The 115,343-nt window shown below is 73.6% G+C and carries 76 protein-coding genes and 69 pseudogenes (1 of these 145 running past the window's edge); 66 read left to right on the plus strand and 79 right to left on the minus strand.

Features of this window, described 5'->3' with window-relative positions; all coding sequences use genetic code 11:
- The 3 genes and pseudogenes from UK94_RS05410 to UK94_RS40770 form a co-directional block, all read right to left on the minus strand.
- Positions 1 to 288, minus strand: a pseudogene (locus tag UK94_RS05410) (HNH nuclease); the annotation flags it as partial.
- A 215-nt stretch (positions 289 to 503) separates the two neighbouring features.
- A partial coding sequence (locus tag UK94_RS05415) for an MFS transporter (protein WP_235486603.1) occupies positions 504 to 1,915 on the minus strand: 1,412 nt, incomplete at its 5' end.
- A gap of 7 nt (positions 1,916 to 1,922) precedes the next feature.
- Positions 1,923 to 2,462: pseudogene (locus tag UK94_RS40770) on the minus strand (MFS transporter); the annotation flags it as partial.
- 556 nt (positions 2,463 to 3,018) lie between these two features.
- On the opposite strand from UK94_RS40770, the gene UK94_RS40775 reads away from it, so the two are divergent.
- From UK94_RS40775 to UK94_RS40795, 5 genes and pseudogenes are all read left to right on the plus strand, one after another.
- Positions 3,019 to 3,630, plus strand: a 612-nt coding sequence (locus UK94_RS40775; RefSeq protein ID WP_235486606.1) for an alpha/beta hydrolase, incomplete at its 3' end; no start/stop codon positions are given.
- A 1-nt stretch (position 3,631) separates the two neighbouring features.
- A pseudogene (locus UK94_RS40780) lies at positions 3,632 to 3,963 on the plus strand (alpha/beta hydrolase); the annotation flags it as partial.
- A gap of 386 nt (positions 3,964 to 4,349) precedes the next feature.
- A pseudogene (locus UK94_RS40785) lies at positions 4,350 to 4,586 on the plus strand (hypothetical protein); the annotation flags it as partial.
- Between the two features lie 315 nt (positions 4,587 to 4,901).
- Positions 4,902 to 5,300, plus strand: coding sequence for a DUF2889 domain-containing protein (locus tag UK94_RS40790; RefSeq protein ID WP_235486749.1), 399 nt, complete (start codon positions 4,902 to 4,904; stop codon positions 5,298 to 5,300).
- Positions 5,301 to 5,582: 282 nt separating this feature from the next.
- The coding region (locus UK94_RS40795) for a helix-turn-helix domain-containing protein (protein WP_235486608.1) at positions 5,583 to 5,888 on the plus strand (306 nt) is incomplete at its 3' end.
- 656 nt (positions 5,889 to 6,544) lie between these two features.
- Here UK94_RS40795 and UK94_RS05435 read toward each other — a convergent pair.
- From UK94_RS05435 to UK94_RS05465, 14 genes and pseudogenes are all read right to left on the minus strand, one after another.
- Positions 6,545 to 8,249 (minus strand): annotated as a pseudogene (locus UK94_RS05435) (glycosyltransferase family 39 protein); the annotation flags it as partial.
- Position 8,250: 1 nt separating this feature from the next.
- A pseudogene (locus UK94_RS40800) lies at positions 8,251 to 8,571 on the minus strand (glycosyl transferase); the annotation flags it as partial.
- Between the two features lie 440 nt (positions 8,572 to 9,011).
- A pseudogene (locus tag UK94_RS40810) lies at positions 9,012 to 9,238 on the minus strand (glycosyltransferase family 2 protein); the annotation flags it as partial.
- Position 9,239: 1 nt separating this feature from the next.
- Positions 9,240 to 9,347: pseudogene (locus tag UK94_RS40815) on the minus strand (glycosyltransferase family 2 protein); the annotation flags it as partial.
- Position 9,348: 1 nt separating this feature from the next.
- A pseudogene (locus tag UK94_RS75780) lies at positions 9,349 to 9,834 on the minus strand (glycosyltransferase); the annotation flags it as partial.
- Positions 9,835 to 14,191: 4,357 nt separating this feature from the next.
- Positions 14,192 to 14,254, minus strand: a 63-nt coding sequence (locus UK94_RS72870; RefSeq protein WP_255355981.1) for a hypothetical protein, incomplete at its 5' end; no start/stop codon positions are given.
- 1 nt (position 14,255) lies between these two features.
- Positions 14,256 to 14,414 (minus strand): annotated as a pseudogene (locus UK94_RS40825) (hypothetical protein); the annotation flags it as partial.
- A 1-nt stretch (position 14,415) separates the two neighbouring features.
- Positions 14,416 to 14,995: pseudogene (locus UK94_RS40830) on the minus strand (molecular chaperone HtpG); the annotation flags it as partial.
- Between the two features lies 1 nt (position 14,996).
- Positions 14,997 to 15,214 (minus strand): annotated as a pseudogene (locus tag UK94_RS40835) (molecular chaperone HtpG); the annotation flags it as partial.
- Position 15,215: 1 nt separating this feature from the next.
- Positions 15,216 to 15,683, minus strand: a pseudogene (locus tag UK94_RS40840) (molecular chaperone HtpG); the annotation flags it as partial.
- 1 nt (position 15,684) lies between these two features.
- Positions 15,685 to 15,821 (minus strand): annotated as a pseudogene (locus tag UK94_RS40845) (hypothetical protein); the annotation flags it as partial.
- 1 nt (position 15,822) lies between these two features.
- Positions 15,823 to 16,123: pseudogene (locus tag UK94_RS40850) on the minus strand (ATP-binding protein); the annotation flags it as partial.
- Positions 16,124 to 16,304: 181 nt separating this feature from the next.
- Positions 16,305 to 17,144 (minus strand): hypothetical protein, encoded by an 840-nt coding sequence (locus UK94_RS05460; RefSeq protein WP_011605116.1) that lies wholly within the window; start codon positions 17,142 to 17,144, stop codon positions 16,305 to 16,307.
- 3 nt (positions 17,145 to 17,147) lie between these two features.
- The gene (locus UK94_RS05465) at positions 17,148 to 17,912 is read right to left on the minus strand and encodes a GntR family transcriptional regulator (protein ID WP_011605115.1); all 765 of its coding nucleotides are present in this window, start codon (positions 17,910 to 17,912) and stop codon (positions 17,148 to 17,150) included.
- A gap of 215 nt (positions 17,913 to 18,127) precedes the next feature.
- Here UK94_RS05465 and UK94_RS05470 point away from each other — a divergent pair.
- Positions 18,128 to 18,555 (plus strand): annotated as a pseudogene (locus UK94_RS05470) (YbhB/YbcL family Raf kinase inhibitor-like protein); the annotation flags it as partial.
- 789 nt (positions 18,556 to 19,344) lie between these two features.
- A complete protein-coding gene (locus tag UK94_RS40855) occupies positions 19,345 to 19,488 on the plus strand; it encodes a hypothetical protein (protein ID WP_162246895.1) in 144 nt (47 codons plus the stop codon).
- A 136-nt stretch (positions 19,489 to 19,624) separates the two neighbouring features.
- Here the strand turns inward: UK94_RS40855 and UK94_RS75785 are convergent.
- Positions 19,625 to 19,771: pseudogene (locus tag UK94_RS75785) on the minus strand (excalibur calcium-binding domain-containing protein); the annotation flags it as partial.
- 118 nt (positions 19,772 to 19,889) lie between these two features.
- Between UK94_RS75785 and UK94_RS40860 the strand changes: the two are divergent.
- A complete protein-coding gene (locus tag UK94_RS40860) occupies positions 19,890 to 20,366 on the plus strand; it encodes a hypothetical protein (protein ID WP_162246896.1) in 477 nt (158 codons plus the stop codon).
- Between the two features lie 232 nt (positions 20,367 to 20,598).
- Here the strand turns inward: UK94_RS40860 and UK94_RS40865 are convergent.
- A pseudogene (locus UK94_RS40865) lies at positions 20,599 to 21,685 on the minus strand (ABC transporter substrate-binding protein); the annotation flags it as partial.
- 1,717 nt (positions 21,686 to 23,402) lie between these two features.
- Between UK94_RS40865 and UK94_RS05500 the strand changes: the two are divergent.
- The 6 genes and pseudogenes from UK94_RS05500 to UK94_RS72880 all read left to right on the plus strand — a co-directional run.
- Positions 23,403 to 24,101 carry a TetR family transcriptional regulator gene (locus tag UK94_RS05500; protein ID WP_268761221.1) on the plus strand — a complete coding sequence of 233 codons (699 nt, stop codon included), beginning with the start codon at positions 23,403 to 23,405 and terminating at the stop codon, positions 24,099 to 24,101.
- A gap of 342 nt (positions 24,102 to 24,443) precedes the next feature.
- Positions 24,444 to 25,802: acyl-CoA dehydrogenase (locus UK94_RS40870; RefSeq protein ID WP_235486609.1), on the plus strand; the 1,359-nt coding region annotated here is incomplete at its 3' end.
- 24 nt (positions 25,803 to 25,826) lie between these two features.
- Positions 25,827 to 26,603: an acyl-CoA dehydrogenase family protein gene (locus tag UK94_RS40875; protein ID WP_268761222.1), complete on the plus strand. Its 777-nt coding sequence runs from the start codon at positions 25,827 to 25,829 to the stop codon at positions 26,601 to 26,603.
- A gap of 318 nt (positions 26,604 to 26,921) precedes the next feature.
- A partial coding sequence (locus UK94_RS72875) for a hypothetical protein (RefSeq protein ID WP_268761223.1) occupies positions 26,922 to 26,973 on the plus strand: 52 nt, incomplete at its 3' end.
- Position 26,974: 1 nt separating this feature from the next.
- Positions 26,975 to 27,497, plus strand: a pseudogene (locus tag UK94_RS40880) (MBL fold metallo-hydrolase); the annotation flags it as partial.
- Position 27,498: 1 nt separating this feature from the next.
- Positions 27,499 to 27,884: pseudogene (locus tag UK94_RS72880) on the plus strand (hydrolase glyoxylase); the annotation flags it as partial.
- Positions 27,885 to 27,964: 80 nt separating this feature from the next.
- Here the strand turns inward: UK94_RS72880 and UK94_RS40885 are convergent.
- The 3 genes and pseudogenes from UK94_RS40885 to UK94_RS40895 form a co-directional block, all read right to left on the minus strand.
- A partial coding sequence (locus tag UK94_RS40885) for an SDR family NAD(P)-dependent oxidoreductase (protein WP_235486611.1) occupies positions 27,965 to 28,457 on the minus strand: 493 nt, incomplete at its 5' end.
- 1 nt (position 28,458) lies between these two features.
- Positions 28,459 to 28,619: pseudogene (locus UK94_RS40890) on the minus strand (3-hydroxyacyl-CoA dehydrogenase); the annotation flags it as partial.
- Position 28,620: 1 nt separating this feature from the next.
- A pseudogene (locus tag UK94_RS40895) lies at positions 28,621 to 28,732 on the minus strand (3-hydroxyacyl-CoA dehydrogenase); the annotation flags it as partial.
- 205 nt (positions 28,733 to 28,937) lie between these two features.
- Between UK94_RS40895 and UK94_RS05520 the strand changes: the two are divergent.
- The 4 genes and pseudogenes from UK94_RS05520 to UK94_RS40910 all read left to right on the plus strand — a co-directional run.
- On the plus strand, positions 28,938 to 30,110 hold the full coding sequence (locus UK94_RS05520; RefSeq protein WP_011605105.1) for a thiolase family protein: 1,173 nt from the start codon (positions 28,938 to 28,940) through the stop codon (positions 30,108 to 30,110).
- Between the two features lie 125 nt (positions 30,111 to 30,235).
- Positions 30,236 to 30,751, plus strand: a 516-nt coding sequence (locus UK94_RS40900) for an aldo/keto reductase (RefSeq protein WP_235486612.1), incomplete at its 3' end; no start/stop codon positions are given.
- 1 nt (position 30,752) lies between these two features.
- Positions 30,753 to 30,925 (plus strand): annotated as a pseudogene (locus tag UK94_RS40905) (aldo/keto reductase); the annotation flags it as partial.
- 1 nt (position 30,926) lies between these two features.
- Positions 30,927 to 31,207: pseudogene (locus tag UK94_RS40910) on the plus strand (aldo/keto reductase); the annotation flags it as partial.
- A 313-nt stretch (positions 31,208 to 31,520) separates the two neighbouring features.
- On the opposite strand, the pseudogene UK94_RS72885 reads toward UK94_RS40910, so the two are convergent.
- Together UK94_RS72885 and UK94_RS05530 are read right to left on the minus strand one after the other, a co-directional pair.
- Positions 31,521 to 31,707, minus strand: a pseudogene (locus UK94_RS72885) (short-chain dehydrogenase); the annotation flags it as partial.
- A gap of 1 nt (position 31,708) precedes the next feature.
- Positions 31,709 to 32,494: pseudogene (locus UK94_RS05530) on the minus strand (SDR family NAD(P)-dependent oxidoreductase); the annotation flags it as partial.
- Positions 32,495 to 32,691: 197 nt separating this feature from the next.
- Here UK94_RS05530 and UK94_RS05535 point away from each other — a divergent pair.
- The 7 genes and pseudogenes from UK94_RS05535 to UK94_RS05545 form a co-directional block, all read left to right on the plus strand.
- On the plus strand, positions 32,692 to 33,348 hold a 657-nt coding region (locus tag UK94_RS05535), incomplete at its 3' end, for a transcriptional regulator PaaX (protein ID WP_235486614.1).
- A 1-nt stretch (position 33,349) separates the two neighbouring features.
- Positions 33,350 to 33,528: pseudogene (locus tag UK94_RS72890) on the plus strand (PaaX family transcriptional regulator C-terminal domain-containing protein); the annotation flags it as partial.
- A gap of 94 nt (positions 33,529 to 33,622) precedes the next feature.
- A partial coding sequence (locus tag UK94_RS40915) for an LLM class flavin-dependent oxidoreductase (protein ID WP_235486616.1) occupies positions 33,623 to 33,837 on the plus strand: 215 nt, incomplete at its 3' end.
- A gap of 1 nt (position 33,838) precedes the next feature.
- Positions 33,839 to 33,973 (plus strand): annotated as a pseudogene (locus tag UK94_RS40920) (LLM class flavin-dependent oxidoreductase); the annotation flags it as partial.
- Between the two features lies 1 nt (position 33,974).
- A pseudogene (locus UK94_RS40925) lies at positions 33,975 to 34,220 on the plus strand (LLM class flavin-dependent oxidoreductase); the annotation flags it as partial.
- 1 nt (position 34,221) lies between these two features.
- Positions 34,222 to 34,669: pseudogene (locus UK94_RS40930) on the plus strand (LLM class flavin-dependent oxidoreductase); the annotation flags it as partial.
- Positions 34,666 to 35,550, plus strand: coding sequence for an enoyl-CoA hydratase/isomerase family protein (locus UK94_RS05545; RefSeq protein WP_231861061.1), 885 nt, complete (start codon positions 34,666 to 34,668; stop codon positions 35,548 to 35,550). The pseudogene UK94_RS40930 and the gene UK94_RS05545, both read left to right, overlap by 4 nt.
- Positions 35,551 to 35,686: 136 nt before the next feature.
- Here the strand turns inward: UK94_RS05545 and UK94_RS72895 are convergent.
- From UK94_RS72895 to UK94_RS40950, 6 genes and pseudogenes are all read right to left on the minus strand, one after another.
- A pseudogene (locus UK94_RS72895) lies at positions 35,687 to 35,836 on the minus strand (FkbM family methyltransferase); the annotation flags it as partial.
- A 1-nt stretch (position 35,837) separates the two neighbouring features.
- Positions 35,838 to 36,364 (minus strand): annotated as a pseudogene (locus UK94_RS40935) (FkbM family methyltransferase); the annotation flags it as partial.
- Positions 36,365 to 36,942: 578 nt separating this feature from the next.
- Positions 36,943 to 37,632 (minus strand): TIGR03619 family F420-dependent LLM class oxidoreductase (locus UK94_RS05555; protein WP_235486618.1); only part of this gene is annotated, 690 nt, incomplete at its 5' end.
- A 1-nt stretch (position 37,633) separates the two neighbouring features.
- Positions 37,634 to 37,744: pseudogene (locus UK94_RS40940) on the minus strand (LLM class F420-dependent oxidoreductase); the annotation flags it as partial.
- A 1-nt stretch (position 37,745) separates the two neighbouring features.
- Positions 37,746 to 37,872 (minus strand): annotated as a pseudogene (locus UK94_RS40945) (LLM class F420-dependent oxidoreductase); the annotation flags it as partial.
- A gap of 333 nt (positions 37,873 to 38,205) precedes the next feature.
- Positions 38,206 to 38,535 (minus strand): PfkB family carbohydrate kinase (locus UK94_RS40950; RefSeq protein WP_235486620.1); only part of this gene is annotated, 330 nt, incomplete at its 5' end.
- Positions 38,536 to 39,464: 929 nt separating this feature from the next.
- Between UK94_RS40950 and UK94_RS40955 the strand changes: the two genes are divergently transcribed.
- From UK94_RS40955 to UK94_RS05580, 7 genes and pseudogenes are all read left to right on the plus strand, one after another.
- A partial coding sequence (locus UK94_RS40955; RefSeq protein ID WP_313949456.1) for a trypsin-like peptidase domain-containing protein occupies positions 39,465 to 40,087 on the plus strand: 623 nt, incomplete at its 3' end.
- A gap of 1 nt (position 40,088) precedes the next feature.
- A pseudogene (locus UK94_RS40960) lies at positions 40,089 to 40,535 on the plus strand (PDZ domain-containing protein); the annotation flags it as partial.
- A gap of 857 nt (positions 40,536 to 41,392) precedes the next feature.
- The coding region (locus tag UK94_RS40965; RefSeq protein WP_235486759.1) for a hypothetical protein at positions 41,393 to 41,515 on the plus strand (123 nt) is incomplete at its 3' end.
- Between the two features lies 1 nt (position 41,516).
- A pseudogene (locus tag UK94_RS40970) lies at positions 41,517 to 41,894 on the plus strand (phosphoesterase); the annotation flags it as partial.
- 1 nt (position 41,895) lies between these two features.
- A pseudogene (locus tag UK94_RS40975) lies at positions 41,896 to 42,511 on the plus strand (phosphoesterase); the annotation flags it as partial.
- 189 nt (positions 42,512 to 42,700) lie between these two features.
- Positions 42,701 to 42,883 carry a hypothetical protein gene (locus UK94_RS05575; RefSeq protein WP_041939423.1) on the plus strand — a complete coding sequence of 61 codons (183 nt, stop codon included), beginning with the start codon at positions 42,701 to 42,703 and terminating at the stop codon, positions 42,881 to 42,883.
- A gap of 177 nt (positions 42,884 to 43,060) precedes the next feature.
- Positions 43,061 to 44,857: a DUF6461 domain-containing protein gene (locus UK94_RS05580; RefSeq protein ID WP_055748989.1), complete on the plus strand. Its 1,797-nt coding sequence runs from the start codon at positions 43,061 to 43,063 to the stop codon at positions 44,855 to 44,857.
- A 61-nt stretch (positions 44,858 to 44,918) separates the two neighbouring features.
- On the opposite strand, the gene UK94_RS05585 is transcribed toward UK94_RS05580, so the two are convergent.
- The 6 genes from UK94_RS05585 to UK94_RS05620 all read right to left on the minus strand — a co-directional run bounded on the left by UK94_RS05585 (position 44,919) and on the right by UK94_RS05620 (position 55,834).
- Entirely contained in the window at positions 44,919 to 45,590 is a 672-nt protein-coding gene (locus UK94_RS05585; protein ID WP_055748990.1) for a TetR/AcrR family transcriptional regulator, read from the minus strand.
- A 6,095-nt stretch (positions 45,591 to 51,685) separates the two neighbouring features.
- Positions 51,686 to 52,126, minus strand: a complete 441-nt coding sequence (locus tag UK94_RS05600) for a DUF4190 domain-containing protein (protein WP_011605087.1) — start codon at positions 52,124 to 52,126, stop codon at positions 51,686 to 51,688.
- Between the two features lie 134 nt (positions 52,127 to 52,260).
- On the minus strand, positions 52,261 to 52,476 hold the full coding sequence (locus UK94_RS40980; RefSeq protein WP_313949457.1) for a ferredoxin: 216 nt from the start codon (positions 52,474 to 52,476) through the stop codon (positions 52,261 to 52,263).
- 144 nt (positions 52,477 to 52,620) lie between these two features.
- The gene (locus UK94_RS05610) at positions 52,621 to 54,039 is read right to left on the minus strand and encodes an NADH-ubiquinone oxidoreductase-F iron-sulfur binding region domain-containing protein (protein WP_041939422.1); all 1,419 of its coding nucleotides are present in this window, start codon (positions 54,037 to 54,039) and stop codon (positions 52,621 to 52,623) included.
- The gene (locus UK94_RS05615; protein WP_055748994.1) at positions 54,036 to 54,725 is read right to left on the minus strand and encodes a ferric reductase-like transmembrane domain-containing protein; all 690 of its coding nucleotides are present in this window, start codon (positions 54,723 to 54,725) and stop codon (positions 54,036 to 54,038) included. The genes UK94_RS05610 and UK94_RS05615 overlap by 4 nt, the downstream gene beginning before the upstream one ends.
- Positions 54,722 to 55,834 (minus strand): FAD:protein FMN transferase, encoded by a 1,113-nt coding sequence (locus UK94_RS05620; RefSeq protein ID WP_011605083.1) that lies wholly within the window; start codon positions 55,832 to 55,834, stop codon positions 54,722 to 54,724. The genes UK94_RS05615 and UK94_RS05620 overlap by 4 nt, the downstream gene beginning before the upstream one ends.
- Before the next feature lie 83 nt (positions 55,835 to 55,917).
- Here UK94_RS05620 and UK94_RS33605 point away from each other — a divergent pair, with 83 nt between their 5' ends.
- Entirely contained in the window at positions 55,918 to 56,274 is a 357-nt protein-coding gene (locus UK94_RS33605; RefSeq protein WP_157734136.1) for a hypothetical protein, read from the plus strand.
- A 144-nt stretch (positions 56,275 to 56,418) separates the two neighbouring features.
- Here UK94_RS33605 and UK94_RS40985 read toward each other — a convergent pair whose 3' ends face one another.
- From UK94_RS40985 to UK94_RS40995, 3 genes and pseudogenes are all read right to left on the minus strand, one after another.
- The gene (locus UK94_RS40985) at positions 56,419 to 56,925 is read right to left on the minus strand and encodes a phosphotransferase (RefSeq protein WP_268761226.1); all 507 of its coding nucleotides are present in this window, start codon (positions 56,923 to 56,925) and stop codon (positions 56,419 to 56,421) included.
- 549 nt (positions 56,926 to 57,474) lie between these two features.
- A partial coding sequence (locus UK94_RS40990; RefSeq protein WP_235486622.1) for an SRPBCC domain-containing protein occupies positions 57,475 to 57,779 on the minus strand: 305 nt, incomplete at its 5' end.
- 1 nt (position 57,780) lies between these two features.
- Positions 57,781 to 58,047 (minus strand): annotated as a pseudogene (locus UK94_RS40995) (SRPBCC domain-containing protein); the annotation flags it as partial.
- 263 nt (positions 58,048 to 58,310) lie between these two features.
- On the opposite strand from UK94_RS40995, the gene UK94_RS05640 reads away from it, so the two are divergent.
- A complete protein-coding gene (locus UK94_RS05640; protein ID WP_055748995.1) occupies positions 58,311 to 59,276 on the plus strand; it encodes a phosphatase PAP2 family protein in 966 nt (321 codons plus the stop codon).
- Between the two features lie 152 nt (positions 59,277 to 59,428).
- Here UK94_RS05640 and UK94_RS05645 read toward each other — a convergent pair whose 3' ends face one another.
- A complete protein-coding gene (locus UK94_RS05645) occupies positions 59,429 to 60,181 on the minus strand; it encodes a TetR/AcrR family transcriptional regulator (protein WP_063845173.1) in 753 nt (250 codons plus the stop codon).
- A gap of 135 nt (positions 60,182 to 60,316) precedes the next feature.
- Here UK94_RS05645 and UK94_RS41000 point away from each other — a divergent pair.
- The 5 genes and pseudogenes from UK94_RS41000 to UK94_RS72900 form a co-directional block, all read left to right on the plus strand.
- On the plus strand, positions 60,317 to 60,709 hold a 393-nt coding region (locus UK94_RS41000; protein WP_235486624.1), incomplete at its 3' end, for an MFS transporter.
- A 1-nt stretch (position 60,710) separates the two neighbouring features.
- Positions 60,711 to 61,789 (plus strand): annotated as a pseudogene (locus tag UK94_RS05650) (MFS transporter); the annotation flags it as partial.
- A gap of 91 nt (positions 61,790 to 61,880) precedes the next feature.
- The gene (locus UK94_RS05655; RefSeq protein ID WP_231861055.1) at positions 61,881 to 62,243 is read left to right on the plus strand and encodes a DUF6480 family protein; all 363 of its coding nucleotides are present in this window, start codon (positions 61,881 to 61,883) and stop codon (positions 62,241 to 62,243) included.
- A 284-nt stretch (positions 62,244 to 62,527) separates the two neighbouring features.
- Positions 62,528 to 62,641, plus strand: a 114-nt coding sequence (locus UK94_RS41005; RefSeq protein ID WP_235486763.1) for a CBS domain-containing protein, incomplete at its 3' end; no start/stop codon positions are given.
- A gap of 1 nt (position 62,642) precedes the next feature.
- Positions 62,643 to 62,926 (plus strand): annotated as a pseudogene (locus UK94_RS72900) (CBS domain-containing protein); the annotation flags it as partial.
- 132 nt (positions 62,927 to 63,058) lie between these two features.
- On the opposite strand, the gene UK94_RS05665 reads toward UK94_RS72900, so the two are convergent.
- From UK94_RS05665 to UK94_RS05710, 14 genes and pseudogenes are all read right to left on the minus strand, one after another.
- Positions 63,059 to 63,247 (minus strand): DUF2795 domain-containing protein (locus UK94_RS05665; RefSeq protein ID WP_011605074.1); only part of this gene is annotated, 189 nt, incomplete at its 5' end.
- A 102-nt stretch (positions 63,248 to 63,349) separates the two neighbouring features.
- A partial coding sequence (locus tag UK94_RS41015; RefSeq protein ID WP_235486626.1) for a PAS domain-containing protein occupies positions 63,350 to 63,582 on the minus strand: 233 nt, incomplete at its 5' end.
- A gap of 1 nt (position 63,583) precedes the next feature.
- A pseudogene (locus UK94_RS05670) lies at positions 63,584 to 64,615 on the minus strand (TIR domain-containing protein); the annotation flags it as partial.
- A 120-nt stretch (positions 64,616 to 64,735) separates the two neighbouring features.
- Positions 64,736 to 65,653 (minus strand): glycosyltransferase family 9 protein, encoded by a 918-nt coding sequence (locus tag UK94_RS41020; RefSeq protein ID WP_313949458.1) that lies wholly within the window; start codon positions 65,651 to 65,653, stop codon positions 64,736 to 64,738.
- Between the two features lie 242 nt (positions 65,654 to 65,895).
- Positions 65,896 to 66,636, minus strand: a pseudogene (locus UK94_RS05680) (SDR family oxidoreductase); the annotation flags it as partial.
- Positions 66,637 to 66,699: 63 nt separating this feature from the next.
- Positions 66,700 to 67,582, minus strand: a pseudogene (locus UK94_RS41025) (PfkB family carbohydrate kinase); the annotation flags it as partial.
- A gap of 37 nt (positions 67,583 to 67,619) precedes the next feature.
- Positions 67,620 to 68,911: pseudogene (locus tag UK94_RS75790) on the minus strand (SIS domain-containing protein); the annotation flags it as partial.
- Positions 68,908 to 69,930: glycosyltransferase (locus UK94_RS05690; protein ID WP_235486627.1), on the minus strand; the 1,023-nt coding region annotated here is incomplete at its 5' end. The gene UK94_RS05690 and the pseudogene UK94_RS75790, both read right to left, overlap by 4 nt.
- Before the next feature lies 1 nt (position 69,931).
- Positions 69,932 to 70,046, minus strand: a pseudogene (locus UK94_RS41035) (hypothetical protein); the annotation flags it as partial.
- Position 70,047: 1 nt separating this feature from the next.
- Positions 70,048 to 70,206: pseudogene (locus UK94_RS41040) on the minus strand (glycosyltransferase); the annotation flags it as partial.
- Positions 70,203 to 71,474 (minus strand): glycosyltransferase family 9 protein, encoded by a 1,272-nt coding sequence (locus UK94_RS05695; protein WP_011605068.1) that lies wholly within the window; start codon positions 71,472 to 71,474, stop codon positions 70,203 to 70,205. The pseudogene UK94_RS41040 and the gene UK94_RS05695, both read right to left, overlap by 4 nt.
- Positions 71,471 to 72,046 (minus strand): HAD-IIIA family hydrolase, encoded by a 576-nt coding sequence (locus UK94_RS05700; protein WP_235486629.1) that lies wholly within the window; start codon positions 72,044 to 72,046, stop codon positions 71,471 to 71,473. Before UK94_RS05700 ends, UK94_RS05695 begins: the two co-directional genes overlap by 4 nt.
- A gap of 298 nt (positions 72,047 to 72,344) precedes the next feature.
- Positions 72,345 to 73,655: a glycosyltransferase family 9 protein gene (locus tag UK94_RS05705; RefSeq protein WP_011605066.1), complete on the minus strand. Its 1,311-nt coding sequence runs from the start codon at positions 73,653 to 73,655 to the stop codon at positions 72,345 to 72,347.
- The gene (locus tag UK94_RS05710) at positions 73,652 to 74,938 is read right to left on the minus strand and encodes a glycosyltransferase (RefSeq protein ID WP_011605065.1); all 1,287 of its coding nucleotides are present in this window, start codon (positions 74,936 to 74,938) and stop codon (positions 73,652 to 73,654) included. Before UK94_RS05710 ends, UK94_RS05705 begins: the two co-directional genes overlap by 4 nt.
- 367 nt (positions 74,939 to 75,305) lie before the next feature.
- Here UK94_RS05710 and UK94_RS05715 point away from each other — a divergent pair, with 367 nt between their 5' ends.
- From UK94_RS05715 to UK94_RS05735, 7 genes and pseudogenes are all read left to right on the plus strand, one after another.
- Positions 75,306 to 76,157, plus strand: a complete 852-nt coding sequence (locus UK94_RS05715; RefSeq protein WP_235486768.1) for a glycosyltransferase family 9 protein — start codon at positions 75,306 to 75,308, stop codon at positions 76,155 to 76,157.
- On the plus strand, positions 76,154 to 77,587 hold a 1,434-nt coding region (locus tag UK94_RS05720), incomplete at its 3' end, for a PfkB family carbohydrate kinase (RefSeq protein ID WP_235486631.1). The genes UK94_RS05715 and UK94_RS05720, both read left to right, overlap by 4 nt.
- 1 nt (position 77,588) lies before the next feature.
- Positions 77,589 to 77,654 (plus strand): annotated as a pseudogene (locus UK94_RS41045) (hypothetical protein); the annotation flags it as partial.
- 1 nt (position 77,655) lies between these two features.
- A pseudogene (locus UK94_RS41050) lies at positions 77,656 to 77,755 on the plus strand (hypothetical protein); the annotation flags it as partial.
- Positions 77,752 to 78,431: glycosyltransferase family 2 protein (locus tag UK94_RS05725; RefSeq protein ID WP_235486633.1), on the plus strand; the 680-nt coding region annotated here is incomplete at its 3' end. The pseudogene UK94_RS41050 and the gene UK94_RS05725, both read left to right, overlap by 4 nt.
- Positions 78,432 to 79,262: 831 nt before the next feature.
- The gene (locus tag UK94_RS41055; RefSeq protein ID WP_268761228.1) at positions 79,263 to 79,613 is read left to right on the plus strand and encodes a glycosyltransferase; all 351 of its coding nucleotides are present in this window, start codon (positions 79,263 to 79,265) and stop codon (positions 79,611 to 79,613) included.
- A 49-nt stretch (positions 79,614 to 79,662) separates the two neighbouring features.
- The gene (locus UK94_RS05735) at positions 79,663 to 80,067 is read left to right on the plus strand and encodes an ATP-binding protein (protein ID WP_041939415.1); all 405 of its coding nucleotides are present in this window, start codon (positions 79,663 to 79,665) and stop codon (positions 80,065 to 80,067) included.
- Positions 80,068 to 80,085: 18 nt separating this feature from the next.
- Here the strand turns inward: UK94_RS05735 and UK94_RS41060 are convergent.
- From UK94_RS41060 to UK94_RS75795, 6 genes and pseudogenes are all read right to left on the minus strand, one after another.
- A partial coding sequence (locus UK94_RS41060) for an MFS transporter (protein ID WP_235486635.1) occupies positions 80,086 to 80,653 on the minus strand: 568 nt, incomplete at its 5' end.
- 1 nt (position 80,654) lies between these two features.
- Positions 80,655 to 80,733: pseudogene (locus UK94_RS41065) on the minus strand (hypothetical protein); the annotation flags it as partial.
- Position 80,734: 1 nt separating this feature from the next.
- Positions 80,735 to 80,826, minus strand: a pseudogene (locus tag UK94_RS41070) (hypothetical protein); the annotation flags it as partial.
- Positions 80,827 to 80,866: 40 nt separating this feature from the next.
- Positions 80,867 to 81,519 (minus strand): annotated as a pseudogene (locus UK94_RS41075) (MFS transporter); the annotation flags it as partial.
- Between the two features lie 270 nt (positions 81,520 to 81,789).
- A partial coding sequence (locus UK94_RS41080) for a cytochrome P450 (RefSeq protein WP_235486636.1) occupies positions 81,790 to 82,015 on the minus strand: 226 nt, incomplete at its 5' end.
- A gap of 1 nt (position 82,016) precedes the next feature.
- Positions 82,017 to 82,293: pseudogene (locus tag UK94_RS75795) on the minus strand (cytochrome P450); the annotation flags it as partial.
- A 1,261-nt stretch (positions 82,294 to 83,554) separates the two neighbouring features.
- Here UK94_RS75795 and UK94_RS41090 point away from each other — a divergent pair.
- The 3 genes and pseudogenes from UK94_RS41090 to UK94_RS41100 all read left to right on the plus strand — a co-directional run.
- Positions 83,555 to 84,872: efflux RND transporter permease subunit (locus UK94_RS41090; protein WP_268761229.1), on the plus strand; the 1,318-nt coding region annotated here is incomplete at its 3' end.
- A gap of 38 nt (positions 84,873 to 84,910) precedes the next feature.
- A partial coding sequence (locus UK94_RS41095; RefSeq protein WP_268761215.1) for a hypothetical protein occupies positions 84,911 to 85,125 on the plus strand: 215 nt, incomplete at its 3' end.
- Position 85,126: 1 nt separating this feature from the next.
- Positions 85,127 to 85,966 (plus strand): annotated as a pseudogene (locus UK94_RS41100) (MMPL family transporter); the annotation flags it as partial.
- On the opposite strand, the gene UK94_RS41105 reads toward UK94_RS41100, so the two are convergent.
- From UK94_RS41105 to UK94_RS72905, 3 genes and pseudogenes are all read right to left on the minus strand, one after another.
- On the minus strand, positions 85,894 to 86,365 hold a 472-nt coding region (locus UK94_RS41105), incomplete at its 5' end, for an EAL domain-containing protein (protein WP_235486638.1). The pseudogene UK94_RS41100 and the gene UK94_RS41105 sit on opposite strands and share 73 nt — an antisense overlap.
- Position 86,366: 1 nt before the next feature.
- Positions 86,367 to 86,871, minus strand: a pseudogene (locus tag UK94_RS41110) (EAL domain-containing protein); the annotation flags it as partial.
- A 1-nt stretch (position 86,872) separates the two neighbouring features.
- Positions 86,873 to 87,117, minus strand: a pseudogene (locus UK94_RS72905) (diguanylate phosphodiesterase); the annotation flags it as partial.
- A gap of 215 nt (positions 87,118 to 87,332) precedes the next feature.
- Between UK94_RS72905 and UK94_RS05760 the strand changes: the two are divergent.
- On the plus strand, positions 87,333 to 87,515 hold the full coding sequence (locus UK94_RS05760) for a hypothetical protein (RefSeq protein ID WP_041939414.1): 183 nt from the start codon (positions 87,333 to 87,335) through the stop codon (positions 87,513 to 87,515).
- A gap of 3 nt (positions 87,516 to 87,518) precedes the next feature.
- Here UK94_RS05760 and UK94_RS05765 read toward each other — a convergent pair whose 3' ends face one another.
- Positions 87,519 to 87,782 (minus strand): DUF2277 domain-containing protein, encoded by a 264-nt coding sequence (locus UK94_RS05765; RefSeq protein WP_011605054.1) that lies wholly within the window; start codon positions 87,780 to 87,782, stop codon positions 87,519 to 87,521.
- A 251-nt stretch (positions 87,783 to 88,033) separates the two neighbouring features.
- Here UK94_RS05765 and UK94_RS41120 point away from each other — a divergent pair.
- Together UK94_RS41120 and UK94_RS05775 are read left to right on the plus strand one after the other, a co-directional pair.
- Positions 88,034 to 88,291, plus strand: a pseudogene (locus UK94_RS41120) (hypothetical protein); the annotation flags it as partial.
- Between the two features lie 297 nt (positions 88,292 to 88,588).
- Positions 88,589 to 89,482: an oxygenase MpaB family protein gene (locus UK94_RS05775; RefSeq protein WP_041939412.1), complete on the plus strand. Its 894-nt coding sequence runs from the start codon at positions 88,589 to 88,591 to the stop codon at positions 89,480 to 89,482.
- A gap of 342 nt (positions 89,483 to 89,824) precedes the next feature.
- Here the strand turns inward: UK94_RS05775 and UK94_RS05780 are convergent, their stop codons facing one another.
- A complete protein-coding gene (locus tag UK94_RS05780; protein ID WP_011605051.1) occupies positions 89,825 to 90,307 on the minus strand; it encodes an SRPBCC family protein in 483 nt (160 codons plus the stop codon).
- 204 nt (positions 90,308 to 90,511) lie between these two features.
- Between UK94_RS05780 and UK94_RS34565 the strand changes: the two are divergent.
- Positions 90,512 to 90,709: pseudogene (locus tag UK94_RS34565) on the plus strand (SAM-dependent methyltransferase); the annotation flags it as partial.
- A 1,018-nt stretch (positions 90,710 to 91,727) separates the two neighbouring features.
- On the opposite strand, the pseudogene UK94_RS72910 reads toward UK94_RS34565, so the two are convergent.
- The 4 pseudogenes from UK94_RS72910 to UK94_RS41140 all read right to left on the minus strand — a co-directional run.
- Positions 91,728 to 91,872 (minus strand): annotated as a pseudogene (locus tag UK94_RS72910) (ISAs1 family transposase); the annotation flags it as partial.
- 1 nt (position 91,873) lies between these two features.
- Positions 91,874 to 92,125 (minus strand): annotated as a pseudogene (locus UK94_RS41130) (ISAs1 family transposase); the annotation flags it as partial.
- A 13-nt stretch (positions 92,126 to 92,138) separates the two neighbouring features.
- Positions 92,139 to 92,319 (minus strand): annotated as a pseudogene (locus UK94_RS41135) (ISAs1 family transposase); the annotation flags it as partial.
- 1 nt (position 92,320) lies between these two features.
- Positions 92,321 to 92,891 (minus strand): annotated as a pseudogene (locus UK94_RS41140) (transposase family protein); the annotation flags it as partial.
- A 579-nt stretch (positions 92,892 to 93,470) separates the two neighbouring features.
- Between UK94_RS41140 and UK94_RS41145 the strand changes: the two are divergent.
- The 4 genes and pseudogenes from UK94_RS41145 to UK94_RS72915 form a co-directional block, all read left to right on the plus strand.
- Positions 93,471 to 93,882, plus strand: a 412-nt coding sequence (locus UK94_RS41145; RefSeq protein WP_268761216.1) for an NUDIX hydrolase, incomplete at its 3' end; no start/stop codon positions are given.
- Positions 93,883 to 94,292: 410 nt separating this feature from the next.
- The gene (locus UK94_RS05800) at positions 94,293 to 95,465 is read left to right on the plus strand and encodes a 5'-methylthioadenosine/S-adenosylhomocysteine nucleosidase (RefSeq protein ID WP_041939411.1); all 1,173 of its coding nucleotides are present in this window, start codon (positions 94,293 to 94,295) and stop codon (positions 95,463 to 95,465) included.
- A 2,520-nt stretch (positions 95,466 to 97,985) separates the two neighbouring features.
- On the plus strand, positions 97,986 to 98,118 hold a 133-nt coding region (locus tag UK94_RS05810; protein WP_235486779.1), incomplete at its 3' end, for an SAM-dependent methyltransferase.
- Position 98,119: 1 nt separating this feature from the next.
- Positions 98,120 to 98,205, plus strand: a pseudogene (locus tag UK94_RS72915) (hypothetical protein); the annotation flags it as partial.
- A 4-nt stretch (positions 98,206 to 98,209) separates the two neighbouring features.
- Here the strand turns inward: UK94_RS72915 and UK94_RS05815 are convergent.
- The gene (locus UK94_RS05815; protein WP_083866826.1) at positions 98,210 to 98,764 is read right to left on the minus strand and encodes a GNAT family N-acetyltransferase; all 555 of its coding nucleotides are present in this window, start codon (positions 98,762 to 98,764) and stop codon (positions 98,210 to 98,212) included.
- 175 nt (positions 98,765 to 98,939) lie between these two features.
- Between UK94_RS05815 and UK94_RS41150 the strand changes: the two are divergent.
- The 7 genes and pseudogenes from UK94_RS41150 to UK94_RS41175 all read left to right on the plus strand — a co-directional run.
- Positions 98,940 to 99,235, plus strand: a pseudogene (locus UK94_RS41150) (ABC transporter permease); the annotation flags it as partial.
- 1 nt (position 99,236) lies between these two features.
- Positions 99,237 to 99,362 (plus strand): annotated as a pseudogene (locus tag UK94_RS41155) (ABC transporter permease); the annotation flags it as partial.
- 1 nt (position 99,363) lies between these two features.
- Positions 99,364 to 99,602: pseudogene (locus tag UK94_RS41160) on the plus strand (ABC transporter permease); the annotation flags it as partial.
- 161 nt (positions 99,603 to 99,763) lie between these two features.
- A partial coding sequence (locus UK94_RS05825; RefSeq protein ID WP_268761230.1) for an ABC-2 family transporter protein occupies positions 99,764 to 100,365 on the plus strand: 602 nt, incomplete at its 3' end.
- A gap of 1 nt (position 100,366) precedes the next feature.
- Positions 100,367 to 100,447, plus strand: a pseudogene (locus UK94_RS41165) (hypothetical protein); the annotation flags it as partial.
- 179 nt (positions 100,448 to 100,626) lie between these two features.
- Positions 100,627 to 101,210, plus strand: a 584-nt coding sequence (locus UK94_RS41170) for an ATP-binding cassette domain-containing protein (RefSeq protein ID WP_235486640.1), incomplete at its 3' end; no start/stop codon positions are given.
- 102 nt (positions 101,211 to 101,312) lie between these two features.
- Positions 101,313 to 101,580 (plus strand): annotated as a pseudogene (locus UK94_RS41175) (methionine ABC transporter ATP-binding protein); the annotation flags it as partial.
- 52 nt (positions 101,581 to 101,632) lie between these two features.
- On the opposite strand, the gene UK94_RS41180 reads toward UK94_RS41175, so the two are convergent.
- From UK94_RS41180 to UK94_RS05840, 3 genes and pseudogenes are all read right to left on the minus strand, one after another.
- Positions 101,633 to 102,982, minus strand: a 1,350-nt coding sequence (locus tag UK94_RS41180) for a SpoIIE family protein phosphatase (RefSeq protein ID WP_235486642.1), incomplete at its 5' end; no start/stop codon positions are given.
- A 1-nt stretch (position 102,983) separates the two neighbouring features.
- A pseudogene (locus UK94_RS75800) lies at positions 102,984 to 104,740 on the minus strand (ATP-binding protein); the annotation flags it as partial.
- A 138-nt stretch (positions 104,741 to 104,878) separates the two neighbouring features.
- Positions 104,879 to 105,862 (minus strand): hypothetical protein (locus tag UK94_RS05840; protein ID WP_235486644.1); only part of this gene is annotated, 984 nt, incomplete at its 5' end.
- A 289-nt stretch (positions 105,863 to 106,151) separates the two neighbouring features.
- Between UK94_RS05840 and UK94_RS05845 the strand changes: the two genes are divergently transcribed.
- Together UK94_RS05845 and UK94_RS41190 are read left to right on the plus strand one after the other, a co-directional pair.
- Positions 106,152 to 106,442 (plus strand): WhiB family transcriptional regulator, encoded by a 291-nt coding sequence (locus UK94_RS05845; RefSeq protein ID WP_011605037.1) that lies wholly within the window; start codon positions 106,152 to 106,154, stop codon positions 106,440 to 106,442.
- Between the two features lie 25 nt (positions 106,443 to 106,467).
- Positions 106,468 to 107,367: NAD(P)/FAD-dependent oxidoreductase (locus tag UK94_RS41190; RefSeq protein ID WP_235486646.1), on the plus strand; the 900-nt coding region annotated here is incomplete at its 3' end.
- A gap of 784 nt (positions 107,368 to 108,151) precedes the next feature.
- Here UK94_RS41190 and UK94_RS05855 read toward each other — a convergent pair.
- From UK94_RS05855 to UK94_RS41200, 6 genes and pseudogenes are all read right to left on the minus strand, one after another.
- Positions 108,152 to 109,120 (minus strand): YafY family protein, encoded by a 969-nt coding sequence (locus UK94_RS05855; RefSeq protein ID WP_011605035.1) that lies wholly within the window; start codon positions 109,118 to 109,120, stop codon positions 108,152 to 108,154.
- Between the two features lie 2,930 nt (positions 109,121 to 112,050).
- Entirely contained in the window at positions 112,051 to 112,644 is a 594-nt protein-coding gene (locus UK94_RS05865) for an FHA domain-containing protein (protein ID WP_063845165.1), read from the minus strand.
- The gene (locus UK94_RS05870; RefSeq protein WP_055749016.1) at positions 112,641 to 113,981 is read right to left on the minus strand and encodes a VWA domain-containing protein; all 1,341 of its coding nucleotides are present in this window, start codon (positions 113,979 to 113,981) and stop codon (positions 112,641 to 112,643) included. Before UK94_RS05870 ends, UK94_RS05865 begins: the two co-directional genes overlap by 4 nt.
- Positions 113,962 to 114,918, minus strand: coding sequence for a PP2C family protein-serine/threonine phosphatase (locus UK94_RS05875; RefSeq protein WP_063845166.1), 957 nt, complete (start codon positions 114,916 to 114,918; stop codon positions 113,962 to 113,964). Before UK94_RS05875 ends, UK94_RS05870 begins: the two co-directional genes overlap by 20 nt.
- A gap of 212 nt (positions 114,919 to 115,130) precedes the next feature.
- Positions 115,131 to 115,329: tetratricopeptide repeat protein (locus UK94_RS41195; RefSeq protein WP_235486648.1), on the minus strand; the 199-nt coding region annotated here is incomplete at its 5' end.
- Between the two features lies 1 nt (position 115,330).
- Positions 115,331 to 115,343 (minus strand): annotated as a pseudogene (locus tag UK94_RS41200) (tetratricopeptide repeat protein) (its annotated part continues 556 nt past the right edge of the window); the annotation flags it as partial.

Below are 115,343 nucleotides of genomic sequence, written 5' to 3' on the forward strand. Positions count from 1 at the left end.
GGTCAGGCGTAGCCGGTCGCGCAGCCAGCCGGTGAGGTCGGTGGCGCCGTGGCGCACGGCGAATCCGCGGTTCTGGGCCTCGACGAACAGCAGCCCTCGGACGGCGGCGACGCGGCTGGTCAGCCGGCAGACCCCCTCGAGCAGCCCGTCCAGCTCCGTGTCGGACAGCTGCCAGGCCTGGGCGGTGAGGAGCCCGTCGAGCTGGCGGGAGATTGTGGCGAGGCGGGTCGGCGGGTCAGGGCCGTCCCCGAAGTCGTTGAGATCCATGGGGTAACGGTAGAACAACATCCACCCAATGTCGAACACCTGTTCGTACGCTGTGGGCGGAGACGACACGGGAACCAACTCGCACCTGACCAACAGGCGAGCGGTGCGTACGGGCAGTGGGCGCGGATGGGTGGGCCGCGGCGCGGATGGAGAAGCGGCGGCGCGGGTGGGGAAGCGGCGGGCGGAGTGGCCGGGGAGGTGGGCGGCCGTCCACCTCCCCGGGACAGACAGTGCGGCTAGGGGATCCGTACCGTCGGTGCGTCCAGGTCGACGCACGCCTGGTCGGATGGTTGCAGCCGCTCTGCCGGCAGGGCGCCCGTCGCCGGTCGACCGCTCCTGGCCGGGTGACCGCTCCCAACCGGATCGCTGCTTTCCGTTTCCTGGCTGCTTCCTACCGACACGGCACCTCCGTCGGTGATGGCACCTCCGTCGGTGATGGCACCGCCGGTGGCGGTGGGGCCGGCGGCGGCCTCGACGGCGAGCAGCGTCTCGATGTGGACGTACCTCGCGCCGCGCAGCAGGGAGGCGACCGCGGCGATCAGCGACATGGCGATGGCGAGCGAGAACACGATGATCAGGCCGTGGTGGAACGGCGAGGCGATCAGGTGCGGGAAGAACTCCTTGCCCGTCAGCGCCTGCGCGTTCGCCGCGGGGAGCTGGTGCAGAGTGTCGTCGCCGAGCAGGTTCTGCATCGGGTTGTAGCCGAGGAAGGCGGCGAACAGGCTGCCGACCGGAGGCAGGTTCGCCACCCGGTCGGTGACGTCGGCGGGCACGCCCTGCGCGGCCAGCCCGCTGTGCAGCGAGTGCGGCAACGTCGAGGACAGCCCGGCGATCATCAGGGAGAAGAACAGGCCGATCGACAGGACCTGCCCGGAGTTCATGAACGTCGCGCGCATCCCGGACGCGCCGCCGCGGGCGGCCGCCGGCACGGCATTCATCACCGCGGTCGTGTTCGGCGCGGAGAACAGGCCCGAGCCGATCCCGTTGAGGACCAGCAGCACCGCGAACGCCGGGTAGCTGAAGTTCGTCGGCAGCAGCAGCAGACCGACGAAGGTCGCGGCGACCAGCGTCAGGCCGCCGGTGGCGAAGGCGCGGGCGCCGAACCGGTCGGACAGGAAGCCCGACACCGGGCCCGCCACCAGGAACCCGACCGTCAGCGGCAGCAGGTAGACGCCCGCCCACAGCGGGGTGTCGACGTAGTCGTAGCCGTGCAGCGGCAGCCAGATTCCCTGCAGCCAGATGATCAGCATGAACTGCATCCCGCCGCGGGCGATCGAGGACAGCAGGACCGCCGCGTTGCCGGCGGTGAACGCCCGGATCCGGAACAGCGCCAGGTTGAACATCGGCTGCGCGGTGCGTCGTTCGATGAGGACGAACGCGACCAGGACGGCGGCGCCGCCGATCAGCGCGGCGAGCACCTTGGGGTTCAGCCAGCCCATGTCGTGCCCGCCGTAGGGCTGGATGCCGTACGTGACGCCGGCGAGCAGCGCCGTCAGCCCGACCGCGAAAGTGATGTTGCCCCACCAGTCGATCCGCGCGGGCGCGCGCCGGCCGGTGTCGCGCAGGCTGCGGTAGGACCAGATCGTGCCGGCGACGCCGATCGGCACGCTCACCCAGAACACCGCGCGCCAGTTCCACTCCGACAGCANGCCGNNGGCGACCAGCCCGACGAAGGAGCCGGCGAGCGCGGCGACCTGGTTGATGCCCAGCGCCATGCCGCGCTGGCGGGTGGGGAAGGCGTCGGTGAGGATGGCCGTGGAGTTGGCCATGAGCATCGCGCCGCCCACGCCCTGCACGACCCGCCAGCCGATCAGCCACAGCGCCCCGGACGAGCCCTGCCAGGGGGTCAGCGCCAGCCCGACCGAGGCGACGCTGAACACCGCGAAGCCGGCGTTGTAGATCCGGACCCGGCCGAACATGTCACCGAGCCGGCCCAGCGTCACCACCAGCACGGCGGAGACGAGCATGTAGCCCATCAGCATCCACAGCAGGTAGCTGACGTTGCCCGGCTGCAGGGGATCGAGGTGGATCCCGCGGAAGATCGCGGGCAGGGAGATGATGACGATCGAGCTGTTGACCGTCGCCATCAGTACCCCGATGGTCGTGTTCGACAGGGCGATCCAGCGGTATCCCGCGTGGTCGTCCTGGTCTGGCCGGCGCGCTGCGTCGACCGGAGTCCCCGCTGTCGTGGACATCCGGCGCTGCTCCCTCCATCACCGATGCGGCCGGGCCGCCGCTGCGGGGCGGTGCCGGGCCTCCTGAGTGGCATGGGCGCGAGGCGGGCCGGGCCAGGCCGGGGCCGGCTCGCAGCTCGTCGCTGCGGTGCGGGGCCCGGGATCCGGCCGCGTGGTCCGATGCCGACGGTGTCGGTTGGTTGGCGACGGTGTCGGTTGGTTGCCGACTGTGTCGNTTGGTTGCCGACTGTGTCGGTTGGATGCCTCGTACCGGTCCGGGTGCCTGCCGGTCAGGCCGGCCGCATGCGCCCGCGTCCACGTCGGATAGTTGCTTGACTCATACTAACAACCACGCCTGTCGATCGACATTCCCGTCTCGGCGGCCGGTGCACGACCCGAAACGGCGCACGTCGACGCCGGAGCGTCCTACATTGCTCGCTGGACGGATCGCACCCATCCGGACGGGTCGTCCACCATCCGACCCCCCGACCCCCCGACCCCCGATCACCCGAACGCGATCATCGTCCGTCTGCACTGCACAGCCATCTGAGGGCCGGCGCGAGGAGAGCGAGGCGACGTGGCGACCGATGTCGAGAGCACGTTGGCGGCCGACGACTACGACGAGTTCGGACTGCTGCACGAGAACGCCGAGGAACTGGGCCTGCCGTTCGCGGGCCGGCCCGACGTCAGCCGCGGTTACGTCGACCTGGCGGCCGACCGGCGGCTGAGCTACATCCGTTGGGGTACCGCCGATCCCGAGGTGGTGTTCCTGCACGGCGGCGCGCAGAACGCCCACACCTGGGACTACGTGGCGCTCGCGCTGGGCCGGCCGGCGGTGGCCTTCGACCTGCCCGGCCACGGCCGGTCGTCCTGGCGCGCCGACCGTGACTACGGTCCGTGGCGCAACGTCGAGGCGCTGGCGACGGCCCTGCCGGCCGTGGCGCCGAACGCGGCGGTCGTGGTGGGCATGTCGCTCGGCGGCCTGACCGTCACCCATCTCGCCGCGACGCGCCCCGACCTCTGCCGGCGTGCCGTGATCGTCGACGTCACCCCGCAGGTCAACGACCCGAGCCGGACGATGACGACGGCCGAACGCGGCTCGGTGGCGCTCGTCTCCGGACCGCCGACCTACGCCTCGTTCGAGGAGATGGCCGACGCCGCGGTGGCACTGAGCCCGCTGCGGGCCGCCNCCGGGGTGCGCCGTGGGGTGCGCCACAACGCCCGCCGGCTGCCGGACGGCCGCTGGTCGTGGCGGTACGACCTGTTCGGCCCGCCCCCGCCGGGAACCCCGGACTGGCTCGACTTCACCTCGCTGTGGGACGAGGTCGACACGATCACCGTGCCGACGCTGCTCGTGCGCGGCGGCGAGTCGAGGTACGTCCTCGACGCCGACGTCGCCGAGTTCCGCCGCCGCCTTCCGGCCCTGCGCTACGCCCTCGTCGACGGCGCCGGCCACGCCGTGCAGAGCGACCGTCCGCTGGAGCTCGTCACCCTGATCCGCGACTTCGCCTTCCCGGCCTGACCGGTTCCCTCCTCTGCCCGGCTCCGCTCCTGCCCGGCTCCGCTCCTGACCGACTCCGCATGCTGACGGGGAGCGCACCCGCACCCACGGCCGGGCTGCGGGTGTCCGGCGTGCCCGTGGTCGATGTCACCCAGCGCAGCGGGATTGTGCAAGGTAGATTTGCCTTCGGCTTTACTGTGTAAAGGGTGACGGGTTATGCCGCGGGCGCGGTCCATACGGGCGGTGCNCCGCTGCGGCGTGCCGCCCGACCGGGCTCGGAGGTCCAGATGCCGTCTCCCGTACGACCACTGCCGGCGCTCGCCGAGCTGACNCCGCCGCCGGGCAGTCCACACCGCGGCGCCCCGCCGCGCGTGCCCGGATCGGTGCGCCGCACCAGCCATCTCAACGTGACCTGGCCTGACGGCTTCGGCTCCCCGATGCACCTGCACGCCGGCGCCCGCGACCTCGTGACCGGGCGCGACAGGCAGGCGACGGTGGTCGACTCCGCGCAGCTGCGCGTCACTGTCGACGGCACCCGGACGTTGCGTTCCGTCACCAGTGTGCCCCCGCGTCGGGCCCTGGGTGGCCTGGTCGGGCAGAGCGGCGGCCGCGGCTACCGCGCCCGGCTGCGGGAACTGGTCCCCNAGGACGTCGCGACCGGATCGCCGCTGCACTTCCTGCTCGACGACATGCCCGGCGCGACCCTGGTGGGGCCGATCGCCTGGCGGCTGTGGCCCCGCGAGCAGGGGAAACTGGCGGAGTTCGCCGCGTCGACGCAGGCCAGTCGGGTCGAGGCGATGCNGGAGGTCTGCTCGGGATGGCGGGCCGACGGCAGCCCGCTGGAACGGATGTCCCAGGGCGCCGGGTTGGAGCAGAACCTCGTGCCCGCCCATCCGTTGGAGCAGCCCGACGACCCGCTGGCCTGGCACCGGATGCCGGCGCCGCCCGGCGATTCGGCGATGTTCCGCCGTCGGCGCCGGGTGGATGTGGTGGCGCCCGAGCTCGGGACGCCCCACGGCCTGCTGACCGTCGACTCGATGTTCCGGGACAGCATGTGGAGCCCGCAGGGGGTGGAGACGGTCGTGCACGAGTACGGCGTGCACGCCACCGTCGACCCGGCCACCATGCGGCTCGTCGGGCTGCGTGCGGACCCGCGGGTGCTGCCCTTCGAGACGTGCCCGTCGGCCGCCGACAACGTCGATCTGCTGCTCGGCGAGCCGATGCGGACCCTGCGGGCCCGGGTCATCCGACTCGTCGTCGGCACCGACGGCTGCACCCACCTCAACGACGCGCTGCGGGCGCTCGCCGAGGTCCCCGTCCTCGTCGATCAGCTTGTCACCACCGGCCGGATCGACTGAGCGGCCGGATCGACTGAGCGGCCGGACCGACTGAGCGGCGGGATCGACGGGCCGAGCGGACCGGGCGAGCGAGCGGATCGGGCGAGCGACCGGATCGGCGGGCCGACCGGGGTCGGAGGATCGCCCGGCCCGCCGGCCCGCCGGTCGCCGGCGCGCCGGTCGTCGGTCCGCCGGTCCGCCGGGTCGACCGGGTCGCCGGTTTTATACTGACCGCTGGGCGTTCCCCGGGGTGGCGGGGAGGGTGGCGGCGCCCGACGACGTCGACGTGTTTCGGGTGGTGAGGTGGCGGCAGGTGCCCGTCCGGCTGCGGCGCGCGGCGCGCAGGCGTCCGGCGCGCCGGCCGGTGCGGTGCGGGCCCTGGGGGTCGACGACATCGTCGCCGCCGCCCTGCGCGTGGGGACTCACCGGGGGTTCGAGGCGTTGACCATGCGCGCGCTCGCCGAGGAGCTCGGGGTGTCCGCCATGGCGGCCTACCACCACGTTCCCAGTAAGGACGCGCTGGTCGACCTGGTCATCGACGCCGTCCTCGCCGACGTCGAGATTCCCCCGCCCGACCTCGGTGACTGGGACGTGCGCCTGTGCGAGCTGNGCCGGCGCTCCGCCGCGGCTCTGGAGGCCTGGCCCGGCGTCGACGTGCTGGTCTACGCTCNCCCGCCCACCACCCAGGGTTGGCGGATCATGGACGGCTACCTGCAGATCCTGCTGGACGCCGGCCTGACGCCGAAGAACGCGCTGCTCGGCTTCAACGTCCTGCACGACTACGGCATGGCCCGGTCGATCCAGCGCCGGCTGCACGAGGGTGCGGGCGCCGGCGTCCCGGGTGACCGGTCCGCGCAGTGGCCGGCGCTGAGCCGGGTGGAGGCGATGTGGTCGCAGGTCCACGGAAGCGACCTCACCGCCTTCGCCGACACCCTCGTCGTCGACGGCCTGCGCGCCCTGCTGGCCAGGCAACGCGCCGGCACCGACACCCCCTGACGGGGCCGCGACTCCTGCCTGTCCGGAGGGATAAATCGGGCGCGGAACCCTCCGGACAGGCGGTGAGTCAGTCCAGGCGTGACGCAGGGCGGCGGCGGACCGGGGAGGTCCGCCGCCGCCGTAGCCGGCCGCGTCAGCCGTTCGTGCTGGTGGCGGTCAGGTCGTAGACCGTCTGAGCGCCCACCGTGGTGGCGGTGAAGTGCGCCGCGACCCAGGTGGCGATCGCGGTGCCGGTGCCCGAGGTGCGGTCGCCGCCGATCGGGCCGCCNATGCCCCCGCCGCCGGCCAGGAAGTAGTGGATCTTCCCGTCGGCGACCCACTGCTGGAACTGGGCCAGGGTGGGCGCCGGGTCGCTGCCGTCCCAGCCGCCGATCGCGATGACGGACTGCCCGCTGGCGAGTTCGAGCTGCGCCGCGCTGGTCGCGCCGCCCGTCGTGGCCGCGGCCCACGTGGTCGTCGACCGCGCCAGCAGCGCCGTCAACGCCGCGTTCGTGGACTGCTCCCCGCCACCTCCGCCCGCCGCCACGCCCTCGGGCGCCGAGGTGCTGCCGCCTGCCGTGCCGCTCGTGGTGGAGGCGGCGGCCGAGGATCCCGCAGTGCCCGTGCCCGTGCCTGTGGGCCGGGTGCCGGTGGGCGGATTGCCGGTGGGCGGGCTGCCGGCGCCGAAGCGTCCGCCGCCTCCGCCGGGACCGCCGCCCGTCGCGGCGCTGGACGGTCCCGAGGTGGGGATCGAGCCGGTGTGCGGATGCGCGGCGGTGCTCGCGGCGTAGGCCGCGCTGCCGGCGCCGACGGTGAGCACCGCCGCGGTGGCGAGCACCGCGCTCACCCGGGTGAACCGGGCCGCACCCGCGACCAGTGCGGCGGCCAGGGCCAACGCGGCGACGAGCACGATCCAGCGCAGCGCCGGCAACCAGGTCGGCACGCGGTCGAGCAGCACGAAGCTCCAGATGCCGGTCAGCGCGATCACGACGGCGAGTGCCGACCGCGCCGGGAACCGGTCGCGGTCGCGCCACAGCGCGATCCCGCCGGCGGCGACGAGCGCGGCGATCGCCGGCGCCAGGGCGACGGTGTAGTAGGGATGGATGATCCCGTTCATGAAGCTGAACACCAGCCCGCTGACGACGAGCCAGCCGCCCCACAGCACCAGCGCGGCCCGCGCCGGGTCGGTGCGGGGTGCCCGCCTGGTCCGCCACAGCCCGACGACCAGCACGAGCAGCGCCGCGGGCAGCAGCCAGGAGATCTCCGAGCCCATGCTCGACCCGAACAGCCGGATGATCCCGGTGGCGCCGCCGAAGCCGTTGTTCGCCCCGCCGCCCATCCCGCCGCCACCGCCACCGCCACCGGCGCCGCCACCGGCGCCGCCACCGGAGGAGCCGAGGATGCGGCCGAGGCCGTTGTAGCCGAGGGCGAGCTGGAGCAGGCTGTTGTCGGTGGAACCGCCGATGTAGGGGCGGGACGACGCCGGCCACAGGTCGACCAGGGCGACGTACCAGCCGGCCGAGACGACGATCGCCCCGGCCGCGCCGGCCAGGTGCAGCACCCGGCGTCCCAGGCCCGTCGGCGCGGCGATCAGGTACGCCAGGCCGAGGGCGGGGACGACGAGGAACGCCTGCGCCAGCTTGGTGAGGAAGCCGAAGCCGATGCAGGTCCCGGCGAGCACCAGCCAGCGCGCGCTGGCCCGCTCGGTGGCCCGGACCGTGCAGTAGGCCGCGGCGACGAGGAGCAGCACCAGCAGGGCGTCCGGGTTGTTGAACCGGAACATCAGCGCGGCGACCGGCGTCAGCGCGAACGCGGTGCCCGCGAGCAGCCCGGCGGTGGCGCCGGCGCTGCGCCGGACCGTCGCGTACAGTAACCCGACGGCCGCGACCCCCTCGACCGCCTGCGGCGCGAGCACGGACCAGGACGAGAAGCCGAAGACCCGAGCGGACAGCCCCGAGATCCACAGCGAGGCCGGCGGCTTGTCGACGGTGATGGNGTTGCCGGCGTCCAGGGAGCCGAACAGCAGCGCCTTCCAGCTCTGGGAGCCCGCCTGGGTGGCCGCCGCGTAGAAGCTGTTGCCGTAGCCGGACGCGCCGAGGTTCCACAGGTAGAGCAGCGCCGTGCCGGCCAGCAGGACCAGCAGCGCCGGGCGGACCCAGACCGGATCACCGGCTGGCCCGCGGGCCAGCCGCCCGAGCCGCCCGTGCCCCCTGCCCGGCGGCGCAGGCGGCGGTTGGGCCCAGTGCCCGGCGCCGCCTGACCTCGGGGCGAGCCGGATCGTGTCGGACGCGTCGACGTCGGGTGCGGTGGTCGTCATCGAGAAGTCTCCAGGGTCTGTCTGTCGCGGTTCCGCCCCCGTGCCGACGGACTCCCTTGCCTATCCAGAGGGATAAAACGGACGCGAAGGCCTCTGGAAAGGCAAGGAAACCGCCCCGGGCGGTTCGGTGCGGATGCGCGGATGAGGGCGGNCTCAGTGCAGGGCGCCGGCGTCGGCCGAGGCGGGCTGCCGGTCGGCGTCCGATCGCGTGGACCGGGGGCGGGCGTCCGGGTAGGGCGCGTCAGGGTAGGGCGTCAGGGGGGCGGTCGGCGCGGAGTTCGGGGCGAGCGGGCGGCGTCCCAGCCAGGAGCGCAGATGGGCGACGGGCACCGTGCCGCTGNCGATCNCCCGGCGGAGCCGCACGATGCCCCGCAGGTCGGCCAGGGCGGTGGCGACGATGTCGACGCGGCTGTCCNGATCGTCCACCCAGTCGACCGGCNCCTCGTGCACCCGCAGGCCGCAGCGTTCGGCCAGGACGAGCAGCTCGGTGTCGAAGAACCAGCCGGTGTCGGCGACGTGCGGCAGCAGGTGCGCGGCGACGTCGGACCGGATGGCCTTGAAGCCGCACTGCGCGTCGCGGAACCGCACCCGCAGCGTCCGGCGCAGCAGCAGGTTGTAACAACGGGAGATGATCTCCCGCTTCGGCCCGCGCACCACCCGTGCCCCGNGGCTGAGCCGGCTGCCGACGGCCACGTCCGAGTGCCCCGAGATCAGCGGTGCGACCAGAGGGAGCAGGGCGCCCAGGTCGGTGGACAGGTCGACGTCGGTGTAGGCGANCACGTCGGCGTCCGAGCCCGACCACACCTCCCGCAGGGCGCGGCCCCGTCCCTTGAGGTCGAGGTGGATGACGGCGACGCCGGGCAGTTCGGCGGCCAGGGTCCGGGCGAGCTTCAGGGTCTCGTCGGGGCTGGCGTTGTCCGCGATCGTGATCCGAAACGGGTACGGGAACTGGCTGAGAAGAAAGGCGTGCAGCCGCCGAACCGACGGCCCGAGATCCCGCTCCTCGTTGTAGACCGGCACGACCAGGTCCAGGACGGGATGATCGGGCCGGGGTGGCCGCGGGTTCGGCTGCGTGACGCGCTGGTCGGCCCGCCCATCCCCGTCGACCTGCGCTGCGGCGGGCCGACCCGAGAACCGCGGAACATCGGACCGCGGAACGTGAGACCGCGGGAAGTCGGCCTGCGGGAAGTCGGATCGCGCGGCGACGGTACGGGGGGCGACGGTACGGGTGCGGCGGGCGTCGGTCGTCGGCGGGAGCGTCATGCCCTCACGGTCGGCCCCCCGCCTGCGCAGACCCTGTGCGACCTCTGTGTGATCCCTGTGAACCCCCCGCCCGCCAGCCTGCACCGCTGAAGCCGCGCGGATCAACGCCTGGCCGCCCGTCTCCTCCGCTCCGGCCAACGGCGCAGTCGACATCACCTTTCTCGACGAGGCTACCGAGAACACCGGTGCACCGNCAGTGTCGGTTCCGCGGGCAGTTGGTCATCCCGAAACAGGACGTCACCACCGCTGGTAGTCGCGCTACCTTCAACATCACTTGGATACGCGGATCCGGACAGTCCGGTTCGTAACCGGCCCGAAGGCGGCGACGATGGATGTCTCGTAACCCTGAGCGCATCTTCAATCACTCCTTGGATGTGCGNTGGTTGGGGGCATGGAAGGTGAGGAGGTACGTCTATCCACATCCTTCAGNGATCAGGGAGAGTTCATGGTCGAGAGCGTCAGGCATGGTGCGTTGGACATTGCGGTCACGGACCGTTTCGTGCGGCTGTGGGACGATCGGGGGTCTGGTGCCACTCTTCACGGGNCGTTCTTCGATCCTCTGATCACCGACGCGATGTACGCCCAGGGCTGGCGTGCCCTTGGGAGCGTCGGGCACGGGGGCAACCACGATGACATCACCGGTACGCGGGCCACGATCCTGGTCCGCGGGGTGAACGCCGCCGACGCGATGGTCCGCCCGCCGACCGATTTCCAGCTCGTGTGGCGCGACGAGAAGTCCGGCGCGAAGCAGGACGGCTCGGTATGGCGTCCGGTCGCGCCCTCCGGCTATGTCGCCTTGGGACACGTGTTCTCCCGGAGCTGGAACAAGCCNCCAGCGCACTGGTATGCCTGTATCCGCCGCGACTTCGCCGGACGCCGTTACGTGCGTGACGGTGTCATCGGAGACCTGATCTGGAATGACCAGAAGTCCGGCGCGAAGACTGACGTGGGAGTCTGGCAGATCCGGTCGGCACCGTATCCTTCGGACAGCGAGGAGCGGCTCATCCTGGGCGCCGATCTGATCCTGTCGGTCAACCACTACTCCCGGCCCACCGACACTGTCTCGGTCTTGGATCTGCCTGCGGCGGTCGCCCGGCGTAATCCCCCACCCCGTCCCGTCCTGACGTCGCACCGGGAGCCCGACCCGATCGCGCAGGTGACCGACCGGGCAGTGATCGTGCCCTGCACTCTTGTCAAGGATCCCAACAAGACCATCGCCTGGCAGGTCGCGAACTCGCCCTTCTACACGCTGGAGCGGCGGGTCAACTACACATTGCAGATCTTTCGGAACAACGAGGCGGGAACGGTGCCCCAGCCGTCGAACCGGCGGGTCACCACCGGGGTCAGCAAGGAACGCAGCGAGGAGTACAGCCGGAAGACCAGCGTGACGGTGAGCGCGTCGGCCGGCATCAGCATCAAGGCGTTCAGCGCCTCGATCGACACCAGCGTGACCACCGAATTGGGCTACAGCAGCCGCTACGGCGTCACCCAGTTCACCGAGGACAGCAAGGACCACGGCCTCATCACCCCGCCGCGCTCCTCGGGAGCGCTGTGGTCAGCGACCCACGAGGTCATCGCCATTCGCAAGGACGGCGACGCCGTGGGCGGNCAGGGTGGCCTGCGCTTCGACGTCGACTCCTACGTGACGGGCGAATTCCCCGGCAGCGCCGGCGTCCGGGCGACGGTCGACGGCAAGGACATCGACCACGTCGCGGTGCCCGGACCAGCCGCGGAGGTGGAAGTGAACGTCCCCGACATCCCGCACGAGCTCGCCAACGCCTGACCCCGTCCCGGGAACCTGCCGGCCACGACACGGCGATGGTGAGATAAGCCGCTCGTCTCACCGCCGCTAGCGCTCGAAATGTTGCGGCGCCGCCCGTTCATCCCTCCGAGACGGGCGGCGCCGCTCCGGCAGACAAGCACCCGATGCCTACAAGCACACGGGCGAAGGTGGGACGCGGCCAGGAGCGGCCCGCCGTCATTCGGGCCATGTGATCGCCGGCAGGTCCGGTATTCGCCGACACGGCCAATCGGGGCATGTCCGCCGGCTCGGGCGACGAGGCACGAGAGCCGACAAGTGCACCCGGCCGGCGGACGTGAGGGCTTGTCCCAGGGATTGACGGGCGTCACGGTGTACTTGGCTTCCCTCGGCGAGGCACAAGAGTCCGCTAGTGCACGGCGCTGCTGCGGTCAGGCTCCTACCTGTCAGGATGGCCTGAGACAGGTGATGAGGGTTTCGGAATCGTCGAGACCCAGAACTCGGCGCCGGGCGCCGAAGACGTCGCGGTACTGCTTCTCGGCGGCGGTCCACCGTCGCTGGACGCCGGCTATCCACGCGACTTCCTGGCGGGAGGCCAGGGTGTCGAGATGATCGTTGCCGAGTAGTCGCCGTCGCGCCGTCAGGACGTCGAGATGTATCCGCTCTGCCCTGGCCGGGCGTCGCTGTGCCACGTGCCAGGCCAGTTCGTGGNGCACCCGCAGCAGCGCCTGTTCGCTGCCATGATCGGCGAGGACGTCCAGGCAGGCGCGGGCCAGCGCCTCGCCTGCGGCGAACGTCCCGCCCCTGCCGTGCGCCGACACCGTCCCCGCGATGCAGTACAGGAGACGGTCGACGTGGCGAGAGTCGACGGTGCGGACGGCGGCCTGATGGCACAGGGCAGCGAGGTGCGGCGTGAGCAGCCAGTACCGCGGCCAGTCGGTCGGGAGTTCGGGGTTCAGGGAGTCGACCACGCTGCCCAGGAGCGTGACGGCGGTGCGGCAGGTCGCGGCGCTGTCGGGGGCCCGGCGCCCGGAGTCGGCGATGACGTCCCGCACCAGGCGATGCAGCTGAATAGTGTCCCCGGTACGCCCTACCCAGGAGTACCTCCTCGCGGCGCCGATCACGTCGTCCAGATCCAGGTCGACGGCGCCGTCCGCGCACGCGTCCGCCAGCGGGCTCTCGAGCAGCTCGGGATGGTCGCTGAACAGGGTGAGCGGGATGGGCTCCGGGGCCAACAGTGCGCACAGCTGCAGCAGTTGCACCGTGGCCGGGGCCTCGGCCCGCAGCCGATCCAGGGCCACCGACCAGGCGGTCGCGACCGTGCCGGTGTAAGGCGGGTCGTCGCCCTTCGCCAGCAGCACTGTCCTGCGGGCGCGGAACTTGGCCAGATAGCCGGCCGCGTCCGTGCCCGTGGCGGCGATGTAGTCCGCCGCCTGCGCCAGTGCCAGCGGCAGGTCGCCCAGCTCGCCGGCAAGGGCGTCCACCGCCGCCGGGTCCTGGCCGGGAAGGCGCCGGCTCAGCAGCGCACTCGACTCGGCCCGCTCGAACACTCCGACGGCGACGGGGTCGGCGAGCGCCCCCCAGGCCGGGTTCCTCGAAGTGATCAGCACATGACCTGGCCCATCCGGCAGCCAGTCCCGCAGGGCGACGGGGTCCTCCGCGTTGTCGAACACCACCAACCAGCCAGTACGGCGGGCCAGCGCCGCGAGGACGGTCGCCGCGATCACCGAGGCCGGCCCGTCACCGGGCAGACCAAGCGGGCCCGCCAGTGCGGCGATCTTCTCGCCGATGAGCGGAATCTGTTCGGCGTCGATCCACCAGATCAGCGAGTAGTCGTCGGCATACCGGTGGGCATACTCGGCGGCCAACTGCGTCTTGCCTACCCCGGCCAGTCCNTGCAGCGCGGTCACGGCCACCGGCCGTCCCTGCTGAAGGCTGAGGTGGATCGCGGCCAACAGGCGCTCGCGGCCGGTGAAGTTCCGGTTTCTCCCAGGGGCCCTCCACATTCGTGGAAGCTGACCGGGGAATGTCGGCTCGGGCGTGGTTCCCACCGTCGCGCGGTGGCCGGGGAAGAGCGGTTCCGTCGCCGGCTTTCCACGCCCACCCCGAGCTGTGGCCAGCAGCCGGGCGGTCGCCGTCTCGGCGTCCAGGTCGAAGAGATCGTCGCCGACGAGCTGGCTCAGTGAACCGGGTCGTGGACAGTCCTCAATCCGGATGGGAATCAGGTTGCGGCCGGCACCTGACGGGTCGGCGGCCCAGGCCGCCTGCCACTCGGCCTCTCCATAGGCCGACTTCAGGTAGACGGCCGACACCACGGCGATCGTGCGGTCCGCCGTGGCGGCGGCCTGGCGCATCTCCCGGACGAAATGTGAACCGCGGTCGAAGTCCCAGGCCTGGATCTTCACCCGGTAGCCGGCGGCTTCGAGCTGCCAGGCGATCCACTCCGCCCACTTCGCATCCGCGTGGGTGTAGGACACGAAGAAGTCCGTGCCACCTTCGCGGGTACCTTCGGCGCCTGGTGAGTCCGCCCGCATCCCCACAACCAACAGAATCTCACGGCGGAGGATGCCCTACCGGGTTTTCCNGGTCTCGTGTCCGCTACAGGGTGTTTGCCAGGCGGTCGGCGAGGATGCGGGTGAAGCGGGACGGGTCGGGGAGTTCNCCGCCCTCGGCGAGCAGGGCCATGCCGTAGAGCAGCTCGGCGGTCTCGCCGAGGACGTCGGCGTCGGCGTCCTGCTGCTCGTGGGCCTTCCGCAACCCGGACACCAGGGGGTGGGTGGGGTTGAGCTCCAGGATGCGCTTGGGATGCGGGACGTTCTGCNCCATGGCGCGGTACATCTTCTCCAGGGTCGGGGTGATGTCGAACGTGTCGCCCACGAGGCAGGCCGGCGACGTCGTCAGACGGGAGGAGAGGCGGACCTCCTTCACCTGGTCCTGCAGCGTCCGCGCCAGCCAGGACAGCAGCTCGGCGTAATCCTTCTTCTGCTGTTCCCGCTCGGGTTCGGCGCTCTCCTTCTCGTCCGCCGTGTCGAGATCGACCTGGCCCTTGGCAATCGAGCGCAAGGGCTTTCCGTCGAACTGCGCCACCCGCTCGACCCACACCTCGTCGACCGGGTCCGTCAGGATCAGGACCTCGTAGCCGCGGGCCTGGAAGGCCTCCATGTGCGGCGACTTCTCGACCATCAACCGCGACTCGCCGGTCATGTAGTAGATGTCGTCCTGGCCGTCCTTCATCCGCTCGACGTACTCCCGCAGCGTGGTCGTCTGCTCCGGGTCACGCGTCGAGGCGACGGAGACGACCTCCAGGATCGCCTCCTGGTTGTCGCCGTCGTCGAGCAGCCCCTCCTTGACGACCGGCCCGAACTCCTTCCAGAAGGTCCGGTAGCGCTCGGCGTCGTCGGTNTGCAGACTCCGGACGGTCGAGAGGACCTTCTTGACCAGCCGGCGACGGACGAGCTGGATCTGACGGTCCTGCTGGAGGATCTCGCGCGAGATGTTCAGCGACAGGTCGTGCGCGTCGACGACGCCCTTGACGAAGCGCAGGTAGTTCGGCATCAGCGCCTGGCAGTCGTCCATGATGAACACGCGCTTGACGTAAAGCTGAACGCCGCGCCTGCCGTCNTGCGCGAACAGGTCGAGCGGGGCGTGGGCCGGGATGAACAGCAGCGCCTCGTACTCGAAGAGGCCCTCGCCCTTCATGTGGACGACCTCGAGCGGGTCGGTCCAGTCGTGGCTGAGGTGGCGGTAGAGCTCGTGGTACTCGGCCTGGTCGACCTCGTCACGCGGGCGCGCCCACAACGCCTTCATCGAGTTGAGCGTCTCGATCTGGGTCGTGGCCTCGCCGCCGGTATCCGCGCCGCCGGTGTCCGTGCTCTCGGTGGCCATCCGGATGGGCCACGCGATGAAGTCGGAGTACTTCTTGACGATCTCGCGGATCTTCCGTTCGGCGGTGTAGTCGAACAGATGGTCCTCGGCGTCCTCCGGCTTGAGCTGCAGGGTGACCGCGGTGCCCTGCGGCGCGTCGTCGACGTCCTCAATGACGTAGGTGCCCTCGCCGCTGGACTCCCACCGGGTGCCGCCGCTCGCACCGNCCCGGCGGGTCAGCAGCGTGACCGTGTCCGCCACCATGAACGTGGAGTAGAAGCCGACACCGAACTGCCCGATGAGCTCCCGCGACGCGGCGGCGTCGGCCGACTCCTTCGCCTTCCTGAGTACCTCGGCCGTGCCCNACTTCGCGATGGTGCCGATGAGCTGGACGACCTCGTCGCGGGACATTCCGATGCCGTTGTCGCGCACGGTCAGAGTGCGCTTTTCCCGGTCGACCTCGATGGCGATGTGCAGGTCGGAGGTGTCGACCTGCAGGTCCTTGTCGACCAGTGACGCGAGACGGAGCTTGTCGAGCGCGTCGGAGGCGTTCGAGATCAGCTCACGCAGGAAGATGTCCTTGTCCGAGTAGATCGAATGGACCATCAACTGCAGAAGCTGACGGGCCTCGGCCTGAAATTCAAGCGTCTCGATCCGGGTGCTCACGGGACCTCCATGCGGACACGGGCAGTTCGGGCAGGATCAACGCGGGGTCCCGCGCGGCCGGGGAGGCACTCCTGCGGCGCGCCAACCCGGAGGCGGCACAGCGCTACCGGCGCCCCCCATTCGTGGGGTCAGATATTAGCGCAGCCGACCCGGTTTACACCCGACGTCCCCGCCAGTGCGATCAGCGCAGTCGCCCATAGGTCCCGGCCGCGGTGAACGCGTCGTCGATCGGCGTGATGAGCGAGGCGAGGCGACGGGCGCCCGCCTCGCCGATCGGCGCCCACAGCGCGGCGCAGTGCTCGTCGGTCTCGATCTCGATCTGCTCGCGCGCCTCGGTGCCGGCATCGGTCACGGTGCCGTCCGCGTCGAACCAGCCGCGCGCGACGAGACGGGCTGTCGCCGCGGCCCACTCCTCGTCGTTCCACCGGCGGGTCGCCCGCGCGAGGACCGTCGGGAAGCGACCCGTCGCGGTCTGGATGACATTGCAGTCGCACGGCCCGAGGCGGTTGGCGGCGAGCACGACGAGATGGGCGTCGCCGCGCCACTCGCGCAGCACCGTGATCTGCTGCCACAACGCGACGAGCGGATCGGACGGGAGCGCGACCGACGCGTTCGCGGCGGCCAGCGTCCTGCCGGCATAGTCGGCACCGGCGACGACCGGGTCGATCAACGACCGTGCCTGCGCGATCTGCTCGGCCGTGAGACGCACGCCGACGCGGTGCAACGCACGCTCGACGGCCGTGAAGCGGGCGGCCTGCCACCGCTCGGGCGACGCGGCGTCCCACACGCCCGTCATGGCCCGCACCGACCGCGGGCTCCAGTTGTAGAAGGCCGCGAGCGTGACCTGCCACGGGACTGCACCCATCGCGGCCGAGCGGAACGCGAAGTACGCCGGCCCCGCCGGTCCGTGGTCGGTCACGCCGAGGGTGGCGGCCTCCTGCGCGGCCTCAGGGACCAGGTAGATGAACCGATGGGTCGCATTGACGGCGAGGCTGACCTCGCGGACGGCATTCATGTCCACAGGTCAGCCGTCCTTCCGCGTGTGTTCGGCGGGCGTGGCCGTGTCGGTGGTCGTGGTCGTGGCCCTGTCGGTGGTCGTGTCGGTGGTCGTGGTCGTTTCGGTGGACGTCGTCGCCTCGGTGAGCGCGGCGGCGGTGCCGGCGATATGGGTGACCAGCGCGTCGGCGGCCGCCTCACTCTGCCGGCTCAGCGCCAGCCGTTCGAGCCGGCGGTGCTCGGCCAGGTAGTTGCGAGCCGGGTTGCCGGCCGCAGACCAGCGGCGCGACAGCTCGCTGGCGGTCCACAGCCGCTCGAACGTGTCCAGCAGGACGTCGTTGCCGCACGCGTCGAGCAGCGCGCGATGGAACCCGTGATGCGCAGCGGCCCACGCATCCGAGAAATGGGCGTCGCCGTCGTGCTCGAACGGCGGCGTGCCGGCGAGCCGGTGGTGGGCGGCGCGCACCCGCGTCTCCCACTCCAGGTCGCCGCGACTGATCGACATGCGCAGCATCGTCGGCTCGACCGCCGCCCGCGCCTCGGCGATCACCTGCCATCGCACGTCACCCGCCTCGGGAACCACGAACCCGCGGTTCGGCAGCCGCTCGGCCAACCCCTCCCCGACGAGCCGCAGCAGGCACTCCCGCACCACCGCGAGGCTCACCCCCCGCTCGACGGCCAGCTCCTGCGGCCGCAACGCCTGGCCCGGCCGGAACTGGCCGTGCATGACCGCCGCTCGCAGCGACTCGTACGCCCGCACCGACGGCGCCACCCCGTCATCGCGCTCTGCCATGCACTCGACTCTAGCTCAAATAATCGATTCATGTTAGGTTAATCGATGACTGGGCGGGCGTGGGTGGCGCCTGCACCTGACGAACAGGAGACATCCGATGACGAGCAACGATCCGTTCGCGCGCCTGCCCGAGGTGCCGAGCTTCACCGTCACCAGCGCAAGCGTGCGGGACGGGCAGGCGCTACGGCCCGCGCAGCTTTCGGGCCTGTTCGGCNTCCCCGGAGGCCGAGACGCAAGCCCGCAGCTCTCGTGGTCCGGCGCCCCGGAACACACCAGGAGCTACGCCGTCACCGTGTATGACCCCGACGCCCCGACCATGTCCGGCTTCTGGCACTGGGCCGTCGCCAACATCCCCGCAACCGTGACCTCGCTGCCGGAAGGAGCCGGCGACGACACCGGCTCGGGACTACCCGATCCGGCCGTGCAGCTTCCCAACGACGCCCGCGCCGCCCGGTTCGTCGGCGGCGCCCCGCCGGCCGGGCACGGCCCGCACCGCTACCTCATCACCGTCCACGCGCTCGACGTCGACGACATCGGCGTTCCCGCGGACAGCACGCCGGCATCCCTCGGCTTCACCATGGCCTCGCACATCCTCGCGCGAGCCACCCTCACCGGAACCGCCGAGACCCCCGGTGACCGATAGGCACCAGCAGACGTTCGGTAGGCGGTTTTGAAGATGCTCGCCTGCTGACCGCCGGAATCCTAGTGGGTGCGGTATGCCGTGACGATGTATGCCGTCTCGCTGAAGAGGAACTCGTCGGCGGNGTCGGCCGCCTGCAGCTCGTTCCACCAGCGGTCGACCTCGGCAGGTGTGACGTCGCCGAACGGTGGACATCGCCGAGGCCAGCTTGTCCGTGTCGAGATCGACCGCGATCAGCTTCGCCTCCGGAGCGCGTCTGCCGATCGCCGCAAGCGTCCGGCCCGACCCGGCGCCGGCATCGACGACAACTGATCCCGGACTGGGTGACGCCAACCGGGCGATCAGCTCATGGACCACGATCACCACCGTTCCCGACTGTGCTGGGCTTCCTGTCGAACGGGAATCCCGATCTTCGAAGGTGCAGTGCACGAGTCGTCATGGTGCCGCGCTACTCGGTTGGCGCACACCGTCGGTCGCTCGTCGACGGATGTGTCCCGCAGGCGTGGGCACTCGGGCGCGGCCGGGCGTTACTCGCAGGCGATGCCGTCGCCGTCCCGGTCGAGATCGGAGCTGTACCCGGCGTCGCCGCTGTGCAGGGGAGTGACACCGGCGGCGCGGGCGGNCGCGCAGTTGGCATAGCCGACCGGCTGGCCGCCAGTCGGCACTGGCACGGTCGTGTGGACGGGCGCGGTCGTGGGAGCGGGTGCCGCGGAGGTGGGTGCGGGTGGCGGCGGCGAGGTGGACTCGGTGGCCGGGACGGGCCGGGTCGCGGGAGGGGTGGCGTTCTGAGTTGTGCTGGGCGCCGCGGACTGGGCGGCGGCGGGTGCGGCGGCCTGGGCCGCGGGGGTCGTCGCAGGCGGCCGCTGCGCCGTCGACGTCGAGGACGTGGTCTCGCAGGCGATGCCGTCGTCGTCCGCGTCCAGGCCGGAGCGGTAACCCGGATCGCCGCGGTACAGGGGGCGACACCCGCGTCGCGGGCCGCGGTGCAGTTCGCGTAGTACGTCGCTCCCGACCCGGCGGCGGGTCCCGATGTGGTCGACGATGTGGTCGAGGACGTGGTCTCGCAGGCGATGCCGTCGTCGTCCGCGTCGAGTCCGGCGCGGTAGCCGGGGTCGCCGCGGTACAGGGGGGCGATGCCGGCGGCGCGCGCCGCCGTGCAGTTCGCGTAGTAGGTCGACCCGGACGCCTGTGTCGGGCCGCCCGCCGCCGCGGGAGCCAGCGCGTTCCCGCGCGCAGTCCCGGCGCCTGTGGGCCCGGCGCCTGTGGTCTCGCTGCCTGCCGGGNCGCCGCCTGCCGGATCGGTATCCCCGGAGCCCGTGACTGTGGTTCCGGTAGCCGTGGCGCTGGTAGCCGCGATTGTGCTGGTCGAGATTGTGCTGGCCGTGGTCCCAGCCGCGGTACCGCTGCCTGTCGTTCTGCCGTCCGCGGTGCCGGTGCCGGTGCCGGGCGACGGTGCCAGGGCGGCCGAGTACGGCAGCCCGGGCCATCCGTCGTCGGACGACGGGGTACCCGAGGTCGTCCCGGACGGCGCCCCCGCGTCCGACCCCGCGTCCGACCGCGCCCCCGACGGTGACGGGGTGAACCCGGGCGTCGCCGCCGCTGTGGGCGTCGCCGCCGAGTCCGCGGCTCGGGTGGAGGCGTCGACCAGGTTTCGGGGCTTCGACGACGAGCCGCCGAAGATCCCGACCACGATGGCCACGGCGACGAAGGCGCCGAGCACGCCGAGCCCGATCCGGGCCCCCCGTCCTGCCAGGAATGCGACGTGCTGCCGACGACCCGCCATCCGTGCTCCCCCCGAAGACACCGGTTCGTGACCTTAGCGGATGGTCACGAACCAGTGCCTCGGCGGGTCAGCCGGTCGATGGATCGACGCGCGTCAGGGGGTCGTCGGGTGGAGGATGCCGGACACCTCGGCGTCGGTCAGGTCGTAGGAGTAGAAGGTCTGGTAGAACTCCTTGATCTCCTGCTCGATGCTGACGTCGGCGAACTGCGCGGGGTGCAGGGTCTTGGCGACGAAGATCGGTTGCAGGGCCTCCTCGGCGCTGNGTGCGGCCCAGACGAACACGCCCCGCGGGTTGACGATCAGGTGCTTGTCGCGCACCGCGGCGACCGACGACCAGCGCGGATCCTGCTCGATCTTCGTGCAGGACGAGGCGTCACGGCAGAAGACGTACTCCGGGTCCCACTGGACGATCGATTCGACCGAGACGTCCTTCATGGTGCCCGTGACGCCGTTGACGGTGGCGACGTTCGTCCCTCCGGCGAGCGTCGACCAGTTGTCGATGATCGAGCCGCCGCCCTCGGTGTTCAGCGGGTTGTTGGCGGTGTAGTAGAGCTTCGGCCGGTCGGTCGCCGGCAGGCCAGCGAGGCCCTTGTTGATCTGGGCGACGTTGCCGTCGACGTACTCGACGTACTGCTGGGCCTTCTTGGGAGCGTCGCCGCCGAGCACGTCGGCGAGGAACGTCACGCCGTCGTTGAGCTTGGAGTAGTTCGGGAACGAGGCGATCTGGACCACGGGCACACCGAGATCGGTGATCTTCTTCACGAGCGCCGCGTTGCCGGAGGTCAGCACCACCAGGTCCGGCTTCTGGGCGAGCAGGGTCTCGGTGTTGACGGTGGTGGTGTCGGCGCCGAACACCGCCTTCTTCTGGGCGAGCGGCGGGTAGATCTTCTTGAACAGCGGCAGCGTCGTGAGGTTGCTCAGCGGCACGCCGGCAACCCGTTCGATCCCGCCGAGCATGAAGATGATCTGGGTGACCGCCGGGTAGTTGGTGACGATCCGCTCCGGGTGCGTCGGCACGGTGACGCGCCGGCCGCCCATGTCGACGACCTCGTGGGTCGTCGGCGTGGCCGGCGTCGCCGCCGCCGCGGGCTTGCCGGAGCCGCCGTCGGAGTCGCTGCCGCAGGCGGTGAGCGTGACCAGCGCGATCAGGGCCGCGACCAGGGCCGCGAGCAGGGCGGCGAACGGGTGTCTGGGTGACGGGTGTGTTGCTGACATGTGTTCGGTGGTCCCCATAACAGTTGTCCGACAGGGAGGGCGCGGATGGGCGCGGGCGCCCGGTGTTTCGGGTCGTGCGGGGATTCGCGACCGCGGTCTGCGTGGCGGCGGAGTGCGGCTGTCCCAGGACCGCATTCCGCGCGCGCCGCCTCCGGAGCTCGGCCGTCGGGCTCACCCGGGGCGGCGACGGCGCAGCGGGCTGGTCCTGGCCTGGGACCGCCTGAACGCCGTCGGCCCGGGCACGGCGCGTGACCGCGCGCCGACCCGAGCTGCCCGGAAGGGGCGAGCGAAACCTCATGCACGGGAAGTGACCGACTTCCCTGCGTGAACAGGACGTGCTCCGTTGCACCGAGCTCCGCGGATGCGGACTCAGGCGTGAAGATATGCCGCTACTTCGGAATCTGTCCTTAGTTTGGCCAAGATATACGGCACACCAGCGGGCCCCGACGCGGGCCGGGGGCGGCAAGCCCCGTCACTCTCCGAAACTGCAGGAGCAGGTCTGCGCCAGGTGGAGGTGGGCGAGTTGNAGATGCGGGAGGTAGAGGCGCGATCTAGGAGGTCGGCTTGGGGCGGCGGACGAGCGTGACCTCGTCGGTGCTGGCGTCGAGCAGGGCGTAGGTCATGAGGTCGAAGCCGCCGGGATCCTGGGAGAACGCCAGGGAGCCGGGGTTGATCACGAGAGTCNCCCCGACGCGCTGGAGGTGCGGCAGATGGGTGTGGCCCAGGACGAGGATGTCCACGCCGAGGTCGCCGCAGCGGGCGTAGTCCGGGTCGNCCGGATTGAGGTAGCGGTCGTAGGGCGGCCACGGGCAGCCGTGGATCATACGCAGGGATCGCCCGTCGACGACGGTGTCGATGGTGGTCGGGATGGCCTCGACGAAGTCGCGGTTCGCGGCGCGGACGTGCGGCGCCTCCCGGGCCCGCTGCCCGGTCGGGCCCATCAGGCGCCACTCGTGGTTGCCCGAGATGTAGCGCATGTCGAAGGCGCGGATGACCTCGGTGACCTCGTTCGAAAATCGGTACTCGAAGTGCGCGTCGCCGGCCAGGAGGATCTCCTCGGCGCCCGCCTCGACCATCTCCCGCGCGGCGGTCTCGAGCAGCGCCGCCTCGCAGTGCACGTCGGACACGATCCCGAGCTTCATCGCCGTCCCCTCCCAGCCCCGATCACCGAGCCCGGCTGTGCGCCCATTCCGGCCGCGATGCGCGGCATGGGTGCCATAACCTCGGCCGTGCCCGATCCATCTCGCGCAAAAGGGTATACCCATCGGCTCTGGCGTTTCGGAGAACGTCCGAGCCAGGGTCGCGGTTGNGCGGCGGGTTCNCAGTTCCGGTACCGGGTTGCCGTTCACGGATGGCGGCCGCCGTTCTGCGGATGGCATTGGTGCGCAGTGACCCGGTGGGAACCGGTGGCCCGCTGTGGGCAGGGTCTCGCCCGGCCCGCGCGGCGACGGTCGTCGAGAATGGTCGGCCAGAATGGAGGCGACCCTTGGATGCGCATCGCCGCCGGGCCCGTGGCGGCCGGCAGACCGGGTACGGCGGGTCGCGTGGTGGCCCGTGGGGCGGGGTCGGCGGGGCGGCTCTTCGGGCGGGCCGTGGGGGGTGTGGGGCGGCTCCTCGGGTGGCCCCGAGGCGGGCGGTGACCCCGCGGACAAGGCCTGCGTCCGCAGGGTGCGAGGGATGTCTCAAGGCCATCCGGTGAACCATCCGGTAGGCTAGTCGGGGTGGTCCTGGCGGGCAGGGCTGCGTCAGTCTGGTCCCGACGATGCGGAGGCAGCGCGTGCCCCCCACTGCGAACACGAACGCCAAGCGGTCTCGATCNCGGCGTGCGCGGGGGTCGATCAACGCCGCGGGGATTCTTTCGGGGGCCTTCGAATTCTGCCGGGACACGCCTGTCGACCAGCTCAGCATGCCGCGGCTCGCGGCATTCCTCGACGTCGGCGTCACCAGCATCTACTGGTACTACAAGAGCAAGCGCGACCTTCTTGACGCGATGACCGAGGAGGCGCTCGCCGCCTTTTACGAGAGCATGCCACCGCTGCGCGCCGGCGGCTGGGAGGACATGCTCCGCGGGTTTTTCGACGACTGCTATGCCGCGCTCGCCGCCGACGACCTGACGTGCGATCTGATCGTCCGGCGCATCGGCGGCGCCACCCGCCAGGACGCGGTCGCGGCGTGGCCCCGGGCCGCGGAGCTGCTCGACGGGCTGCGCGAGGCCGGCTTCCCCCCGTCGCTGGCCTGGCACGCCTTCATCACGCTGGCCGCCTACACCCGCGGGTTCCTCCTCACCGAGCAGCCGGCCGAGGCCCCGCCCGCCTCCGCCCGGCGCCCGGCCGTCACCGCGGCCGCGGCGCCTCCCGCGGCGACGCGGACTGCGGCGACTGCGCCGACGGCGGCGACGGCCCGGGTATCGGCAGCGGCGTTGGCGTCGGAGCCGGAACCGTCGGGGCCGGTCGCCGGCCCGCCGGGGGAGTTCGCGTTCGGCATCACCAACATCATTCTTGGTCTGCGGAGCCTGCTGCCCCAGGAGGCGCACGACCGCGAGGTCGCCTGACCCGAGCCCGAGCCCGAGCCCGGGCCGGAGCCGGGCCGGCCGGATCAAGCCCGGACTGATCCGCCTACTGGTCCCGTGGCTGGTCCCGAGGTGGCCATCGGCCGGTATCGATCGACTCGCGGCATGGCTCACGGTTAGCGTGCCTGGTGTCGATCCGGGTGCCCGCACCCGGCCGCCCAGGTCGAGTCGGCTCCCTGCGGATGGCCGGTGCGTCGGGATCCGATCGGGATCCGTGGACGGAGCCTGTTCGAAAGGCTTACGGTTAGGTTTACAAATCATGGTCGGTGGGCCGGCCGCGCCGCTCGGCGGTGTGGTGACGAAAGCCCGCTGGAGGGAGACACGATGGCCCTGGCGATCAGCGACGACCACAAGGCCCTCGCCGAGGTGGTCCGCACCTTCGCCGACGCGAACGATCTGCGCGCGGCGGCCCGGCGGGCGCTCGACGGCGGTCCCGGCGCCGTCGGCCCGCAGTGGAAGCAGATCGCCGACCTCGGCTGGCTCGGCCTGCACCTGCCCGAGGAGCACGGCGGCTCCGGGTTCGGCCTCGCCGAGCTCGCGATCATCGCCGAGGGTCTGGGTGGCTGTGCCGCCGCCGGTCCGCTGCTGCCCACGGTCGTGGCCTCCGCCGTCGTGGCCGCCGTCGGCTCGCCGCAGCAGCAGGCGGAGCTGCTCCCCGGGCTCGCCGACGGTTCGGTCATCGCCTCGTTCTCCCCGATCGGCGCGGTCACCGCGGACGCGGCGGGCGCGCTGCACGGCGAGGCGCCGGCGGCGCTCGGCGCGGTCTGGGCCGGCATCCACCTGGTGCCGGTGGGCGACGATCTCGCGGTGGTCGCCGCCGACGCCGCGGGTCTGACGCTGCGCCCGACGAGCGCGCTCGACCCGTCGCTCGGGCTGGCCGGCCTCGGCCTGTCCGCCGTCGCGGCGCACCCGGCCGGCCTGCTGCGCGGCGGGCGGGCCGCGGCCGTGCGCATCCTGCGGGTCGTCGCCGCCGCCGAGGCGGTCGGCGGCGCCCGGGCCACCCTGGACATGGCGCTGGACTACGCCAAGGTCCGCGAGCAGTTCGGCCGCATCATCGGCGGCTTCCAGGCCGTCAAGCACCACCTGGCCAACATGCTCGTCGCCACCGAGCTCGCCACCGCCGCCACCTGGGACGCCGCCCGGGTCGCCGCCGGCGGCGCGGAGGCCGAGCTCGCCGCGGCCGTCGCCGCCGCGGTGGCGCTGTCGTCCTACCAGCACAACGCCCGGATGAACATCCAGATCCACGGCGGCATCGGCTTCACCTGGGAGCACGACGCCCACCTGTACCTGCGGCGCGCGGCGACGCTGGCCGCGCTCGCCGGCCCGGTCGAGGGCGCCGAGGACGACGTCTACGCGCTGACCCGCGACGGCGCCCGCCGCGCGCTGGCCGTGGAGCTGCCGCCCGAGGCCGAGCAGTACCGGCGCGAGGCCCGGGAGTTCGTGGAGCGCTACCACGCCGCCGCCGAGGGCGAACGCCGCGAGCTGCTCGTCCAGAGCGGCTACCTGGTGCCGCACTGGACGAAGCCGTGGGGCCGCGAGGCGAGCGCCGCCGAACAGCTCGTCATCGAGGAGGAGTTCACCGGCGTCGAGGTGCCCAACCTCGGCATCGGTGGCTGGGTGCTGCTCACGCTGACCCAGAAGGGTTCGCCCGAGCAGATCGAGCGCTGGGTGCTGCCGAGCCTGNGCGGCGAGCTGCGCTGGTGCCAGCTGTTCAGCGAGCCGAACGCCGGCTCCGACGCCGCCGCCGTGCAGGCCCGCGCCGAGCGGGTCGAGGGCGGCTGGAAGATCAACGGGCAGAAGGTCTGGACGTCGGACGCGCAGAACTGCAACCGCGGCCTGGCCACCGTCCGCACCGACCCGACGGCCCCCAAGCACAAGGGCATCACGGCGGTCGCGGTCGACCTGACCGCGCCCGGCGTCGAGGTCCGGCCGCTGCGCGAGATCACCGGCGACGCGCTGTTCAACGAGGTCTTCTTCGACGACGTCTTCGTGCCCGACGCCGACGTCGTCGGGGAGGTCAACGCCGGCTGGCTCGTGGCCCGCGCGACGCTGGGCAACGAGCGGGTGACGATCGGCGCCGGCAGCGGTGCGGACGAGGGCCGCACCGCCGTCGGCCTCGTCGACCTGCACGCCCGCTACGCCGCCGGGGACGTCGAGCTCGCCCGCCGCGTCGGCCGGCTCGTCGCCGTCGAGGCCGCCATGGGGCTGATCAACCTGCGCCAGGTCGAGCGTGCGGTCGCCGGCAGCGAGCCGTCGCCCGAGGGCAACGTCAGCAAGCTGCTGTCCGCCGAGCACGCCCAGCACGTCACCGAGCTCGGCATGACCATCGCCGGCGCCACCGGGGTGACCGGAGCGGAGGCCGACCTCGCTTACCGCTACCTGTTCGCCCGGGCGCTCACCATCGCCGGCGGCACCTCCGAGGTCGGCCGCAACGTCATCGCCGAGCGGATCCTGGGCCTGCCCCGGGAACCCAACATGCGCTGAGGCCCGCCGCCCGTCCCTACCCGCCGGCGCAGTCCCTTCCTGGCGCCGTCCCTTGCCGCCGCACCATCCCTTCCCGCCGCCGTCGTCCGCCGGCGCCGACGACCGTCGCGGGCACGCGACGGTCGTCGGCGCGCGGCCGGGCCCGACGGCATCCCAGCGCTAGGAGGCGCCAGCGTGACGGTCGACGACCAGGCGTTCATCGTCACCGGGCAGGTGCAGCAGCAGGCCTGGCGGGACCGGGTCCTGCCGCCGGTGGAGCAGGTCCGACCGGGCCTGTGGTCGGTGCCGACCCCGTTCCCGCAGAGCCCGTTGCGGTACGTGCTGGCCTACCTGCTGGAAACCCGGCGCGGGCCTGTTCTCGTCGACACCGNCTGGCCGAGCGAGGACGCCTGGGACGGCCTCGTCGCGGGCGTGCGCGCCACCGGCCACGAGATCGGCGACGTCAGCGCGGTGCTGATCACCCACGGCCACGCCGACCACTTCGGTCTCGCCCGGCGGATCCGGCGGGAGTCCGGCGCCCCCGTCATGATCCACGAACTGGAGGTGGCGGCCTCCCACCAGTTCGCCAGCATCGCCGAGTTCCGCACCGCCGACCGGATCTGGTTGCGCCGCCGCGGCATGCCGGCCGCGGAGATCGACGCGCTGTTCCCCGAGGGCGACGAGCCGCCCGAGTGGCGCGATCCGCCGGACGTGCTGCTCCAGGACGGCGACCGCCCGCTCGGCGACGCGGTCGCGGTGCGGGCGCTGTGGACCCCCGGGCACACCCCCGGCCACCTGTGCTTCGTCCACGAGGAGCACAACGTGCTGCTGACCGGCGATCACGTGCTGCCGCGGATCAGCCCGAACATCAGCCCGTCGCCGCGGGTGCGCGCGGACACCCTCGGGGAGTACCTGNGTTCGCTCGCGGCGATCGAGGACATGCCGGTCGACGAGGTGCTGCCCGCCCACGAGTACCGCTTCCGCGGCCTCGGCGCCCGGGTGCGCCAGCTTCAGGCCCATCACCGGGCGCGGCTGCGCGAGGTCGTCGAGGCGGTCGTCGACCTCGACGGTCCGACGACGATGGCGGTCGCCGAGCGGCTGACCTGGTCGCGGCCGTGGAGCGAGTCGCAGGGGATCGTGCGCCGCTCGGCGGTCGGCGAGACCTACGCCCACCTGCTGCACCTCGAACGCCGCGGCCTGCTCACCGGCGGGGCGGGTGGCGAGGAGGCCGGCCCGGGCCAGGTCGACGCCTGGCGACCCGCGGCCGAGGCCGGCCTCCTCGTCGAAGCGCTGCTGCGCTGAGTGGGATCGGCGCTGGGCGGGACCAGCTGGGGTGGGACCAGCTGGGGTGGAATCCGCCGAGTGGGATCAGCCGGGTGGGATCAGATGTTGAAGCGCTGCGCCCCGTCGATGCGGATCGTCTCGCCGTTGATGTAGTCGTTGTCGACGATCGACAGGGCGAGCTTGGCGTACTCGTCGGCGTGGCCCATCCGCTTGGGGTTCGGCACGCCGGGGCCCCACTTGGCCTGGGCCTCGGCCTCCTCCATCCGGTAGGCGGGGGTGAAGAAGGTGCCCGGGGCGATGCAGACGACCCGGATGCCGGTGGGGGCGAGGTCGCGCGCCGCGGTGAGGTTGAACCCGATGACGCCGCCCTTGGCCGCCGAGTAGTCGGTCTGGCCGACCTGGCCCTCGAAGCCGGCGATGCTCGCCGTGGTGATGATGACGCCGCGCTGGTTGGAGTCCAGCGGCTCGTTCTGCGACATCGCCCCCGCGACCTTGCTGACCACCCGGAACGTCCCCACGAGGAAGATGTCGATGGTCCGCTGGAAGGTCTCCACCGGGTAGGCCTGGCCCGCCCGGTTGACCAGCCGCTTGNCGGCCGCCGGGCCGCCGTGCACGACGACCGCCGCGCGCAGCGGACCGAGCTCGACGGCGGCGGCGATCGCGGCCTCGACGGACTCGTCGCTGGTGACGTCGGTGGGGACGAAGACGGCCTGCTCGCCGAGCTCGTCGGCGAGGGTCTTGCCCTTGTCCGCCNCCAGGTCGGCGATGACGACCTTGGCGCCGGCCTGCACGAACCGGCGCACGGTGGCCTCGCCGAAGCCTCCCGCTCCGCCTACGACCAGCGCGGACGCTCCTGTGAGATCCATGGTTCCTCCTTCGGGGCCGCCGGTGTCCCGCAGGGGTGGCCGGCGGAGGCGGTCGTCATCAGGGGCGTCCGGCCGCAAGGTGACGTTATCGTCAACTCACGGCTCCATCCCGCTGTATTACTGTCGGTATCTCGGTAATGCTTACCATAGTTCCTGTCCGGGGGCGTTCCGCTGGAAGCCCTCACCCTGTGAAAGGTGGACCGTCATGTCAGATCCCGTCATCGTCAGCGCGGCGCGCACGGCGATCGGCACGGCCTTCAAGGGCTCGCTGGTCAACACCACCGGCGAGGAGCTGGCGGAGGTGGTCCTGCGCGAGACCGTGCGCCGCTCGGGCCTCGACCCGGCCCGCATCGACGACGTCATCTTCGCCGAGTCGATGTACGGCGGCGGCGACCTCGCCCGGTACGCCGCGGTCGTCCTCGGGATGACGAGCGTCCCCGGGCAGGCCGTGAACCGGCACTGTGCCGGCAGCCTCACCGCGATCGGCAACGGCTCCGCCGGCATCGTCAGCGGGATGGAGAAGATCATCGTCGCCGGCGGCGTGCAGGCGACGTCCACTGGGCCGAAGCTGACCCGCCGCGTCCTGGGCACCGCCGACCAGTTCGAGGACTGGATCCCCGCGACCCACCCGGACTCGCCCGAGGCCCCGAACATGGACATGTCCATCTCGGTGGGCTGGAACACCGCGAAGGAGGCGGGGCTGACCCGGGAGGAGCTCGACGCCTGGGCGTTCCGCTCCCACCAGCGCGCCGTCGCCGCGATCGACGAGGGCCGCTTCGTCGACGAGATCGTGCCGATCAAGGTGCAGGCGCCGGACGGGTCGTTCCGCGAGTTCGCCGTCGACGAGCACCCGCGCCGCTCCAGCACGCTGGAGAAGCTGGCGTCGCTGAAGGTCCTGCACCCGGAGATCCCGGGCTTCAACATCACCGCGGGTAACTCCAGCGGCGTCAACGACGCGGCCGCCGCGGTCACCCTCGTCGGCGCCGACATCGCCGCCGCCGAGGGCCTGCCGACGCTGGCGAAGGTCCGCGCGTGGGCGGCGGCCGGCGTCGAACCGCGCCGGATGGGCTTCGGCGCCCTGGAGGCGATCTCCAAGGTGCTCGGCCGCGCCGGGCTGACGACGAAGGACGTCGCTCTCTGGGAGATCAACGAGGCGTTCGCGTCCGTGCCGGTGGCCGCGGTCAAGGAGTTCGGCCTCGACGAGGACACCGTCAACATCAGCGGCTCCGGCTGCAGCCTCGGTCACCCGGTGGCCGCCTCCGGCGCCCGTATGATCATCACGCTGCTGCACGACCTGCGCCGCCGCGGCGGTGGCATCGGCGTGGCCGCGATGTGCGCGGGCGGCGGCCAGGGCGGCGCCGTCCTCATCGAGGTCTGATCCCGGCAGGATGTAGGCCGGCTGCCGGTGCCCGGTCGCGCTCCCCGTGGACGCGTGACCGGGCACCGGCGCGACGATGCCGGGCCGACGACGATGCCGGGCCGGCGACGAAGTCAGGAGGCGCGGTGAAGTACACGAAGCTGGGCTCGACGGGGCTGGACGTGTCCCGCATCTGTCTGGGCTGCATGAGCTATGGCGATCCGGGCCGGGGCGCCCACCCGTGGTCGCTGGACGAGGACGCCGCCCGACCGTTCTTCCGCCGGGCGATCGAGGCCGGCGTCAACTTCTTCGACACGGCGAACGTCTACTCGGCCGGCAGCAGCGAGGAGATCACCGGGCGGGCGCTGGCCGAGTACGCCAACCGGGACGAGATCGTGCTGGCCACCAAGGTCCACGGGCCGATGCGGCGCGGCCCGAACGGCCGCGGCCTGTCCCGCAAGGCGATCCTGAGCGAGATCGACGCGAGCCTGAAGCGGCTCGGCACCGACTACGTCGACCTTTACCAGATCCACCGCTGGGATCCGCGCACCCCGATCGAGGAGACGCTGGAGGCCCTGCACGACGTGGTGAAGGCCGGCAAGGCCCGCTACATCGGCGCCTCGTCCATGTACGCGTGGCAGTTCGCCAAGGCGCTGTTCGTCNCCGACGCCCACGGCTGGACCCGGTTCGCGGCGATGCAGAACCACTACAACCTGATCTACCGGGAAGAGGAGCGGGAGATGCTCCCGCTGTGCGCCGACCAGGGCGTCGGCGTGATCCCGTGGAGCCCGCTGGCCCGCGGCCGCCTGACCCGCGACTGGGACGCGACGACCGCGNGCACCGAGACCGACGAGTTCGGCCGCACGCTCTACGTCGAGGGCGACCGGGCCGTCGTCGACGAGGTGGCGCGCATCGCCGCCGACCGCGGCGTGCCCCGCGCCCAGGTGGCGCTCGCCTGGCTGCTCGGCCGCCCCCAGGTCGCCGCGCCGATCATCGGGGCGACGAAGCTCTCCCACCTGGACGACGCCGTCGCCGCCGTGGAGCTGGACCTCACCGAGGACGAGCGGGCCCAGCTCGAGAAGCCCTACACCCCCCACCCCGTCGCCGGCTTCGCCTAGCCGCCACCGTGGGCGGCACCTGCCGGCCGCGCGGGGCGGCGTTGCGGTGCGCCCCGTCCGGGCCGCCACCCAGGCCGGCACCAGACGGCGTTGGGGCCGGGCGGGGCATCGCGCCGGCCATCACACCGAACGTCATCGGTCAGGCACAGAATCATGCCGAGGGTCCGGCACGGTTTTCGGGGGCAGAACCGTGCTGTGACCTCGGCATGATCTGGCCGGCATCTGGCCGCGAAAGGCCGCTGTCGGTTCGCCGCGCGGCTAGGTGGGGCGCAGCCAGCCGCGGCGGCCAAGGTCGGGGTGCAGCACGTCGTCNCTCCACAGCAGCTGGCCGTTGGTCGTCGCCGGATCGGCGAGGGCGACCAGGACGGTGGCCTCGGCGAACTCCTCGGGGCTGGCCCAGTCGGACTCCCCGGCGGCGGCGACCAGGTTGCCGGGGGTGATGACGGGCTCCGACGGCGAGAGCACGTTCACCGCGATCCCGTAGGCCTGCGCCTCGATCGNGACGGCCTGGGTCAGGTGGTGCAGCGCCGCCTTGTTGCCGCCGTAGGCGATCGGGCCGGGCGTGCCGGGCGCGGCGTAGGGCCCCTCGCCGGGGATGAACCCGGCCACCGAGCTGATGTTCACGATCGATCCCCGGCCCAGGTCGATCATGTCGGGGAGCACGAGCTGCATGAGCCGGTAGGAGGCGAACAGCCCGATCTCGAAGTGCATCCGCAGGCCCTTGAGCGGGAAGTTCAGGAACGACGCCCAGCCCGGCATCCGCCCCGGCGCCCCGGACGGTGCCGGCGCCGCAGGGACTCCGGCACCCGTGCCGGCCGGCGCCGGCGGTGCCTGGCCCGACGCTCCCGCCGCCGGCGTACCGTCCGGCCCTGCCGGCGTGGCGCCCTCCCGCGGCGCGGCCGGCGTGCTCGGCGCGGCCGGCGTGCCGGGTGCGGCGCTGCCGGATGGGGGGAAGCCGGGCTGCGACTGCGACTGCGGCTGCGGCTGCGCGGGCGGGCGGCCCGGGACGGTCAGGGCGGCGTTGTTCACCAGCAGGTCGACGGGGCCGAGTCGGGCGCGGGTCACCTCGACGATGCGTTCGACGTCGGCGGGCCGGGACAGGTCGGCGGGGACGGCCAGCGCCCGGCCGCCGTCCTTGACGATCTCCTCGACGACCTCGTGCACGGTGCCGGGCAGGCGCGCGTCCCACTGCGCCTCGGTGCGCGCGACCACGGCGACTGCGGCGCCCTCGCGGGCGAAGGCCAGGGCGATGGCCCGGCCCAGGCCCCGGCTGGCCCCGGTGACGATCGCCGTACGACCGGCGAGNCGGCCGGTGCCGGCGCTCACCTCGCCGCCCCGGACGGACGGCGGGGCTCCTGGCCTCGTCGGCTGTGACGTCGCATACGGTTCATGTTCGGTGTTCTAGGCGCGCCCGGGCCCGCGCGTCAATCGGTCCGCCCCGGCGGCCGGGCGGGCGCTGGCCGAAGCGCCGTTACACTCCGGTGATGACGGCCGGTGAGTTTCCGGGCGTGTCGGCGCAGAGCTGGGTGCCGCTGCTGATCGGCACCGCGCTGCCGGCGCGTCCGTTCGCGTCCGGCGCGGGCCTCGTCGACCTGCTGGCCACCGCCGGCTACGCGGCGGGCGCGACCCGGGTGGGGCTGTCGCGGCTGTGCGCGGACGGCTCGCTCGAACGCCGCCGCGACGGCCGGCAGACCAGCTACCGGCTCGGCCGGCAGATGGCCGAGACGGTCACCTCGGTCGGCGGCCGGGTGGAGAGCTTCGGCCGGTCGGTGGGCTGGGACGGCTCGTGGACGATCGTGCTCGCCTCGGTGCCCGACGAGCTGCGCTCGACCCGGCGGCGGATGAAGAGCGCGCTGGCCTACCTCGGCTTCGGCCGGCTGCGGGAGACGACCTGGGTCGCCGCGCGGGCCTGCGAGGACGAGGTCAAGGACCTGGTCGAGTCACTGGACCTGGCCGGCCTGGTGGACGTGTTCGTCGGCCGCCCCTCGGCGCTCGCCGACGTCGACGCGATCCTGCACCGCTGCTGGGACCTCGGTTCGCTCACTCAGCGTTACAGTGCTTTCGTCGCCCGCTTCGCGCCGCTGTGCACCGCCGTCTCCCGCGACGCCCTGACCGGGCCGGACGCGCTGCTGTGGTGGATGNGGCTCACCCACGACTACCGCGAACTCGTCTACCGGGACCCGGAGCTGCCCCCCGAGTTCCTGCCGGCCGACGCCCGCGCCCTGCGCGAGCGGGTCGTCGACACCTACGCCACCGCCCACGGCGGCCTCGACGGGCGCGCGAGCGCACAGGTCCGCCATGCGCTCGGCATCGACAGATAACAACCGATGGCCGCAGCAGACGGGTTCTGTTAGCTTCCCTGTCGACGGACGGCCGCGGCCGGGTGGCCGCCGGCGCGCCCTGTGGAGGTTGGGTATGAAGATCGACGGAGCCCTGGGCACGCTGGAGCAGGCGACCCGCAACGCCCGCGCGGCGCAGGAGGCCGGCTACGACGGCGTGTGGGCGTCCGAGGTCAACCAGGATCCGTTCCTGCCGCTGACGCTCGCCGCCGACGCCACGTCGACGATCGAGCTGGGCACGTCGATCGCGGTGGCGCTGTCCCGCTCGCCGATGTCGCTGGCCTACACCGCNCACGACCTGGCGCGGTTCTCCGGCGGCCGGTTCGTGCTCGGGCTGGGGTCGCAGGTCAAGGCGCACATCACCCGGCGGTTCTCGATGCCGTGGGGCCGCCCGGGGCCGCAGATGCGCGAGTTCATCCTGGCGATGNGGGCCGCGTGGTCGAGCTGGGCGGACGGGACGCCGCTGTCGTTCGAGGGCGAGTACTACCGGCACACGCTGATGCCGCCGACGTTCGTCCCGGCGCCGCATCCCTACGGGCCGCCGCGGGTGCTGCTGGCCGGCGTCGGCGACGTGATGACCCGGGTCGCCGGCGAGGTCGCCGACGGTTTCCTCTGCCACGGCTTCACCACCGCGCGCTGGATCCGGGAGCACACCCTGCCGGCGCTGGCCGAGGNCCGCCGCCGCGCCGGGGGTGACCTGACCGGCTTCGACGTCGTCGCCGGCGCCTTCCTCGCCACCGGAACCGAGCAGGAGATCGTCGAGGGCCTGGCGACGATCCGCGGGCAGATCTCGTTCTACGGCTCGACGCCCGCCTACCGCCCGGTGCTCGACCTGCACGGCTGGGGTGAGCTCGGGGCCGAGCTCACGGTGCTGTCGAAGCAGAACCGGTGGGCGGAGATGGCCACCCTGATCGACGACGACGTCGTCGAGGCGTTCGCCGTCGTCGCCCCGCCCGCCGAGGTCCCCGCCCGCATCGCCGAGCGCTTCGCCGGCCTGGCGACGCGACTGTCGTTCACCCCGCCGCCGTCGCTCGGCGCCGACGAGGTCCGCGAGCTGGTCGGTGCGCTGCGCGCCGTGCCCGCCCTCGGCGCCGACCCGGCGACCAGCGGCGCGCCGCGGTGACCGCGCCTGGCGGCGAGGTGGACGGCGGGGCCGGGGTGGACGGTGGTGCTGGGGTGGACGGCGGGGCCGGGGTGGATCTGGTGCAGCGGGAAGTCGTCGAGGATGGCGTGGCGCTGTTGCGGCTCAACCGGCCCGCGCGGCTCAACGCCATCACCCCGGCGCTCGTCGACGCGCTGCACCGCCGCCTCGACGAGGTCGACGCGGACCGGTCCTGCCGGGTGGTCATCCTGACCGGCGCGGGCCGTGGCTTCTGCGCCGGCGCCGACCTGCGCGGCGGGGATCCGGACATCCCCGAGCCGTTCGAGCCGCGGCCAGGCCCCGTCGGCACCTTCCAGATCCAGGAGCAGTACTCGCGGACGACGAGCAGGCTGCGGGCGCTGTCCAAGCCGGTGATCGCGGCGGTCAACGGGCCGGCGACCGGCGGCGGACTGGCGTTCACGCTCGGTTGCGACGTCCGCCTCGCCGCCGCGTCGGCGCGCTTCTCCGCGGCGTTCGCCCGCGTCGGGCTGTCCGGCTGCGACATGGGCACCGGCTGGCTGCTCAACCGGGTCGTCGGCGTCGGGCGGGCGCACGAGCTGCTGCTCACCGGCCGGATCATCGACGCCGAGGAGGCGCTGCGCATCGGCCTCGTCGTCGACGTCGTGCCCGACGACGCGCTGCTGGAGCGCGCGCTGGAGACCGCGCGGCTCATTCGCGCCAACTCGCCGTTCGGCGTCTACATGACCAAGCAGGTGATGTGGTCGACGCTGGAGATCCCCGGTCTGGACGCGGCGATCAACCTGGAGAACCGCACCCAGGTCCTCGCCTCCACCACCGCGGACAACCCGGAGGCGGTGGCCGCCTTCCTCGAACGGCGCGAGCCTCGCTGGACCGACTCCTGACCGTCCGCCGCGGGCCGTCGGCGCGGGAGGTTCCCGGCGGGCCGGGTGACGGCCGGTCAGGGCTGGCGGCGGGCCGTCAGGTGGTCAGCAGCGCCTCGTCCACGGTGGAGAAGTAGTTCGCCACGTAGGGACGGANGGACTCGGCGGCGAGGCGTTTGTCCTCGACGGCCGGGTCGATCGGGCCGACGAGGGTGTCGCTCGCCTCGTCGTGGCGGAAGGTCCGGTAGCCGTGGCGGTCGAGCGCGTCGAAGACCTCCGAGGGGGTGCCGCCCTCGCCGACGAGCGGNTCCTCGCTGATCTCGAAGCAGACGACGCCGATGCGCCGCTGCGCCAGCAGCCCGGCCGCACCGGCGAAGACCTGGCGCTCGAAGCCCTCGACGTCGACCTTGCACAGCGCCACCCGCTCGATCCCCTCCCGCTCGGCGAACCCGTCGAGGGTCAGCGCCGGGACCTCGACGACCTCACTCGGCCGGATCGCCCTGCCGTCGTAGGTGAACATCGGGTGGCTGCCGAGCGAGTTCCACCCGGACGCGGGGTCGGGGAACACGTTCATCGTCGCCGTGCCCGGGGTGTCGGTGACGGCGGCGCGCACGACCGTGACATCCGCGGACCGGTTGAGCGCGAGGGTCTGGACGAGCCGGTCGGCGGTGGCGGGCACCGCCTCGAAGGCGTAGACCCGGCCGGCCGCCCCGGTGCGCCGCCGGGCGTGGACGCTGTAGACGCCGATGTTGGCGCCCACGTCGAACACCACGTCGCCGGCGCCGAGCAGCCGGTCCATCAGGGCGAACGCCGGCCGGTCGCCCGGGCGGCGCATGAGCGAGCGCAGGTGGGCGCGTTCGTCGGCGGGGACCAGCAGGGTGATGCCGTACTCGTCCTCGACGACGACCGCCCCGCGCCGCGCCGCGTCCAGCGAGACCCGGGCCTGCCATAAGGCGTCTTTCGCCGCGACCACACCGCCCCGCAGCCGCTTGTTCCGCCGCAGCGTCGCCCTGGCACTCCCGGCGATGCGCTGCGCCCTCTCGGCTCCCGACACTTTCCACCCCCGTAAACCGACGCCACCCGTGCGAATCGATGCCGCCTACCCGAATCGGCGACACCCACGTGAATCGACGTGACCCGTGCGAATCGGCGAATGCCCGTCGCGGTCACCTGGACGGGCGATGGAATTGATGACACGGGCAGACTAGGGCGGACAGGTGGATGCGTCACGCATAATCGCAACTGTGATTCAGATCACAGTCAATGCGGAGGGCTCATTNCGGTGAATGATGGTGCTTGCTGTTCTGCAAAATTCGACCGTCGGGGAAGCGAACAGAAATGCCCCGCCCGGGTGCGAGGAGCCCGGCCGGGGGAGCGCCGTGGTCGGCGGGGCTGTGCTCGGTGGGGCCGTGGTCAGCGAGGGAGACCGGCGGCGGCGAGGACGCGCTCGGCGTAGGTGTCGACGGCACGCTCGGCGCCGTCGGTGTCGTCGAGGTGGAACGTCGCTGTGAAGTGGCTGGCGCCGAGCTCGGCGAGCTCGACGAGGTGGTCCAGGTGGGCGCCGGGGTCGAGCTCGTCGCGGCCGGCGGCGGCGCTGTCGCTGGTGGTCGCCCACAGGCCGACCTCGGCCGGGTCCCGCCCGGCGACGACCGTGTCGGCGCGCAGCGTCCGCGCGGCCCGGCGCAGGTCGTCGACGGTCGGGATCGACACCGACCGGATCGTGCGGGCGCCGAGATCGTCGATGGACAGCGGGGCCCACCCCTGCCCCCAGGCGGCCGCTCGGCGCCGGGCGCGGGCGCTGTTGCCGGCGATCCACAGCGGCGGGTGCGGAAGCTGCACGGGAGCGGGGGCGAGAACCTGGTCGAGGCCGTCGAAGTGCCGGCCCCGTGCCGAGACGCTGCTCGCCGTCCACGCCCCGCGCAGGACGGCGAGCGCCTCGTCGAACAGCTCGTTGCGCTCGTCGAAGTCCGCGCCGAGGGCCAGGAACTCCGAGCGCAGGTAGCCGACGGCGACCCCGAGGTCGAGCCGGCCGTCGGACAGGGCGTCGGTGGTCGCCACCGACTTGGCCAGCGCGAACGGGTTGCGGTGCGGGACGACGACCGCNAACGTCATCAGCCGCACCCGTTCGGTGACGGCGGCCAGATAGGCCATCAGCCCGAACGGCTCGTAGGCGTCGTGGCCGCCGGCCTCGTACCACTTGCGGGAGGGGGCGAGGNGATCGTTGACGGCGATGGCGTCGTAGCCCGCCTCCTCGATGCGCCGCGCGATCCGCGCGAGCCGGCGGGCCGAGAAGGCCCCGGGCCGGCATCCCGCGTCGAGCACTAACTCCGCGACGTACTTCATGGCGCTGACCTCCGCTGGCGCTCGCTGGTCCCCCGCGCCGACGCGGGGGCTCCGGCGCGGCCCGTCGCCGGCCCCGCGTCGCCGCGCCGCCGCGCGCCCGTCGGTGCCGGGCCCCGGACGTTCGACGTGTTGACCGCACCGAGCCTTCCCGGCCCGCCGAATGTGGTCAAGTACATACGTTCGCGTGCCGATCGGTGGACATTGCGGTTCGGACGGGATCGGCGACCATCCGCACTGCACGCACCGTGTCCGCGTCCGCGGCAGCGCCCGTGCCCGTGCCGGCCGGCGTGTCGGGGTCCGGTGGCCGCGGCCACGGCACTGGCTTCGGCCGCGCTATGCGGAGCGCTCGATCTCGTCCCAGGTCGGCATCGCGGGCGCCCCGCCGGGCCGTTGCACGCACAGCGAGGCCGCGGTGTTCGCGTGGCGGATCCCGACACCGAGATCATCGCCGGCGGCGATCCGCGCGGCGAGCACGCCCACGAAACAGTCGCCGGCTCCGGCGGTGTCGACCGCCCGCACCGGGCGCGCCGGCAGGGCGTAGTCCAGGTCGCCGAGCCTGCCCACGACCCCCCTGCTGCCCACCGTGGCGATCGTGGCGACCGCGCGGGACCCCGGCACCGCAGTGATCGCCGACAGGATGGCGGAGGTCGGCGACTCCGAGTCNACCTGCCGACCCGAAAGCGTCGCGAGTTCGTTCTCGTTCACGACGAGAATGTCCACGGACGACTCGAGATCGGGCGGCAGGTCCCTGGCTGGCGCCGCATTCAGCACTGTGGTCGCACCGCGGGAGCCGGCCGCCGCCAGGAAGGTCGAGACCGCGCTNACGGGCGACTCGAACTGGGCCACGACCACATCCTCGGGCGTTAGTCCGGAAACGTCGACCGCGGCGGGAGCAAGGGTGTCGTTCGCCCCGGAGGAGATGACCACCGTGTTGTCGCCGGCCGTATCGACCGTGACCAGAGCGGTGCCGGTGGGTCGGTCGCCGACGGACTCCACCCGGGCGACATCGACACCGTTGTCCGCCAGAAACCTGCGCAGAGTCCGACCGAAGGCGTCCTCGCCGACTCGACCGATCATCGACGTGGGAGCTCCCGCGCGGGCTGCGGCAACAGCCTGGTTCCCGCCCTTGCCGCCAGGAAGAAAGGTCATGGTGGTGCTGGCAACCGTCTCGCCGAGAACGGGCAGCAGCGGCACGGAGGCCACAATGTCCATATTGAGGCTGCCGAAGACGAAGACCCTACCCGCCAAGACCGTTCGCCATCCTGTGCAAGGGTTCTCGACACTCCCGGACTCCCGACGCCGAGTCAGGCGGCCAGATGCGATCACTGACCTCACGTGATCGGCGCGATTTTGTCCAGCCATATCCTAGCAGCGNCAGGGTGTGCCTCTGGTATTTCCTTCTCGGGCCTGGCAGATCCCGCAGTCGGGGCGTCCACGGTGATCGCCGACCTGCCGGTGACGGCCGGCCCCGCGCGGTGGCGGGGGAAGTCTCATCCCCGCCGGAGGATCTGCGCTGGGGCGAAACCGGGTACAGGGATGTTGTGCATCGGGTCGTACGCAGAGCGTGGTCGCGGGTGGGGGCCGTGATCGTGGTGCTCGTCGCCCTCATCGCCTTCGTCGGGCAGGGTGGGCGCTCCGGTGTACCGCCGGCCAAGGGCCAGCCGCCGGCCGCCGCCGGGGCGCTGTCCGTGGTGCCGGACGTCGTGGCCGACGTGGAGCCCTCCGTGGTCACCATCCTCGTGGGCGACGGGCTCGGCAGCGGGATCGTCTACCGCTCCAACGGCGTCATCGTCACCAACCAGCACGTCGTGGCCTCGGCCGCAGGCGGGGCGGTCGAGGTCGCCTTCGCGGACGGTCGGCGCGTGCCGGGCAAGGTGCAGGCCGCGGACGCGATCAGCGACATCGCCGTGGTGAAGGTCGAGCGCACCGGGCTGCCGGCGGCGAAGTTCCGCGAGCAGCAGCCCCGCCTCGGTGAGCTCGCGATCGCCATCGGCAGCCCGCTCGGCCTGGAGAACAGCGTCACCGCCGGGATCATCTCGGGGGTCAACCGCACGCTGCCCGGCGTCGACGGGCAGGGCGGCCCGGGCGGGGACGGCGGTCAGGGCGGCTCGGGTGGATCCGGTGGGCAGGGCGGGTCCGGTGGGCAGGCCGCGGCGGCCGGTCCGCGGGTCGATCTCATCCAGACCGACGCGGCGATCTCGCCGGGGAACTCCGGNGGCCCGCTGCTGGACGCCGAGGGACGGGTCGTCGGCGTCACCGAGGCCTACGTGCCCCCGCAGAGCGGCGCGGTCTCGCTCGGGTTCGCGATCCCGTCGGCGACCGTCGTCGACGCCGTCGACCAGCTTCTGCGCACCGGTTCCGTGCGGCACGCGTTCGTCGGGATCCAGTCCGTCACGCTCACCTCGCAGATCGCCGACCAGCTCGGCCTGGCCGTCCGCAGCGGTGCGCTGGTGATCGGCGTGGTCGGCGGCGGTCCCGCGGCGCGGGCCGGCGTGCGGCCCGGCGACGTCATCCGTTCGTTCGACGGCCGGGCGGTCACCTCCGTCGAGGACTTCTCGGCCGACCTGCGGACCGTCGATCCGGGCCAAACGGTCACCCTGACCGTCAACCGCGACGGGAGGAACATGAAGATCGACGTGACCGTCACCGACCGTCCGACGTGACGTCCCGACGTGATGTGACGTGACGTCCCGACGTGACGTCGGACGTGAGGTTTGGACGTGAGGTTTGGACGTGATGTTTGGACGTGAGGTTCCGACGTGACGTGCGGTGACCGGGAACATCCGCCCGGGCGGGGAACCGAGGACCGGGAAATGNGCGCCGGCCGGTACGACCGAGCTGCGTGAACGGCCGGCGTGTTTACGCATATTTCGACCGGCGGCCACCTTGCCGTTGGGGCGCTCCGCATGCGGCGGGCCTAACGTTCAGCGCCATGCCAGTGAGTCCTCCCAACGAAGTGGTCGCTTCCGGCGTTCCGNCGAACATCGCCCAGGACATGACCATCGCGGAGCAGCACGAGTGGCTCCAGACCTTTCTGCGCCGCCGGCCGGTGAGCCGCCGCGGGCTGCTGCTCGGCGGCCTGGCCGGCGCGGGCGCCGCGACCCTCGGCACCACCCCGTTCGGCCGGGCCGCCTACGCCGCCACCACGGCGGACAGCCCCCTGCTCGTCGGCGGCCGGCACACCGCGTTCGGCGCGGACCCGGCGCGTCAGCTCCGCCTGGCCGCGCAGCTGACCCGTAACCCCGGCCGCGGCAGGATCCTCGTCGACGTCGGCCCGACCCGCGCCCTCGGCGGCACCGTCGAGGCCGAGGTCCGGCCGCTGCTGTCCCAGGTGCCGCAGGTCGACGGATCGATCCTCAGCGTCGAGCAGTTCTACGTGCACGCCGCCTTCGACCGCCTCGCCCCGGGCCGGGAGTACTACTACCGGTTCCGCATCCCCGGCGGCGCGGCGACCCCGGTGCAGGCGGTGCGCACCGGGCACGCGAAGGGCCGCCACGGCGGGNCGTTCCGGTTCACGATGATGGGCGACCACGGGTCGAACACCACCCCGCCGGGTGACCCGAAGGGCGTCTTCGACGACGACTACTACAAGCCGGACAACGAGCCGACCGTCGCGCACGCCTCCGCGATCACCGCGGCGATCNCCCGCCAGGACCCGGCGTTCCACCTGCTCGCCGGCGACATCTGCTACGCCGACCCGTCCGGGGCGGGCAAGCCGCCGCAGCGCACCACCACCGGCCAGCCGCCGGCGGGCTTCGACAACTACGACCCGACGGTCTGGGACGTCTACCTGGCCGACATCGAGCTCTCCAGCGCCCGCAGCCCGTGGATGTTCGCCACCGGCAACCACGACATGGAGGCGCTGTACTCGCCGCACGGCTACGGCGGCCACGCGGCCCGCCTCGACCTGCCCGGCGACGGGCCCAAGGGCTGCCCGAGCGTGTACTCGTTCGTCTACGGCAACGTCGCGGTGCTCTCGCTGGACGCCAACGACGTCAGCTTCGAGATCAAGACGAACACCGNCTACTCCGGCGGCGCGCAGACGTCCTGGGTGGAGCGGACGCTCAAGGGCTACCGCAACGACCCCGACATCGACTTCATCGTCTGCTTCTTCCACCACTGCGCCTACTCGACGACGTCGCAGCACGCCAGCGACGGCGGGGTCCGCGGCGCGTGGGCGCCCCTGTTCGACACCTACCAGGTCGACCTGGTGCTCCAGGGGCACAACCACCTCTTCGAGCGTTCCGACCCGATCCGCGGCAACGCCCCGACCCGCGAGGCGCCCGACGGGTCGACCATCGAACCGGCCAAGGACGGCACCATCTACATCACCGCGGGCAGCGCCGGCCGCCCGCGTTACCAGTTCCAGACCGGTGAGGTGGAGAACTACCGCGGCAAGCCGGCCCCGGCGGGTTCGAACGTCGTGCCGAACAGCTACGTCTGGTCGCCGGACGGGACGAAGACCCCCGAGGCCATCTCCTGGTCGCGGACCCGTTTCGACAACTACGCGTTCGTCGCCGTCGACTCGGCGCCGGGCCTGCCCGGCGGCGCGTCCACGCTGACCGTGCGCGGCGTCGACGAGCACGGCACCGAGTTCGACCGCGTCGTCCTCAAGCGCCCCGTCCCCCGTCACCGCTGACGGTGGGATGCCCGGCGTGCGGCGAGGACCCGTCTCCCTCGCCGCACGCCGCGTCCCTGAGTCAACGACTCCGGCTATCTGGGTGTGCACCACGTACTGTCAACCGACTTCGGCCCTCAGCGGTTTCCGCGCTCCCTCGATGGAGGACGAGCCCACCGCCGAGTCACCTCGGCGCCGCCGGTTTGCCCGGTGGCGGCCCTGACACCGGTGCGTCCGGTCGAGATCGGCGTCGGTGTGGTGGTGGAGACGCGGCCGCGCCGGTTCCGCCGGCGAACGGCTGCCTGCGAGTGGTTCATCCGTGGCAACAGATCGCGCACCGACGGTTTCGCTGTGCCCATCACGGCTCCGGACGTGCGCATGGACGACCTGTGAACCCACTGTGCNCAAATTCTGTCGGACCCTGCGCCTAGCCTGCTCGCCAGGTGGAGTCAGGCGCTGACGAATTCGGTGGGAGTGGGGCGGATGACGGACGANGAGCAGAGCCTGCGGCGTTCGGCGCGGGGAGNGCAAACTGAGTTCGGCCGAGCGGGTCCCGGGCGACTGGGCGGCGTGAGCGGCGAGGTGACGCAGGTACTCGCCGAGGTCGTGGCCGAGGTGTTGCCGCAGCTTGCCGAGCGAGTACCGGCCGTGCCTGCGGCTGTGGTCGGCCGCCTCGGCGCGGCCGCGCCGGCCGTCCGGGGCGGTCCGGGCGGCAGGCCCGGTCCCGCCGGACCTCTACGCCGCGGGGGGTCCGGAAGTTCCGCGGTGCTGGGAGCCCTGCGTGCGCTGGGCGCGCCGTTCGCGGATCGGCTGCTCGGCGCGTTGGAGCTCGCCGTGGACGGCCTGCGGCTCGCGCCGGTGCCGGGCCTGCCCGACCTCCGGCCGCCGCGGCGGTTCGAGGTCGACGAGCGGGTCGGGACGACCGATCCCGACGGCGAGGCGGTGCGCGCGGTGCGCCGCCTCGACCGGGCGCTGCCGGAGGCGACGGAACTCGTCGTCGCGCTGGTCGCCGTCCTGGCTCGGCATCCCGTGCTCGAACCCCTGCTCGCCGACGCGGGCGTGCCGCCCGGAGCGGCGGAGGCGGAGATCGCGGCGCGCCACGGTGCGGCGCACGTCGCGCTCGGTGTCGCCGTCGCCGCGGCGGTCCTGCCGACTGCCGCCCTGGCGCGCTCTGTCGCCAGCGCCCCCGCGGTCGTCGGTTCCGGGCTCGGCGCCGCCGCCGTGTACCTGTCCGGTGCGCCGATGCCGCCCGGCCATGGCGAGGCCCTGCTGGCCAGGCGCAGGTCGGAGTACCGGCTCCCGCGTTCCTGCGTCGGGTCGGTGCAGGTGCGCGGCTACCGTTTCGGCCTCTTCGAGGGTCCCTTCCCGGCGGGTGTCGACGCGGACGCGGCCTTCGCGGCCAACGGCCTGGTTGCCGTGGTTCCCGGTGGCGCGGTGATCCGGACCGGCCAGGCCGACGGCAGCGTCCGGGTCCGGTTACGCGTCCTGGCCGAGCCGCCGCCGCCAGAGTCGCCGCGCCCCGGGGGCTGGAGCCTGCGAGACTGGGACGAGGTCGTCGAGGTGAGCTGGCATGCCGACGTCGGGTCCGCGTCGGTGGTCAGCCCGGACGGTACTCCCGCCGCCGCGGCCCTGCGGGAGCAGACGCCGCCATGGTCCGGCGACCATCGGCTGCGGGTCGTCGCGCGCGGCCGCGACGACGCCAACCGCACCGAGTCCTACGAGGTGTGGGTGTGGCCCGCGCCGCCCGCGCCCCCATTCGTCCGCCGCCGCACCGACCGGCTCGGTCACCGGCTGCGCGGCGAGCCGGAGCCGCCGGCGCCGACCGAGGGCCACCTGCGGTGGATCTACGCCAGCGTGCTGCGGGAGGCCGCCACCATCACCATCGTGGCCGGCGCCGACCGGGCCGACGTGGTGCGAGCCTTCGGCGCCGATCCCGGCCACCGGCGATCGCTGGTCTCCCTGATCGACCTGCCGGACCGCGACGGCTGGGTGGCGGCGCTCGCCCTGCCCGAGGCCGGCGTGGTCGTGGTGGCCGAGGACAACGGGTTCGCGGGAAGCGACCCGGCGATCATGCGCACGCTGTCCCGGCTCGGCCCCGCGGCGAGCATGTTCTGGAACGTCAACGCGGTCACCCGGCTGACCCTGGCTCGTGATGGGGACATCCTCGCGGCGGGCGAGCTGTCCCAGGACTATGCGGCCGGCCCCGAGGCGGCGCCCTACCTGGCCGGCATCGATCTGACGAGCGGGCGGCACCGGGTCGCCAAGGGCCTGCTCGTCGTCGAGCGGTTCACCGGATACGGGCTGCGGCCCGACGATCTGGACCGGCTCTGGACCGGCGATCTCGCCCATCGCATCGGCGACAGGTGACGGCCCCCTTCGCGACGGCGGGTGGTCGCCCGGAGAGCGGAGGAGGGGGCGGTCGAGAGGGTCAGCGCCGCCGTGGGCCCGCGGTCGCGGGATCGACCAGCGCCCGTTGCAGTTCGGCGGGGGTGGCCGGCGGCTCCGTGAGCGGGTGGGCGGCGGCGGGGCGCAGCGCGTCGAGGGCGAGTGCGAGGTGGCGCCGCCACAGGGTCGGGCGCAGTGATCTCGTGGACTCGGCGACGCCGGCGTTGGCGAGCACGAGCAGCGCGAGATCGGTGACCGTGAAGTCGGCGCGCAGCACCCCCGCCTGCCGGGCGCGGGCGAGCATCTGGTCGACGAGGTCGGCGACCCGCCGCCGCTGCGGCGCCGAGCCGTCGGCGGCCAGCACGGCTCCGCAGGCGACGTCGTTGAACGCCCGGTCCACCGCCTGCAGCGCGCAGATCCCCTCCAGATAGGCGACCAGCCCCTCCCAGGCGTCGTCGCGGGCCACGGCCTGCTCACCGAGCTCGACCCAGGCCCGCAGCTTCTCGTCGACGATGACGTCGAGGAGCGCGTCGCGGGTGGGGAAGTGCCGATACAGGGTGCCGATGGCGAACCCGGCGTGCTGCGCCACCGCCTCCAGGGGTGCGTCGACGCCTCGCGCCGCGAACACCGTGCGCGCCGCGGCCAGCAGCGCCTCACGGTTGCGCCGCGCGTCGCTGCGCAGCGGCCGGGACGACCCGCGGGTCTCGGTGGGCATGCGGCGATGGTAAGGCCCATAACCTGAGGAGTGACCTCACCTTCGTGTTAGGGTCACCGCCGAAAGATGAGGCCATTCCTCATCTTGACCGCCTCGACCCAGGGAGAGCAGCATGAGTACCACCGCGAACGGACACCCGCCGGACGCCTCGTCGGCCCGCACCTCACCCGGCACGATCGTGATCGTCGGCGTGGGGCCGAGGATCGGCCTGGCGGTCGCCCGGCGGTTCGGTCGGGAGGGGTTCCACCCGGCGCTGATCGCACGCGATGCCGATCGCCTCACCGGCCACGTCGCTGAACTTGCCGAGCGTGGCGTCACCGCCTCGGCCCACCCGGCCGACGCCGCGAATCCNGCAGCCCTCGCCGGCGCGCTCGCCGGTGTCGAGCGGGCCCACGGGCCCGTCGACGTGCTCGTCTACAACGCCGTGGGAGCCGGGCGCGGGGTCACGGCCGTCCTGGACGTCACCGTCGACAGCGCCCGTGACGCCCTGGACGTCAGCGTGCTCGGTGCCGTCTCGGCTGTGCGGGCGGTCCTGCCGGGGATGCTCGACCGCGGCGCCGGCACCCTGCTGTTCACCTCGGGCATCTCGGCCATCCACCCCTTTCCCTTCCTGGGTAACGTCGGTCTTGCCGCGGCCGGGCTGCGCAACTACGTGCTCGCGCTCGCCGAGGCCCTCGAGCGCAGTGGGGTGCAGGTCGGCCACGTCCCCATCGGCGCGCCCGTCGCCCCCGGCTCCCCGGCCGCACCCGAGGCCGTCGCCGACGCGCACTGGCGCCTGCACGCCGACCGCGACCGCGACCGCCACGAGATCGCCCTCGGCGACGTCGACACCGTCCGCGCCGCGATCGCCCGACTGACCGGTGCCTCCGCATCGGCCGACTGACCCGGCGTAGCGACCCCGCTCCCACGCGCGAGGTCGGGGTGAGATCCTTTGTGGGTGGCTTCGGGGGACGACGATGGGCCAGGCAGGGCGACGCGAACATTCTTCGTCAGTTATGTGCGCGAGAACGAGGCGTGGGCGGAATGGATCGCCTGGCAGCTTCGCGAGGCCGGCTGGCAGGTGGACGTGCAGGCCTGGCATTCCGTGCCAGGGACGAACGTCGTCGCGTGGCTGGACCGCTGCCTGGCCCGGGCCGACCATGTGCTGCTCGTCCTCTCGGCGGCGTTCCTGCGCTCCGCCGGGGCGGGCGCCGAGTGGCAGGCGCGCTTCGACCCCGGGGAGCGCACCCTCATCCCGATCCGGGTCGAGCTGTGCGCACCGCCGGGGCTGCTGAGCCCGCTCGTCCGGATCGACCTGTTCGACGTCGATGAGCTCGATGCCCGCCGGGCGCTGCTGCGGGGACTCCGCGGCGCCCTCGACGGCCATCTCGTCCCCGCCGGGCAGCCGCCCTTTCCGCCGGGTGGCGGCCTGCCGGGCGAGGGGAGCGATCTGGGCGAGGGGAAAGATCTGAATGAGGGGAGCCAGCTGGCGCAGCCCGGCCAGCCGCGCGCTGGCGCCGAGCCCGGCACCCTGGGCGAGGCCGCTGGAACGCCGGGGCCGGAGTTCCCGGGGCTGGAGCGGCCGGAGTCCTTCGTGGGCTGGGTGCGTGACGCCTGCGCCGATCGGTACCCCGGCGCGTCGGTCGTCCTGCAGCCCGCCGTCGAGACGCGGGTCGGTGAGCGGGCCGTGTCACTGCTGCATCTGGAGGTCACCGGGGAACGGGATGGCGAACGCGGCGTCTGGCCGGTCGGGCTGTGCCCCGGCCGCCCGGATCGGGCCCTGGTCAGCACCTTCCACCGGCTGATCCATGCCCGGTACGAGGCGCGGGACCGCTATGTCGAGTCGGACCTCGTCTACGGCGCCGGGTTCGCCGAACCCGAGGTGCGGCGCTGGGCCCNCCGGCAGGGCATCCGGCTGAGCAGCCTCGCCGAGTTCGAAGGGCGCTGGGATCCGCAGGGCTACGTCCTGCGCCAGACGCGACGGCTGACGGCGGACCCGAGTTACCCGCCCGAGCTGTACGTGCCGCAGCGCTACGTCCTGCTCGACGATCCGCCGGGCACCCGGCCCACCGACGACGTGTTCACCGCGATGGTCGACTGGTTGGACGTGGAGTCGGCGCGGATGCTGCTCGTGCTCGGCGAGTTCGGGCACGGCAAGTCGTTCCTGCTGCACGAACTGGCCCGGGTGCTGCCGTTGGAACTACCCAAAGTCGTCCCGATGTTGGTCGAGCTGCGGGCCCTGGAGAAGAGCCACCACGTGGACCATCTGCTCGCACTGCATCTGGCGAAGGTCGGCGAGCCGGACGCGAACGTGTCCGCGGTGCNGCGCATGCTGGACCGCGGNCGGGTGGTGCTGCTGTTCGACGNCTTCGACGAGCTGGCCCAGNGGGTGACCTTCGACCGGGCCGCCGAGCACCTGGGGATGATCCTCGACGCGGTGTCCGGCCGGGCCAAGATCGTGCTGACCAGCCGCACCCAGCACTTCGCCTCGGACGACCAGTGGCGGACCGCGTTCGGCGAGCGGGTGCGCCAGCTCGCCGGCAGCAAGCTGATCCGGCTCGCCGACTTCGACGAGAGTCAGATCCGCGAGTACCTCGTCCGCCTGTCCACCCGCGCCGAGCGGACCGGCGCCGACCCCGGCGGGGCTTGGCCGAGCGACGGGTTCGACGCGGCCGAGCGGCGGCAGCGGGCCGAGTGGCGCGCCGACGCGCGGCTTCGCCTCATCCACGACATCCGCGACCTGCTCGGACTCTCGGCGAATCCCCGGATGTTGTCCTTCATCGCCGAGCTGCCCGAGGGCGATCTGCTCGCCGCCCGCTCTGACGACGGGACGATCAGCTCCGNGGACCTCTACGCCACGCTGATCGAGCGGTGGTTGCGCTTCGAGGCCGACCGCCGCCGTCCCACCCGCGGATCGCACCAGAGCCTCGACAGGAAACAGCTACGCACCGCCGTCGATGCCCTCGCCGTCGCGTTGTGGGACAGCGGCGGGGAGGCCATCGCGCTGAGCGAACTCACCGCCACCGTTGGAGCCGCGCTGACCGATCTGAGCGCGGCCTACCTCAGCGCCGCGGAGGCGGCGTTCGCGGTCGGTTCGGGCAGCCTGCTGCGCCGCGGCGACGACGACCGGTTCTCCTTCGCGCACCGCTCCGTGATGGAGTACCTGGTCGCCGTGGCGGCGGCCGCGCAGCTCGCCGCCGGCGGCGACGAGGCCGGCGAGCTGTTGGAACGCCGGGAGATGTCGGAGCTGATGGTCGACTTCCTCGCCGGCACGGCCGACTTCGTCTCGCTGCGCACCTGGGCCGGTGCCGCGTTGACCCGCTATGAGGAGTGGACGGAGGAGGGCGCGCAGCTGGGGGTCGACCGGGAGCTGCCGGTTCCGGCCAGGGCGCTGACTGACCTCCAGGTGGCCAGAGACAACGCCCTCGCGCTCAGCCGCCGCCTCGGCTTCCAGCTCGGCCCCCTCCAGCTCGCCGGGCAGGACCTGCGCCGCCGCGACCTGTCCGGNCAGAATCTGCGGTACGCCGGGCTCGCCGGGGCGAACCTGGCCGGGCTGCGCCTGCACGACGTCGACCTGACCGGTGCGGACCTCACCGACGCCGACCTGCGCGGGGCGTGGTTCGTCCGGCCGGTGCTGACCGGGGCACACCTGGCCGGCAGCCACTGGGACCAGGCCGTCCTGATCGATCCCCTCCTTGACGACGACGCCCGCGACGGCGCCGAACTGTCCGGCGCCGTCCTCTCCGGCCGTGACCTCCTACGGCCCGTCCTGCGTCCGGCGGCCACTCCCGGCGTGGGTTCCGTGTTCTCCCCGGACGCCGGCCTGCTCGCCGTGGCCAGCGGCTCCGCGGTGCTGATAGTGGCCGCAACCGATCTCGTGGAGCTCGACGTCCTGCAGCACCCGGCCGCCGTGCGGGCGATGGCCTTCCTCGCCGAGGATCGGCTCGCCACCGTCGACGGGGACGACGAGGTGCGGGTCTGGACGGTGGAATCCGGCGAGGTCACCGTCCGCTGGCGGGTCACGCCGGGTGTGGGGCGGGCGGTGGCCTTCTGCGCAGACGGGAGCCGCCTGGCCGCCGTCGGGGTCGACGGCTTCCTGCGGATCTGGGACGTCACGGCGGCCCGTCGGACGGCGGGCTGGCCGGTCGAACCCGGCACGGGTCACGACCTGGTGTTCTCCGACGATGCGGCTCTGCTCGCCTCCCGCGACGCCGGTGGGTGCACGAGGGTGTGGGACGCGGTCAGCGNCCGGCCGGTGGCCGCATGGACCGCGCATGACGGCACCGAGCCGCACATCAACGCCTTCCTCGACGGCGGGAGCCGGGTGGCTACCGCCGGCCTCGACGGCTACCTGCGGGTGTGGGACACGGCCACCGGCCGGTTCCTCGCCGAACAGGTCGTCGAACCTGCCGGCTTCGCCGAGGTGGNCTTCTCCGCGGACGGCGCGTTCATGGCTGCGGTCGACACCCACGGTCTCCTACGGGTCTGGCCTGTCTCGATGGCCGGCGCTGTGATCCCCAGAGGCGTGCCGACCCTCGCCGCAGTGGCAACCCGGCCCGCGTTCTCTCCGTCGGGCGCTCTGCTGGCGACAGTCGACCGTGATGGGCATCTGGAGGCCCGCGACGTCTCTTCGGGAAGGCTGCTCGCGGTCTCGAAGGATCACCCGGCTGCGGCAGCAGGCCGGAGTGCCCTGTTCGCCTCGGACACTCGGGTGCTGGTAACTTGCGCCGGCCGGGCTGCGGAGGGCACGCTCGCGGTGCACCAGGTCGCCTCGGGTCGACGGATCTCCGGCCACGGCGTGGCGCGTGCTCTCGACCCGGATACCGGCCTGCACATCAGCGCCGACACCTGGCTTGCCGCCCTCTCTGCGGATGGCTCGGTAAGCGCGCTCGGCGGCCTCGACCACCACGATGCCAACCAGATCAGCGTGGTACGACTCCTACCGCCGAACTGGGCCGCTCGACCATGGGCACGCTATCTGCCGCCCCCGACGGTGCTGACGACGGTCCGGCCACCGGGTGGCGTGACCGCAGCCGCNCTCTCGCCGGATGGACGAGTCCTCGCGGTCGGCGATGACCAGGGACATGTCAGGTTCTTCGGCGTGGNCCTGCCGGTGGCACGCGCGGGATTGCGACGGTCCGCCGCACACGCGACCGGTCCCCGGGCCCACCTGGCCTGGGCTGCGGCGCCCTGGACCGAGGCGGTGCTCGCAGCCTACGGCTCGCAGGGACCCTCCACGCCGATACGGTCGTTGGTGTTCTCACCCTCGGGCCCCGATGTTGCCGTCGTCGGGGAAGCGGGCCTGAGCCTCTGGCGGCCGACGCAGAGACTTCCNCTGTTCGAGCGTGCCGCGGCGATCGAACCGGTCGCGGTGACCTTCTCACCGACAGGGCGGATGGTGGCCGCAGGCGGCTCCGGGATTGGCGTCTGGATGTCCGAGACCGGCTTCCGACTCGTAGCGAACGCATCTCCCGCGTTGACGAATGGCTCGGTGTCGGCCCTCGCCTTCTCGCCCGATGAACGGTTGCTGGCCGTCGGGGGCCAGCGCCACGGCCAGGGCCGAGTTTGGCTGTGNGAGGTGTCCTCGGGGCGCCTCGCTGCAGAGCTCGTCAGCGAATCCGGNCCGGTCGTCGACCTCGTCTTCGCCCCCGGCGGTCGGACACTCGCCGTCGCTGGCGCCGATCACACCATTCGCTACTGGGATGTGGCGGAGCGGGCACTGGCGGCCACCGCTGTCCTGTTCGGCAACGGCGGCCATGCAGTGCTGTTGCCGAACGGCCAGTATCTGGTGGCCGGATGGGCCCAGGGGGCACTGTGGTGGACGGCGAAGCGGCGCCGTTTCGGCCCGGACGAGCTCGACGGGCTCATCCCGGCCGCCGCAAGGCTCGACCCGGACCGGCCGATCCCCATTCTGGCCGACTTTCCCGCTCTCGCGGNGGACCCGGACCCGGAGCCGTCGGTTCACCGTCCCCGCCGTCGTCTGCTCGGCCGGCGGCATCCCTGAGCCGACTGCCGGCGGTTGATGTGTGCGACGTCGCAACCGAGCAGGGCCCGCCGCGGGTGCAGCGAGACCCTGCTTCAGCCGTCCGGCAGTGCTCTGGACGGCGCGGCGTCGGTCAGGAGGTGTAGATAAGGATGCTGAGGACCCAGCCGACGACGGTGGCCGCGATGGCGACAAAGGTCGCGAGCTTACCTCGCCGGCTGCCCTTGCCCCAGGCCACGGCGCCGCAGGCGATGGCGGCGAAACCGACGAACGGCACGAACAGCGCCACCGCCGAGAAAACGAAGGCGAGAATCCACAGCGCCCGTGTCCCCGACGATTCCGGGCGCGGCCCGACGGGCTGCGACTGGTAGCCGTACTGCATCTGCGCCTGGCCATTGTCCGGGTACGGAAGATAGCCGGTCTGGTCGTTATCCCGGGTGCCGTAGCCGCCGTACTGCGGCGAGTTCTGGGGCGGGTACGGCTCGCGGTAGGGCTGGCCGTAGGGCCGGTCGGCAGGCGGGTTGGCGGGAATCTGCTCGGTACCGGCATCGTGCACCGTGTTGGGCCTCGTCATGGGAACTCCTCTTCTCCTTCGGTCGTCGGCCGGTACTGTCGTGACGTTGCTGTACCCCGCAATCCCGTTCTCTCACACGGAGATTCTCGAGAATTATCCCTGATGCGACGGCGTGCTCGCCCGCGCGCTCGCGTTCATCCGTCGGGCAGCAGGCGCAGGGCGAGGCGGGGGCAGGCGTCGGCGGCGCGGCGGGCGTGGCCGGCGAGCGGCGCGGGGACCGTGATGGTCCGGGTGGTCTCGGCGCCGGGGGCGTGGGCCAGGGGGTAGCCGTCGGGATCGCGGGTGAGCAGTTCCGGGAGCAGCTCGGCGCACCAGCCGCGGGCGTCGCAGGCCGTCCAGTCGATCCACAGCCGCGCCGGGCCGACCGCGGGCCCGCCGCCGGTCGCAGGGGAGNCCGGGTGAGCGTTCGGGGCGCCGGTCGGGTTGGTCCGTCGCCGTTGCGGTAGGCCGGGCATGATGGGTCCTCCTGTGCTCGGTCGCGGGTCGGTCGCCGGTCAGCTCGGGTGGGCCGAGCCGAGGCAGTGGCCCTGGGCGTGCGCGCGGATGTCGGCGGCGAACGTTCGCAGCGCGCTGTGCACGAGGCGCGCCACGCCGTCGGGGTGGTGACAGGCGCCGCGGCCGGCGACCAGGGCAGCCAGGCGTAACGCCCGGCTCGCCGCCTGGGTCGGGTTCTCCCCGTCCGGCGCCGTGTCCCGGCCGGCGATCCCGGCCACGCCGGCCACCGACCGGGCGAGCTGCGGCAGCCCGCTGACGCACGGGCCGCACTGGCCGGCGTTCTGCCCGGCCAGGTAGGCGACGATGCGGGCGGTCTCGGCCAGCCCGCAGGCGTGGGCGGGCAGGACGGAGACGATCCCCGGACCCGGCGTGGCGCCCCAGGACGCCAGGCCCTCCCGCGACATCGGCACCGCCGCAGCCACGGCACCGGGCAGCCAGGTGCCGGCGTACCCGCCGACCCGCACGGCACCCACCGGCTCGACCGCGCCGCCGCGGGACCCGACGAGAGCGCCGAGAGGGGTTCCGCAGGGCACCTCGACGACCCCCGGCCCGGCGACCGCTCCCGTCACCGTGACCAGCAGCGTGCCGGGCTCGTCGGCGGTCCCGACGGAGCGGAACCAGGGAGCGCCCCAGCGGGCGATCGTCGCCAGGTGGGCGAGGGTCTCGACGTTGTGCACCAGCGTCGGGCGCCCGCGCAGGCCGGCGTCGGCCAGCGGTCGCCAGTGCGCGCGAGGTCGGGCCGCGGCCCCGTCGAGCGCGGCGACGACCGCGGACGCCTCTCCGGCGAGGAACGTCGCGGGGGCCTCGCGAACCTCGATGCCGCAGCGGTCCCAGCCGGCGGCCCGCCGTTCGGCCACCGCCTGCCGCACGGCCGCCGCGGCGGCGCTGCCGGCCTTGACGTAGACGAAGGCGTCCGCGGCGCCGACCGCCTCGGCGGCGAGCTGCACGCCGTCGAGGACGAGGTGCGGGGCGACGGCGAGCAGGGTCGCGTCCTTCGCGCTCTCGGGTTCACCCTCGGCGGCGTTCGCGACGACGACGGGCATGCCGCCCGGCCGCGGTCGACCGCCGCCCCCGCCCCCGCCGGCGCCGGCGCCCGCGCCCGTGCCCGCGTCTGTGCCTGTGCCTGTGCGGCGCCGCCCGCGGCGGTCCGCGCCGGGCGGGCATGCGGCCTGCGCGGCGGCGGCGAGCTTCTGCCAGGTCGGGAACGCCGCGCCGCCCCGTCCGGTCAGCCCCGCGTCGTGGATCTCGCCCAGCAGGCGTCCGCCGGGGCCGCGCCAGGGCAGCGGTCCGCAGCGGCGGTGGTGACCGAGCAGGTCGGGGGCGGCGAGGGCCAGCAGTCGCTCGGCGGCCTGCCCGCCGACACCGCGGACCGGGTGGGCGCCGGCGGGCCAGGGCTCAACAGTGTGTTCGACGGTCATCGCGGGTCCGATCGGTCGGCGGCTGCGGTGGGGCTGTCCCCGGCGGCGGGGACGACGGCGGGGACGACGGCGGGAACGGTGCGCATGGCCCGCAGGGGGGAGGCATCGACCCCGCCCGGCCGGGGCCGGGGCGGTGACGGCGGCCGGGGCCGGCCGCGCGTGGCGAACCCGGCCGACAGGCGCCAGCTCGCCGCGCCGGCGACGGCGAGCACGCAGCCGACGGCCACCGCCCACAACCACGGCGTGCCGGTGTCGCTGCCGGCGCCGAGGCCGTGCGCCACGGCCACCGGCCACGCGCCGTACGCGGCCCAGTGCACCGTGCGCCAGATCCGGGCGCCGACGCGCCGGCGCAGCGCGCTGGTCAGCATCACGGCTGCCAGCAGGTCGAGGGCCACCGTCCCCAGGCCGACCCACAGCGGGCGGTATCCCGCGCCGAAGGGGAGGACCACGTCGGGCAGGGCGAGTCGCGCGTACGGGTCGAGCAGCAGGGTCACGACGTGGAGGGTGACGAACACGACCGCGAGCAGGCCCGCGCTGCGGTGCACGGCGGCGACGGCGAAGCCCGGCAGGCCCGCCAGACCCCGGCCCGAGCGGGCCACCACGCCGAGGACGACCGTCAGCGTGAGCAGCAGCAGCGCCACGGTGCCGCTGCCCCGGGCGGTGTACCAGAGCGTGTCGGTGGTCATCGGGCGGTCCCGGCGTCCCGCGGTCCGGGCGTCGCCGATCGCGTCACCGCCGAGCCTCGGTCGGCGGCCGTCGCCAGCCCGGAAACGACCGCGGGCCGCGTCGACTGTTCCCGCAGGGACGGCCAGCCGTGTTCCGGCAGGGACGGCCAGCCGTGTTCCGGCGGGGACGGCCAGCCGGCCACGGTGACCACCGTGCCGGCCGCGTCGACCAGCCGGCTGGCAAGCCCGTCGCGGCGCAGCGCCTCGAGCGCCGCCGCACCGCGCACGATCGCCGCCGTGCTCGCCGTGTTCGCCGCCAGGCAGCTCGCGGCGGCCACGGTGACGGTTCGCCACACCGCCGGCGCCGGTTGGCAGGTACGCGGGTCCAGCACGTGGTGCAGCAGCCGGTGCCCGCGCTGCCAGCGCCGCCCGAGCGTGCTCGACGTCGCGAGCGCGGTCCCGGGCGGCAGGCCGACCGTGCACGTTGGCTCGCCCGGCTGGTCCAGCACCCGGACCCGCCAGCCGCCCGCCGGCGGCGGTCCCGCGGTGGCGATGTCCCCGCCCAGGCTGACCAGGACGCCCGTGCCCAGCCGCTCGGCGACCAGCGCGGCGCAGCGGTCGGCGGTGTGCGCCTTCGCCGTCGCGCCGAGGTCGAGCTGGACGTCGGCGGGCAGGGTCAGCAGCCGCCCGGTCAGGCGGACCCGCTGCCAGCCAGGCGCCGCTCGGCGCACCACCCGCACGGGCGGTCCGCCGGCCGCGAGAAGGGCGATGTCCCGGTCGTAGCCGAGGTCGGCCAGTGGGCCGCCCACGGTGGGGTCGACGGCCCCGCCGGTCTGGCGGGCGGCGTCCAGCGCCACGCCGATCAGCTCGGCGAGCAGGGGACTGACCTGCTGCGGCGCTCCGTCGGCGGCGTCGAGCCGGACGATCTCCGCGTCGGCGCGGAAGCGGCTGGCCACGGCGTCGACGGCCGTGAGCTGGTCGGTGACGAGCCGCCGGGCGTCGTCGAGGTGGTCCGGGTCGGTCACCACGACCTGCGCGGTGGTGCTCCAGACCGGCCACGCGGCCGAGGCCGGCTCGGACTGGGTGGGGCTCTGTGCCGCGCCGCGGCGGGATCTCGTGGTCGCGGTCATGTCAGGAACCGCCGGTGGTGGCGTGCGCCTGGCCGTCGGCGCTCCAGAGCGACGACCCGCTCGACGACGAGGATCCCAGGCTGGTGCTGCCCGACGAGCTGGTGCTGCCCGACGAACTCGTGCTTCCCGATGAGTCGGTGCTGCCGGTGCTGCCAGCGCTTCCCGAAGTGGCGCCGGTGCTGCCCGAGGTGGCACCGGCGGTTCCCGAGGTGGTGCCGGTGCTGCCCGAGGTGGTGGTTCCGCCGGTTGCGGCGGTGGGGGTGTCGTCGTCCGCGGCGGCGGTGTGCTCGTGGGCGAGGACGCCGAACCCGATGACGCCGGCGGCCGCAACGGCGACCAGTCCGGTCGTGACCGGACCCACCCGTCGGATCCCCTGTTCGCGTGTGGCCATCGTCTCCCTCTCACCGGCCGCGCTCCGTGGGCGGAACGCCGATTGGTGATGAGAGTGCGAGCCGAGGCTGTGGGGTGGCTGTGCNCCGCCTGAGCGCAGGCCCAGGGTCCGCTGTCGCGCAGCCGTCAGGCCTCAACTCGCGCAGCCGTCAGGCCTCAGCTCGCGCAGCCGTCAGGCTCGGGCCGGGCAGCGGTCAGGTCCAGAAGGTGGACGGCAGGGCCTCGATCTCGCGGGCGGCCTGCTCGAAGTCGGCGGCGATGGGCCGCAGCGCGTCGATGCCCAGCCGGGCGATGACCGCGGCGTTGAGCCGGGCCCGGGCGGCGACGGCGGGGCCGAAGGCGGCGCGGTCACCCTCGTAGCCGTAGGCGTCCAGCAGCAGGCGCAGCCGGCGGGGCCGGTCGTCGAAGGCGGTGAAGCCCTGTGCTTCGACGACGGCGCGGGCGTGCAGCGGCACCCAGGTCAACGCGGTGAAGGCGAGGTCGAGTTCGCGGGACGACGGCCCGGCCGTGTCCCAGTCGACGAACCCGACGAGCCGGCCGACGCCCGCGTCCCACACCGCGTTGAACGGCGAGGCGTCGTGGTGGCCGACGACCAGCCCCGGCTGCCACGGCCGCCCGGACAGCCAGACGGCGCCGGGCGGCGGCTCCCAGCCGGCGGTGACGTCGTGCAGCCGGCGCAGCCACGCCCCGACCTGCTCCAACGCCTCGTNGGAGAACGCCCACGAGGGCCACGGCCGCCGTTCGCCGATCGTGTCGCCGTCCAGCCAGGACAGCACCTCGCGGCCCCGCTCGTCGAAGCCGAGCACCCGCGGCGCACCGGTGAATCCGACCGCGTCGAGGTGGCGCAGCAGCTCGTGCACCGCCGGGGTCCAGGGGCTGGCGGGGCGGTGCACGGTGTCGCCGATGCGGACGCCCCCGACATGCCGGCCCCCGGGCAGGCGCTGCTCGGCCACGTGCTGCTCGGTCACGTGCTGCTCGGTCACGTGCTGCTCGCTCATGATTCGGAGTTCTAGGCGCGACGTCCCGGGACCGCAACCCGTTTTCCGCCGGCCCGATCCGCGCGGCGGCGCAGGTCAAACGGCATACTCCAGGTCGTCGATCATGGCCAGGGCGGTCCAGGTCACCCGCCAGGACGAGATGGAGCAGTCACCGCCGACGACGCGGGTCACGAGGCGCTGCGTGCCGGGTTCGAGTACTGCCGCACGCTGCGCGACCGGTGATCCGCACGGTCGCAGGCTGGAGTGGTGGTGTCAGTGCGCGGCGGGCGGCTCCCCGGCCGGTTGCTGCTGAGCCGTCTGCTCCTGGGTCGCCCGGTCCTGGGCGAGTTGGTCCTGGGCCGCTTGGTCCTCGATGGGCAGGGTCTGCCCGGTCTCCAGCAGCGTCTTGAGGTTCGACAGGATCGCCGGCCACCCGCCGCTGATCGCCTCCAGGACCGTGCTGCCGGGGTCGAAGTCGGTGTGGACGACGGTGAGCCTCACCGTCCCGCCGACCGGCTCGAGGTCGAACACGACCCTGGAGCGGCGCTCGGCGCGCACGGTGGCCAGGAACTCGTCCGNGAACCCGAACGCGGCGGCGAGCTCGGGGGTGAAGGTGTGCCAGGTGTAGGCGAGCCGCCGTGGAGGATCGGCCGCGAGGACGACCTGCTCCGGATCGGCGATCGTCACCCCGCTCTGGCGCCAGACGACCGGTGAGCCGACCTGCCAGTCCGACTCCAGGGTCGCCCCCCAGTAGCGCAGCGTGATGGCGGGATCGGTCAGTGCCTGCCACAGGCCCGGTGGAGTGGTGCGGATGTAGGTGGTGTACACGAACTCGGTGCTGCTCATCGGCTCGGACTCCAGTGCCGTCGACAGGCGGGTGAGCGCATGCCCGCGCTCCGGGTGGTACAGGCTGATCCAGCGCCCGGCGATCACGCCCGTCGGTGCGGCGTCGCGGCGGTGCGGCTTCTCCCTGCCGCGCCACCGCGTGGTCACCGGACCCACCGCCAGCACCGCCAGATGCTTGCACACCGACTGGCGGGGTCACGTCCGGCCAGGGTGGCACGGCGTGGCAGGTGTCCGGTGGGTTCGTTGTGGAGAGGAACTGATCCGTGCGATCTTTCCTCGGCCTGGGCGGCCGTCTCGTGGCGGCGGCGGGGCTGCTTGTGCTCATCCTGGCCGGCGCCGGTGCTCTTCTCGTCCACGGGCCTGGCCAGGTGCGGGGCTGGGACACCGACGCCGAGCGCTGGCTCGCCGAGCACCGCACCGGCGGGCTGGTCCGCCTCACCGCGGATGCGACCTACCTCGCCGACACCTGGACGGTCATCGCCGCGACGGCGGTGCTGGCGGCGGCCGCCGGGTGGTGGACGCGGCGCTGGTGGCTGCCGGCGGGGATCATCCTGCTCACCGCGGGGGAGACCGCCGTCTACGAGGCGTCCAACGCCCTCGTGGACCGGCCGCGCCCCGCGGTGCCGCGGCTCGACCCGGGGGATCCGCTGGCCAGCTTCCCGTCCGGGCACACCGCCGCCGCGGTCTGCCTGTATGGCGGCCTGGCCCTCGTGCTGCGCCGGCTCGCCGCGCACGGCCGCCCTGGCCGATCGGCCGCCTCCGGCGACGTCGGCCAGGGCGGTGTCGGCCAGGGCGGTGTCGGCCAGGGCGGTGTCGGCCAGGGCGGTGTCGGCCAGGGCGGTGTCGGCCAGGGCGGTGTCGGTCGGGGCGCAGGTGGGGGCGGGGGGCAGCCGGCGTCGGCTCGGCCGTGGTGGGTCGGGGTCGTGCTGGTCGCGTCGGTGGTTGTCGCGGTGGCCGTGCCGGTGCTCGTCGGGTTCTGCCGGACCTACCGCGGCATGCACCATCCCAGCGACGTGATCGGCGGCGCCTTCCTTGGCGCGTGCTGGCTCGCGGCCGTGCATCGGGTGGTGCTGGCACGGGCGGGAGGTGTGCGCGAGCCTCGCCTGCCCGGGGGGACCAGCGCACGGGCGAAGGAGGTGGACCGGACCGCCGCCGGGGGCGCGGGCGCGGCGGACCGCGAACGGTCCCGGGCCGCGCATGCCGAACCCACGCGTGCCTCCGGTGGCTAGCCCGCATCCGGCGGCCCGGCGCGGTTCCGCGGAACCGCGGAACCGCGGGATCTTCAAGGTCGGACTCGGGCTGCACCTTCGCGTCAGGTGCGCTGCGGGCGGTGCTGCAGTGCGGTGCGGGCGGTGTCGGGCCGGTGGAGTGCCTGTCGGTGTCAGGCCGGCGTGGCCCTGACCGTGGGCGTGGGTGTGGGCGTCGCGGCGGGACCGGAGGCGGTGCCGAAGGCGTGCAGGAAGGTGTCGACCGCGGCGCGGGCGACGGCGTGCTGCTCGGCGGGGGAGATGACCCGGGTGCCGTAGCGGCAGCGGGCCTCCAGCGAACCGGTGAGCAGGGCGGCAAGCTGCTCGGCCGCGGCGGCCGGGTCGCCCGCGCGCAGGTGGCCGGCCAGGGCGAGGCGGGCCAGGCGGTCGGCGAGCGCCTCGGTGACCGGGTCCGATGCCCGGCCGGTGATGATGTCGAGCAGGTCGGGGAACTGGTTGATCTCCGCGTAGAGCAGGCGCCGCAGCGCCCAGCCGCGCTCGTCGCAGTAGCACGCGACGAGCTGGCTGCCGACGTCCTCCAGCGCCGCGCGCAGATCGCCGTCGTGGTCGCGTAGCCGGTCGACGGCCGCGAGGTTCTTCGCCATCGCCCGGTCCGCCTCGGCGGCGATAGCCGCGCGCAGCAGCGTCTGCTTGTCCCCGAAGTGGTTGTAGATCGTGTGTTTGGCGACGCGCGCCTCGGCCGCGATCGCGTCCAGCGTGGCCTGCGTGTACCCCTCGCGGGCGAAGACCACGAACGCGGTGGCGAGGATCGCGTTGCGCTTGTCGATCCGACCGCGCGCACCCGGCGGGGCGGGTGCGCCCGTGGCGGCGGGCGAACCGGCGGCGGCGTCCGATCCGGCGGCTGCGGCGGGCGTCGTCCCACTCATCACGACACCGTATCCCACCGGTCGCCCGGCTCTGCACCCGTCGGTGCACTCCAGCGACCCGGCTGGTTTCTCGGAACGATGCAGCCTGTTAGACTGCACCAGTCGGTGCAGATTGAGGGACTCGTGAGGTGAGCGATGGCGCAGGTGCAGGACGAAGGGCGGTTCGATCCCGTTCTGCGGCGGCTGATCACGGTCGTGCTCCTCGGCGGGATCATGGGCATCCTCGACGGATCGATGGTGGCCGTCGGGGTCGACACCCTGGCCGCGCGCTTCGACGCCGCGCTCAGCACGATCGGCTGGGTCTCCACCGGCTACCTGCTGGCGCTCACCGTCGCCATCCCCGTCACGACCTGGGCCGTCGACCGGTTCGGCGCCCGCCGGCTGTGGCTGGCCGGCCTCGTCGCCTTCCTGGCCGCCTCCGTCGCCTCGGGGCTGGCCTGGAACGTGAGCAGCCTGATCGTCTTCCGGGTCCTGCAGGGACTCGCCGCCGGCATCCTCGACCCGCTCGTGCTCACCCTGCTGGCCCGCNCCGCCGGCCCCCGTCGGGCGGGCCGGGTGATGGGGCTGATGGGCATGGTTCTCTCGGCCGGCCCGGTGCTCGGCCTCATCGTCGGCGGAGCCGTCCTGGCGCACCTGTCGTGGCGATGGATGTTCCTGATCAACCTGCCGATCGGAGCCGTCGCGCTGATCGGCGCGCTGCGGGTCATCCCGCGCGACGCGCCGGCGGGCGACCCGTCGGCGGGGGAGGTGGCGCGGACGCGGCTCGACGTGCTCGGGGTGGCGCTGGTGGGACCGGGCTTCGCCGCGGCGGTGCTGGCACTGTCCCAGGCGGCGGACCGCACGACCTTCGCCGCCTGGCAGGTGCTCGTCCCGCTGGCCGCCGCCGTCGCCCTGCTCGCCGGCTACGTCGGGCACGCCCTGCGCCCAGCCGACGCGCGGCGCCCGCCGCCGCTGATCGACGTCCGGCTGTTCACCAGCGGCGGCTTCTCGGCGAGTGTGACGATCATGATGCTGGTCGGGCTGGCGATGTTCGCGAACCTGTTCGTCCTACCGCTGTACTACCAGCAGCAGCACGGCCACGGCCCGCTCGCCTCCGGGCTGCTCGTCTCGCCGTTCGCGATCGCCGCGATCATCGCCATGCCGCAGTCCGGTCGGCTGTCCGACCGCCTCGGCGCCCGGCGGCTGGTCCGTGCCGGGGCACTCGTCGCCGCCGTCGGCGAGTTCGCGTTCACCCGGGTGGGCGCCCACACCGCCGAGGTCTGGCCGGCGCTCGCCGCGTTCGTCGTCGGACTGGGGTTGAGCTTCGTCGGCGCCCCGACGATGGGCTCGCTGTACCGCACGCTGCCGCCGGCCCTGGTGCCCCAGGGCAGCTCGGTGCTCTACATCCTCAACCAGCTCGGTGCGGCGATCGGCATCGCCGTGGTCACCCTCATCCTGGCCACGGTGGGCGACGGCAGCGGCGTCGACGGGTTCCACGGGGTCTACTGGTTCGCGCTGGGCACCGTCGTGATCATCCTGGCCGCCGGTCTGCTCCTGCCCGGCCGGCCGGAGCCGGCGGCACAACCGGTCGCCCCGCCGGAGCGTACGGCGGAGCTCCCCGTCTCGTGACCGCAAGCCGGGCCGCCGTCCGGGGGGCGCCGCAAAACGCCCGTCGGGCGCCCGGGCGGGTTGTCCGGCTCGGTGCGGGCACGCCGAGGTCATGACACCTGACCAGCACCGTCACGTCCGCTCGGGCCCGGCGCCGGCCGGCGCCGGCGGACCGGTACCCGCTTCCGTGGGGGCGGCGCATGCCCGCGCCGGTGCGCGATCCCGCGCCGCCGGCTCGCCCGTCGATCCCGATCCGGCCCGTACTCCCGGGCTCGAACCGGGCGGTGGCGTGCCGCCGGGGGAGACGCCGCCGGGCGAGGACTCCACCGGCGGGGCGGTCGGCGGCGACCAGCCCAACGCCGAGCCCGTCACGCCCAACCGCACCCCGATGATAATCGCGTTGATCGCGGTCGGGATGGTCGTCCTGCTCGTCGCGGCGTTCTTCCTGGCCGAGGCGGTCGTGCACGTGCACTGATCGTCGATCGGGTGGCCGTCGTCAGGGTGGCCGTCGTCAGGGTGGCCGTGGTCAGGGTGATGNCCGTCAGGGTGATGGTCGTTCGGGTTCCGCCGCGCCGTCGCGGCAGGTTTCCTCCGGCCGGCACCGTGCACACTCCTGGTGTACCGGAATCCCGACTTCCCGGTCGGGCCGGAACGGGCCCGAATGGCTCCGAAACGATCGGGCTGCCGACAATCCGGAAATAGCCGGTGACGGAGAAACGGCGAGAGGAGACCGCGATGGTCACGACGGTAGCCGAGATCATGACTCGTGATCCCGCCACGGTTCGGGCGGACGACACCGTGGACAAGGCCGCGCGGCTCATGCGTGAGATCGACGCGGGCGTGATCGTGGTGACGGAGAACGGTGGTGGTGCCNCCGGGGTGCTGACCGACCGGGACATCACGGTGCGGGTGGTGGCGGAGGACCGTGACCCGCACACCACACCGGTCCGCGACGTCGCCAGCGGCGACATCGAGACGGTGACCTCGAACACCCTGATCGACGACGCGGCCGAACTGATGCGGCTGCGTGCCGTGCGGCGGCTGCCGGTGGTGGACGACAACCGCATCGTCGGCGTCGTCAGCCTGGGCGACCTCGCCCGGGAGGGGGACAACGAGTCCGTGCTCGGACAGGTCAGCTCGATGCCCGCCAACCAGTGACNTCGGTCGGCGGGTGGCCGGCCGCCGCGGCCGACGCGGTCGGGGCCGCCGCGGCGTGAACGACGGGGTCGGGCCGTGGGCGAATGCCCCGGCTCGACCCCGTCGTGTGCCCCGTTCGGTGACCGGTCCCGGTCAGGACTTCCCGGACAGTTCCTTCGAGATTGCGTTCGGGCCGCTGTACTGCCGGTCCGGAATCTGCTCCAGAGTACGGACGATGGATTCGTCCGCGCCGTTCTCCTTTGCCTTCTTCACGATCGCCGAACGATCGGCCGGGTAGTCGACGCCCTTGAGGAACTTCTGCGCTTCGATTGCTGTGGTCATNCAGCCATGATGGCCCGCCGCCCGGCCGTCGAAACCTCGCCCGCATAATTCCACGGAATGTCACGTCGACGTTTCGGAAGTCGGNGACGGCAGGTGGCGGAGTCAGATGTAGAAGGCTTCGTTCACCACCTCGTCAGGAAGGTGGGCAAGAGCCGACAGCAGCTCTTTGACTCCTTGCGCTTCGGGTTCGAACTTCTCGGTGTCCACATTGATGCAGAGCAGTGCGATCAGACCGAACACCCGGTGGTAAATCGGTATGGTGGTGCTTCTCAGCCTTCGACCGTCCGGCAACTGCGTCTGGTACATGGTCGCCCGGGCACGCCGCGGGTTCACGANTCGGTCCAGTGCCACGTTGCTGGCCGGTGAACCCACCTGTCGTCCGGTGAACCCGTTCTGGACGGCGCAGACCGAACGAAGGGGGTCCCGGGTGTCGTGCAGGACGAACTCGATCGGCAGGCGCGCGAACATCGCACCGACGAGGTTGGTCAGGTTGATCAGCGGTTCGATGAGGTTGCGCTGCTGGGCCTGGGGCCCGTCCATCTGCGCCAGTTCCGCCGAGAACTCCTTCCTGACCTGCTGCACCAGTTCGACTGTGCCCGGGGAGATCTGCACCTCCGCGTGGTTCTGCGTCGCCAGGTAGTTGAGTTCCACGGCGCCGCGGACGTTCCGGTCGGCGATGACCCGCTGGCAGGCACGGCGCAGGTACTCGAGATCAAGCTCGACGGCGCGCCCGTCCCGCAGCCGCACCGGATACTCCTCCATGCTGGCCAGCGGCGTGCCCGTCAACAGGGCTTCGGTACTGGGATGCCACCTGTGTGTCTCCCCGGTCTGTCCCGGCTCGGCGCCGGGCGAGCCAGGGAACGGCGGCTTCGTCCTGGGCTTGGCCCGACCCGTCCGTGCGTACACGATCCACTGCAGCAGCAGACGGCTGGCTTCCGCCTCGTCCGCCACGTCGAACAGGTCGAAGGCCCTGATGCCGCCGAGCAGCCCGGGCAGGGGGTCGTCCGCGACCCTGATCGGCAGTAGCCTGCGCCTGAGCCCGAGGGGATCGGTTTGGTAGGCGAGCTCCCACTCCGGTTGCCCGTACGCGAACTTGATGTAGTTCTCCGACACCAGGGCAATCGTGCGTTCCGACCGGGCTCGGGCACGTTGCAGGAAGGTCGTCCACCTCGTTCCGGGCGCGAAGTCCCAGTCCTGCAACAGCACCCGGTAGCCCGCATCCTCAAGCTGCCAGGCGACCCATTCCGCCCAGGTGCGGTCGCTGGCGTGGTAGGAGACGAAGAAGTCGTACTCGGCCCGTCCCCCGGTGCCTTCCGGCTCCGGAACAGCCGCCCCCCGCGGGTTCGCGTCGTTCATGATTGTCAGCATGCCATCCGCGGCGTGGGCCGGATTCAACGCCCCCTGACCCGGCCGGNGGCCAATGGGGCGATGCAGCGCCGTTCGGTCCGCCTGAACCGCATTTCCCGCGAGAAACCTGTCGACTGACAATCAAAGGCCCGGTCCGCACCGCCGGCCGGACGGCTCGGCCCGTACCGGTGGCTCCTGCGTACCCGCGACGAGTTCGTCCACGGCGGTGAGGACGTCCGCCGAGGTGACGGCCAGCAGGCCGGACCCGGGCGCCGGGGCGAACGGGTCGTCGTGCCGGCCGGCCCACAGGGCACGGTGCCGGGGCCGGTCCGGCGGCGGTCCCCAGACCGCCGGCGGCACCGGACCGAACACGAGCACGGAGGGCGTGCCGTAGGCGGTGGCGAGATGCCCGACGCCGGTGTCGGCGGCGACCACGAGCCGGGCCGCGGCGACGAGAGCGCACAGGTCGAGCAGATCGGTGGCGCCGGCGAGCACGGCCGCGGGCCCGAGCCCGGCGCCGTGCGCCACCTGACGGGCGAGTGCCGCCTCGGCCGCCCCGCCCGTCACGATGACCCGATGCCCCCGATCGGCGAGGCCACGGGCCACCCGCGCCCACCGCTGGGCCGGCCAGCGCCGAGCCGGTGCCGCTCCACCCGGATGGACCACAGTGACATCCCGGTCCGCCCGACCCGACCGGTCGGGTCGGGCGAGCGCCAGGTCCGCCGGGTCGCAGGGCACGCCGTACGCGGCGAGCAGCCGGCACCACCGAACCACCTCACGCTCCTGCGGATCCCGGTCCGAGCGCGCTGCGCCGACCCTGCCTGTTCGGCCGGTCCCGTCGGCCCGGTCGAGCCTGGCGGCGCCGCCGATGGGCTCCCACCGTGGGCCCCGCGGCAGGTCGAACGCCCACAGGGCGTCCGGCCGGCAGGTACGCAGCGTGGCGGTGGACTGCGGGCCTCGGCCGTGCAGGTTGACGGCGAGCCGCGGGCGTTCGACGCGCACCGGTCCGAGCGGCGCGGTGTCGAGCACGGCGTCGACGCTCCCGGACAGCAGCGCCACCGGTTCCAGCCAGCGGGGGGCGNCCAGCACCATGTCCACGTCCGGCAGGGCTCGGCGCAGGCCGCGCATCGCGGGCAGACCGGTGAGCAGGTCGCCGAGGCCGAGCGCGCGCAGCACCACGACCGGCCCGCGCCCGGCGGGATCGGTGCTCACGGGTAGGACGTCTCCCAGGACGACGTCACCACCAGTTCCCGGATCTCGCAGCCGGGCGGCTGCGTCAGGGCGAACAGCACCGTGCGCGNGACGTCCTCGGGCCGGTTGAGTTTGGCGTCGGGCCCCGGCTTGTACTGCTCCTCGCGGTCGTCGAAGAAGGCGGTGGTCATCCCGCCGGGCACGAGCAGCGTCACGCCGAGCCGGCCCCGGAACTCCTCGGCCAGCGCCCGGGTGAACCCGACGACGCCGAACTTCGACGCGCAGTACGCCGACGCGTCGCCCGCGACCCGCAGGCCCAGGGTGGACGCGCAGGTCACGATGCGTCCGGCCGAGGCCTCCAGGTACGGCAGCGCCCCGCGGATCACCGCCGCCGTGCCGAGCAGGTTCACGCCGACGATGCGTTCCCAGCCGGCACCGTCCAGCGACCCGAACGGCGCCGGACGGTCGGTCCCCGCGGCGGTGAACACGCCGTCGAGTCGCCCGCCGGCCCGCTCGACGAGCCGGCGGGTGGCGAGCTCGGTGGCGCGGCCGTCGGCGAGGTCGACGATCGCGTGCTCGGCGGACGGGACCGGAAACCGGTCGAGGACGAGGGGCGTTCCCCCGGCGTCGCGCACGGCCGCAACGACCGCGGCCCCCAGCCCCGAGGCCCCGCCGGAGACGAGGACCGTCCCGACCTCGTCCGCGCGGCCGGCCGGGAAGCCCGGCGCCGCCTTCGTGGCCGTCGCCTCCGTGGCTGACGCGTTCGTCGTCGTCGGGTTCGTCGTCACGTGGTTCGTCGTCAGCTGGTTCGTCGTCGTTGTCGCGTCGAGGGTCACCTCAGGTGCCGCCACGGCGCACCGCCTCTCTGATCATCGATGTGGTGGATCGGCCGGCGAGGTAGGGCAGGATGACCNCCTGTCCCCGCCAGGACTCGACCACCGCGGCCTCCGGCAGGTCGCCGGCCGCGTAGTCGCCGCCCTTCGCGAACACGTCCGGGCGCAGCCGCGCCAGGATCGGCGCGGGCGTGTCGTCGTCGAACACGACGACCGCGTCGACGCTGCCCAGCGCCAACAGCACGGCCGCCCGATCGGCCTGGCTCACCAGCGGCCGGTCGGGGCCTTTCAGCCGGCGGACGGACAGGTCGCTGTTCAGGCAGACGACGAGGCAGTCGCCGAGGCGGCGGGCGGCGGCCAGAACGTTGACGTGACCGGCGTGCAGCAGGTCGAAGCAGCCGCCGGTGCTGACCACCACCCCACCGCGGGCGCGGGTGCGCCGCACCACCTCCAGGGCCGCCGCCATCCCGATCCCGGTGCCGGTGCCGGTGCCGCCATGGCCGGCGCCGGTCCCGCCGTGCTCGCCGGTCCCGCCGTGGCCACGGGTGCCGCCGTGACCGCCGCCGGGCTGGTCGGTGGCGTGCTCGCCGGTGTGGCGTCCCGGCTCGGGAGGAAGCGCCGACACGCCACCGGCGGCGAGGAAGGCACCGGCCGCCCGGGTCGCCGCGACGACCGCCTCCGACGGCAGCGCCCCCGCGCCCAGCAGGGCCGCGGCGCTCGCCGCGAAGCGGTCGCCCGCGCCGCACGGATCGGCGTCGACGGGCTCGGCGGGCGCGACCAGGGGAGGACCGGCCTCGGGACCGACCAGCACCGCGCCGCGTTCACCCAGTGTGATCGCCGCGGCGCCGGCGCCCCAGCGGGTCACCAGTCGGCGTCCGCGGTCGGTGGCCTCGGCGATGGGATCGCGCCGCGCCGGGGTGCCGGCGGTGAATCCGCGGGCCTCGGCGAGGTTCGGGGTGACCAGCGTCGCGCCGCGGCACGGTTCGCCGCCGCGCGGATGNGGATCCCAGACGAGCGGCACCCCACCCGGGCGGCTCGCGAGGGCGACCGTCACCGAACGTTCGTGCGTCAGCCCGCGACCGTAGTCGCTGACGAGAATGCCCCGAGCGGCGGCCAGGGCCCGCCGACCCTCCTCGGGCAGGCCGCCGCGGACCGGAGTCCCGCTACCGCCGCTGCCGCTGCCGCCGCTGCCGCGATCGAGCCGAAGCAGGGTGGTCGCGCCCGCGCGCAGCCGGATCTTCTGTGGGGTCGGGCCGGTCAGGCCGAGGTCGACCACGGCGATCCCGGCGTCGGCGAGCAGGGCGGCGAGCCGCCGGCCGGCGTCGTCACCGGCCAGCGCGGTGACGAGGACGACGTCGGCGCCGTCGCCCGCGGCCAGCAGCGCGGCGAGCCCCGCCCCACCCGGCCGGGCGGTGTCGGCGATCTCGTCGAGGACGGGCACCGGCGCGTCGGGAGCCAGCCGTTCCACCCGACCGGCGACGTCCCGGTCCAGCAACGCGTCGCCGACGATCACCAGCGGGCCGGACCGCGCCCGGCCCGACGCCCGCGTCGCCCGCACGCGGACGGAGCGATCCGACCCGGCGCCGGTGTCGTCGGCGGGCGCCGCCGGCTCGTCCCCGGTCGTGGACGCGCCGGCAGGGGCGACGCCGAGCGCCGCGTCGCAGGCTGCGCAGAGCAGGTGCACGGCGACGAGGTGGGTCTCCTGCACGGTGGCCGTGGACGTCGTTGCGCCGCCGGCGCCGCCGCGGCCGCGGCGGCCAGGGGCGATTCCCCCGCGGGCCGGCCGGTTCGTGCCGGGGGAGGCGGAGCCGACCGCGACGACCTCGTCGCAGGCGGCCGCGAGCGGGCTGTCGGCCGCCCCGACCAGCCCCCACGTGGCCATGCCCAGCTCGTGGGCGGCCCGGGCGGCGTGCAGCAGGTTGGTGCTGCGGCCCGAGGTGGACAGCAGGATCAGCACGTCTCCCGGCCGGCCGTGGGCGCGGACCTGGCGGGCGAACACGGCGTCGTAGCCGTAGTCGTTGCCGATCGCGGTGAGGGCGGAGGTGTCGGCGTGCAGGGCGATCGCGGACATCGGCGGCCGGTCGTCGCGGAAGCGGCCGACGAGCTCGGCGGTCAGGTGCTGCGCCTCGGCGGCCGATCCGCCGTTGCCCGCGGCGAGCAGCCGTCCGCCCGCGGCCAGGACGGCGGCCAGGCGTCCGCCCCAGGCGGTGAGCCGGACGACGTCGACGTCGTCCAGTGCCCGGTGCAGTGCGGCGAGATGCTCGTGCCCCGTCGGCAGCGCGCTCACCGTCACACCCCCGCAGGCAGGTCGGGGGCGCTCAGGCGCGCCGGGCCACGAGCGGCCAGCCGTTCGTAGCTGGCGAGGGTGAGCGCCGCGACCCGGTCCCAGGAGAACAGGGAGCGGGCCCGTCGGGCGCCCTGCGCGCCGAGTTCGAGCCGCCACCCCGGATCGTCGATCAGCTCGGCGAGGGCTTCGGCGATGCGTTCCGGGCAGCGCGGCGGGACGTGCAGCCCGGTCATGCCGTCCACGACCGTGTCGACGAGGCCGCCGACGGCGGAGGCGACGACGGGCACCCCGCAGGCCATGGCCTCCAACGGGACGATGCCGAACGGCTCGTACCAGGGCACACAGGTCACGATGTCCGCCTCCCGGTACAGCGCCGGCAGCGCGTCGTGGTCGACCCGGCCGAGGAAACGCACCCGGTCGGCCACGCCCAGCTCCGCGGCGAGCCGGCGCAACCGGCCCACCTCCGCGTCGCTGTCGATGCCCGCCGGATCCGGCCCGCCGGCGACGACGAGCTCGGCCCGCGGCAGGAGCGGCAGGCTGCTGATCACGTTGCCGACGCCCTTGCGTTCCACCAGCCGACCGACCGACAGCAGCCGCACGCGATCGGCTCGACCGCGCGTGGGGAACGCGGGGCCTTTGGTGGGGGACGCTGGGCCTTCGGTGGGGGACGCTGGGCCTTCGGTGGGGGACGCTGGGCCTTCGGTGGTGAACAGGGACAGGTCGACTCCGCAGGGCACGACGCTGATCCGCCGCCGCGGCGCGCCCATCCGGACGAGCTCGAAGACCTCGTCGGTGCAGGTGGCGACGAGCTGGTCGACGTCGGCGACGAGCCGGCGTTCCAGCGGGATGCGCGCCGGCGGCGAGGTGTCCTTGCGTCCCTGATGACGGCGCTTGACCACCCCGAGGGCGTGCATGGTGAGCACGACGGGGACGCCGAGCGGGCGGGCGGCGCGCAGGGCGGCGAGCCCCGACATCCAGAAGTGCGCGTGGACGATGTCCGGACGCCGGCACCGCCACTGCCGGTGNAGCTCGGCGGCGAAGCCGTCCATGTAGGGCAGCAGCTCGTCCTTGGGCACGTAGCACGCCGGTCCGGCGGGGACATGGTCGATCCGCACGCCGGCGCCGTGGCGCACGTACCGGGNCAGCTCGGGATCGTCCCGTCGGGTGTGCACGGTGACCTCGACGCCGCGGCGGGCCAGCGCCGTGGCAAGGGCGGCCACGTGCACGTTCTGCCCGCCCGCGTCGACCCCGCCGAGGGCGGCGAGCGGGCTGGCGTGCTCGGAGACCATCGAGACGTTCATCGGGATGCCTCCAGGGCGTCCGGGCTGGTCGGGCCGACGGCCACGGTCGGTCCGGCCGGCGGGGCGGCGGTGGCAGGTGCGAACGAGGGCGCGGTGGCGGTCGAGTGGGCGGTGACTGTCGAGTGGGCGGTGACGGTTGAGGGAGCGGGGGCGGTTGAGGGAGCGGGGGCGAGGAGGGTCTCGACGGCGGCGACGACGTCGCCCGGCTCGACCCGGCTCAGGCAGGGGTGGCCGGGCACCGGGCAGTCCCGGGCACGGCAGCCGGCGCAGCCGAGGCCCTGCTCGCCGAGCAGCACCAGGCGCGGGGTGTGGGGGGCCCAGCGTTCCGCCGGCACGGTGGGGGCGAACAGGGACACGACCGGCGTGGCCACGGCCGCCGCGAGATGCGCCGGTCCGGTGTTGCCGACGACGACGGCCCCGGCCCGTTCCAGCACGCCGGCGAGGGCCGCGAGGTCGGTGCGCCCGCCGAGGTCCCGTACGCCCGCCAGCCCGCCGGCGACGGCGGCGGTCAGCGGTGTCTCCCGGGGTCCGCCGGTCACGACGACCCGGTGGCCGCGCCCGACCAGGTGGCGGGCGACGGCGGCGAAGCCAGCCACGTGCCAGCGCCGCGCGGAGACGGAGGCCCCCGGGTGCAGCACGACGTAGGGCCGGGCGCCCGCCGGCACCGCGCCGACCATCGGCATCGCGCCGTCCGCCGGCATCGCGCCGTCCGCCGGCATCGCGCCGACTGCCGGCCCCGGGCCGATCAGCGGCGTCGGATCGGGCAGCGGCCGGCGCAGCGCCAGCATGCCGTCGTCGCCGACGGGCAGCGGGTAACCCAGCGCCGCCGCTGTCGACAGCGCGCGCGTCACCTCGTGCAGACCGCGCTCGGGTAGCCGGTGACGGACATCGAGCAGCGTGCCGGGATAGTCCTCGCACGCCGCGGCGATGCGCGGCACCCCGGCCAGGCGCAGCAGCAGCGCGACCGGCAGCGGGCTCTGATGGAACGAGGTGAGGATCAGCGCCTCGTCGTGGCGGCCGGCCGCGAGCCGGTCGACGAGGCCGTCGACGTCGTCGCGGCGCACCGGCGGCGGCGTCGCGTCGATCCACGGGCAGCGCCAGACGATCGTCTCGTCGACGCCGGGCAGCAGGCCGGCGGCCGACCGACCGCGGGGGCCGACGAGCAGCGTGACGTGCGCGGCCCGCGCGGCCACCGCCCGGATCGCCGGCCCGGAGAGCAGGACGTCGCCGTCACTGTCGAGGCGGACGACGAGCACCCGCGCGCTCACGACCGCCCCGAGCGCGCCGCCGGACCCACCCGCGCCACTCGCGTCGCCGGGTCGTCTCCGAGCAGCCGGTCGACGGCGGTGAGCAGGTCGGGGGCGACCTCGACGGCCGCGGCGACCTCGACGGCGCGGGTCACCGGTGTCGGCACGAGCACGCCGCGCATGGCGGCGGCCGCGGCGGCGGCCATGTCGGAGCCGATGTCCCCGACGAACGCACAGGATCCGGGGTGCACACCCAGCCGGTCGGCGGCGGCGAGCAGCAGCGCGGGTGCGGGCTTGCGGCAGGGGCAGCCGGCGTCCGGCGCGTGCGGGCAGACCAGGATCGGGCCGAGGCCGCCGAGCAGCGCGTCGAGCCGGCGGTTGACCGCGTCGACCTGGCGGCCGGTCACCAGGCCCCGCCCGATGCCGCTCTGGTTCGACACGACGGCCGTCGCCACGCCGGCCGCGCGCAGCCGCCACAGCGCCGCCGGGGCCGTCGCGACGGGCTCCACCCGGTCGGGATCGCCGTTGTAGGGCACGTCCACGCACAACGTCCCATCCCGATCGAACAGCACCGCCCGCACCTGGTTGGGCACATATCGTCCGTCCACTCGCGGTGAGTCGTCCGAGTTGAGCACGGGATCGGTCTGTCCAGTCACGCAGACAGGACTGCCCTGGCGAACGCCGCCAAAACTACTACTCTGAGTAATCAAATGAGGCTGGAGGGTTGCGTGACCNGTCGAGGGATGTCGGATGCCACCCCCTCATCCCCTGGCCTGCCGCGATTGTGCCGGCACCTGGGCTGAGCTGGCTGCGTCCGCGCGACGATCGCGGTGAGGACCGGTGTGGTCAGGCGACGAGCCGGTCGAGGTGGTGGTCAAGTCGAGGTGGTGGTCAAACAGTCGGCGGCGTCCGCGCCACCTCCGCGACAGCGCCGGCGACCTGCTCGGCGCTCAGGTCGTCCAGGCAGGCCGGGCCGTCCGGGGCGAGCGGGCAGCGGGCCGTCCACCAGCACTCCTGCTCGGTGATCGCGAGGGGTCGGCGGACGGCGCAGTCCGGCAGGCCCTGCAGGTCCGCGCCGAGGGTGCGCCGCGGGCGCCGGGCGTCGGTGCCCGCTGTGCCGCCGGCCAGCCTGCGATCGGCCAGCCTGGTGCGTGTGGCCGACCCGTCCTGCCCGACCAGCCCGTAGCGAGCGGCTGTGCTGGGGCCGAACAACGTCACGGTGGGAGCGCCGACCGCGGCCGCCAGGCGCACCGGACCGGTGTCGCCGCCCACGACGACGCCACCGCGTTCCGCCACCGCCGCGCACAGCCCGGCGAACTCCCGCAGCGACAGCGGGGGCACCGCCACCGCCCTCGGCACCGCCGTCCCGTGCGGGTGCAGCAGCGGGTGACCCCGGGCGGTGAGCAGGCGGGCGAGTTCGGCCCAGCGCGGCGCCGGCCACCGCTTGACCGCCATCCCCGCGTCGGGGACCAGCAGCACCGGCACGCCCCCGCCGGCCGTGCCGGACGCCGTGCCGCCGGGCGTGGTGCCGCCGGGCGTGGTGCCGCCGGGCGTGGTGAGTGCGACGAGGCGGTGCCGGCCCTCGGTGAGCTCGCCGGAGTCCAGGGCCACCTGTCCCGGCGGGCGTTCGCCGAGCTGGTCGGGCTCGCGCCGCCCGCCCGCGGGTCGGTCGGCGCCGTCGGGGAGCCGGAGCCAGCCGTCGGCGGCGAGTAGCCGCACGTAGCGGTCGCCGATCGGCTCGTGCGGGCCGGGGCCGCGCCACAGGTCCGTCACCGCGAAGCGGGGCCGGCCGGATTCGATCGCCGCCGGTACGCCGCTGTGCCGGGTCGTCGTCACGGCCAGATCCGGACGGCGCGCCATCGCGTCACGGACGGCGGCCTGCACGGCGCGCCCGCCGTGGTCGGTCAACGGGAGGATCTCGGCGACCCGTGGGTCGCCGTGCAGCAGCTCGACCGCCGGGGTGAAGGTGAGCACCCGAAGCCGCGCGCGGGGATGGCTGTCGGCGAGCAGGTGGATGGCCGGCAGGGCGATGAGCAGGTCGCCGATACCACCCAGCAACTCGACGAACAGGATCTCGCCGATGCCCGGAGCCGTCGCCGGGCCTGCGCCGGCCGGGCCTGCGCCGGCCGCGCCTGCGCCGGCCGGGCCAGCGGTGGACGGAACCGCGGTGGACGGAACCGCGCCGGCCGGGATGGCGGTCATCGGCGGGGCTGCGGTCGGGCGTCGTCGGCGAGCACCTGGTGGTAGAGGCGGGTGTGGGCCGCGCCGATCGTGGGCCAGGTGCGGGCGGCGACCAGGCGCTGCCCGCCGGCCGCCACCCGCGCCCGCAGCGCCGGATCCCCCAGCGCGCGATGCAGCGCGGCGGCCAGGGGCACCGGGTCGCGTACCCGGTCGGCGACGAGGACCGTCCGGCCGTCGACCAGCGCCGGATCGGGCGGGTCCGCGGCGGTGACGATCGTCGCCAGCCCGTGGGACAGGGCGGCGGCCAGCGCCCCGCTCTTCGTCGTCACGCCGGCGGTGAACGGCAGGACGCACACGTCGGCCGCGGCCAGGATCTCCGAGACCTCGGCGGCGGGCAGGTGCCCGGTGAAGGTGACCAGGTCGCCGACCCCGGCGGTGTGGGCGTGCTCGGTGAGCTCGCGGCGGAACGCCGCCGCCTCGGCCGTGGGCAGCGCGAGCGAGGTGAATCCGCCGACGATCGCGAGGCGTAGCCGCGGCCGCCGCGTGTGCAGCGCGGCGACGGCGTCGATCAGGTAACGCACGCCCTTCACCGGATGGACGAAGCCGAAGAACACCGCCACCTCGGCGTCGGGCGGCGCGTCCAGCCGGGCGTGTAGCCGGGCGCGGGAGGGGAGCGGGGTGGCGCGGGGGATGTTCGCGGGGACCGGCACCGTCTGGGTGGTCCGGCCGAAGCGGGTGTGCACGGTGGCGGCATGGTCGGGGTTGGTGACGATGAGGGCCCGCGCCCGCGGGACGAGGGTCAAGGTCTCCCGATCCCACCAGCCACGCCGTTCCGGCACCCGCCACAGCGCCGCCGGCAGCCGCGACGGCCATGCCCACCAGCCGTACTCGTGCAGCGTGGCCACCCAGACGGCCCCTGCGGCGGCCAGGACGGGCAGCAGCCCCGGGGCCGGGGAGAACCCGAACGCCGACGGGGCGAACTGCACGTGGACCACGTCCGGCCGTAGCCGCCGCAGGGCCTGCGCGGTGGCGCGCAGACCCGCCGGCCCCCAGCCCCGTCCGGTGGCGACCACCGGCAACGTGCCGGTGTCGCCGTCGAGGCGTCCGGCGGTGACCAGCACGGGTTCGACGTCGTCACGCAGCGCGGCGGCGAGCCGGACGGTGTAGTCGGCGACGCCGTCCTCGGCGGGGGCGAGACTGCCGCAGACGAAGGCGACCCGCGGCCGCCACCCGCCGTCGCCCGGGCGCTCGCGTCCGGTTGCCGGCGACCCGGCCGGGGCGGCTCGGTGAGCACTCCCGGGCATGCGGGAGGCCTACCCGCTCCGGCGGTGCACCATCGTCTACCAGCATTGATTACGTTNAGTAGTAGTTTTGTTGCCGAGGGTCCGGGAATNGGGTGGGGAGCGCCGCCAACGACGCAAACGACGGGGGAGGGCAGACGTGGGCCGCCATCATCCGNCCGCCGGCAGCGGCGGCCCGCTGGACCTCGCCGACGCGCGCCGGATCCTGGCCGTCCGCCCGGACAACCTCGGCGACGTCGTGCTGCTCACCCCGGCACTGCGGGCCCTGCGCGCCGCGGCGCCCGCCGCGGAGCTGGACCTGCTGACCTCCCCGGCCGGCGCCGCCGCCGTGCCGCTCATCGACGACGTCGACGAGGCGATCGTGGCCCGCGTGTGCTGGCAGGACGCCGGCGGGCGGGCCGTCGAGCCGGGGGAGCAGGACCGGCTCGTCGGCGCCCTCGCCGCCCGCCGCTACGACGCCGCCGTCATCTTCACCTCGTTCTCGCAGTCGCCCTGGCCCGCCGCGTTCGTGTGCGCGCTGGCCGGGATCCCGGTGCGGGTCGGCGCGTCGCGGGAGTTCGGCGGCTCGCTGCTCACCCACTGGGTGGACGACCTGCCCGGCGGCGTTCATCAGGTCGACCGGGCGCTGTTGCTGCTGCGCCACGCCGGGCTGCCCGCCGCTGGCAGCCATCCCCGCCTCACCGTGCCCACGCAGGCGCGCACCCGTGTGCGTCCGCTGGTCGAGGCCGGCCCGTACGCGGTGCTGCTGCCCGGCGCGAGCTGCTCGTCGCGGCGTTACGATCCCGACCGGTTCGCCCAGGTCGCCGGCCTGCTCGCGGGGGAGGGGCTGCGCGTCCTCGTCGCCGGGACGCGCGAGGAGGCGCCCCTGGTCGACCGGGTCCGCGCCGGGGCCGGTCCGGCCGGACGGGGGCTCGCCGGCGCCCTCGACGTGCCGGGGCTGGTCGCGTTGCTCAGCGGGGCGGCGGTCGCCGTCAGCAACAACTCGGCCGGGGCGCACCTGGCCGACGCGGTGCGCGCGCCCGTCGTCACCCTGTTCGCCGGCACCGAACGGGAGGCCGAGTACCGGCCGCGCGCCGGGCGCGCCGTCGTGCTGCGCCGGGCGACGCCGTGCTCGCCGTGCCGTGCCTTCACCTGCCCGTTCGAGCAGGAGTGCCTGGACCTGACACCGGTCGAGGTCGCCACCGCCGCGCTCGGTCTCTGCGCCCGGGGACGTGCCGCGTGAGCGCCGCGCTGCGCCGCGCGCCCTGCGCGACCGGCGAGGTGGGGGCCGAACCGGCGGGTACGGCGGCGGCCGGGGTGGCGGGCGAGGCGGGGCTGTCCGGGCTGCTTGACCGGTTCGCCGACCTCGACCTGCTCGTGGTCGGCGACGCGATGCTCGACACCTGGCTGTGGGGGCCGCCGCGGGGACTGTCCCGGGAGGGCCCGGTGCCGGTCGTGTCGGTGACGGCCCGCACCGAGTCCCCGGGCGGGGCGGGCAACGCGGCGCTGGCCGGATCGGTCGTCGGCGCGCGCGTCCGGCTGGTCGCCATGGTCGGCGACGACGCCGACGGCCGCCGGCTCGCTGACCTGCTCGACGCGGGCGGGGTCGGCACGGCCGGCCTGGTGGCGGAGCCGGGCCGCGCGACGCTGGCCAAGCGGCGGATCTGCTCGGGCAACCACCTGCACCTGCGCTGCGACACCGGCGACGAGACTCCGCCGGCGCCCGCCACGGCCGCCGCGCTCGCCGCCGGTGTGAGGGCGTCGACGCCGGCCGCCTGCGCCGTGCTGGCCTGCGACTACGGCGCCGGGATGTTCACGCCGGAGCTGATCGACGCGGTCGGCGCGGCGGCCCGCGCGGCGGGGCGGCGGCTCGTCGTCGACGCCCACGACCCGGGTCGCTGGGCGGGGGTCCGGCCCGATCTGGTCAAGCCGAACGCCGGCGAGGTCGTGGCGCTGCTGCCACCCGGCGCCCGCGACGCGTTCGCCCGCGACCGCGTCGCCACCGTGCGCCGCTGCGCCGGGCCGATCCTCGCGGCCAGCGGCGCCCGCCTCGCCGCGGTCACCCTGGACCGGGACGGCGTCGTCGTGCTCAGCCGGGACGACGAACCGTGGCACCTGCCGGCCGGCACCGACGCCCCCGACGAGCGGACCTCGGGTGCCGGCGACAGTTTCATCGCCGCGATGGTCCTCGCCCTCGCCGCCGGCGCCGCCCCGCGCGCCGCCGCCCGGCTCGGCTCGCTCGCCGCCTGCGCCGCGGTGTCCACCCCGGGCACCGGCACCTGCTCGGCGGCGGACCTGCGGGCCCGCCTGCGTACGACCGGTGACGGCCGCGACGGCGACCCCGCGGGCGGGGTCCGCGGCGCCGTTCTCGACGCCGCGGCGCTCGCCGACGCGGTCGCCGCGCACCGCTGCCGGGGCCGGCGGATCGTGTTCACCAACGGCTGCTTCGACGTCGTCCACGCCGGCCACATCGCCTACCTGCACGCCGCCCGGCACCTCGGTGACATCCTCGTCGTCGCCGTCAACAGCGACGCCGGCGTGCGGCGACTCAAGGGCCCGGACCGGCCGATCAACTCGCTCGCCGACCGGCTCGCGGTACTCACCGCCCTGGCCGCCGTGGACCACGTCGCCGTGTTCGACGACGACACCCCCGAACGGCTCCTGCGCGCGTTGNGGCCCGACGTCTACGTCAAGGGCGGCGACTACACCGAGTCGATGCTCGCCGAGGCGCCGCTGGTCCNGGCGCTCGGCGGCGAGGTGCGCTTCGTCGACTACGTCGCGGACCGGTCGACGTCGGACCTGCTCGGGCGCATCCGCCGGCGCGGGGCGGCACTGCCATGACGGGCGGGTTGGACGTGCTCATCCCGACCTGCGGGCGGCCGGCGGCGCTGGCGGTGACCCTGGCCGGGCTCGCCAACCAGAGCGCCGGCGGGTTCCGCGTCGTCGTGTCCGACCAGAGCCCCGCGACGCCCGCCGCCGACGCGCCGGAGGTGCGGGCGATGGCCCGCCGGCTGCGCCGCGGCGGCCACCGGGTCGACCTGTACCACGGCCACCCGCGCCGCGGTCTGGCCGAGCATCGCCAGTTCCTGCTCGACCAGGCCGACGGCGAGTACGTCCTGTTCCTCGACGACGACGTCTTCCTCGACGCGTCCACCGTCGCCCGGATGCTGGCGGCGATCGGGGAGCTGCGCTGCGGGTTCGTCGGCTGCGCGCCGCAGGGCCTGAGCTACCTCGACGACGTCCGCCCGCACGAGTGGACCGCCTTCGAGGAGGTCCGCGGGCCGGTGCGCCCCGAACGGGTCCGCAAGGGCGGACCGGCCTGGGAGCGGTGGCGGCTGCACAACGCGGCGAACCCGGCCCACCTCGCCGAGCGGGTGACGCTGCCGGCGGGCGGCTGGCTGGCCTACCGGGTGACCTGGATCGCCGGCTGCGTGCTCTACGACCGCGCCGTGCTCGTCGACTGCGGCGGCTTCGAGTTCTGGCGGCGGCTGCCCGCCAGCCACCGGGGCGAGGAGATNGTCGCCCAGCTCCGGGTGATGCAACGGGCCGGCGGTGTGGGCCTGCTGCCGTCGGGCGCCCAGCACCTGGAACTGCCCACGAGCGTCGTCGATCGCGACGTCGACGCCTACGCCGAGATCGTCGAGACCGACGACCGCGACCGCGACTGCGACCGCGACCGCGACTGCGACCACGACCGCGACTGCGACCGCGACCGCGGGGGGACGGGGACCGGATGAGAATCCTGCTCTGGCATGTGCACGGCTCGTGGACGACGTCGTTCGTCCAGGGCGGGCACTCCTACGTGGTCCCGGTGCTGCCCGGCCGCGGCCCCGACGGCCTCGGCCTCGCCCGCACCTACCCGTGGCCGGGCACCGTCGCCGAACTCGGACCGGACGAGCTGCGCGACGCCGGCGTCGACGTCGTCGTCCTGCAGCGCCCGCACGAGCTGGAGCTCACCGAGCGCTGGTTGGGCCGGCGGCCGGGCCGCGACCTGCCGGCGGTGTACGTCGAGCACAACACCCCGCGGGGCGACGTGCCGCTGACCCGCCATCCCGTCGCCGACCGGCCGGAGCTGCTGCTCGTCCACGTCACCCACTTCAACCGGCTGTTCTGGGACGCCGGAAACACCCCCACCCGGGTCGTCGCGCACGGCATCGTCGACCCCGGCGACCGCTACACCGGCGAGCTGGCCCGCATCGCGGTGGCGGTGAACGAGCCGGTGCGCCGCGGCCGGGTCACCGNCACCGATCTGCTGGCCGGGTTCACCCGCGCCGCCCCGGTCGACGCGTTCGGCATCGGTGTGGCCGCGCTGCCCGCGCACACCGGCCTGCCGAGGGCGCGGCTCGCGGTGTTCGACGACCTCGCCCAGGCCGACCTGCACGACGCCCTCGCCCGCCGGCGGGTGTACGTCCACCTGCCGCGCTGGACCTCCCTGGGGCTGTCCCTGCTGGAGGCGATGCAGCTGGGCATGCCGGTCGTCGCGCTGGCGGCGACGGAGGCGACCGAGGCGGTGCCGGCCGAGGCGGGGGTGCTGTCCACCGATCCGGCGGTGCTCGTCGACGCCGCCCGCCGGTTCCTCGCCGATCCGGAGCTGGCCCGCGCCTACGGCAAGCGGGCCCGCCAGGCGGGGCTCGCCCGCCATGGCCTCGGGCGTTTTCTGGCCGACTGGGACGACGTCCTCGCCCAGGTCGCGCGATGACCCCCGCGACGGCGGTTTATCCATTCATACGCCCGGATATGTGGATCCCATGGCAGTCGGGCCGGAGCCACCAGTCGGGACCTTTCTCGACCGGTTCGTCCTCCCGTCGGGTCCGGACGCTCCGGGCCGGGCGCGCCAGCGGCTGACGGCGGACCTGACCGGCCGGGGCGTCCCGGCGGAGGTGACCGAGACCGTCCTGCTGCTCGCCAGCGAGCTGGTCACCAACGCCGTGCTGCACGGCCACGGCGAACCGGTGGTGGAGATCCGGACCACCGATGACCTGGTCTGGGTGGGCGTGCGGGACCCGGACCGCCGGCGGCCGCAGGTGCGCCACGTCGACGCCGACTCGCTCGGCGGACGCGGCCTGCACCTCGTCGACGCGCTGGCCGAGGACTGGGGCGCGGCCGCCGTCCCCGGCGACGGCAAGACCGTCTGGTTCCTCCTGCGCCGCTGATCCCGGCCGCTCCCGACGTCACGAAGCCTCGGCACGATGGGTCCGCGATCTGGCCGGGACGGCGAGGGGACGGGTCGGGCGCGGCAGCGTGAGGCAGACCAGCGCGGCGAGGACGACCGCGGTGACGATGATGATCCAGCCCAGGTCGTAGGCGTCGGTGAGCGAGCCGAGGTCGTCGCCCGTCGCGCCGCCGAGCGCGGCGACGAGCAGGGCGGTGCCGATGACGGTGCCGATCTGGCGGGCCATGGTCACCACCGCGGAGCCGGTCGAGAAGCTCGCCGGGGGCAGCGCGGTGACGGCCGCGCTGATCAGCGTCGGCAGGATCAGCCCGACGCCGACGCCGGTGAGCAGCATCCCGGGCAGCATGGCGCCGACGTAGTCCGGCTGCGGCGCCATCCGCAGGATCCACCAGCCGATCCCGGCCGCGAACACGCCGCAGCCGCCGGCCGCCACCCGCCCGGGCCCGAGGCGGGCCACCAGCGGCCCGGCGGCGAGGGCGAGCCCCGGCACCATCAGCGGTCCGGGGGCGATGGCGAGCCCGGTCCGCAGCGCCGACCAGTGCCAGCCGTCCTGACACCACAGCACGNCCGACAGCAGCATCGCCGCGAACGCGACGCTGAACACGAACGCGGCCACCGCCGCGGCGCTGAAGGTCCGCACGCGCAGNAGCGGCAGCGGCAGGACCGGCGCGGGATGACGCGCCGAGCGGTGGAGGAACCCGGCCAGCAGCAGCACGCCGGCGAGCAGCGACCCGACGATCCGCGCCGAACCCCAGCCCCAGTCCGGNCCGCGCACCAGNCCCAGCGCCAGCGCCGCGATCCCGACCGTCAGCACGACCGCCCCCGCCAGGTCGGTACGCCCCGCGCCGGGGCGCCGCGGCAGGTGGGGCAGCACCCGCGGTCCGGCGACGAGCACGGCGAGCCCGACCGGCAGGTTGACCAGGAACACCCACCGCCAGTCCAGCTCGGTCAGCAGGCCGCCGGCGACGGGCCCGAGCGCGGCCGCGAGCCCGCTCACCGCCGTCCAGGCCCGCACCGCGGCCCCGCGCCGCTCGGGCGGCGCCGCGGCGAGCAGCAGGCCGAGGGAGGACGGGGTCATCACGGCGGCTCCCGCCGCCTGCAGCACCCGGGCGGCGACGAGGAACCACACCGCGGGGGCGACGGCGCACAGCGCGGAGGCGGCGACGAAGATCCCGATGCCCCACAGGTAGGCGCGGCGCGGGCTGGTCCGGTCCGCGAGGTTCCCGGCCGGCACGAGCAGCGCGGCGAACACGACGGCGTAGCCGTTGAGCACCCACGACAGCGACGACAGCGACGAGCCGTCGAAGTGCCGGCCCACGTCCGGCAGGGCGACGTTGACGACGAACAGGTCGAGGTTCGACATGGCGACCCCGGCCGCCACCACCGCGAACACCCGCCCGAACCGCCCACCGCCCACGGGGCTCTCCTTCATGCTCGCTCCTCGCTCGCACAGTGAGTCCGAAAATCAAACTGACTGGTCGAGGGGAAGCCTAACCCCAGCGGGTTGGAGAATCCAACGATGGTCGTGGGGCTCGCTGGCCGTCGAGCTGCCTGGCCGTTCGAGGCTGCCTGGCCGTTCGGGGTGGCTGGCCGTTCGGGGTGGCTGGCCGTCGGGCTGGCGGGCGGGGCGGGCGCGGGCCGCCGGAGTTGGTGGGTGACGTCCGTGGACGGTGCGTCGGCTCCGGCGGCGCCACGCCTGCGGTCACCAGACGACGGGCAGGGTCTCCGGTCGGCCGATCGGCGCCTTGAGCTCGTAGCGCAGTTCGGCGGGCGCCACCGCGAGCCGCAGTCCGGGCACCGTCTCGATCAGCGCGGTGAGCACCTCGGTCAGCTCGACCCGGGCCAGGTGCGCGCCGATGCAGTGGTGCACGCCGGCCCCGAAGGTCAGGTTCGGTACGGGCTCCCGGGTCAGATCGAGGCGGTCGGGGNCGGTGAACACCGCGGGGTCGCGGCTCATCGCCGCCAGGGGCACGACCACCACCTCCCCGGCGCGCACGACGAAACCGCCCAGGTCGACGTCCTCGGTCGCCACCCGCGGGAAGGTCATCGACAGGGGGTGGTAGCGCAGAAGCTCCTCGATGGCGTTGGGCATGCCGCTCGGGTCGGCGACCAGGGACTCCCAGTGCGACCGCTGGGTGAGCAGGGTCGTGATGACGTTCGAGATGACGCCGCCGGTGGTCTCGAATCCGCCGATGAGCAGGGTCATCGCGAGCGAGTGCAGTTCAGGCTCGGTGAGGGTGCCGTCGTCGTCNGCCGCGGCGATGAGAACGTCGAGCAGACCCTCCGGGCTGTGGGTGTCGCCGGCGGCGGCCTTGCGCGCACGCACCAGCTCGCCCATGTACCCGTAGAGGGCGAAGAGCCCCTCGGCGGCGCCCTTCGGGTCGAGATGGAACCGGAACAGCGACTCGCTCCAGGTCCGGACCTTCTCCCGGTCGAGATCGGGGACGCCGAGAAGCTGGCAGATCACCTCGATGGGCAGATGGAACGCCAGGGTGCGGATGTCTCCCGGCGCGCCCTGGGCCGTCATCGCGTCGATCCGGGCCCGGGCCGTCGCCGCGATCCAGGGCCGCATCCGTTCGATGCGACGGTGGGCGAATCCGGCGTTGACCATGCGTCGGATCCGGGTGTGCTCCGGCGGGTCGAGCCAGAGCATGGAGTTCGGATCGGGCATCTGGCCCGCCGTCAGGGGCGGGGAGAAGTCCAGCGTCCGGGTGCGGGAGAAACGGGAGTCGGCGAGCATCGCCCGGGCCGGCGCATAGCGGACGATCAGCCAGATCGGGAGCTGGCCGGGACCAAAACGCACCCGGATCGCGGGTGCTTCGCGCGCATATTCTGCCAGCCGTTCCGAGGAGTGTGGAGAGAATGTGTCGTCAAAGGGAAACGAGGGGATTTCCTGATCGTTCTGCACGGCTTCCGTAATGGACATGGAGGGAGAACTTCCTTTCGCTGCCAGGGCGGGGGGAGCAGCGCGCCGATCGTTGCACGCCGGTTGGCCGCACGTAGTGAAGACGATCGAAAAAGCAGGTCGGAAGCGACGCCCGGACAGCTTGTCGCCAACATGCTCTGCACACGTCCCGCCGCTGGCAGGAGAAGGTCACCCGCCGCGCCGCCGCATTGTCGGGCGCTAGAATTCGCCACCGCCGCGCCGCCCGCGGGCGCCGCCGCCGCCGTCGCCACCGTCCGCCACCACCGCCGCGGCCGCTGTCGCCGCGGCCACCCGATGGCCGGTTCCCCCGGACGTTTTGTGATCCCCCGAACACGTTGCCGGCACCCCACCGGAGTGCCCATCTGGCCGGTCCTGACCCGGTTCACGTTGACGCCGTGCCTGTCCGTGGGCCAGATTGGCCCCGCATACGAATCCGACATTCAACCCAAATGGGCCATTACTGGTCCTTGCCGAGGAGAGTGCCGTGACGCTACTGGTCCGCTGGTGCCAGCGGTACCGATGNCTGGTCGTCGCGGCGTGGGTGGTAGCGCTGATCGCCGCGACGAACGTCGCCCAGGAGAAGGGCGCCCGGTTCAGCCAGGATCTCGGCGTCACCGGCGCCGAATCGCAGCAGGCGATGGACCTGGTGGCCGACATCATGCCCAACCGGAGACTGCCGGACCTGGAGATGATCGTCGTGCGCGCCCGGGCGGGTGACGTGCAGGCGCCCGAGGTGCGGGCGCGGGTCGCCACGATGATCGCGCAACTCGGCAAGCTCCCCGGCGTCACCGGCGTGTTCGACCCCTACAGCCCGCTCGGCGCCGTGCCGCTCGGTGGCAGCCCCCTGAGCGCGGACGGGCACACCGCGATCGTCTCCGTGCTCATGAAGGACGCGCCGACCACGCCCGACCTGCCCGCGATGCGCCGGCTGATCGCCACCGCCCGCGACTACGACGCGCCCGATCTGCAGGTCGAGGTCACCGGGCCGGCCACCACCGTGGTCGTGCAGGGGACGATCTCCCCCTGGCCGATCGCGATCGGCATCGGCGTGGCGCTGCTCATCCTCTGCCTGGCGGTGCGCTCGCCGGCCGCCGTCGCCGTGTGCGCCGTCGCCGCGGGGGCGGCGACCGCGGGGGCGCTGGCCGCCGTCACCCTGCTGTCCCACCGGGCCAACGTCATGCAGCTCGCGACGTTGCTGGCACTGGTGCTCGGCTTCGGGCTGAGCCTCGGTTCCGCCCTCGTCGTCGTCAACCGCTGCCAGACCGACCTGCGCCGGGGACGCGGACCCGCCGACGCCGTGCGCGCGGCGATGCGCCATCCCGGCCGGGCGACCGTCGCGGGCAGCCTCGGGCTCGCCGTGGTCATGCTCGGCACCAGCGCGTTGCGCCTCAGCGTGTTCGACGGCCTCGCCCTGGCCGGGTTCACCGCCGCCGCCGTGAGCATCCTCGTCGTCGTCACGCTGCTGCCGGCGATGCTGGCGATCTCCGGGCGGGGCCTGCTGGTCTGGGCCGAGCGGACCCACCTGAGCGTCACCGGGACCGGGCTGCCGGTGCGCCCCGGCCTGCGGTCCTGGTGGGCTGGCACCGTCGGGCGCCACCCGCAGGTGCTGGCCGGCGCCGCGGTCGTGCTGCTCACCGTCCTGGCGCTGCCGGTGGTGGGCCTGCGCCTCGGCGGCACCGACAACGGCGTCGACCCGACGTCGACGACGAGCCGGCGCGCCTACGACCTGGTCAGCGACGAGTACTTCCCCGGCCTGAACGGGCAGCTGATCGTCATGGCCACGGGGATCTCCGCGGACCAGCCGAACGCCGTGCCCCACCTGCTGACGGCCCTGCAGGGCACCCGCGGCGTGCAGCGGGNCTTCCTCGTCCTGCAGAACGCCCAGGCGGCGAGCGCNCTGATCCAGGTGTTCCCGAACGACCCGCCGCGATCGGCGGCGGCCAGCGACCTCGTGCACCGCCTGCGCGACTCCACCGTGCCGGCGGCGATCGCGGGCACCTCCCTGGAGGTGTACATCGGCGGCCAGACGGCGATCTTCGAGGACATGTCGGACCGCTTCGCCCGGGTCCTGCCCGCCTTCCTGATCCTGGAACTGGGCGTGCTCGGCGTCGCNGTCCTGCTCGGCCTGCGCTCGGTGCGCCACAGCCTGGCGATCACGGCGGCCAGCATGCTCGCCCTCGCGGCGACCATGGGCGTCATCACCTCGGTCTTCTGCAACGGCTGGCTGGCCTCCGGGCTCGGCGTGCGCACCGGCCCGATCGAGCCGTTCATCCTCGGCCTCATCCTGATCATCGTGTACGGGCTGTCGATCGGGATGCACCTGACGCTGCTCAACCGGCTGCGCGGCTCCGCCGACGCTGCCGATCCCCAGGCGGAGGTCAGCAGCCGGCATGCGGACGTCGGCGGTGTCGTCATCACCATCAGCATGATCATGGTCGCGGTGTTCGTGGCGCTCACGACGCAACAGGTGCGGATGATGAAGCTGCTCGGCATCGGACTGTCCGTCGGGGTGATCCTCGACGCCCTCGTGCTGCGGCTGGTGCTGCTGCCCGCGCTCATCCACCTGGTCGGGCTGGACCATCATCGCGGCGACCCGCCGCGGCCCACCCCGCCTGCCCCGCCGCGCCGCGGCTCGCGCCGCCGGCTGCTGCCGCTCGGCGCGTCGACGTCGACGTCGACCAAACGCACCGGCCTGGTCCGCCTGTACATCGCCGGCGCCGGCCGCCCCGACGGGGGCCCGGGGGCCGGCAGCAGCGCAGCCACCGTCGCGGGCGGCGGCCTACCGCCGTTCCCCCGGCCGCGCATCCCCCGGCCGCGCACACCCGTGCGCGGAGTCCGCGGTGCGCACCGGCCGGCGCACCCGCCGGCTCACCCGCCGGCTCACCCGCCGGCCGCGGCGCAGGCGTCGCTCAGCACGCCGGTGGGCGAGCCGAGCAGGAATCCCTGCCCGTAACGGATCCCGGTCTCGCGGGTGGTGAGCAGCTCGCCGGCCGTCTCGATGCCCTCGGCGACCACACCGCCGCCGATCTCCTCGGCGACGTGCACCAGGCCCGTCGCGACCGCGCGGCGGGCCGGGTCGGCGTCGATGCCCTGGGTCAGGCTGCAGTCCATCTTGATGATCTCCGGGCGGAGCCGGACGAGCTGCTCCAGCCCGGCGTAGCCGGCGCCGACGTCGTCGGCGGCCAGGCGGACCCCGAGCCGGCGCAGCCGGGCCAGAGCACGGGTGACCTCGGGGGCGTCGGCGATCCGCTCGTGCTCGGTGATCTCCACCAGGAGGCGCTCCGCGTCGGTTCCGCTGATCATCTCCACCAGGCCGGCCGACAGGGTGGTCGCGGAGGCGTTGACGGCGAGGNCGATCTGCGCGGGGATCTGGGGGAGCGCACCCAGGGCGCGGCGCACCGCGGCCAGCTCCAGCTCGACGGTCAGCCCGACCGCGCCGGCCGCCGCGAACCACTGCGTGGTGCTGCGCGAGGAGTCCGGAAACCGGGACAACGCCTCCACCCCGATGATCCGCCCCCGCTCCAGGTCGAACACCGGCTGGAAGGCGAGCGCCGGGCCGCCCTGGTCGATCAGGCGGCTGACGTCCAGCCAGACCTGACTGCGTGCCTGCCACATCCGGTGCAGGTCGGTCACGGAGTCGCGCAGGATCTCGGCGAGCATGCGCAGGAACCGGCCATCGCGTTCCCGCAGCTCGTAATGGGGCCGGTGGGCGATGCAGCCGAGCAGGCCGTAGAGCGCGCCGTCGCCGTCCACCACCGGCACGGCGGCGTAGGAGCGGATGTCCAGTTCGCGCGCGACGGGCGAGTCGGCGGTGCGGGGGTCGGCGAAGGTGTCGGGGATGAGCGCCGGCAGCCGCCCNCTGAGCACCTCGGCATACAGGCCGGTCTGTCGCCGCACGGTGGACCCCTGGGTGAGGTGGAAGGACCCCCCGTCGCCGTTGAGGACCTGGATGACGAGCACGTCGCCCTCGATCCGGCCGAGCCACGCCGCGTCCATCCCGAGATGCCTGCGTAGCACGCCGAGCAGCTCGACCACCGCCGCCGACGGTGTGGCAACCTCGGCCGTCGGCCCGAGCAGCGTGGACGCGCGCACCGTCATCGGCATCACCTCCCCGCGAGGTGTCTGTGCCCGCGAGCGCGTCCACGCACACGCGCGCCCGCCGCCGCCCTGCCGCCGTGACCCGGACAAACACGCAGGTCAGGGGCTTGTCTGTGGTCTGCATCAGATCAGCGCAAATTCGGTGCTTTATGCACGCGAGAGCGGGAAGGGCCCAGAGCGAGGGCAGCAACGCCGCGGATCCGACCAGGTGGAGTGACCACGTGAGCATGTTCGACAGCTTGTTGCACGGCCTTGACGACCAGGAGCAGGACCGGACGCGGGAACTGATCGCCGACAGCGTCGCCACCGATCGCGCCGATGCACTCGCAGGTAAGGCGCCGGACCGGCTCGTCGACTCCGGCAGTCGGCGGCGCCGTTCCCGGGCCGAGACCCAGCGCCGGTAGCGGCTATCCGTCGGCTCGTGCGCGGACTTCCGGCCGCCGCAGCGGTGGCACCGTCGAGGGCGGTTGACGGCGGGCCGGAAGCGCGTCGAGCAGCCGCTGCACCGAGGTCGCGACCTCGGCGACGGCGGTCTCGAAGGCGGCGTCCGCCGTGGCCGGCGGCCGCCGAAGGCCGCTGATCTTCCGGACGAACTGGCGGGCGGCGGCCTGCACCTCGTCGGCGGTCGCCGGCGGCTCGAGTCCCCGCAGTTCGGTGATGTTGCGACACATACCCCAACCGTAACGACCGTCCGAGCGGCGTCGGCCGGGCGTCGGCCGCGACCGGCGGATGGCGACGACCCGGCGCCGCAGCCCACCTCCGGGCCATCGGGCTGTGACGCCGGACCATCGGGTTGTGGTCTTCCCCGAAAATCACACATCCCGGGCCGCTGGATTGGGGGAAAATAGCGAGGGGTGNCGTGTCGTGCCCATGCAAGATGCGGGGCATGGCGGTACTCACCNTGGAGGGGAGCCGAGCGCTCATGGCGGACGGGTATTACGGCGAGTCGTCGGGTGGCAACCGGGGGGCGGGTCGACGCGGCGAACGGTTCGCCCAGGCGCGCCGGCTGGCCGGCCAGGCGCGTCAGGACCGCACCACCTCCTGGTACATCCCCCTGGTGATCACGGTGATCGCCGCCGGGGCGTCGTTCGACGCCTTCGGCCGCGGCGTCGGGTTCCTCTACGCCCTCGCGCTGACGCTCGCCTTCGTCGCGCTGACCTGGACGACGATCCGGCTCATGNCGTCGGTGTCCGACGAGCTCAACGTCTCCCGCGTCAGCGGCCCCCGCAAGCTGTACGCGGTCGTGAACACCCCGGTGCGCACCCGCGGCTTCTTCGTGCTCGCCGCCGCACTGCCCATCGTCATCGCCCTGATCAAGGCGGTCGGCTTCTTCGTCCTCGGCGGCATTCTGCTCGTCGGCGTCGTGGTCGGCGCCGCCGTCGCCGCCGCCTGGGTCTTCGAACGCCGCTGACCCCGCCCTCGGGCTGGGACCACGGTGCCCGGTCCGGCGCATCATGGGGTGATGGTGGGTGTACGGATGATCAGTGGTGCCGGCGAGGTGCGGGCCTGGCTCGGCGGCCACGTTCTGCAGCGGGTGGCGGGTCCCGAGGGCCCGACTCGTCGAGAACAGATCTTCGAGGCCGAGGGCGAGCGCTGGTTCGCCGAGGACCGGCCGATCCGCCGCGTGCACGCGGACTCGTCGATGTTCGTCGGCGGCCTGCGGGCTCTGCTGCTCCAGTCGTTGCATCCGCTGGCCATGGCCGGCGTGGCGGGGCACTCGGACTTCCGCCACGACCCGTGGGGCCGCCTGCAACGCACCAGCTTCTTCCTCGCCGTCACCACGTTCGGTCCGGCCACCGAGGCCGAGCGGGCCGTCGCCCGGGTGAAAGGGGTCCACCGACAGGTCCGTGGGGTGGCACCCGACGGGCGCCCCTACGACGCCTCCGATCCGCACCTGCTCCGCTGGGTCCACGTGGCCGAGGTGGCCAGCTTCCTCGCCGCGTTCCAGCGCTATGGCGGAGGCGAACCACTCGACGCGCACGAGCGTGACGGCTACGTCGCCGATGCCGCGATCGTCGCCGAGAAGCTGGGAGTGATCGACCCGCCGCGCACCGAAGCCGAACTCGTCGAGGCAATGCGCGAGTACCGCCCCGAACTCGCCGGCACTCCCGAAGCGCGTTCGGCGGCCCGTTACCTGCTGCTGCGCCCGCCCCTGCCGCTACCAGCACGGGTCCCCTACAGCGCCATAGCCCTCGCGGCCGTGGGTCTGATGCCCGCCTGGACCCGCTGGCCGCTGCGGCTGCCGTACCTGCCCGCGGCGGAGGCAACCGTCGGCCGCCTGGCCGGTCACGGCATCGTCACGACCATCCGCTGGGCCACCCGCCCACCGTCGACAGCCCCCGGAACCGATCCCGATCGGCGAGACACCTGACCCATGCCACGGTGGCGCAATCGGCCCCGACGCCCGACTCTGCCGTGGCGCGGCGGGCGGTTCCGCGGAACCGCGTCGCATCGCCGGCCGCGCCCCGGACCGCCACGACCATTTCGGCACTTCCAGCCCGACCCCGCCGCAGGAACCTGGCGCATGATCTGTGGAGGCAGGTCACACCTCGCCGGTAGAGCCGATTGCGGTACGCGCATGCTCCACGAGATCGTCCGCCTCAGGGCGGCCGTCGACACGGACACCATGAACGTGGTGGACGGGGAAGTCGTGGTGTGAGGCCCGGTTCAGACTTGGCGGAGCATGAGAACGCCGCTCATGAAGGTACGGCGGTCAGGCGGCGGGGGAGGTGACCAGGCGGTCGAGGTTCGCCAGCGACTTCTCCAGCATCGTCAGCGGCACCACCGGCCAGCTCACGCGGGCCTTCCACTTCTCCGACACGGCACTCCAGTCGCAGTAGGAGGTCACGTCGGTGGTGTGGTCGTCGACCGACGCGAGGGCGTAGCCGTAGACGTGGCCGATCGGGGGATGGTCGACGCCGCCGACCGTCCACTCGACCAGGGCGTCGGGCTCGATGCGGGTGACGACGTTGCGCACCCGGTACTTGCCCAACGGCAGGTCGCCGAGCGGCTCGCGGTCCATGTCCATCTCGAACGCGTCGCCGGCGCGCGTCACGCGCCGGGCGTCGCCCGCGGCCACGAGCATGCCCGACCCGTCGATGCGGACGTGGCCGTCCGGGTCGGTGACGAGCTCGAAGATCCGCTCGGCCGGGGCGGAGATCCGGCGGGTGGTGGAGATGCGCTGCTTGTCGGCCACGGGTGCTCCTTCGCGTCGGGATGGATCCCGATGGATCCGGGGTGCCGGGTGCCGTGCCGCCGGTCAGCACCGCGGGCCCGCGGTGATCCGAGTCACGCCCTTACGTTGTATATGGCGCGACCGGCCGGCGCTCAACCGATACCGCCCCCGATGAGAGGGTGACCGCCACCGTCCGCAGCGAGGTGGTTTCCTTCCGTGTACCTCAAGGTCTTGCCCGGCATCGCCGAGCTGGCCCGCGCCTCCCGCGGCTTCCTCGCCCGGTCGGTGACCTGGCTCGCCGCCGAGGCCGGCATCCGCCAGTTCCTCGACGTCGGCACCGGCCTGCCCACCGCAGACAACACCCACGAGGTCGCCCAGCGGGCCACGCCCGACTCCCGGATCGTCTACGTGGACAACGACCCCACCGACGTGCCGCTACGCACCCAGCCGGCGGCGGGCTGGGGCGCCGTCGTCGACACCGCCGAGGCGAAGGCGTACGCACCCGAGGCCCGGGAGGCACTGCGGGCCTGGCGGGCCGGTGTGCTGCGCACCCCGGGCAAGGAGAAGCAGAACCGGCTGGCCCGCCTCGCCCAGCGGGTCGAGGTCCTGTGGGGGCCGGCGCGCCGCCGCCTGGAGATCGCCGAGGCGGGCATCCGCCGCGCGACCGGGGTGTGGGGCGCCCCGCGGGCCGAGACCGAGACCACGGAGCCGGGGACCCGCGAGCAGGTCGAGGCCGTCCTGCACGACCCGAACAGTGCCTACCGCCGCCTGCGGCTGGTCATGGACGCCTGGTGCGCCCTGTCGTCGTGGCCGCTGACAACCACCGTCACGCCGCCGGACTGGGACGCCTGGCTCGGCGGCCTGGAGGCACTGCTCGGCCGCGCGACGAAGCCCGGCCGGCACGAACGCGCCGGCCAGGGAAGCTTCGCCGACGACCTCTCCTGGCGCGGCCTCGACGACGCCGAGGCACTCGACCTCGGTTTCGCGGACGAGACCCCGGTCACCGAGGCCACCAGCCGTTTCCCGTGGCTGCGGGTCGCCGCCGAGATCGCGGACCGCCAGGGCTTCTTCCACTGGGAGCTCGACTTCCCCCAGGTCTTCGCCCGCGGCGGCTTCGGCCTCCAGGTCGGAAACCCGCCCTGGGCCCGCCCCGACTGGGACGAGGCCGGCATCCTCGCCGAGCACGACCCCTGGTGGGCCCTCGTCCCCACCGCCGCCGAGCGGGCCAAGAAGGAACGCCGCAAGCACACCTTCCACCTCCCCGACGCCGAGACCTGGTACCTCGACCAACGCGCCAAACAGGCCGGCCTCAAAGCCCACTTCGGCAGCCAGGTCGACCGCCCGCTGCTGCACGGCCTCCAGCCCGACCTCTACCGCTGCTTCATGGACCGCACCTGGCGCTCGGGCAACCCGACCGGAATCAGGGCTGCGGCAAGGTAGCTCAGAGTCCTGCTCCGTTGCAGACGGTAGCGATGAGTTGGAGTGCTCTGTAGCGATTGGCGGCGACGTGCTTGATGGTTTCCTTTATCTTCCTGGCGCCGCTGAGGCGAATGACGCCGATGGCAAGGTTCCGAAAGCTTGCGAGGNCATGGTTGGTGTTTCCGGTGTAGGTGGGGTTAGCGTCCTCGCGCCAGGCGGTGTCGCGGGTGTAGTGAATTTCGTTTTCGATTCCCCAGTGCCTGCGGGTGCGATTGTGTAGATAGGCGGCAGTCGCGCGTTCGCTTGGCGTGCTGCTGAGTATCAGTGCGTGTTCGCGACTGATGCGGACACCGGTGAGGTCGAACTCATCGCGGCGGATGACGCAGGCGGTCTCGACGTGGGGGAAATCAATTATTTCGGNAGTTCTGGTCCNGGTCTGCCAGTTCTTGATCCTGCCGTGGGCGCGTTCCTCGACCTCGTGATGCGGCGTTTCCTGGAGAAGTGGGAGGATCCGCTCGAACGTCTGCCTTTCCAGGGTCGGCTGGTTGCCCTTGACGGTAAGAATGTAGTCCATGCGGTTTTCACGAGGAGTCTCGCGGTGTCGTGCTGGGTGCNTATGGCGTCGAGCGTCGTGACTGGTCGGCCGGGCATTTTTCGGAAGTTTTGTGACCAGTTCCTGGATATGGGTGATCTCGTTGGTGTCGTCGGGGATCCGGACCCGCACTCTGACCGCTCCTTTGCCGTGGAGCATCGCGGATAGCAGCCTGACCTGCGCGTCCTTGCCAGACCAGGCCCCGCGCAGGACTTTGACGTCGATCGCGAACGCGACCTGCCCGGGGGCGGCCTGCGCGCACAGCCAACTGCCGAACGCCGTGTCAAGGGCGTCCACGTCGATCTTCTTCAGGAGCAGGCGGATCGTCTTTTCCGACGGCTCCCGGTAGCCGCCGACGAGAAAGTCGCGCGGTGCCCCCAGAACGGCGAGAAGCGACTGCGGGAGGTCCGCAGCCCGGCGATGAAACTCGCGCGGGCACTTCGCGCCCGTCGGCGTCGCGACAAGTATCACGGCGAGAAGAAAAGAAAGGCTGTAGATCTTCTCCCACTGGTCCCGTGGGTCGGGAATCTCGCCCAGCGTGTCCAGGAGGCTGGTGATGTCATAGCACTCGGCACCGAACGGGGCAGTGGACATGGCGGGGTCAGGCTGGCATGATGACACTCGGTGGCCTTCTTTTCGTGCAGACAATGGTTGTTGGCGCTTTCATTGTCCGAAACGGAAGGCCACTTTCTTAGCAACGCCGGTGCCAGGCCCTCCCATCGCGATACCGGCCGTTTCCCAAACCAGCCGAAGGCGCCCCAGCCCGATCGCGCCAGGCTTCCGCCGACGAACTTGCGGACGATTACTCCGGTCTCTGCGGCCGGTGTCCGGCCACGCATTGCCGAAACCACAACACCCGACCCCCAGCCCAGCGAGGGAGCTACCAGCTTCACCACGCTTCGNAGTCAATCAAGACCGATGTGCTACCTCGCCGCGGCCCTGGTTACCCCGTGAGGCATCCTCGTCCCGATTGCCCAGATCGCGGAGCATAGCCTTCTCCGACACCGACGATCAGGGGTCGTAGCGCAGGCGTGAGCAGCTGTCGGCTAACCGACAACTCTTCCTGTCAGTCGGACAAAAAGCTAGTCTCGCAGCATGATCGATGTTCCTTGGGAACCGCCGGCTGTCCTGATCGCCGTCGACCTGGTGATTCTGACGCTGCGCGCGGCGAGNCTGCGGGTGCTCCTGATCGAGCGTGGGACAGAGCCATACCGGGGGGCGCACGCGCTCCCCGGTGGATTTCTCGCGCACAGCGAGGAGGATCTCGACGCGGCGGCGCGCCGGGAGCTCGCGGAGGAGACGGGCCTCGACGCCGGGGAACTGCACCTGGAACAGCTCGGGGTGTACGGCCGTCCCGGCCGGGATCCGCGCGGGCGGGTCGTCTCAGTGGCATACCTGGCCATCGCGCCTCGACTGCCCGATCCGGTCGCGGGCACCGACGCCGCCGACGCGGCCTGGCTGCCGGCGGACCGCGTGCTCGCGGGCGAGCTGAACCTGGCCTTCGATCATCGCCAGCTGGTCCTCGACGGGGTCGAGCGGGCCCGAGGCAAACTCGAGGTCTCCTCGCTCGCCACGGCGTTCTGCGNCCCGACATTCACCATCGGTGAGCTACAGACGGTCTATGAGGCGGTATGGGGAATACCGCTCGACCCCAGGAACTTCTATCGCAAGATCCAAAGAGTGGACGGATTCCTCGTCCCCACCGGTGCAGAGCAGCGAAGCCTCGTCGGGCGCCCGGCACGCCTGTTCAAAGCCGGCCCCAGCACCGTCCTGTCACCGCCGATCGGGCGGCCGAACGAGGCTGGGAGTTCTTCCGCCGACTGACCTTGACGACGCCGCTGCCGCGGCCGCGGNCGCGCGCCGTATCCGTCAGGCCGCCGTCCGCGGATGCCGTCCATCCATCGGCCCCTGTCGCAGGTCCGGACTCACATGACCGGGCTGAGGGGCAGCCGCAGTTTCCGGAGAAAAGTCCATCTGGAACGGGGAGTAAGGACAATGGCAAGGACCAGACCGATCGTCATCCTGACCGCACTCGACCTCGAGTACCTGGCGGTCCGCGAGCACCTGGTGAATCTGCGGTTGCGCCGCCATCCGCAGGGCACCCGGTTCGAGGTAGGCCGGCTCGCGGCCGGCCGGTGCCAGGTGGCGCTGGCGTTGGTCGGCGTGGGCAATCAGTCAGCCGCGGTGCTGGCCGAACGCGCGATCGCCGAGTTCGATCCGGCGGCGCTGCTTTTCGTCGGCGTGGCCGGCGCCCTGCATCGCCATATCGCGCTCGGCGACGTGGTGGTGGCCAGCCAGGTCTATGCCTTTCACGGTGCCACCAGCGAGGACGACGGCGACTGGGGCCGGCCTCGTACCTGGCCGATGTCGCACCGTGCCGAGCAGATCGCCCATCACCTGAAGCGGACGCGGTCCTGGGTGCCGCAGCAGGCCGGGCCCGAGGCCCTCCCGCAGGTGCACTTCGGGCCGATCGCGGCCGGCGAGGTGGTGCTGAACTCCACCGTCTCGGCGCTCGCCCGGTGGCTGCACGTCCACTACAACGACGCGCTCGCCGTCGAGATGGAGGCTGCCGGAGCCGCGCAGGCCGGCCAGCTGAACAGCTCGCTGCCGGTGGTTGTGGTCCGCGGCATCAGCGACCACGCGGACGGCACCAAGGAGTCGACCGACCGCCAGCAGTGGCAGCCGCGGGCCGTGGCGAACGCGGCCTCGTTCGCCATCGCGCTGGCCGAGGAACTGTCCGCCGACCTCGGACGGGCCGAGGCTGTGACGAGCACCGGGAGGACATCCGCCATGCCGAAGCCGACCCACAACATCCGTAACGTCGTGTCGGGCAGCAACACCTGGGTCGGTGCGCAGGCCGGCGTCGTCCACGGCGACGTCACTGTCGGCGCCCCCACCGAGCGGACACCGGTCGACCTGCCGACCGCGCTGGCCGGTTTCCGCGCCCAGTTGGCCACGGCACACACCGCCGGCGCCGTGGACGCGGCGACCTTCGCGGCGGCCGAGGCCGAGCTCACCGCCGCCGACGAGGCCCTGCGGGCGAACTCGCCGGAGAGCCGGCGCACGCTGGTGGTGTCGCTGAAGAAGGTTCGTGGCCTTGTCATTGACGTGGTCGACCTCGCCGCGAGGATCGCCGTTGTCCTCACCCTCGCGCAAGGCCTGTCGTGACCGACGGCTCCGGGTTTCGGGACGGGGACGCACCGTCGTCGACGACCAACTCGGTCAGCGGCTCCTCCACAGTCGGCGCGCAGGCCGGGACGGTCCACGGTGACGTCCGGGTGTACATGGTCCCGCCCGGCGCGACGCCGGAGGAGAGGTTCGAGGTCGGGGCACTGCATCTGGAGGGCAACATGCCGCCCCGGGCGCTGGAGCTCATGAACGAGGCCGTCCTGATGCGCCCGACGAGAACTGACCGGATGCTCTTCCACTGGCTGTTGGCGCTGGTGAGCGGGCGTTCGCGGGACGAGCTGACAACCGAGCAGACCAGGCAGCTGAAGGAGGTCCTGGCGGGCCCACCCGCGGCCGTCCACGACGCGTGGACCGACGGGCTGCGCGTTGTGCTCCTGCTGTTGAACGCGGTCACGGCGACCGAGGACGAGATGGCCTTGGCGCTCAAGGAGCTCGACGCCCTGGACCGGAGCGTACTCGGCCGGACCCAGCGCCGGATGATTCTCCGTCACCTGGAGCAGTTCCTGGAGGGCCCTCTCGAGGACCAGCTGTGGAGGCGCGCGATCGAAGTCGCCGCCCGGGGGCAGCAGGCCGGGGCGCGTCAGGACCGGGTGTGGAAGTTCTTTGAACCACCGCCCATCGAGGCTCGGGCGCGNGGCGCACGGCCGACCACAGTTCCTGCCGACACTCGGCTGCGCGCCGAGATCTCGCGGCTGGCGCTCGTGGCCTGGGCGGTGTATCTCGCGATACAGCTCACGCTCAACGGTCGCCTGGCGGTGCTGTTCGGGTGTGCCGTCGTCCTTGTCGGCGGCCTGCTCGGCCTCCAGCGCGGAATCGTCTGGAACGTGACCTACGATCACACGCAGGACGGGAGTGAGATCCCACCCGGCGCGTTTGCTCGCAAGGTCGAAGGCAGGCTCAGGTACTACGTCGCCTCGTATCGACCTCACGGTCTGACCAGCGACCAGTGGCTATGGCAGACCGCCGACGCCCGGTTCAGCCTGCTCCGAGAGATCGTCGGCCAGTACTCCTACTCCCGCATCAGTATCGAGCGGATCGCCTGGCTGCTGCGTCACGAGGCAACCCATCTCAAGCGCCTGTCGGGAGGCGAGGCACGCGTCTCCTTCCGCCGGGAGCTGCGGGTCGCGCCCGGGGTGAGCGCCCGCGGAACGCTCGGGATCACCGCTGTCGTCGGTGGCTGCCTGTGGGCGACGGTCGCCGCGGCCGGCGTCGACCTCCTCCTGGCGGTGGGAACGGTGCTCGTCGTGTCGGCCAGCACCACCGGGTACGCACGTGCCTGGCTGGCCATGAACGGCGACCACCGGCGTCGGGTCGCCGAGACGGCGCAGCACGCCGAGGTTCTCGCGGCACGACAGGCGGCACTCGAGCGGTGGCGGGCCCGGCTGGCCGACCGTCCCAGCGACGCGGAGCTGGCCCAGTGGCTTGACCACGACCGCAAACTCCTCCTGGACAGAGCACTGCGTCACTATCGACTCACCGCCAGCGACGTCGTCGCCCACGCGTTCATCGAGACACCGGTAGGCGGTCCCCCCAACTCCGAGAAAGGCAAGACGGCGGCCCGCGTCCCTCGCGGTCCGTGGCGGTTCCGCAAATACCGGATCTCGGTCTTTCTNCTCACCGCCGACGGAGTTCGCAACCTCGTCTCCCGGCTGAACTTCGAGACCGGCGTGTTCACGGAGCAGAACCGGATGAACTACCGCTTTGACGTGGTTGCTTCGATCCGGGTCGACCGGACGGCCAGTGACGAGCAGAAGCTCGAACTCGTCCTGGTGGACGGCACGAAGATCGGGATGNAGATGGCCGAGGTGAGCCTGGACGAGGACACGACCCACGGGGTGGATGAGAGCACGGAGTCGGTCGCCCGGCTGACACAGGATGCCGCCGGTGTTCAGCACACGATCCACGTGCTGGAGGGCATCGCCGCGGAGGGCAGGGCCTGGGTCCGCCGGACGGGTTTCGGGCGGTCGCAGGACGGCGGGAGAATCGCGTCCGCCCTGCGCGACGAGAACGCCTCCCGAGGGCAGGAGTCACCCGGGAGAACCGGGACCGCCACGGATGCGGACTTGGCCGCGGCCCGCGGCGCAGAGGTGAACCTCAGCTCCGGACAGGACCGCCCGGAGGCGCGACCGGCACAGCCCGACCCCTCTCCCGACAGCCCGCAGCCGGGAGCCGACCCNAAAACGACATAGGCCGGCTTGCCGCAGCCTGGCGACCGCCGGGGAGGGATGCCGACCCGCGTCGGCCACCGTGGCGAGGAACGTGTCACCTTGACGTGAAATGTGCAAGCAAGGGGCTTTTTTGACTCGGCTCTCAGACGGACATTCTCCCACCAGCCCCAGAACAACGGGCCAAGGCCGGTGACTGCGCGGCCAACGGCAAGGATGCTGCACTGCTTCAGTCCTCAGGCGTTGACGCACCCGCGGTACAGGTCGCCCTGCCTACAAGGTCGAGCGGCCTCGCCGGCGGGCCGGCGCTTGCAAAAGTCTGAAAGAAACGGACATGTGCAACCCAGGGGTGGTACCGCTGGTGCTCGTCCACGCCCGCCCGCTGCTCGTCGGCACCCCGCAGGGCGCCACCGGCTACCTGGAGGCCGACCTGCGCGACCCGGCCGCGGTGCTCGTCGGCGCCGCGCNCACCCTCGATTTCGACCGGCCGGTCGCGTTGATGCTCATGGGTTCGTCGGAGCGCTCCGACTCGTCGTCGGCCATCCCTGAGCCGGNCGGTCAGCCACCCAGGGGGTGAACCCAGCGCGTCCAGGACGGCTGGGACCGGTAGTCGGCCGCGCGGTAGAGCGCGTGCGCCTGGGTGTTGGTGTCGTCGACCATGGCGTCGATCCGGCGGCCGCCGAGGGCGAGGAACCGTTCCCGCGCGGCGGCCAGCAACGCCCGAGCGATTCCGGCGCGCCGATGCTCGGGGGCGACGGCGAGCCGGTACAGGTGACAACGCCAGCCGTCCCAGCCGGCGATGAGCGTGCCGACGACGACCCCGTCGACCTCCGCGATCAGTACCGCCTGCGGGTCGTGCGCGAGCAGCGCCGCGACACCGGCGGCATCGTCGCTCACGCTCGTCCCGTGCGCGGCCGACCCCCAGAACGCCAGGAGGAGCTCGACGTCGCCGTCCCGGCCGGTGCGGATCCTCACCGGATCATTCTCCTGCCCTGGCCGCCTACTCGTCGGCCCATCGCTGGGGCTTATCGTGGCAAATCGGTGCCACCGGGCCGCGCCGGGGACGCGGTGGCGGCCGACCCCCGAGAGTCCGGCTGGGGTCGTCGCGAACATCCAGATTTCACCCTGCGGCCGGCGTCATCCGTGCAAGAGTGCACGGATGCGGGTGTACTGGCGCCTGCTGAGGGCGGGGATCCGTCGCCAGTCCGCCTACCGGCTGGCGGCGTTCGGCGGGGTGGNCGCGAACGCGACGTTCGGGCTGCTGAAGGTGGAGGTGCTCTTCGCGACGGTGCGCGCGGCGGGCGGCGACCTGGCCGGGTACGACGTCGGTCGGATGAGCACCTACATCTGGCTCTCCCAGGCGCTGCTCGGTTCGGTCAACCTCACCGGCCGGACCGACATCGCCGAACGGATCAAGGACGGCCAGGTCGCCGTCGACTTCCTGCGCCCGCTGGACGTGCAGGCCGCCGAGATCACGACCGAGGTCGGGCGGGCCCTGTTCGCGCTGGTCCCGCGGGGGATCCCGATGCTTCTGATCGGCGTGATCGTCGGGATGGCGCCGCCGGGGTCGGTCGCGGCGTACCCNCTCGGCGCGGTGAGCCTGCTGCTCGCCATCGTGATCTCCGTCGCGACCGCCTACCTGGTCGGGGTCGCCGGCTTCTGGCTGGTGGAGACCCACGGCGTGCAGGTCTTCTATCTGGTGGTCTCGGGGNTCCTCGCCGGGCTGTTCGTGCCCATCCGGCTGTTCCCGCGCTGGTTGTGGATCGCTGCCCAGGCGACGCCGTTCCCGTCGATGATGACGTACCCGATCGACATCCTCGCCGGCCGGGTGGGCGTCGCCGGCGCGCTCACCCTGCTCGCGGCGCAGCTCGCGTGGCTGGCCGGCGTCGGCGGGCTCGGCCAGGTACTGACCCGCGCCGGCCGGCGTCACCTCGAGGTGCAGGGTGGCTGAGGTGCAGGGTGGCTGAGATGCGGGTGGGTGAGGGGCTCGCTGTTCGGGCTCGGCTGNGTCCCTACCGGGTGGTGCTCGCCNCCCGGGCCAGCTCGCAGGCCTCCTACCGGGCGAACTTCGTCCTCGACCTGATCAGCTCTCTGCTGTCCGCCGTCGTCGAGCTGGCCGAGGTCTGGGTGCTGTTCCACGCGGTGACACGGCTCGGCGGGCTGGAGTTTCACCAGATCCTGCTGGTGTTCGGCCTCGCCGACCTGGCCTTCTCCCTCGCCGACCTGGTCTTCGGGCACTGCGACGACCTGCCCGCGTACCTGCGGGCCGGCACTCTCGACGTGTTCTACCTGCGGCCGCAACCGCTGCTGCTGCAGCTGGTCACCAGCGACATCAGCCTGCGGCGGCTGGCGCGCGCGACCGTCGGCCTGGTGGCGCTCGGCGCCGGGCTGGCCGTCAACGACGTCACCTGGGGCGTGGGCGACGTGGCGCTGCTGGGGGTCGCTCTGGTCAGCGGCTGGGCGACGTTCGCGGCGATGTTCGTCCTGGCGGCAGGCCTGCAGTTCTTCCTCGTCGACGGGGAGGAGATGACCAGCGCGTTCGTCTACGGCGGCCGCTACGCCGCCACCCAGCCGGCGTCGGTGTGGTCGCGACCGCTCCAGGCGGTGTTCGGATTCTTCTTCCCGATGGCCTTCACCGGTTTCCTGCCGACGCTGCGGCTGCTCGACCTGCCGGCACCCGCGTGGTTGCCGACGTGGCTGGCCTGGTGCGGACCNCTCGCCGCGCTCTGGGCGTGGGCGATGGCGTTGCTGTGCTGGCACTGGGGCGTGCGGCACTACCGCGGCGGCGGCGGCTGAGGCAGGTGCTGGCTGATGGCGACAACGCTGGCTGATGGTGACGGCGCTGGCTGACGGTGACAGCGCTGGCTGACGGTGACAGCGCTGGCCGACGGTGACAGCGCTGGCTCTGGCTGATGGTGACGGCGCTGGCTGACCGTGACGGCGACGGCGGACGATGACGACGAAGGGGACGGCGGATGAGCGCGATCGTCGAGACCGCGGGGCTGACCCGGGAGTTCACCGTGCGCGACGGGGTCCGCCGGCGGCGGCTGACCGCCGTCGACGACCTGACGGTGCGGATCGAACCCGGCGAGGCGGTCGGCTACATCGGTGCCAACGGGGCCGGGAAGTCCACCACGATCAAGATGCTGGCCGGCATCCTCGTGCCCACCAGCGGCACGGTGACCACCTGCGGGCTGCGACCGGTCCGGGACCGGCGCCGGCTCGCCCGCCGGATCGGGGTCGTGTTCGGTCAGCGCTCCCAGCTCTGGTGGGATCTGCCGGTGCGGGAGTCCTTCCGGATTCTGGCCGCGATCCACGCCCTGCCGGCCACCGTGGAGCGGGCCCGCACCGAGGAGCTGGTCGAGCGGCTGGAGATGGCCGACTTCCTGGCCACCCCGGTCCGTCAGCTGTCCCTGGGCCAGCGGATGCGCGCCGAGGTCGCGGCCGCGCTGCTGCACGCCCCCCGCCTGGTGATCCTGGACGAGCCCACGATCGGGCTCGACGTGCTGTCCAAGCAGCGGCTGCGGGAGTTCCTCATCGCCATGCGTCGCACCGACGGNACGACGCTGTTGCTGACCACCCACGACATGGGTGATGTCGAACGGCTCTGTGACCGCGTTCTGGTCGTCGACCACGGCCGGCTGNCCTACGACGGCGACCNGGCCGGCCTCGGGCGGACCACCGGCGCCGAGCGGGTGCTCGTCGTCCACCTCGCCGCGCCGTCCCCGGACCTCACCGGGATTCCCGTGGCCCGCCACCTGTCCAGCGAGGCGCACGGCCTGCGCCAGAGCCTCGCGTTCGACGCCGAGGCCACCACCGCCGCCCGCGTGTTCGCGGCGGTCGCGGAACGGGCCGAGATCCTCGACTTCACCGTCGAGGAGCCCGACATCGAGGACGTCGTCCGTCGGATCTACGCCGCCCGCCGCTGACCGCCGAACCCGCCGCGGCAGGATCCCCGGGGCGTGGCCGGCCCGGGACGGGTCAGCCCAGGCGGACGGCGAGCAGGGCGGTGTCGTCCTCGGTGTCGGCGTCGCGCCCGAGCGCGGCCAGCGCCCGATCACAGACCTCCTCGGGGGTGCCGTGCGCGGCCGCGCCCGCCCGCAGCAGCTCCATCCCCTCGTCGACCGGGCGGCGGCGGTCCTCGACCAGGCCGTCGGTGAAGAACAGCAGGGTGCTGCCCGGCGCCACCGTCACCGCCGTCTCGGGGTAGTCGGGCAGGCCGGCGCTCAGCGGCGGCCCGGGTTCGAGGTGCAGGTAGTGGGCCGGGTCGTGCGGGGGGATCAGCAGCGGCGGCAGGTGCCCGGCGGAGGCGAGGACGAGCCGGCCGCTGGCGGGGTCGAGCAGCGCGAACGCCGCCGTCGCGATCCGGCCCTGTTCGAGCCGGTTGGCGGCGGCGTCGAGCAGGGCGAGCACGGCCCCGGGGCTGGTCTGGGCGACGGCATGGGCGCGCACCGCGGCGCGCAACTGGCCCATCGTCGCCGCCGCGTGGATCCCGTGGCCCATCACGTCGCCGATGACCAGCGCGATCCGACCGTCGTCGAGGGGTAGCACGTCGTACCAGTCGCCACCGACCAGAGCGCCGGCGCTGCCGGGCAGGTAACGCCAGGCGAAGGCGAGCCCGGGGATCTCCGGCAGCCGCTGGGGCAGCAGGCTGCGCTGCAGCGTGACCGCCGTGCGGCGTTCCTGCTCGTACTGGCGGGCGTTGCCGATCGCGACGGTCGCCCGGTCGACGAGCTCGGCGACGACGCGTTGCTCGTCGTCGGCGTAGGCGCGGCCCTCGGCGGCGGCGAGGCCGACCGCCGCCACCGGCCGACCCCCCAGCACCATCGGCAGGGCCAGGCGCGTGCCGTCCGGGGAACGGGCCGGCCGGCCGGTGCGCAGCGCCTGCGTCATGCCCCCGCTGTCCGGGACGCCGCGGCCGCCCAGCTGGCCGCGGGTCGGGGCCGCGGCCAGGTGCCGGCCCGGGATCGCGGACACGGCGACGGTCGACAGCGGGTCGGCGCGGTCGGCGACGGCGACGATCTCGACGCCGCCCTCCTCGTCGAACCGGCACGCCGCGGCCTGCCCCGCGTGCCACGGCACGAGCAGCGAGACGAGGTGCTCCAGGATGCGCCGGGTGTCCAGGGTGGAGGTGAACAGGTCCGTCGCGGCGGCGAACAGCGCGGTGCGTTCCCGGGCCTCGCGCTCCACGGTGAACAGCCGGGCGCGTTCCAACGCCAGCGCCGCCTGCGTCGCCAGCGCCTGGACGAAGGCCCGCTCGTCGTCGTCGAACAGGCGGGAGTGGTCGAAGGAGAACCGCAGGGCGCCCAGGGTGCGGTCGCCGACGAACAGNGGCAGCACGCACATCGACACCGCCGTGGGCTCAAGCTCGGCGAGGTCGGGGTACCGGGCGTCGCGTTCCCGGCGTGACTCCAGCCAGACCGGCTCGCCGCTGCGCAGCGCGTCCATGGCCGGCAGCCGGTCGTCGAGCCGCTCCGCCCGCAGCGCCGCGATCATGCTCTCGCCGTAGCCGACCGCCCCGGGGATGGCCAGCCGACCGGCCCCCTGCGGGATCATCAGCACCCCGCCGCTGGCGCCGAGCGCCTTCGCGCCCTGCGAGACGACGGCGGCCGCGACCTGCTCCGGGGTGGTCGCCCGGGCCAGGGCGGCGGTGACCCGCTGCAGGCGGGCGGAGCGCTCCGCCGTGCGCTGGGCGGCCACGACCACGTCGAGGGTGTCCAGCAGGTACTGCTCGAAGCTGCGGGTCCGCAGCGTGCCCTCGCCGCGTTCGGCGGCGCGCAGCTGGTCGACCAGGGAGCCGATGTACCAGCGACGGAACGCGACGTGCTGGGGCGGGGACTCCAGGGTGAGCAGCCTGGCGGCGCGGGCGTAGTCCTCGATCTCCTCCAGCGCCGCGAGGTACTGCTCGGCGTCGGCCGCCGTGCTCAGTGGGAGGACCAGCTCCAGCGGCGTGCGCGGCCGCCCGGCCGCCGCGGCCGCCAGCGCCTGACGTTTGATCGCCTGGCGGGGCCCGGCGAACCGGGTCGTGACCGTCCCGAGCAGTTCGGCCAGCCGCTCGGGCACGGCCGCGCTGGTACCGGACGCCGCGCCGCCCGCGGCCAGCGCGAACTCGCGGACCAGGCCGTCGACGTGGTGCTTCGCCGCGAGCAGGAGTTCGGTGGGCACGTCGCCGAGACGGACGAGATGCCCGGGCATCGCTGTGGGCTGCCCGCCGGCGGACACGACGATCGTGCCGACGCCGCGCAGGCCGCTCATACCCCGGATCCCGACCGTGCGCGCCGAGCCGCTGTCCGCCGAGCCGCCGTCCTGCGCCGAGCCGCCGTCCTGCGCCGAGGCATCCGGCCGTCGAGGTGTGGGGGGAGTTCGTGCCCGGGAGGTCCGGCCGCGGTGCGAGCCGCTCGGTCGGCCCTCGCCGGCGCCGTCGTCCTTGCCGGTGACGGCGCCTGCGCTCGTGCCGGTGACGGCGTCCGCGGCCTTGCCGGTGACGGCACCCGCGCCGTCGTCGTCCCCGGTGAACTCCGCCCAGACGATCTTGCCTGCGGCTGCCGGCTGGACACCCCAGCGGGTGGCCGAGGCGGCGACCAGCGCCATGCCCCGCCCGGTCAGCCCGTCCCCGCCGGCCGGAGGGCGAAGCGGCATCGTCTGGCTGCTGTCGCTGACCTCCACGCGCAGCGCCTCGCCGCCGGTGAGGATCCGCACCTCGATCGGGGCGGCCCCGTGCAGCAGAGCGTTGGTCGTCAGCTCGCTCAGCACCAGCCGGACGTCGTCCACGACCGGCTCCCACCGGGTGCCGGCGAGCATCCGGACGGCCAGCCTGCGCACCCGGTCGACCCCGCCGGAGCGGCCGTCGAGGCGCATCGTGGCGCGATCGCTGCCGGCGACGACATCCTCGCCCACCTCACTGTGGCTGCCCACCCTGCCGGCCTCCCGTCCGACCGACCACTCCTGATGGCGGCCAACCCTAGATACCGGCCAACCTGGTGGCCCTGACGCGGCGCGACCCGACGCGACCGTGACGCGGCGCAGGCCGGCACCCTGCCGGCCGTTCCCTGCCTGTGGATCACCGCGCCCTTCGGCGAGGTCAAGCATGCCAGAAAAGTCGGTGATGCCCTGCGCGACGCCCCCCGAACCGGTTGCCGACGGCCCGCCGCCCCCCGTTGCCCGCCGACGAATAGGACCAGGCCAGGATGTCTGACGCCCCGTCTGCGGCCGGGCGCGTCGGGATCGTCACGGCACCTGGGAGCGGAACCGGGCCTGTGGTCGGCCGCCCCGGCGCGTCGGCCCGGCGAGCAGGTCGAGCACGGCGGCCTCGGTCGCCCCCTGGGTGGCGAGGCGGCCGGAGTCGGCGGTGCCGAGGGACTCCAGGTCCACCGCGATCGTGTACCCGTCGAGGAACAGGTCGACGATCCTGGGATGGACGTAGGAGACCCGGCACACCGCCGGGGTGTTGCCGAGGTAGTCGGCGACCTCCCGGTACATGCGGGTCACCGCCCGTCGCCGGGTCGAGGGCGCCCGGGCCAGCGGGGCGCTGACGGCGAGGGCGACCGCGGCGAGCGTGGTGGCCGACCAGGTCCGGAAGTCCTTGGCGCTGACGTCGGTCAGTCCCGCGGTGTCGCGCAGGTACTCGTTCACGTCGCGGCCGCTCACCCCGTGCTCGCCGGCACCGTCGTGCCAGACCAGCAGCGGCTGGTCGGCGGCGCCCTCCCGGGCCAGCAACCCGGCGATGATCTCGACCGCCGCCGGGTCGGCGACCGCCTGGACCCGCTGCTGGCCGCTCTTGGCCGGGTAGTCGAACACCATCTGGTCGTCGGCGACCCGGACGTGTTCCCGGCGCAGGGTGGTCAGCCCGAAGGAGTTGTTCGCCTCGACGTACTCCTCGCCGCCGATCCGGAAGAAGCCGACGTCGAGCAGCCGCACGCTGACGGCGAGAAGCTGCGTCCGCGACAGCGGGGTGGCCCGCAGGTCCTCCTCCACGTGCTCGCGCAGCCGCGGCAGCCGCTGCGCGACCTCGAGAACGCGATCGAACTTCGCCGTCGCCTGCCGGGCCTGCCAGGCGTCGTGGTAGCGGTACTGGTGGCGGCCCGCCGCGTCCACCCCGCGGGCCTGGATGTGGCCGAGGGGCCACGGGCTGATCCACACGTCCCGCCACGCCGGCGGGATGGCGAGCGCGCCGACCCGGGCCACTTCGTCGCTGTCCCGCAGGGGGCCGCCNCCGGGCGCGCTGTACGACCAGCCCCGGCCGCGCCGACGCCGGGTGATGCCCGGGGCGGTCAGATCGGATCGGCGTAGCCGTGCCACGGTCTCGGCGTCCCCATGACCGGCGGTTTCATGCCGCCCTGCCCGCCGGTGCCACGATCCGGGCCGGCAGGCCGGGGGACGAACCCGAGCAGACGGGTGCGGCGGGTTTCCGTCTCGTGACGAAGGCCCGCGGCGGGTTTCCGACGGCCTGCGGGGGAATAGGCACTTCGGTCGGACCGCTTCCCACCGGAGAGGCCGCAACATGCCGGTATCAGCCTCCACGCACCGCGCCTGGTCACCCGCCGCCGACGTTCCCCCGCTCGCCTCCTGGCGCAGCGCGGGCGCCTGCGGAGCAGGTGATCTCGACCTGTTCTTCGCCCCGGAGGGCGTGCCCCGCCGGGAGCGCACCCGGCGGGAGGCGGCCGCGAAGGCGGTCTGCGCCGGGTGCCGGGTGCGACGGGAATGCCTGCGTTACGCCCTGCGCACGGGCGAGCGCTTCGGCGTCTGGGGCGGGCTGACGGAGTGGGAACGCGCCCGCATCGGCAAGCCGTGACGGCGTCGGCGCCGTCGGCGTCGGCGTGACGGACGCGGTGGTCGTCGGCGCGGGCGTGAACGGGCTGGTGGCCGCGAACATGCTCGCCGACGCCGGGTGGGACGTCGTCGTCTGTGAGGCGGCCGGCGTCCCCGGCGGGGCCTGCCGCTCCGCGCAGGTCACCGCCCCGGGTTTCGTCAGCGACCTGTTCAGCGCCTTCCACCCGTTCGCCGCGGCGAGCCCCGCCCTGCGTCGCCTCGACCTGCCCGCGCAGGGGCTGGAATGGTGCCGGGCGCCGCAGGTGCTCGCCCATCCCACCCCCGACGGCCGCTGCGCGCTGCTGTCCATGGACCCCGCCCGCACCGCGCGGTCCCTCGACGACTTCGCCGCGGGCGACGGCGCCGCCTGGCGGACGCTGGTCGACCGGTGGGCGCCGCTGCGTGCACCCCTGCTCGACGCCCTGTTCGGCGCGCCGTTCCCGCCGCTGCGCGCCGGACTGCGCCTCGCCCGCCAGCTCGGCGCCGCCGACGGGCTGCGCTTCGCCCGGTTCGCCACGCTCGGCGCGCGTCGCTTCGCCGAGGAGGAGTTCACCGGCGAGGGCGCCGCACTGCTGTTCGCCGGCAACGCCATGCACGCCGATCTCGGCCCGGAATCGGTCGGCTCGGCGCTGCTCGGCTGGCTGCTGACCATGCTCGGCCAGGACGTCGGCTTCCCCTCGCCGCGCGGCGGGGCCGGGCGGATCCCCGAGGCGCTCGTCGCCCGCCTGCGCGAGCGCGGTGGCCGGCTGCGCCTCGGGGCGGCGGTGCACGCCGTTGAGGTGCGCGGCGGGCGGGCCCGCGGGGTCCGGCTGGCCGACGGCGGCGTGCTGGCGGCGCGGCGCGCCGTCATCGCCGACGTCGACGCGGTGTCGCTGTACCGGAACCTGGTCGGCGCCGGGCACCTGCCCNCCCGGCTGCTCGACGACCTGACCCGCTTCCAGTGGGACCATGCCACCATCAAGATCAACTGGGCGTTGTCCGGGCCGATCCCCTGGGCGGACCCGCGGTGCGCCGAGGCCGGCACCGTCCATCTCGGCGGCACCCTGGACGACCTCAGCCGCACCGCGGCGCAGCTCGCCCGCGGCCTGGTGCCGGCCGACCCGTTCTGCGTGCTCGGGCAGATGACCACGACCGATCCCACCCGCTCGCCGCCGGGCACCGAGAGCGCCTGGGCCTACCTGCACGTACCCCAGCTGCCGCGGGGCGACGCCGGGGGGGCGGGCATCGCCGGGCCCTGGGACGACGAGGCCGTGGCGCGCGTCGTCGCGCGGGCCGAGCGCACCGTCGCCGCGGCGGCCCCCGGATTCGCCGCGCGGGTGCTGGCCCGCCACGTGCAGTCGCCGGCCGACCTGCAGGGCTCGGACGCGGTGCTGCGCGGCGGGGCCGTGCACGGGGGGACGGCGGCGCTGCACCAGCAGCTCGTCTTCCGCCCGGTGCCGGGACTCGGCCGCCCCGAGACGCCCGTCGCCGGGCTGTACCTGGGCTCGATGTCGGCCCACCCGGGCGGCGGGGTGCACGGCGGCCCGGGCGCGCTCGCCGCCCGCGCCGCGCTGCGGGCGACCGGACCGTTCGGCCCGGCCCGGCGCGCCACCGTCGCCGCGCTCAACCGCCGCCTCTACGCTCCGTCCCGCCCGACCGCCCCCACCGCCCCCACCGGCTCGAACGGCCCGACCGCCACCGGCCCGGCCACCGCTACCCGGCGGGAGCCGCCGGCTGCGCCGAGCGGAGGAACAGCTCGCCCATCGCACGGACGCGGTCGGTGAGTTCGGCCGGCTCGACGATCGTGAACGGCGCTCCCACGGCGCCGAGCACCATCGCGGGCCAGTCCAGCGAGTCCACCTCCATCCGCAGCCGGCACGAGCCGCCGTCGAGCGCCTCCACGCGGCCCCAGCCGCCGACCACCCGGGCGACCTCGGCGGCCGGCGCGGCGACGTCGACCAGCACCCGCCGGCGGACCCCGGCGCCGGCGACGGCGCGCTGGACGAACGCCGCCGCGTCCCCGCCGGGCGGCTGGCGGGGCCGGAACCGCCGGCCGGTGGCGGTGGGCTCGGCGAGCCGGTCCACCCGGAAGGTGCGCCAGTCGTCCCGGTCGAGGTCGAAGGCGACCAGGTACCAGCGGCCGCCGAGCGCGACGAGGCGGTGCGGTTCGACGCGGCGCCGGCTGTGGTCCCCGCCCCGGTCGGTGTAGTCGAAGCGCAGCTCCTCCTCGGCCCGACACGCCAGCGCGATCCCCGTGAGCAGCCCGGCGTCGAGCGTCGGGCCGTCCCAGGACGCGGGGGTGGTGAAGGCGGCGACGGCGTCGACCTGGCGGCGCAGCCGCGGCGGCAGAAGCTGGACGATCTTCGCCAGCGCCTGCACCGACGTCTCGCCGACGCCCGTCACCGCCCCCGCGGCCGCGGTGCGCAGGCCCACGGCGACGGCGACGGCCTCGGCGTCGTCGAGCAGCAGCGGCGGCACGGCCGTGCCGGCCCGCAACTGGTAGCCGCCGGCCACCCCGCGGGTGGCCTGGACCGGGTAGCCGAGCTCCCGCAGCCGGTCGACGTCGCGGCGCAGCGTGCGGGGGCTGACCCCGAGCCGCTCGGCGAGCTCGCCGCCCGGCCAGTACCGGTGCGTCTGCAGCAGGGACAGCAGCCGCAGCATCCGGGCGCTCGTGTCCGCCATCGCCTCGCCGCTCCGCTCCCGCGCTCCGCTCCCGCGCAGTGCTCCCGCGCTTCGCCCGGCGTCAGGATGCCATGCCGCCGTCCGGGTGCGGGCGGGGACGGCGGACCGCGCGGTCGGTCCGGGTGCGGGTGGCAGCGAACTGGCGGCGCCAGCGGCCCAACGCCTCCTCGAACAGCTCCTGCGCGCCGCGGTAGTCACCGCTCGCCGACAGGCTGGCGGCCAGGCTGTGCGTCGAGGCCAGCGTGTCGGGATGGTCGTCGCCGAGCAGGCGACGGCGCCGGGCCAGCACCTCCTCGGCGAGGCGCCGGGCGGACTGGAACTCGCCGAGGTCGTCCAGGCTGCTCGCGAGCCGGCTGGCGAAGGCGAGGACGTCGGGATGGTCGTCGCCGAGCAGCCGGCGCAGCCGGGCGAGCAGGTCCTCGTCGAGCGCGCGGGCCGTCCGGACCTGGCCGAGCCCCCGCAGGACGGCGGCCAGGTCCGTGGTCGTGTCGATGGTCTCGGGGTGGTCCTCGCCGAGCAGGCGGCGCCGGCGGGCGAGCACGTCGTCGAGCAGGGCCCGCGCGTTGCCCAGGTCGCCGAGGGCGCCGAGGCGCCCGGCGAGCTGGTGGGCGCGGGCCAGGGTGTCGGCGTGGNCCTCGCCGAGGGCCGCGCGGGAGCGGGCGACGGTGTCGGCGTGCAGGTCGCGGGCGGCGTCGTGCTCGCCCAGCTCCCACAGCACGATCGCCAGATTGGCGGCGGTCGCGAGGGTGTCCGGGTGGTTCTCGCCGAGAAAGTGCAGCCGCCGGGCCAGGGTGTCGTGCTCCAGCTCCCGTGCGGCCGTCCGCTGCCCGACGGCGAGCAGGGCGATGGCGAGGTTGTTCGCGGTGGCCAGCGTGTCGCGATGGTCCGGGCCGAACCGCCCGAGGTTGCGCCGGTACAGGTCGCGGGCGAGGTGCTCGGCCGCGGCGTGGGCACCTCGGGCGTACAGGCGGGAGCAGTGGACGTCCGCCCAGGCGTGCAGCTGGTGCGGGTCGTCGGCGTCGTCGAGGGTGTCCAGCGCCGCCAGCAGGTGCGGGACGACCGGCGCCTGCGTCGACCAGCTCGGCCGCTCGACGGGGCTCTGCGCGTACGCCGCCGCGAGCAGCCGCCCGGCGAGGTCGCCGAGCTCGCGGCGCCGGGCCGGGGTCAGCCCCGCGGCGACCGCGTCGCGCACCAGTCCGGGCAGGACGATGCTGTCCCCGGCGCGCCGGGCCAGGCCGTGCTCGACGGCGACCGCGACGATCCGGTGCAGGTCACGCTCGTCGTCGCCGCGGCGCTGGCGGTGGGTGGGCCCGATGCGCCCCCGGCGCGACGGTGGGCTGCCCGCGCGCATCAGGGACAGGGGCACCGGGGCCGGCGCGAGCAGGGCGCACAGTTCCAGCAGCCGCACGGTCGCCGGTGCCGACGGGGCGTGCCGCCGCTGGAACAGCGCCCAGCACAGCGCGACCGGGGCGTCGCCGTCCCGGCCGGCGAGCAGGTCGCGCGGGTCGAGATCGTCCTCGGTGAGCAGCCGGGCGGCCAGGCCCACCGCCAGCGGCTGGTCGGCGAGCCGGGCGGCGATGGCGTCGGCGACATCGAGGTCCAGGTCGGGGCGCCGGGCGGTCAGCAGGGCGACGGACCGCTCGCGGGGCAGGAGACCGACCCGCACCACCGGCACCGGCATCGGCACCGTCATCGGAATCGGCACCGGACCGGCACGGCGCGTCCTCCTGTCGGCGTCGACGAGCAGCAGGTGGCCCGATCGGGCCGGCAGCGACTGGTCCAACCACCGCCATAACCCCGACGCGTCGCGGGCGTCGTCGAAGACCAGCAGCCAGCGGTCCCGCCGGTTCAGCTCGGCCAGCACGGCCCCGATCGTCGCGTCGACGCCGGCGCCGGCACCGGCCGGCAGCCCCAACGGCCCGGCGAGCGCGGCGAGCTGCAGGCCGAGCAGCGGAAGCTGCCCCGCGTCCAGCCACCGGACCAGCCCGTACCCCGACGCGTGGCGGTGGGCGTAGTCGGCCGCGAGCTGGGTGCGTCCGCTGCCGGCGGGGCCACGCAGCACGACGGCCCGCACCGGGCCGTCGGTCAGGGCCCGGCGGACCTGGCTCAGCAGCGTCGCGCGCTCGACGACCGGCCGGTCCCGGCGCGGCACGTTCCACCCCGCGGGCAGCAGGGGCGGGAAGGGGCCGACTGCGGAGTCGGGCCCGGGCCCTGCGGGGCGGGGGGCGACGGGCGCGCCGACGGCGGCCAGGAGCCGCCGGGTGGCGGTGGCCTCGTCGACGCCGAACAGGTCGACGCGCTCGACGGTGGCCAGCACCTCGGGGACCGGGCCGTCGGCCACCCGGACCAGCAGCAGGGGCCGCGTCGCCAGCATCGCGGCCCATTCCAGCGTGCACCAGGGGGCGTCGAACAGGGCCGGGGAACAAACGGCGAGGACGCGTTCCGCCCGCGCCACCTCGGCGCCTATATCGGAAACGGCGTACTCGCCGCCGGGCGATTCGGAAGGCTGTACCCGCACCGTGCGGCCGGCGGACTCGAGAATGTCACTGATCCAGGTGACCCAGTTCTCATCCGGACCGGCATACGAAAGGAATAAGTCGGCGCCCGGCTGGGCGGTACCGGCGGCGTCGACCGCGAACGGTCGGGTAGATCGCACGACGCCAGAGCCTGCCAGAAAAGGCCATCACGATTCACGCCCTGCGGCTGTGACCTACGGCGACCGAGGGGCCGCCGGCACAACGGCGTAAAAACGAACCCCTTCTTGCGGCGGGCCCGGCCGCGGCGGTGCCGGAAACCGGCTGGTCGGAAATGTGGCCTGCGTGACGTTGCTCGGCAGCGACCAATGGCAGCGGGTGAAACCGTAACAAATCCCTACCCCTTTGGTCAGGTCCGGGCGGGAGTGGGCGAGCCGCTCACCGCGCCCGGGAGCGCTACCGGTGGTGGACCGTGATCCGGGTCCAGGAGCCGAGGTAGACCCGGTCGCCGTCGTCGAGCGCGACGGCGCTGCCCGGCGTCAGGCGGACCAGGTGCGCCGGGTCCGGGCCGACCCAGGTGCCGTTCGACGAGCCCAGATCGCTGACTCGCAGGGAGCCGTCCGCCAGGAGTTCCAGTACGGCGTGGGAGCGGGAGACCCCGGGATCGCCCGGGTCGCCGGACAGGTCGATGCCCGGCGGGGTGCGCTGGCTGCGGCTGCGCCGGCCGACCACGGTCCGCGCGGCGGTCAGCTCGACGGTCATCGGGCGGGACCGCTCGGGGAAGGCGGGTGCGTCCGTGCCGTCGCCCCGTGCGAAGAACGCACGGTCGACGGAGATCCGCGCACTCCAGCGCCCGGCCACGCCGCCGGGCGTCTCGGCGCGCGTCGACCCGGTGGGCGACGACCCGGTAGGCGACGGCGCGACCCGCAGGGGGACGGCGTTCGCCGGCAGCGGGCCGGTGCCCGTGGCGAAGTTGTGGTCGCAGGCGCGGCAGTGGGTCTGCACCCCGCGGCGCGGGCAGCCGCAGAGCGGGCAGGTCTCCCGTCTCACCGCTTCGCGGGAACCGTCAGCGTCGAACCGGCGTCGAGGTCCATCTCGTCGAGCTTCGCCACCTCGTGGCGCAGCCGCACCGCACCGGTGACCGGGTCGTCGATCTCGACGACCTTGCCGAGCCGGTCCAGCATCGCGCCGTCGTCGGCCGCGGCGGCGATCCGGGCCGCCCGGCCCAGCAGCGTCACGGCGCTGACCTCGTCCCCGGCGCGGCGCGCCGCGAGCCCGTCCTGCACCGCGCGGGCGAGCTCGGCCTGCCCGGTGTAGTGGGCGACGACGCCGTCGATGCGGGTCGACAGCTCGGCGTCCTCGGTCCACACCGCGCGCACACGGGCCTGCGTGACGACCTCGCCGCCGACGACCAGGCTCACCCGGGCGGCGAGCCGCTCGTCGCCGACGTCGGCCGGCGGCACGTCGACGCACAGGTGGTACTCGCGGATGCCCGCCGCCCACGCGCCGGTCGGATGGTCCCGGGTGAACGGGTTCACCTCGACCGCGCGCGGCATCAGGTCGTCGACCTCGGGGGAGACCTGGCGCAGGAAGCGGGTGGTGGAACCCTTCGGCGTCCACACGCGCAGCGCGACGTCGGCCACGCCGCGGGCGAGCGCCTTGGCGACCAGGGCGCGGAAGTCGTCGGCCATCTCCGCGGGCTCGCGCAGCAGCGACACGGTGCCGAGCAGCCGGGTGGAGATCTGGCGCAGCTCGTCGACCCGCCAGTCCGCGCCCACCCCGCGGCAGTCGCACTGGAAGGCGCCCTGGCACGCGGCCAACGCCGCCTCCAGCGCCCGCCCGCTCTCGCCGTTCTGGCCGTCGGTGAGCAGGATGGCGTGGTGGATGGCGTCCGGGCGCGACGCCATGAGCTGTGCGGTCAGCCGCAGCCAGCGGCCCATCGCGGTGCCGCCGTGCGGACGCAGCCGGGCGACCGCCCGGCCCGCGGCCGCCCGCGTCTCGGCGCTCGCCGTCACCAGCTCCCGGCGCTCCGGATAGACCACCCGCGCCTGCTCGGTGCCCTCGACCACGGCGAACGCGACGCCGTCGGGCAGCGCGTCGATCGCCGCCTGCGCCGCCCGCCGCGCCTCGATGATCTTCGACTGCGGGTACTCCATGGAGCCGGAGCAGTCCAGAATGATCACCTCGGCGGCGCCGGGGGCGTCGCCGTGGGTCTCGCCGTGGGTCTCGCCGTGGGTCTCGCCGGGGCCCGGCACCGGCCGGCCGGTGCCGGTGCCGGACCCGGCGGCGGTCTCGTCGCGGGCGGCGACGGTGATGACCGCGTGCACCTCGCCGGCGCCGTCGGCGAGGAACTCGTTCTGGCTGACGTCACAGGTGAAGGTGATCATCGCTGCTCCCCGGGATATCGATGACGATCACGGTGATGTTGTCGCCTCCGCCGCGGGCGAGGGCCACGGTCGTCAGGTGGCGGGCGACCGCGAGCGCCGGCGCCTCGGCGGGCAGCTCGGCGATCCGTTCGGCGACGGCGCCCGCGGCCGAGAGGTAGTTCCACAGCCCGTCGCTGCACAGCACGACCCGCCCCGGCCCGTTCAGCGCCGTCACGGCGACGCGGGGGACCGCCGACGCGCTGCCCACGCCGAGCCAGTGGGTGATCGTGTGGGCACCGGGCCCGGTCTCGGCCCGCTCCGGTGGCAGCAGGCCGGCCCGCACGGCCTCGGCGGCCAGCGTGTCGTCCGCGGTGAGAAGCCGCGCGCCGGACCGGTCGATCAGGTAGGCCCGACTGTCGCCGAGCCAGCCGACCGACAGCCGGTCCGGCGTCACGACTGCGGCGACGAACGTGCACGCCGGCGCGTCGTCCGGGCCGCTGATCGAGGCGAGGGCGCTGCGCTGCGCGGTCGCGGCGGCGGCCCGCAGCGCGCTCGCCTGCCAGCGTGCGGTGTCCCCGCCGGGCGAGGCCGAACCGGGACGGGGACCGAGCGGCCGGGTTTCGCCGCCTGCGCCGACACCGCCTGCACCGCCGGGCGCGTCGCCGGGCGCGTCGCTGGGCGCGTTGCCGCTGAGCCTGGGGTCGCTCGTGTCGGTGGCGTCGCCGGGGTGGGGCGGCGTGGCCGGGGGCACCGTCAGCGTGCCGGCAAGCTGCGCGAGCAGGTCGACGGCGTCCCGTGCCGCCCGCACCGCCGCCGGTCCCGATCCCGGGGCTGTCGACACCCCGTCGCAGACGGCGGCGAGCGTCGCGGCCGGCCGGTCGTCGTCGCCGGGCCCGGCCAGGACGCGCAGCGCGAAACCATCCTCGTTGGTGCGGTGCACCAGGCCGCGGTCGGACACCCCCGCGGCGCTGCCGAGGTCGAGATCGGACCGGTCTCCGGGCGGGTCTCCCGGGCGCAGCCCGGTGCCGCAACTCTCACAGAACCGGTCGTGGGCAAAGACGACCGCCGCACACGCCGGACACCGCCCGTCGCCCGGTGATCCTGGGGCGCCCGGTGATCCTGGGGCGCTCTCTGATCCTGGGGTGCCCGGCTGCGGGCGCTGTTCCGTGGTCACATCAGCGTCCGGGGACGGACGCTGTTGGCGAGATCGACCAGGGCATACCGTTCGTCGGGCGTCGCGGCCAGGCGGGCCAGCGTCCGGTAGGCACGTTCCAGCCCGAGCCGCAGCGCGGCGGGCCGCAGCGCCGACCCGGCGATGGTCACCTGGGGGTCCGCCGCCATCGCGCCGGTGCTGACCAGGTCGAGCGCGNCGGCCAGCAGGTC

The sequence above is a fragment of the Frankia sp. AvcI1 genome (genome assembly GCF_001420875.1).
Lineage (GTDB): Bacteria > Actinomycetota > Actinomycetes > Frankiales > Frankiaceae > Frankia > Frankia alni.

Excerpts from the sequence above, each read along its gene's own strand:
- UK94_RS05735 (WP_041939415.1), top strand. The coding sequence starts at position 79,663 with ATGGCAGTCGGGCCGGAGCCACCAGTCGGGACCTTTCTCGACCGGTTC.
- UK94_RS05870 (WP_055749016.1), bottom strand. The coding sequence starts at position 113,981 with ATGATCACCTTCACCTGTGACGTCAGCCAGAACGAGTTCCTCGCCGAC.
- UK94_RS05815 (WP_083866826.1), bottom strand. The coding sequence starts at position 98,764 with ATGTTCGCGACGACCCCAGCCGGACTCTCGGGGGTCGGCCGCCACCGC.
- UK94_RS40790 (WP_235486749.1), top strand. The coding sequence starts at position 4,902 with ATGTTCCGCCGTCGGCGCCGGGTGGATGTGGTGGCGCCCGAGCTCGGG.
- UK94_RS05710 (WP_011605065.1), bottom strand. The coding sequence starts at position 74,938 with ATGCCCGGGAGTGCTCACCGAGCCGCCCCGGCCGGGTCGCCGGCAACC.
- UK94_RS05600 (WP_011605087.1), bottom strand. The coding sequence starts at position 52,126 with ATGACGAGGCCCAACACGGTGCACGATGCCGGTACCGAGCAGATTCCC.
- UK94_RS05465 (WP_011605115.1), bottom strand. The coding sequence starts at position 17,912 with ATGGCAGAGCGCGATGACGGGGTGGCGCCGTCGGTGCGGGCGTACGAG.
- UK94_RS05845 (WP_011605037.1), top strand. The coding sequence starts at position 106,152 with ATGCCGGTATCAGCCTCCACGCACCGCGCCTGGTCACCCGCCGCCGAC.
- UK94_RS05610 (WP_041939422.1), bottom strand. The coding sequence starts at position 54,039 with ATGACCGTCGAACACACTGTTGAGCCCTGGCCCGCCGGCGCCCACCCG.
- UK94_RS05620 (WP_011605083.1), bottom strand. The coding sequence starts at position 55,834 with ATGACCGCGACCACGAGATCCCGCCGCGGCGCGGCACAGAGCCCCACC.
- UK94_RS05655 (WP_231861055.1), top strand. The coding sequence starts at position 61,881 with ATGACACCTGACCAGCACCGTCACGTCCGCTCGGGCCCGGCGCCGGCC.
- UK94_RS05520 (WP_011605105.1), top strand. The coding sequence starts at position 28,938 with ATGTCAGATCCCGTCATCGTCAGCGCGGCGCGCACGGCGATCGGCACG.
- UK94_RS05585 (WP_055748990.1), bottom strand. The coding sequence starts at position 45,590 with ATGCCCACCGAGACCCGCGGGTCGTCCCGGCCGCTGCGCAGCGACGCG.
- UK94_RS05615 (WP_055748994.1), bottom strand. The coding sequence starts at position 54,725 with ATGACCACCGACACGCTCTGGTACACCGCCCGGGGCAGCGGCACCGTG.
- UK94_RS05765 (WP_011605054.1), bottom strand. The coding sequence starts at position 87,782 with ATGTGTCGCAACATCACCGAACTGCGGGGACTCGAGCCGCCGGCGACC.
- UK94_RS05645 (WP_063845173.1), bottom strand. The coding sequence starts at position 60,181 with ATGAGTGGGACGACGCCCGCCGCAGCCGCCGGATCGGACGCCGCCGCC.
- UK94_RS05800 (WP_041939411.1), top strand. The coding sequence starts at position 94,293 with ATGGCAAGGACCAGACCGATCGTCATCCTGACCGCACTCGACCTCGAG.
- UK94_RS05705 (WP_011605066.1), bottom strand. The coding sequence starts at position 73,655 with ATGACCGCCATCCCGGCCGGCGCGGTTCCGTCCACCGCGGTTCCGTCC.
- UK94_RS05855 (WP_011605035.1), bottom strand. The coding sequence starts at position 109,120 with ATGGCGGACACGAGCGCCCGGATGCTGCGGCTGCTGTCCCTGCTGCAG.
- UK94_RS05775 (WP_041939412.1), top strand. The coding sequence starts at position 88,589 with ATGATCAGTGGTGCCGGCGAGGTGCGGGCCTGGCTCGGCGGCCACGTT.